Annotated in this window: 103 protein-coding genes, 1 tRNA gene and 1 pseudogene (1 of these 105 cut by a window edge); 61 read left to right on the top strand and 44 right to left on the bottom strand. The window is 63.0% G+C overall.

Features of this window, described 5'->3' with window-relative positions:
- The 3 genes and pseudogenes from ACFY9W_RS18055 to ACFY9W_RS18045 form a co-directional block, all read left to right on the top strand.
- Positions 1 to 236, top strand: partial view of an ABC transporter transmembrane domain-containing protein gene (locus tag ACFY9W_RS18055; RefSeq protein ID WP_391132605.1) — the 3' portion only. The gene continues 1,528 nt to the left of window position 1, outside the view; only the last 236 of its 1,764 coding nucleotides appear in the window; its start codon lies beyond the left edge, outside the window; its stop codon occupies positions 234 to 236.
- Positions 237 to 366: 130 nt separating this feature from the next.
- Positions 367 to 1,110: pseudogene (locus ACFY9W_RS18050) on the top strand (methyl-accepting chemotaxis protein); the annotation flags it as partial.
- Between the two features lie 165 nt (positions 1,111 to 1,275).
- A complete protein-coding gene (locus tag ACFY9W_RS18045; RefSeq protein WP_391132624.1) occupies positions 1,276 to 2,043 on the top strand; it encodes a methyl-accepting chemotaxis protein in 768 nt (255 codons plus the stop codon).
- Positions 2,044 to 2,110: 67 nt separating this feature from the next.
- Here ACFY9W_RS18045 and ACFY9W_RS18040 read toward each other — a convergent pair.
- Both ACFY9W_RS18040 and ACFY9W_RS18035 read right to left on the bottom strand, forming a co-directional pair.
- Positions 2,111 to 2,187 (bottom strand) — tRNA-Pro (locus tag ACFY9W_RS18040).
- Between the two features lie 80 nt (positions 2,188 to 2,267).
- A complete protein-coding gene (locus ACFY9W_RS18035; protein ID WP_391132603.1) occupies positions 2,268 to 2,489 on the bottom strand; it encodes a YgdI/YgdR family lipoprotein in 222 nt (73 codons plus the stop codon).
- A gap of 185 nt (positions 2,490 to 2,674) precedes the next feature.
- On the opposite strand from ACFY9W_RS18035, the gene moaB reads away from it, so the two are divergent.
- Positions 2,675 to 3,214 carry a molybdenum cofactor biosynthesis protein B gene (moaB, locus tag ACFY9W_RS18030; protein ID WP_391132601.1) on the top strand — a complete coding sequence of 180 codons (540 nt, stop codon included), beginning with the start codon at positions 2,675 to 2,677 and terminating at the stop codon, positions 3,212 to 3,214.
- On the top strand, positions 3,198 to 4,424 hold the full coding sequence (glp, locus tag ACFY9W_RS18025) for a gephyrin-like molybdotransferase Glp (RefSeq protein ID WP_391132599.1): 1,227 nt from the start codon (positions 3,198 to 3,200) through the stop codon (positions 4,422 to 4,424). Before moaB ends, glp begins: the two co-directional genes overlap by 17 nt.
- Here the strand turns inward: glp and ACFY9W_RS18020 are convergent.
- Entirely contained in the window at positions 4,413 to 5,660 is a 1,248-nt protein-coding gene (locus tag ACFY9W_RS18020) for a glycosyltransferase (RefSeq protein ID WP_391132597.1), read from the bottom strand. The two genes, glp and ACFY9W_RS18020, sit on opposite strands and share 12 nt — an antisense overlap.
- 310 nt (positions 5,661 to 5,970) lie before the next feature.
- Between ACFY9W_RS18020 and yegS the strand changes: the two genes are divergently transcribed.
- A complete protein-coding gene (yegS, locus tag ACFY9W_RS18015; RefSeq protein ID WP_391132595.1) occupies positions 5,971 to 6,858 on the top strand; it encodes a lipid kinase YegS in 888 nt (295 codons plus the stop codon).
- On the opposite strand, the gene ACFY9W_RS18010 is transcribed toward yegS, so the two are convergent.
- The 3 genes from ACFY9W_RS18010 to ACFY9W_RS18000 form a co-directional block, all read right to left on the bottom strand.
- On the bottom strand, positions 6,842 to 7,501 hold the full coding sequence (locus ACFY9W_RS18010; protein WP_391132593.1) for a response regulator: 660 nt from the start codon (positions 7,499 to 7,501) through the stop codon (positions 6,842 to 6,844). The two genes, yegS and ACFY9W_RS18010, sit on opposite strands and share 17 nt — an antisense overlap.
- A complete protein-coding gene (locus tag ACFY9W_RS18005; protein WP_391132591.1) occupies positions 7,491 to 8,387 on the bottom strand; it encodes a histidine kinase in 897 nt (298 codons plus the stop codon). Before ACFY9W_RS18005 ends, ACFY9W_RS18010 begins: the two co-directional genes overlap by 11 nt.
- A gap of 344 nt (positions 8,388 to 8,731) precedes the next feature.
- The gene (locus ACFY9W_RS18000; protein WP_391132589.1) at positions 8,732 to 9,262 is read right to left on the bottom strand and encodes a histidine kinase; all 531 of its coding nucleotides are present in this window, start codon (positions 9,260 to 9,262) and stop codon (positions 8,732 to 8,734) included.
- Positions 9,263 to 9,613: 351 nt separating this feature from the next.
- Between ACFY9W_RS18000 and ACFY9W_RS17995 the strand changes: the two genes are divergently transcribed.
- Both ACFY9W_RS17995 and ACFY9W_RS17990 read left to right on the top strand, forming a co-directional pair.
- Positions 9,614 to 10,549 carry a chemotaxis protein CheW gene (locus ACFY9W_RS17995; protein ID WP_391132587.1) on the top strand — a complete coding sequence of 312 codons (936 nt, stop codon included), beginning with the start codon at positions 9,614 to 9,616 and terminating at the stop codon, positions 10,547 to 10,549.
- A 55-nt stretch (positions 10,550 to 10,604) separates the two neighbouring features.
- Positions 10,605 to 11,408, top strand: coding sequence for an MOSC N-terminal beta barrel domain-containing protein (locus ACFY9W_RS17990; protein ID WP_391132585.1), 804 nt, complete (start codon positions 10,605 to 10,607; stop codon positions 11,406 to 11,408).
- A gap of 129 nt (positions 11,409 to 11,537) precedes the next feature.
- Here ACFY9W_RS17990 and ACFY9W_RS17985 read toward each other — a convergent pair whose 3' ends face one another.
- The gene (locus ACFY9W_RS17985) at positions 11,538 to 13,463 is read right to left on the bottom strand and encodes a transglycosylase SLT domain-containing protein (protein WP_391132584.1); all 1,926 of its coding nucleotides are present in this window, start codon (positions 13,461 to 13,463) and stop codon (positions 11,538 to 11,540) included.
- 221 nt (positions 13,464 to 13,684) lie between these two features.
- On the opposite strand from ACFY9W_RS17985, the gene ACFY9W_RS17980 reads away from it, so the two are divergent.
- The gene (locus tag ACFY9W_RS17980) at positions 13,685 to 15,613 is read left to right on the top strand and encodes an ATP-binding cassette domain-containing protein (RefSeq protein ID WP_391132582.1); all 1,929 of its coding nucleotides are present in this window, start codon (positions 13,685 to 13,687) and stop codon (positions 15,611 to 15,613) included.
- A 125-nt stretch (positions 15,614 to 15,738) separates the two neighbouring features.
- Here ACFY9W_RS17980 and ACFY9W_RS17975 read toward each other — a convergent pair whose 3' ends face one another.
- Positions 15,739 to 16,179 carry a universal stress protein gene (locus ACFY9W_RS17975; RefSeq protein WP_172225638.1) on the bottom strand — a complete coding sequence of 147 codons (441 nt, stop codon included), beginning with the start codon at positions 16,177 to 16,179 and terminating at the stop codon, positions 15,739 to 15,741.
- A gap of 110 nt (positions 16,180 to 16,289) precedes the next feature.
- Here ACFY9W_RS17975 and ACFY9W_RS17970 point away from each other — a divergent pair, with 110 nt between their 5' ends.
- The 7 genes from ACFY9W_RS17970 (at position 16,290) to ACFY9W_RS17940 (ending at position 24,732) form a co-directional block, all read left to right on the top strand.
- A complete protein-coding gene (locus ACFY9W_RS17970; RefSeq protein ID WP_264362424.1) occupies positions 16,290 to 16,727 on the top strand; it encodes a hypothetical protein in 438 nt (145 codons plus the stop codon).
- A 622-nt stretch (positions 16,728 to 17,349) separates the two neighbouring features.
- Positions 17,350 to 19,497: a fatty acid oxidation complex subunit alpha FadB gene (fadB, locus tag ACFY9W_RS17965; RefSeq protein ID WP_391132579.1), complete on the top strand. Its 2,148-nt coding sequence runs from the start codon at positions 17,350 to 17,352 to the stop codon at positions 19,495 to 19,497.
- Between the two features lie 31 nt (positions 19,498 to 19,528).
- Entirely contained in the window at positions 19,529 to 20,704 is a 1,176-nt protein-coding gene (gene fadA / locus ACFY9W_RS17960; RefSeq protein ID WP_013971712.1) for an acetyl-CoA C-acyltransferase FadA, read from the top strand.
- Between the two features lie 77 nt (positions 20,705 to 20,781).
- Positions 20,782 to 21,033 (top strand): DUF1653 domain-containing protein, encoded by a 252-nt coding sequence (locus ACFY9W_RS17955; protein WP_025754461.1) that lies wholly within the window; start codon positions 20,782 to 20,784, stop codon positions 21,031 to 21,033.
- A gap of 100 nt (positions 21,034 to 21,133) precedes the next feature.
- The gene (gene topA, locus ACFY9W_RS17950) at positions 21,134 to 23,743 is read left to right on the top strand and encodes a type I DNA topoisomerase (RefSeq protein ID WP_391132574.1); all 2,610 of its coding nucleotides are present in this window, start codon (positions 21,134 to 21,136) and stop codon (positions 23,741 to 23,743) included.
- Positions 23,744 to 23,932: 189 nt separating this feature from the next.
- Positions 23,933 to 24,448 (top strand): DUF6586 family protein, encoded by a 516-nt coding sequence (locus tag ACFY9W_RS17945; RefSeq protein WP_391132572.1) that lies wholly within the window; start codon positions 23,933 to 23,935, stop codon positions 24,446 to 24,448.
- A gap of 50 nt (positions 24,449 to 24,498) precedes the next feature.
- Positions 24,499 to 24,732: a hypothetical protein gene (locus ACFY9W_RS17940; RefSeq protein WP_201206570.1), complete on the top strand. Its 234-nt coding sequence runs from the start codon at positions 24,499 to 24,501 to the stop codon at positions 24,730 to 24,732.
- A gap of 50 nt (positions 24,733 to 24,782) precedes the next feature.
- On the opposite strand, the gene sulA is transcribed toward ACFY9W_RS17940, so the two are convergent.
- Positions 24,783 to 25,259, bottom strand: coding sequence for an SOS-induced cell division inhibitor SulA (gene sulA / locus ACFY9W_RS17935; protein ID WP_391132569.1), 477 nt, complete (start codon positions 25,257 to 25,259; stop codon positions 24,783 to 24,785).
- Between the two features lie 13 nt (positions 25,260 to 25,272).
- Positions 25,273 to 25,881, bottom strand: a complete 609-nt coding sequence (gene lexA / locus ACFY9W_RS17930; protein WP_264387500.1) for a transcriptional repressor LexA — start codon at positions 25,879 to 25,881, stop codon at positions 25,273 to 25,275.
- 215 nt (positions 25,882 to 26,096) lie between these two features.
- Between lexA and ACFY9W_RS17925 the strand changes: the two genes are divergently transcribed.
- Positions 26,097 to 26,804, top strand: coding sequence for a TetR family transcriptional regulator (locus ACFY9W_RS17925; RefSeq protein ID WP_391132567.1), 708 nt, complete (start codon positions 26,097 to 26,099; stop codon positions 26,802 to 26,804).
- A gap of 71 nt (positions 26,805 to 26,875) precedes the next feature.
- Complete coding sequence (gene nagZ, locus ACFY9W_RS17920) at positions 26,876 to 27,886, top strand: beta-N-acetylhexosaminidase (protein WP_391132565.1); 1,011 nt, start codon at positions 26,876 to 26,878, stop codon at positions 27,884 to 27,886.
- 112 nt (positions 27,887 to 27,998) lie between these two features.
- Here the strand turns inward: nagZ and ACFY9W_RS17915 are convergent, their stop codons facing one another.
- Genes ACFY9W_RS17915 through mfd form a run of 3 tightly spaced genes read right to left on the bottom strand, consistent with a single transcriptional unit; the run spans position 27,999 to position 35,352 of the window.
- Positions 27,999 to 31,316, bottom strand: coding sequence for an SNF2-related protein (locus tag ACFY9W_RS17915; protein WP_391132562.1), 3,318 nt, complete (start codon positions 31,314 to 31,316; stop codon positions 27,999 to 28,001).
- Between the two features lie 4 nt (positions 31,317 to 31,320).
- Positions 31,321 to 31,893, bottom strand: coding sequence for a CsiV family protein (locus ACFY9W_RS17910; RefSeq protein WP_391132560.1), 573 nt, complete (start codon positions 31,891 to 31,893; stop codon positions 31,321 to 31,323).
- A 9-nt stretch (positions 31,894 to 31,902) separates the two neighbouring features.
- On the bottom strand, positions 31,903 to 35,352 hold the full coding sequence (gene mfd, locus ACFY9W_RS17905; RefSeq protein WP_391132558.1) for a transcription-repair coupling factor: 3,450 nt from the start codon (positions 35,350 to 35,352) through the stop codon (positions 31,903 to 31,905).
- A gap of 167 nt (positions 35,353 to 35,519) precedes the next feature.
- Between mfd and ACFY9W_RS17900 the strand changes: the two genes are divergently transcribed.
- The 3 genes from ACFY9W_RS17900 (at position 35,520) to sthA (ending at position 39,790) form a co-directional block, all read left to right on the top strand.
- The gene (locus tag ACFY9W_RS17900; protein WP_391132555.1) at positions 35,520 to 36,983 is read left to right on the top strand and encodes a glyceraldehyde-3-phosphate dehydrogenase; all 1,464 of its coding nucleotides are present in this window, start codon (positions 35,520 to 35,522) and stop codon (positions 36,981 to 36,983) included.
- Positions 36,984 to 37,219: 236 nt separating this feature from the next.
- The gene (locus ACFY9W_RS17895) at positions 37,220 to 38,191 is read left to right on the top strand and encodes an FAD:protein FMN transferase (protein ID WP_391132553.1); all 972 of its coding nucleotides are present in this window, start codon (positions 37,220 to 37,222) and stop codon (positions 38,189 to 38,191) included.
- Between the two features lie 204 nt (positions 38,192 to 38,395).
- Positions 38,396 to 39,790, top strand: coding sequence for a Si-specific NAD(P)(+) transhydrogenase (gene sthA / locus ACFY9W_RS17890; RefSeq protein ID WP_391132551.1), 1,395 nt, complete (start codon positions 38,396 to 38,398; stop codon positions 39,788 to 39,790).
- Between the two features lie 48 nt (positions 39,791 to 39,838).
- Here the strand turns inward: sthA and ACFY9W_RS17885 are convergent, their stop codons facing one another.
- Positions 39,839 to 40,555, bottom strand: a complete 717-nt coding sequence (locus tag ACFY9W_RS17885) for a glycerophosphodiester phosphodiesterase family protein (protein WP_391132549.1) — start codon at positions 40,553 to 40,555, stop codon at positions 39,839 to 39,841.
- A gap of 31 nt (positions 40,556 to 40,586) precedes the next feature.
- Entirely contained in the window at positions 40,587 to 41,171 is a 585-nt protein-coding gene (locus ACFY9W_RS17880) for a PilZ domain-containing protein (RefSeq protein WP_391132547.1), read from the bottom strand.
- A gap of 93 nt (positions 41,172 to 41,264) precedes the next feature.
- Here ACFY9W_RS17880 and ACFY9W_RS17875 point away from each other — a divergent pair, with 93 nt between their 5' ends.
- The 3 genes from ACFY9W_RS17875 to ACFY9W_RS17865 all read left to right on the top strand — a co-directional run bounded on the left by ACFY9W_RS17875 (position 41,265) and on the right by ACFY9W_RS17865 (position 44,509).
- Positions 41,265 to 42,515, top strand: coding sequence for a lipoprotein-releasing ABC transporter permease subunit (locus ACFY9W_RS17875; protein ID WP_391132545.1), 1,251 nt, complete (start codon positions 41,265 to 41,267; stop codon positions 42,513 to 42,515).
- A 7-nt stretch (positions 42,516 to 42,522) separates the two neighbouring features.
- The gene (lolD, locus tag ACFY9W_RS17870) at positions 42,523 to 43,206 is read left to right on the top strand and encodes a lipoprotein-releasing ABC transporter ATP-binding protein LolD (RefSeq protein WP_391132543.1); all 684 of its coding nucleotides are present in this window, start codon (positions 42,523 to 42,525) and stop codon (positions 43,204 to 43,206) included.
- Positions 43,207 to 43,267: 61 nt separating this feature from the next.
- Entirely contained in the window at positions 43,268 to 44,509 is a 1,242-nt protein-coding gene (locus tag ACFY9W_RS17865; protein ID WP_391132541.1) for a lipoprotein-releasing ABC transporter permease subunit, read from the top strand.
- Between the two features lie 121 nt (positions 44,510 to 44,630).
- Here ACFY9W_RS17865 and ACFY9W_RS17860 read toward each other — a convergent pair whose 3' ends face one another.
- Complete coding sequence (locus ACFY9W_RS17860; RefSeq protein ID WP_391132539.1) at positions 44,631 to 45,980, bottom strand: heavy metal sensor histidine kinase; 1,350 nt, start codon at positions 45,978 to 45,980, stop codon at positions 44,631 to 44,633.
- Positions 45,980 to 46,660: a two-component system response regulator CinR gene (cinR, locus tag ACFY9W_RS17855; RefSeq protein WP_391132537.1), complete on the bottom strand. Its 681-nt coding sequence runs from the start codon at positions 46,658 to 46,660 to the stop codon at positions 45,980 to 45,982. Before cinR ends, ACFY9W_RS17860 begins: the two co-directional genes overlap by 1 nt.
- A 308-nt stretch (positions 46,661 to 46,968) precedes the next feature.
- On the opposite strand from cinR, the gene ACFY9W_RS17850 reads away from it, so the two are divergent.
- On the top strand, positions 46,969 to 47,493 hold the full coding sequence (locus ACFY9W_RS17850; RefSeq protein ID WP_391132535.1) for a plastocyanin/azurin family copper-binding protein: 525 nt from the start codon (positions 46,969 to 46,971) through the stop codon (positions 47,491 to 47,493).
- Between the two features lie 67 nt (positions 47,494 to 47,560).
- Positions 47,561 to 48,391 (top strand): NADPH-dependent 7-cyano-7-deazaguanine reductase QueF, encoded by an 831-nt coding sequence (gene queF / locus ACFY9W_RS17845; protein ID WP_391132533.1) that lies wholly within the window; start codon positions 47,561 to 47,563, stop codon positions 48,389 to 48,391.
- A gap of 143 nt (positions 48,392 to 48,534) precedes the next feature.
- Here queF and ACFY9W_RS17840 read toward each other — a convergent pair whose 3' ends face one another.
- A complete protein-coding gene (locus tag ACFY9W_RS17840) occupies positions 48,535 to 48,798 on the bottom strand; it encodes a DUF4404 family protein (RefSeq protein WP_300023412.1) in 264 nt (87 codons plus the stop codon).
- A gap of 122 nt (positions 48,799 to 48,920) precedes the next feature.
- The gene (locus ACFY9W_RS17835) at positions 48,921 to 49,487 is read right to left on the bottom strand and encodes a phosphonoacetaldehyde phosphonohydrolase-related protein (RefSeq protein WP_391132530.1); all 567 of its coding nucleotides are present in this window, start codon (positions 49,485 to 49,487) and stop codon (positions 48,921 to 48,923) included.
- 201 nt (positions 49,488 to 49,688) lie between these two features.
- Here ACFY9W_RS17835 and ACFY9W_RS17830 point away from each other — a divergent pair, with 201 nt between their 5' ends.
- Complete coding sequence (locus tag ACFY9W_RS17830) at positions 49,689 to 50,396, top strand: VacJ family lipoprotein (RefSeq protein ID WP_264362440.1); 708 nt, start codon at positions 49,689 to 49,691, stop codon at positions 50,394 to 50,396.
- Positions 50,397 to 50,428: 32 nt separating this feature from the next.
- On the opposite strand, the gene ACFY9W_RS17825 is transcribed toward ACFY9W_RS17830, so the two are convergent.
- A complete protein-coding gene (locus tag ACFY9W_RS17825) occupies positions 50,429 to 50,728 on the bottom strand; it encodes a PilZ domain-containing protein (protein ID WP_391132528.1) in 300 nt (99 codons plus the stop codon).
- A 281-nt stretch (positions 50,729 to 51,009) separates the two neighbouring features.
- Between ACFY9W_RS17825 and rssB the strand changes: the two genes are divergently transcribed.
- Together rssB and rssC are read left to right on the top strand one after the other, a co-directional pair.
- Positions 51,010 to 52,191, top strand: coding sequence for a two-component system response regulator RssB (gene rssB / locus ACFY9W_RS17820; protein WP_391132622.1), 1,182 nt, complete (start codon positions 51,010 to 51,012; stop codon positions 52,189 to 52,191).
- Complete coding sequence (gene rssC / locus ACFY9W_RS17815) at positions 52,188 to 52,670, top strand: anti-sigma factor antagonist RssC (RefSeq protein WP_019096598.1); 483 nt, start codon at positions 52,188 to 52,190, stop codon at positions 52,668 to 52,670. The genes rssB and rssC overlap by 4 nt, the downstream gene beginning before the upstream one ends.
- Positions 52,671 to 52,685: 15 nt before the next feature.
- On the opposite strand, the gene ACFY9W_RS17810 is transcribed toward rssC, so the two are convergent.
- From ACFY9W_RS17810 to dusA, 3 genes are all read right to left on the bottom strand, one after another.
- A complete protein-coding gene (locus ACFY9W_RS17810; protein WP_391132525.1) occupies positions 52,686 to 54,533 on the bottom strand; it encodes an alkaline phosphatase D family protein in 1,848 nt (615 codons plus the stop codon).
- A gap of 205 nt (positions 54,534 to 54,738) precedes the next feature.
- The gene (tal, locus tag ACFY9W_RS17805; RefSeq protein ID WP_391132523.1) at positions 54,739 to 55,665 is read right to left on the bottom strand and encodes a transaldolase; all 927 of its coding nucleotides are present in this window, start codon (positions 55,663 to 55,665) and stop codon (positions 54,739 to 54,741) included.
- 344 nt (positions 55,666 to 56,009) lie between these two features.
- Positions 56,010 to 57,020, bottom strand: a complete 1,011-nt coding sequence (gene dusA, locus ACFY9W_RS17800) for a tRNA dihydrouridine(20/20a) synthase DusA (protein ID WP_391132521.1) — start codon at positions 57,018 to 57,020, stop codon at positions 56,010 to 56,012.
- A gap of 277 nt (positions 57,021 to 57,297) precedes the next feature.
- On the opposite strand from dusA, the gene ACFY9W_RS17795 reads away from it, so the two are divergent.
- Positions 57,298 to 57,585 carry a DUF1778 domain-containing protein gene (locus tag ACFY9W_RS17795; protein WP_391132519.1) on the top strand — a complete coding sequence of 96 codons (288 nt, stop codon included), beginning with the start codon at positions 57,298 to 57,300 and terminating at the stop codon, positions 57,583 to 57,585.
- A 90-nt stretch (positions 57,586 to 57,675) separates the two neighbouring features.
- Here the strand turns inward: ACFY9W_RS17795 and ACFY9W_RS17790 are convergent, their stop codons facing one another.
- The 4 genes from ACFY9W_RS17790 to ACFY9W_RS17775 form a co-directional block, all read right to left on the bottom strand.
- Positions 57,676 to 58,545 (bottom strand): GyrI-like domain-containing protein, encoded by an 870-nt coding sequence (locus ACFY9W_RS17790; protein ID WP_391132517.1) that lies wholly within the window; start codon positions 58,543 to 58,545, stop codon positions 57,676 to 57,678.
- Positions 58,546 to 58,752: 207 nt separating this feature from the next.
- Positions 58,753 to 59,082 (bottom strand): hypothetical protein, encoded by a 330-nt coding sequence (locus ACFY9W_RS17785; RefSeq protein WP_391132515.1) that lies wholly within the window; start codon positions 59,080 to 59,082, stop codon positions 58,753 to 58,755.
- A 137-nt stretch (positions 59,083 to 59,219) separates the two neighbouring features.
- On the bottom strand, positions 59,220 to 59,621 hold the full coding sequence (locus tag ACFY9W_RS17780) for a GFA family protein (protein ID WP_391132513.1): 402 nt from the start codon (positions 59,619 to 59,621) through the stop codon (positions 59,220 to 59,222).
- Positions 59,622 to 59,706: 85 nt separating this feature from the next.
- Positions 59,707 to 61,227: a cytosine permease gene (locus tag ACFY9W_RS17775; RefSeq protein ID WP_391132511.1), complete on the bottom strand. Its 1,521-nt coding sequence runs from the start codon at positions 61,225 to 61,227 to the stop codon at positions 59,707 to 59,709.
- Between the two features lie 259 nt (positions 61,228 to 61,486).
- Between ACFY9W_RS17775 and ACFY9W_RS17770 the strand changes: the two genes are divergently transcribed.
- Entirely contained in the window at positions 61,487 to 62,521 is a 1,035-nt protein-coding gene (locus tag ACFY9W_RS17770; RefSeq protein ID WP_391132509.1) for a L,D-transpeptidase family protein, read from the top strand.
- 85 nt (positions 62,522 to 62,606) lie between these two features.
- Positions 62,607 to 63,323, top strand: a complete 717-nt coding sequence (locus ACFY9W_RS17765; protein WP_391132507.1) for a murein L,D-transpeptidase catalytic domain-containing protein — start codon at positions 62,607 to 62,609, stop codon at positions 63,321 to 63,323.
- Positions 63,324 to 63,332: 9 nt separating this feature from the next.
- Here the strand turns inward: ACFY9W_RS17765 and ACFY9W_RS17760 are convergent, their stop codons facing one another.
- On the bottom strand, positions 63,333 to 64,037 hold the full coding sequence (locus tag ACFY9W_RS17760; RefSeq protein WP_391132505.1) for a DUF533 domain-containing protein: 705 nt from the start codon (positions 64,035 to 64,037) through the stop codon (positions 63,333 to 63,335).
- Positions 64,038 to 64,241: 204 nt separating this feature from the next.
- Here ACFY9W_RS17760 and ACFY9W_RS17755 point away from each other — a divergent pair, with 204 nt between their 5' ends.
- The 5 genes from ACFY9W_RS17755 (at position 64,242) to ACFY9W_RS17735 (ending at position 69,245) form a co-directional block, all read left to right on the top strand.
- Positions 64,242 to 64,796: a cupin domain-containing protein gene (locus ACFY9W_RS17755; RefSeq protein WP_391132503.1), complete on the top strand. Its 555-nt coding sequence runs from the start codon at positions 64,242 to 64,244 to the stop codon at positions 64,794 to 64,796.
- 27 nt (positions 64,797 to 64,823) lie between these two features.
- Entirely contained in the window at positions 64,824 to 66,170 is a 1,347-nt protein-coding gene (locus tag ACFY9W_RS17750) for a glutamine synthetase family protein (protein WP_391132501.1), read from the top strand.
- Positions 66,171 to 66,244: 74 nt separating this feature from the next.
- Positions 66,245 to 67,018, top strand: a complete 774-nt coding sequence (locus ACFY9W_RS17745) for a gamma-glutamyl-gamma-aminobutyrate hydrolase family protein (RefSeq protein ID WP_391132499.1) — start codon at positions 66,245 to 66,247, stop codon at positions 67,016 to 67,018.
- 69 nt (positions 67,019 to 67,087) lie between these two features.
- Positions 67,088 to 68,446: an aminotransferase gene (locus ACFY9W_RS17740; protein WP_391132497.1), complete on the top strand. Its 1,359-nt coding sequence runs from the start codon at positions 67,088 to 67,090 to the stop codon at positions 68,444 to 68,446.
- A 244-nt stretch (positions 68,447 to 68,690) separates the two neighbouring features.
- Positions 68,691 to 69,245, top strand: a complete 555-nt coding sequence (locus tag ACFY9W_RS17735; protein ID WP_391132495.1) for a cupin domain-containing protein — start codon at positions 68,691 to 68,693, stop codon at positions 69,243 to 69,245.
- A gap of 109 nt (positions 69,246 to 69,354) precedes the next feature.
- On the opposite strand, the gene ACFY9W_RS17730 is transcribed toward ACFY9W_RS17735, so the two are convergent.
- The gene (locus ACFY9W_RS17730) at positions 69,355 to 69,942 is read right to left on the bottom strand and encodes a TetR family transcriptional regulator (protein WP_391132492.1); all 588 of its coding nucleotides are present in this window, start codon (positions 69,940 to 69,942) and stop codon (positions 69,355 to 69,357) included.
- Between the two features lie 135 nt (positions 69,943 to 70,077).
- On the opposite strand from ACFY9W_RS17730, the gene ACFY9W_RS17725 reads away from it, so the two are divergent.
- On the top strand, positions 70,078 to 71,292 hold the full coding sequence (locus ACFY9W_RS17725) for an MFS transporter (RefSeq protein ID WP_391132491.1): 1,215 nt from the start codon (positions 70,078 to 70,080) through the stop codon (positions 71,290 to 71,292).
- Positions 71,293 to 71,302: 10 nt separating this feature from the next.
- Here the strand turns inward: ACFY9W_RS17725 and ACFY9W_RS17720 are convergent, their stop codons facing one another.
- A complete protein-coding gene (locus ACFY9W_RS17720; protein ID WP_391132489.1) occupies positions 71,303 to 71,863 on the bottom strand; it encodes a nucleotidyltransferase family protein in 561 nt (186 codons plus the stop codon).
- 107 nt (positions 71,864 to 71,970) lie between these two features.
- The gene (locus ACFY9W_RS17715; RefSeq protein WP_391132620.1) at positions 71,971 to 74,031 is read right to left on the bottom strand and encodes a TonB-dependent siderophore receptor; all 2,061 of its coding nucleotides are present in this window, start codon (positions 74,029 to 74,031) and stop codon (positions 71,971 to 71,973) included.
- A 401-nt stretch (positions 74,032 to 74,432) separates the two neighbouring features.
- Here ACFY9W_RS17715 and ACFY9W_RS17710 point away from each other — a divergent pair, with 401 nt between their 5' ends.
- The 5 genes from ACFY9W_RS17710 to sfnG all read left to right on the top strand — a co-directional run bounded on the left by ACFY9W_RS17710 (position 74,433) and on the right by sfnG (position 77,524).
- The gene (locus ACFY9W_RS17710; RefSeq protein WP_391132487.1) at positions 74,433 to 74,564 is read left to right on the top strand and encodes a hypothetical protein; all 132 of its coding nucleotides are present in this window, start codon (positions 74,433 to 74,435) and stop codon (positions 74,562 to 74,564) included.
- A 21-nt stretch (positions 74,565 to 74,585) separates the two neighbouring features.
- Positions 74,586 to 75,218 carry a hypothetical protein gene (locus tag ACFY9W_RS17705; protein WP_391132485.1) on the top strand — a complete coding sequence of 211 codons (633 nt, stop codon included), beginning with the start codon at positions 74,586 to 74,588 and terminating at the stop codon, positions 75,216 to 75,218.
- A gap of 423 nt (positions 75,219 to 75,641) precedes the next feature.
- The gene (locus ACFY9W_RS17700; RefSeq protein ID WP_391132484.1) at positions 75,642 to 75,899 is read left to right on the top strand and encodes a hypothetical protein; all 258 of its coding nucleotides are present in this window, start codon (positions 75,642 to 75,644) and stop codon (positions 75,897 to 75,899) included.
- A 66-nt stretch (positions 75,900 to 75,965) separates the two neighbouring features.
- Positions 75,966 to 76,253, top strand: coding sequence for a DUF3077 domain-containing protein (locus ACFY9W_RS17695; RefSeq protein WP_391132482.1), 288 nt, complete (start codon positions 75,966 to 75,968; stop codon positions 76,251 to 76,253).
- A 176-nt stretch (positions 76,254 to 76,429) separates the two neighbouring features.
- On the top strand, positions 76,430 to 77,524 hold the full coding sequence (gene sfnG, locus ACFY9W_RS17690; RefSeq protein WP_391132479.1) for a dimethylsulfone monooxygenase SfnG: 1,095 nt from the start codon (positions 76,430 to 76,432) through the stop codon (positions 77,522 to 77,524).
- Between the two features lie 186 nt (positions 77,525 to 77,710).
- On the opposite strand, the gene ACFY9W_RS17685 is transcribed toward sfnG, so the two are convergent.
- Both ACFY9W_RS17685 and ACFY9W_RS17680 read right to left on the bottom strand, forming a co-directional pair.
- Positions 77,711 to 79,018: an NtaA/DmoA family FMN-dependent monooxygenase gene (locus ACFY9W_RS17685; protein ID WP_391132477.1), complete on the bottom strand. Its 1,308-nt coding sequence runs from the start codon at positions 79,016 to 79,018 to the stop codon at positions 77,711 to 77,713.
- 140 nt (positions 79,019 to 79,158) lie between these two features.
- Positions 79,159 to 81,243, bottom strand: a complete 2,085-nt coding sequence (locus ACFY9W_RS17680) for a TonB-dependent receptor domain-containing protein (RefSeq protein ID WP_391132475.1) — start codon at positions 81,241 to 81,243, stop codon at positions 79,159 to 79,161.
- A 220-nt stretch (positions 81,244 to 81,463) separates the two neighbouring features.
- Here ACFY9W_RS17680 and ACFY9W_RS17675 point away from each other — a divergent pair, with 220 nt between their 5' ends.
- Positions 81,464 to 82,282 (top strand): helix-turn-helix domain-containing protein, encoded by an 819-nt coding sequence (locus tag ACFY9W_RS17675; RefSeq protein ID WP_391132473.1) that lies wholly within the window; start codon positions 81,464 to 81,466, stop codon positions 82,280 to 82,282.
- A gap of 149 nt (positions 82,283 to 82,431) precedes the next feature.
- On the opposite strand, the gene ACFY9W_RS17670 is transcribed toward ACFY9W_RS17675, so the two are convergent.
- A complete protein-coding gene (locus tag ACFY9W_RS17670) occupies positions 82,432 to 83,235 on the bottom strand; it encodes an ATP-binding cassette domain-containing protein (RefSeq protein WP_391132471.1) in 804 nt (267 codons plus the stop codon).
- Positions 83,236 to 83,344: 109 nt separating this feature from the next.
- Between ACFY9W_RS17670 and fepB the strand changes: the two genes are divergently transcribed.
- The 7 genes from fepB to ACFY9W_RS17635 all read left to right on the top strand — a co-directional run bounded on the left by fepB (position 83,345) and on the right by ACFY9W_RS17635 (position 91,797).
- Entirely contained in the window at positions 83,345 to 84,244 is a 900-nt protein-coding gene (gene fepB, locus ACFY9W_RS17665) for a Fe2+-enterobactin ABC transporter substrate-binding protein (RefSeq protein WP_391132469.1), read from the top strand.
- Positions 84,245 to 84,246: 2 nt separating this feature from the next.
- Positions 84,247 to 85,251 (top strand): iron chelate uptake ABC transporter family permease subunit, encoded by a 1,005-nt coding sequence (locus ACFY9W_RS17660; RefSeq protein ID WP_391132467.1) that lies wholly within the window; start codon positions 84,247 to 84,249, stop codon positions 85,249 to 85,251.
- Positions 85,248 to 86,279, top strand: coding sequence for an iron chelate uptake ABC transporter family permease subunit (locus ACFY9W_RS17655; RefSeq protein ID WP_391132618.1), 1,032 nt, complete (start codon positions 85,248 to 85,250; stop codon positions 86,277 to 86,279). The genes ACFY9W_RS17660 and ACFY9W_RS17655 overlap by 4 nt, the downstream gene beginning before the upstream one ends.
- 403 nt (positions 86,280 to 86,682) lie before the next feature.
- Entirely contained in the window at positions 86,683 to 87,165 is a 483-nt protein-coding gene (locus tag ACFY9W_RS17650; RefSeq protein WP_391132465.1) for a formate dehydrogenase subunit gamma, read from the top strand.
- Positions 87,159 to 88,718, top strand: a complete 1,560-nt coding sequence (locus tag ACFY9W_RS17645; RefSeq protein WP_391132463.1) for an NADH-ubiquinone oxidoreductase-F iron-sulfur binding region domain-containing protein — start codon at positions 87,159 to 87,161, stop codon at positions 88,716 to 88,718. Before ACFY9W_RS17650 ends, ACFY9W_RS17645 begins: the two co-directional genes overlap by 7 nt.
- Positions 88,715 to 91,597, top strand: a complete 2,883-nt coding sequence (gene fdhF / locus ACFY9W_RS17640; RefSeq protein ID WP_391132461.1) for a formate dehydrogenase subunit alpha — start codon at positions 88,715 to 88,717, stop codon at positions 91,595 to 91,597. The genes ACFY9W_RS17645 and fdhF overlap by 4 nt, the downstream gene beginning before the upstream one ends.
- On the top strand, positions 91,594 to 91,797 hold the full coding sequence (locus ACFY9W_RS17635; RefSeq protein WP_391132459.1) for a formate dehydrogenase subunit delta: 204 nt from the start codon (positions 91,594 to 91,596) through the stop codon (positions 91,795 to 91,797). Before fdhF ends, ACFY9W_RS17635 begins: the two co-directional genes overlap by 4 nt.
- 134 nt (positions 91,798 to 91,931) lie before the next feature.
- On the opposite strand, the gene ACFY9W_RS17630 is transcribed toward ACFY9W_RS17635, so the two are convergent.
- A complete protein-coding gene (locus tag ACFY9W_RS17630; RefSeq protein ID WP_391132457.1) occupies positions 91,932 to 92,795 on the bottom strand; it encodes a universal stress protein in 864 nt (287 codons plus the stop codon).
- 157 nt (positions 92,796 to 92,952) lie between these two features.
- Here ACFY9W_RS17630 and ACFY9W_RS17625 point away from each other — a divergent pair, with 157 nt between their 5' ends.
- On the top strand, positions 92,953 to 93,570 hold the full coding sequence (locus ACFY9W_RS17625) for a tRNA-(ms[2]io[6]A)-hydroxylase (protein ID WP_012271474.1): 618 nt from the start codon (positions 92,953 to 92,955) through the stop codon (positions 93,568 to 93,570).
- A 22-nt stretch (positions 93,571 to 93,592) separates the two neighbouring features.
- Here ACFY9W_RS17625 and ACFY9W_RS17620 read toward each other — a convergent pair whose 3' ends face one another.
- A complete protein-coding gene (locus tag ACFY9W_RS17620) occupies positions 93,593 to 93,913 on the bottom strand; it encodes a YqjD family protein (RefSeq protein ID WP_300023274.1) in 321 nt (106 codons plus the stop codon).
- Positions 93,914 to 94,042: 129 nt separating this feature from the next.
- Here ACFY9W_RS17620 and ACFY9W_RS17615 point away from each other — a divergent pair, with 129 nt between their 5' ends.
- Positions 94,043 to 94,306, top strand: a complete 264-nt coding sequence (locus tag ACFY9W_RS17615) for a hypothetical protein (protein ID WP_391132455.1) — start codon at positions 94,043 to 94,045, stop codon at positions 94,304 to 94,306.
- Between the two features lie 18 nt (positions 94,307 to 94,324).
- Here the strand turns inward: ACFY9W_RS17615 and ACFY9W_RS17610 are convergent, their stop codons facing one another.
- Positions 94,325 to 94,807 carry an LEA type 2 family protein gene (locus ACFY9W_RS17610; RefSeq protein WP_391132453.1) on the bottom strand — a complete coding sequence of 161 codons (483 nt, stop codon included), beginning with the start codon at positions 94,805 to 94,807 and terminating at the stop codon, positions 94,325 to 94,327.
- Positions 94,808 to 94,942: 135 nt separating this feature from the next.
- On the opposite strand from ACFY9W_RS17610, the gene ACFY9W_RS17605 reads away from it, so the two are divergent.
- Together ACFY9W_RS17605 and ACFY9W_RS17600 are read left to right on the top strand one after the other, a co-directional pair.
- Positions 94,943 to 96,067, top strand: coding sequence for a sigma-70 family RNA polymerase sigma factor (locus ACFY9W_RS17605; protein WP_391132451.1), 1,125 nt, complete (start codon positions 94,943 to 94,945; stop codon positions 96,065 to 96,067).
- Positions 96,068 to 96,293: 226 nt separating this feature from the next.
- Complete coding sequence (locus ACFY9W_RS17600) at positions 96,294 to 98,720, top strand: TonB-dependent siderophore receptor (RefSeq protein WP_391132615.1); 2,427 nt, start codon at positions 96,294 to 96,296, stop codon at positions 98,718 to 98,720.
- Positions 98,721 to 98,823: 103 nt separating this feature from the next.
- Here ACFY9W_RS17600 and ACFY9W_RS17595 read toward each other — a convergent pair whose 3' ends face one another.
- Positions 98,824 to 99,714, bottom strand: coding sequence for a LysR substrate-binding domain-containing protein (locus tag ACFY9W_RS17595; protein ID WP_391132449.1), 891 nt, complete (start codon positions 99,712 to 99,714; stop codon positions 98,824 to 98,826).
- A 102-nt stretch (positions 99,715 to 99,816) separates the two neighbouring features.
- Between ACFY9W_RS17595 and ACFY9W_RS17590 the strand changes: the two genes are divergently transcribed.
- The 5 genes from ACFY9W_RS17590 (at position 99,817) to zapE (ending at position 104,830) form a co-directional block, all read left to right on the top strand.
- Entirely contained in the window at positions 99,817 to 100,896 is a 1,080-nt protein-coding gene (locus ACFY9W_RS17590; protein WP_391132447.1) for an extracellular solute-binding protein, read from the top strand.
- Positions 100,897 to 100,921: 25 nt separating this feature from the next.
- Complete coding sequence (speB, locus tag ACFY9W_RS17585) at positions 100,922 to 101,887, top strand: agmatinase (protein ID WP_391132445.1); 966 nt, start codon at positions 100,922 to 100,924, stop codon at positions 101,885 to 101,887.
- Between the two features lie 186 nt (positions 101,888 to 102,073).
- Positions 102,074 to 102,391, top strand: a complete 318-nt coding sequence (locus ACFY9W_RS17580) for a hypothetical protein (protein WP_391132443.1) — start codon at positions 102,074 to 102,076, stop codon at positions 102,389 to 102,391.
- 22 nt (positions 102,392 to 102,413) lie between these two features.
- Positions 102,414 to 103,565: a PQQ-dependent sugar dehydrogenase gene (locus tag ACFY9W_RS17575; RefSeq protein WP_391132441.1), complete on the top strand. Its 1,152-nt coding sequence runs from the start codon at positions 102,414 to 102,416 to the stop codon at positions 103,563 to 103,565.
- A gap of 158 nt (positions 103,566 to 103,723) precedes the next feature.
- Complete coding sequence (gene zapE / locus ACFY9W_RS17570) at positions 103,724 to 104,830, top strand: cell division protein ZapE (protein WP_391132439.1); 1,107 nt, start codon at positions 103,724 to 103,726, stop codon at positions 104,828 to 104,830.
- A 44-nt stretch (positions 104,831 to 104,874) separates the two neighbouring features.
- On the opposite strand, the gene ACFY9W_RS17565 is transcribed toward zapE, so the two are convergent.
- The 6 genes from ACFY9W_RS17565 to yegQ form a co-directional block, all read right to left on the bottom strand.
- Entirely contained in the window at positions 104,875 to 105,873 is a 999-nt protein-coding gene (locus tag ACFY9W_RS17565; RefSeq protein ID WP_391132437.1) for an alpha/beta fold hydrolase, read from the bottom strand.
- Positions 105,874 to 105,948: 75 nt separating this feature from the next.
- Positions 105,949 to 106,386: a VTT domain-containing protein gene (locus ACFY9W_RS17560; RefSeq protein WP_391132435.1), complete on the bottom strand. Its 438-nt coding sequence runs from the start codon at positions 106,384 to 106,386 to the stop codon at positions 105,949 to 105,951.
- On the bottom strand, positions 106,386 to 106,814 hold the full coding sequence (locus ACFY9W_RS17555) for a DUF411 domain-containing protein (RefSeq protein ID WP_391132433.1): 429 nt from the start codon (positions 106,812 to 106,814) through the stop codon (positions 106,386 to 106,388). The genes ACFY9W_RS17560 and ACFY9W_RS17555 overlap by 1 nt, the downstream gene beginning before the upstream one ends.
- Positions 106,815 to 106,828: 14 nt before the next feature.
- On the bottom strand, positions 106,829 to 107,692 hold the full coding sequence (locus ACFY9W_RS17550; RefSeq protein WP_391132431.1) for a copper resistance protein B: 864 nt from the start codon (positions 107,690 to 107,692) through the stop codon (positions 106,829 to 106,831).
- A complete protein-coding gene (locus tag ACFY9W_RS17545; protein ID WP_391132429.1) occupies positions 107,685 to 109,376 on the bottom strand; it encodes a copper resistance system multicopper oxidase in 1,692 nt (563 codons plus the stop codon). The genes ACFY9W_RS17550 and ACFY9W_RS17545 overlap by 8 nt, the downstream gene beginning before the upstream one ends.
- A gap of 78 nt (positions 109,377 to 109,454) precedes the next feature.
- Positions 109,455 to 110,789 (bottom strand): tRNA 5-hydroxyuridine modification protein YegQ, encoded by a 1,335-nt coding sequence (gene yegQ, locus ACFY9W_RS17540; RefSeq protein WP_391132427.1) that lies wholly within the window; start codon positions 110,787 to 110,789, stop codon positions 109,455 to 109,457.
- Between the two features lie 134 nt (positions 110,790 to 110,923).
- Between yegQ and ACFY9W_RS17535 the strand changes: the two genes are divergently transcribed.
- Positions 110,924 to 111,988 (top strand): AI-2E family transporter, encoded by a 1,065-nt coding sequence (locus tag ACFY9W_RS17535; RefSeq protein WP_391132425.1) that lies wholly within the window; start codon positions 110,924 to 110,926, stop codon positions 111,986 to 111,988.
- Positions 111,989 to 112,168 lie beyond the last annotated feature (180 nt).

Here is a 112,168-nt window from a genome sequence, read left to right as displayed (position 1 = left end):
AGGCCACCAGCGCCCTTGACGCGCAAAGCGAGCACTTGATCCAGCAGGCGCTGCCCAGCCTGATGGCCGGGCGAACCACGCTGGTGATCGCCCATCGCCTGGCCACGGTGCAGCATGCCGAGCGCATCGCGGTCATCGACAAGGGCCGAGTGGTGGCGGTGGGCACCCATCGCCAACTGATCGAAGAAAGCCCGTTGTACGCGCGGCTGGCCGCCTTGCAGTTCACTACCGGATAACGTGTCGTGGCTTTGTAACATTTTTGTAGTAATTGCCTGAGAGTATCTGCCTCAACTGTTGCGTAAGTGCTCGACCTGGCTGCCATTGCTTGATGGCAGCTTTTTTTTGGCCTGCCAACAAGGACATGGAATGTCTTACCTGGTGTTGCGGATGCGCGCCATTCCTTTCCTTCCGGTTTCGAGATCCACGATGTTGCGTAAATCCCTCAGAGTGCAAATTCTCTCGCTGCTCGGCGGCAGCCTGGCGGCGATGTTGCTGATCGCCCTGGTGTGTTTCCAGTTCCTGTCGTCCAGCGTGCGCGGCTACGCCGAGCTGGTAGACGGGCCGCTGCGGGCCTCGCAATTGATCGACGAAGCCAACCTGCAGTTCAAGATCCAGGTGCAGGAATGGAAGAACGTGCTGCTGCGTGGGCGCCAGCCGGCAGACATGGACAAGTACTGGCAGCAGTTCCAGGCCCGCGAACAGCAGGTGCAAGCGCTGCTCGGGCAGCTGATCGACAGCAGCGACGCAAGGCTGAAGGTGCCGTTGCAACAACTGCGTGACAGCCACCGGCAGTTGGGCCAGGCCTATGCACAGGGTCGCCAGGCCTTCCTTGCGGCAGGTGGCGACCCGGTAGCCGGTGACCTGGCGGTGAAGGGCGTGGACCGTGCCGCCAGCGAGCAGATGAGTGAACTGGTCGAGCAACTGCGTGCCGATGCCCGCCAGCGCGCGGCCAGTATCAACGCCAGCGCCGAACGCACGGTATGGTTGGGCCTGCTGGTGATGCTGGCGTCGGCGGTGCTGGTGGGGCTGCTTAGCCTGTGGCTGGTCAACCGCAGCCTGATCGAGCCGATCCGCCAATTGATCGAGTATGTCGCGCAGCTTAGCCAAGGCCGTTTTGCCGCCCGGGTGGACAGCCGCCGTGAGGACGAACTGGGGCGCCTGGCGCGGGCGGCCAACACCCTGCGTGACTTCCTTGCCGACACCGTTGGCCGGCTGCAGGACAACGCCCAGGAGCTGGAAGGTGCCAGCGGTCAGTTGCGCAACATCGCCGGCGACATGGCCCGCGGTACCCACGACCAGTTCCAGCGTACCGACCAGGTGGCCACGGCCATGCACGAGATGTCCGCCACCGCCCAGGAAGTCGCCCGCCACGCCGCCGAGGCTGCGCGTGCAGCTGACGACGCCGACCACAGTGCCCAGGCAGGTGAACAGGTGATGCAGCAGACCATCGATATCATCGGCGTGGTCAACCGCGAAATTGCCGGCACGGCAGCGGTCATTCGCGACCTGGAACATGACAGCACGCGCATCGGCAAGGTGCTGGAAGTGATCCGCGGTATCGCCGAACAGACCAACCTGCTGGCGCTCAATGCCGCCATTGAGGCAGCCCGCGCCGGAGAGGCCGGGCGTGGCTTTGCGGTAGTGGCTGATGAGGTACGCAGCCTGGCCCAGCGCACTGCAGCGTCGATTGCCGAGATCCACCAGATCATCGAAGCCGTGCAGTCGGGCGCGGTTGAGGCGGTCAAGGCCATCGAGAGCGGCCAGCAACGCAGTGAAGAAGGTGCCGAACAGGTGCAGCAGGCTGGGCAGATGCTGCAGCGCATCACCCTGGCGGTGGAAGCGATCCGCGACATGAACCGGCAGATCGCCACCGCGGCCGAAGAGCAGACCAGCGTGGCCGAGGACATCTCGCGCAACCTGATCGAAATCACCCGCATTGCCACCGCCAACCAGGAGGCCGTGCAGCATACCGAGCAGGCCGGGCAGCGCCTGCATGGCTTGTCGGGGCAGCTGGGCGAAGTCACCTCCCGCCTGAGCGCCTGACGGTTCTGAGATACAAGAACCAGGCACAACAAAAAGCCCGCGCAAGGCGGGCTTCCTGATGAGGATCTGGTCGGAGAGACAGGATTCGAACCTGCGGCCTTCTCGTCCCGAACGAGACGCGCTACCTGGCTGCGCTACACTCCGATGAACAAAATCCTACTGCATCCCGTTTTTGCGTACAAGCCCTTGTTGTTTAAAGGGCCTTTGCCTGAACGGGGCCTATTTCAAAGCTCTTTCACGGTGCGGATCTGGTCTTTGTTCAGGCGCGTGCGCTTGCCATCCAGTTGCTCGAATTCGTAGAAACCGGAGTCTTCATCGTACGTCGGTGTGTCGGTGGCCTGGATCTCGCGACCATCGTTCAGCGTGATGACAGTGGGCGATGCACAGCCGGCGAGGGCGCCCAGGCCCAGGGCAAGCAGGAAGGCGGGTAGGGTCCGTTGAATCATCGTGTTTCTCCAGTGCGATGGTGCTAGATGACTTTATGACGCAAGGCGTCCACGCAAGTTCCTTCTACAGTGCAGCATAGCCTCAAGGCCAGGGTATTGATCAAGGGCATGGTCCATGCTGCCAGCTGCGCAGGGCATGCGCTGTGATATAACTGCGCCATTCCCTCTCCCAGTGACGGACCCCCATGAAAGCCAAGGCTGATACCCCCTTCGTGCCGCTGAATATCGCCGTGCTCACGGTCAGCGACACCCGAACCTTCGACACAGATACCTCTGGGCAGATGTTCGTCGACCGCCTGAGTGCGGCCGGCCATCGGCTGGCCGAGCGTGTACTGCTGAAGGATGACCTGTACAAGATCCGCGCGCAGGTCGCTACCTGGATTGCCGATGACAATGTGCAGGTAGTGCTGATTACCGGCGGTACCGGCTTTACGGGCCGCGACAGCACGCCCGAGGCCGTTGCCTGCCTGCTGGACAAGCAGGTCGACGGCTTTGGTGAGCTGTTCCGGCAGATTTCCGTGGCCGACATTGGTACCTCCACCGTGCAGTCGCGTGCCTTGGCCGGGCTGGCCAACGGCACCCTCGTCTGCTGCCTGCCGGGCTCGACCAACGCGGTGCGCACGGGCTGGGATGGCATCCTTGCCGAGCAGCTGGATGCCCGCCATCGGCCGTGCAACTTCGTGGCGCACCTGAAGCAGGCAACGGCCTGTGACAGCCGTGGGTGAGGCCAGCCAGGCCCGGCCACTGATGCCGGTGGAGCAGGCGCTGGAGCAACTGCTGGCGCTGGCCGAGGCGGCGCCTGTGCGCGATACCGAGAACCTGCCGTTGGCCGAGGCCGAGGGGCGTGTGCTGGCCACCGACCTGGTGGCCTCGCTCGACCTGCCGCCCTGGCCGAACAGTGCCATGGACGGTTATGCCTTGCGCCTGGCCGACTGGCAGGGCCAGCCACTGCCGGTCAGCCAGCGTATTTTTGCCGGCCATGCCCCACAGCCGCTGGAGCCGGGCACCTGCGCGCGGATCTTTACCGGTGCACCCGTGCCGGAAGGTGCCGACTGCGTCGAGATGCAAGAGAACACCGAAGTGCTCGACGATGGGCGGGTACGCTTTCTTGAAGCGCTGCAAACCCAGCAGAACATTCGCCCCCAAGGGCAGGAAACCCGCAAGGGCGAGCAGGTGATGAGCGCCGGCACCCGGCTGGGGCCGATAGAGCTGGGCCTGGCTGCGACCCTGGGCCACGGGCGCCTGGACGTGGTACGCAAGGTGCGGGTGGCGGTGCTTTCCACGGGTGATGAACTGGTCGAGCCCGGCCTGCCGCTGGGCCCCGGGCAAATCTACAACAGCAATCGTCGGCTGCTGGTCAGCTGGTTGCAACGGCTGGGCTGCGACGTGGTTGATGCAGGCATCCTGCCCGATGACCTGGCCCGTACCCGTGCTTGCCTGGCCTCGTTGGGCGATGTTGACCTGATCCTGTCTACCGGTGGCGTCTCGGTGGGAGAGGCCGACTACCTCGGTGCTGCCCTGCGCGAAGCCGGCGAGCTGGCGTTGTGGAAACTGGCGATCAAGCCGGGCAAGCCACTCACCTTCGGCCACTTCCAGGGCGTGCCGGTGATCGGCCTGCCAGGCAACCCGGCCTCGACCTTGGTCACCTTCGGCCTGCTGACCCGGCCCTACCTGTTGCGTCGCCAGGGCGTGGCCGATGTCACGCCGCTGCAGTTCGACATGCAGGCGGGCTTCGACTGGCCCAAGGCGGGCACGCGGCGTGAATACCTGCGTGCACGTATCGAGCAGGGCCAGGTGCGCATTTACAAGAACCAGAGCTCCGGCGTGCTGCGTAGCGCAGCCTGGGCGCAAGGTTTGGTGGAGGTGCGTGAGGGGCGCACGCTGAAGCAGGGCGACAGCGTGCCGTTCATTCCTTTCAGCGAGCTACTTGGCTGAGCGGCCCAGCCAGGCACTGCCCAGCGGCGCAGCCTCGGCTGGCGCTGCCTGGGCCAGGCGCATGTGCACGTTCTCCAGTTGCTGGGCCGCCACGCTCCAGTCGTGGCGTTGGCGGGCGAACTGCCGCCCGGCATCGCTCAACTGGCTCATGCGCCACGGCTGGTTGAGCAGTTGGGTGATCAGCAGGGCCAGCTGGTCGCCGTCATCGCTGCCCAGGTAATGCTCTCCGTTGTTGGCCGCCAGGCCCGATACCCCTTTGCCGGTGGTAATGACCGGCAGGCCTGCGGCCATGGCCTCCAGTATTTTGACCTTGGAGCCGCCGGCATAGCGCAACGGTGCGAAGAACAGTGCCGAACGCTTCTGCAGCTCACGCAGGTCGGGGCGGTAGCCGAACCATTCGATGCGCGGGTCGTTCCAGTGCAGTTTCCAGCTGGCCGGCAGGGCATGCCCTGCTATGGCCAGGCGTACCGCCGGGTTGCTCATCCATACCTGCGGCATGATGTCTTCCAGGGCCCACTCGATGGCCTCCAGGTTGGCGCCATACTCGAAGTTGCCGACAAACAGCAGACGCTGGCTGTGCAGCGCCGGTTGCACGTGCTGGTAGAAATCACAATCCACACCATTGACCACCACGTTCACCGGGCGCCCGCTGATCTGTGCGATCAGCTCGGCATCGTGGGCGCTGACCGCTACTAGTTCGGTGGGCTGGCGTAGCACCCGGTTTTCCCAGCGACGGTAGCGCCAGCGGTCAAAGGCGTTGAGTGGGCGCAGCCACAGGGGCAGGCGGTCGTGGCAGGCGCCGCCCATCACCGACTCAAGGGTATGCTCGCTGAGCATGTACGGCAGCCCATGGGCCTGCAGGGCTTTTTCGAAGGGCTGGAAACTGTAGCTATGCTCGATCTGGATCACATCCCAGGGCTCGTCCAACAATTGCTCGAAGCGGTGCCGCAGGCAAGCGGACAGGCCGTTGATGATTGCCCGCATGGGGTAGTCGATGATCGGCGAAGCAAGCAGGTTCAGCGGGCTGTGCAGTGGCCGGCGGGGTATCACGATCAGCCGTTCGAGTAGCGGCTCCAGGGCTTCCCGGGCCGTATCGCAGAGGGGGACTTTCGACTGCACCAGCAAGGTGATGCGGTGGCCCTGCTGTGCCAGTGCACGTATCAGGTGGTATTGCCGGGTCTTGCTACCGCTGGTGGTCGGCCAGGGCAGGTAGGGCAGTGTCCAGAGAATACGCATGACCCGGAACCCTCAGTAAAGGCTGCAGATAGCAAGACGCGCCCGTTGGCAGCAACGTGTAGCCGCTGTCGGGGCGCGTCCATGGCAGGGTTGAATTCGGCCCGGCAACTGAAGTCAAAAGGCTGACCTTCCTGGGGAAAATGCTTGCCTGGGTCAAAAACTTGTCAAAAGTTCATTTTCTGAGCATAGCCTCGCATTGTCGGCTGTGGGGAAAAGACCCTGCGGGCTTCGCAATTTTTTTGCAGGCATGCAACGATCCTGGCAGCGGCGTGGTCGAGATCTGGGTTGGTCAACTTCACGGAGAAGCGCGATGCAAGGGCGCAAGGCAATGCTGATCCTGCACGGCAAGCAGGCAATGAACGAAGAACTGCGCAGTGCCGTGTACGAACTGCGCGAGAGCGGCTGGCCGCTGGATGTGCGAGTGACCTGGGAAGGTGGCGACGCCCAGCGACTGGTTGGTGAAGCGTTGGCTGCCGGCTACACGCACATTGTCGCGGGCGGCGGGGACGGCACGTTGCGCGATGTGGCCGAAGCCATGGGCCAGGCCGGTGGCCAGGCCAGCCTGGCCTTGTTGCCGCTGGGCACGGCCAACGATTTCGCCAAGGCTGCCGGCGTACCCCTGGAGCCTGCCGCAGCACTGCAGCTGCTCAATACCCCGGCGCAACCCATAGACCTGGGCCAGGCCGGCGACCAGTTGTTCCTCAACATGGCCACGGGTGGGTTCGGCAGCCAGGTCACTGCCAACACCTCCGAAGACTTGAAGAAAGTACTGGGTGCCGCGGCCTACCTGTTCACCGGGCTGTCGCGCTTCAGCGAACTGCAGGCCGCTTCGGTAGAGCTGCAAGGGCCTGACTTCCAGTGGCAGGGGAGTTTGCTGGCGCTGGGTATCGGCAATGGCCGCCAGGCCGGGGGTGGGCAGGTACTATGCCCCGAGGCTGTGGTGAACGATGGCTTGCTTGACATCGCCATCCTGCCCGCGCCACAGGAGGTGGTCGGGGCCCTGCGTGACCTGCTGGCCGGTGATGGCCTGTTCGTCCGCGCCAGGTTGCCCTGGGTCGAGATCAAGAGTTCGCAAGGCCTGGATATCAACCTCGATGGCGAGCCTTTGCAGGCCGACAACTTGCGTTTCCAGGCCAGGCCCGCCGCGTTGCGCTTGCACCTGCCGGCCGGGTCGCCGTTGCTCAGTCGTCCAGGCTGATGATTTTTTCGCGTACGGCGAACAGCACCAGGCCGGCCACATCATGAATCTGCAGGCGCTTCATGATTTGCGAGCGGTGGGTTTCCACGGTCTTGATCGACAGGCCCAGGCCATTGGCGATTTCCCGTGTGGACTTGCCGCGCACGATCAGGCGCAGGATTTCCAGTTGCCGCGCAGTGAGGTTATGCCGCTCGCCTGCGGTGTGCTTGCCCTGCCTGGTGTGCCGTAGTGCCTGGTTGATGACAGTGTGGGCGATGGCCGGGCTGAGGTAGCGCTCCCCATTGCGCACTGCGGCCAGGGCCTGTTCCAGTTCGGTGGCGCTGGTGTCCTTGAGCAGGTAGCCGTGGGCGCCACTTTCCAGGGCCCGCATGATCAGGTCCGGGTCGGTGTGCATCGACAGGATCAGCACCTTGCAGTTGCTGCCGCTGGCGCGCAGCAGGGTGAGGGCGTCCAGGCCGCTGGTCGAACGCATGGAAATGTCCAGCAAGATGATGTCCGGCGCCAGTGCGCGCACCTGTTCAAGCAACTGGCCGCCGTCGTCGGCCTCACCGATCACGTCATAGCCGGGAATGTCGCAGACCAGTGCGCGCACACCCGCGCGGATCAGCGAGTGGTCGTCTACCAGCAGCAGTCTACAGGTCATGGTCGGTAATGCTCCTGGCACGTTGCTGGGTACGCGCAGGCCACGGGAACACCGCTTCGATGCGCGTGCCCTGGCCAGGCTGGCTGGTGATGTCGAGGCAGCCCTGCAGCGCGGTTACCCGCTCCTGCATGCCGCTCAGGCCGCGCTGGCCAGCCTCAGCCGGGTGCCGGGTGGGAACGAAGCCTTGGCCGTCGTCGTGAATCGACAACGCCAGCCCCTCGGCGGTGCGCTGCAAGCGGATGACCAGGTTTTTTGCCTGGGCGTGACGCAGCATGTTGGTCACGGCCTCTTGGGTAATGCGAAACACCGCCATGGCCACGGCCTCGTCGATACCCCCCAGGCGTTGGTTGCACGCCAGGCTCCAGTGCACACCGCTGCTGGCCAGGGTACGCACCAGGTGCTCGCGAAGGCTGGCTTCCAGGCCAAGGCTCGCCAACTGCCGCGGGTTGAGCAGGGCGGACACGTCGCGCACATTCCCCAGGGTGTCATCCAGCGTGCTGCGCAGAGCGTTGCAGTGGCCCTGAAGATCATCGGGCATACGCCGTTGCAGCCATTGCAGTTGCAGCTTGGCGGCGGTGAGCAGCTGCCCGATGTCGTCGTGCAGTTCCCGGCTCAGGTGTTGGCGCTCGTCTTCCTGCACCTTGAGCATGCGCTCGGCCAGTTCTGCCGGGCGCAGGCTGATCGACCTGGCACCCAGGCCAAGGTAGGCGGCGGTACCCAGCGTAGCGACCAACTGCAGCACCAGCAGGCCGGCCGGGATTGACTGGTTGGCCAGGTACAACATCAGGTTGGCGACCAACGAGGCCACGCCCAGCCCGACAGTCGCCCAACGCAGCAAGGCAACACGGGAGCAACAACGCACAGAAGTCTTCAAGCGTGGGAACATAGGTAGGGAAGCCACTGAAGTATTGCTGATGGAGGCCTTGCACAATGCTGTTCAGAGGCTTTGGCGCAGTACTTTCGCTGTTTATTCGAGCGCGTTATCTTTCAACCGCTCTTCAGGTAGCAAGCGTTTATGGACGCGCATACTACCACTTTGCAGTGTTTCGGTCGCGGCGCGAAACGCTTTGAAACGCCTGACAGTTCGGCGGTTTCGGGTAGCAAAATGCCACCTTTTAATCCCGGGTCATGCACTTGCCTCACAACTAACGCGGCAATGATTCAACAGCGCCCCCCGAAAACTTGGAGAACTTCCCAAGTTCGACAGTGGCGGGGCTTGAATGAACGTGCTTAGTTGCACTTTGCATCAGGATGATACGGTGTGCTTGAGTGCGCGTGGAATGCACCAGCTGCGACTTCTTCGTGCAGGTGGACGCACTCGTTACCTTGCTCGTTGCAGGCGGCGCAGGCGGGTGCAAGGGGTTGCCTTAGGGCCTTGGCCAGGCTACTCAGCAGCACCAGTTGCTCACCGATGTCCAGGTTCAGCCGCCCGGTACGGGTGTCGACCAATTCCAGTTGCCAGGCCAGCAAAGTAAGGCATTCCCCTACTACTGGCAGTGCTTCGCGTTGCAGGTAGCCGCCATGGCAGGCCGGTGCCAGCAGCTGTTGTAGGGCAGTGGTGTAATGGGCAACTTCACGCAGGCCCAGGCGCGTAGCCTGCCTGGCCAGGCTGCCAAGGGCTTTGTCCAGGCAGCAGCACGCGTCCGGGTCATTGTCGATCAGTTCCAGATGTTGCAGGCATTCCTGGGCCTGGGTCAGCAATACCTGGGCATCCACCAGGTAACCCTGCAAGGCGTCATCGAACGATAAGGCAGTGTCCATCATCAGCTCCCCGCGCGTGGCGCAGGTGCAGAGGGCGGGCACGCCGAAACGATAACTAGCAAAAGCCTGACTCCATTCATGCATTGAGAATGGCGTCACATTAATGGCTAAAGGATATCGCGAATATCAGGTTGCACCCGATTGCGAGTAAGGGTTTCCCTGATGTCGGGCTAAGGTGAGGGCTTTTTTCAGCCCTGATGATTGACCGTGCGATGCCCGCAGTCAAGCATGATGTTAAAGTGATATCAATTGCCTTTGCGGCATTTTGCCGCAAGGGTCAAGGTGTGCGTGAAACCGCCGATACAGGGTGGATGATTTCTCTTTTTCAGACTCAAGCCTGGGGGCTTTCCAATGGCTGGCATTCTCGACACCGTAGACCAACGCACGCAACTGGTGGGCGAGAATCGCCTCGAAATCCTGATGTTTCGCCTGGCCGGCCGTCAGCTGTTCGCGATCAACGTGTTCAAGGTGCAGGAAGTGCTGCAACTGCCAAAGCTGACCCTGATGCCCCAGCGCCACGCCTTCGTCTGCGGGGTGGTCAACCTGCGTGGCCAGACCTTGCCGGTGATCGACCTGTCCCAGGCGATCGGCATGCGCCCGCTGCAGCCGGGGCCGGACAGCACCATCATCGTCACTGAATACAACCGATCGGTGCAGGCCTTCCTGGTGGGCGGTGTCGACCGCATCGTCAACATGAACTGGGAGTCGATCATGCCGCCGCCTACCAGTGCTGGCCGCCAGCACTACCTGACCGCCATCACCAAGGTCGATGAAAAGCTGGTAGAGGTGATCGATGTGGAAAAGGTGCTGGCCGAAATCGTGCCGTACAACGCCCGGGTCTCCGGCGAAAAGCTCGCCGACCCGGTACTGGCCCGGGCCCGCGGCCGCGAAGTGCTGCTGGTAGACGACTCCAGCGTGGCCCTGGCGCAATTGCGCGACACCTTGTCCCAGCTGGGGGTGAAGCTGCACGTGGCCAGTGACGGCCTGAAGGCGCTACGCATGCTCAAAGGCTGGGCCGATGCCGGCGAGGACGTGTGCGAGAAGCTGCTGATGGTGTTTACCGATGCCGAAATGCCGGAAATGGACGGTTATCGCCTGACCACCGAGATTCGCAGCGACGCACGTTTGCGGCAGCTCTACGTCGTCCTGCACACCTCACTGTCGGGCAGTTTCAACGAATCCATGGTGAAGAAGGTGGGCTGCGACAACTTCCTGTCCAAGTTCCAGCCTGATCGCCTGGTCGATGTGGTCAAACAACGCCTGCTGCTGGATACCACCACTGCGTGATCGCCAGGCCAGCCAGGTATAAGCTTGGCTTTTGGCATGACGCGAGGCGGCAGGGATGTTTGTCAGTGAGTTGTATCGGTACCCGGTGAAGTCTGGGCAGGCGCAACGCCTGCAGGCTTCAAGGGTAGGGTTGTTGGGGTTGCAGGGCGACCGGCGCTGGATGGTGGTCGAGGAAGAAAATGGACGCTTCCTGACCCAGCGGGCCTGGCCGCAACTTGGCCAGCTTCAGGCGAGCGATGACGACAGTGGCCAGCTGCTGTTGCAGGCGCCCGGAATGGCACCGTTACAAGTGGCGGTACCGCCTGCCGATGACGCCCTGCGGGGTGTGACCATCTGGCGCGACACGCTGCGTGTACCGGATGCCGGCGATGCTGCTGCGGCCTGGCTGAGCGAGTTGCTGGGCAAGGCCGTGCGCTTGGTGCATTGCCCGGAGCAGCGCGCGCGCTACCTGCCCAATGGTTATGGCTTCAACAGTGACCGTGCGGCGTTTCCGGATGGCTTTCCGTTGTTGCTGATTGGGCAGGGCTCGCTTGACGAGCTCAACCGGCGTATTGGTCGGCCCATGGAGATGCTGCGCTTTCGGCCCAATCTGGTGGTGCAGGGGGCTGAGCCCTTCGCCGAAGATGGCTGGAAGCGGGTTCGCATCGGCAACCTGGAATTTCGTGTGCTCAAGCCCAGTGTGCGGTGCATCTTCACCACGATCGATCCGGCAACCGGAGAGCGCAGTAGTGACCGCGAGCCAATGGCCACGCTGAAGACCTTTCGCGAGAAGGAGGGGGATGTGCTGTTCGGGCAGAACCTGGCGGTGGATGGCAGTGGGCAGTTGAAGGTGGGGATGCGGGTGGAAGTTCTAGAGTAAACAGGTTACCTGTGCCGGCCCTATCGCCGGCAAGCCAGCTCCCACAAGTCCTGCACAAGTCTTCGAGCCTGTGTTGAACCTGTGGGAGCTGGCTTGCCGGCGATAGGGCCGGCACAGCCTCAGCAAATTTTACATGTCGTCGAAGTACCGCTCATGCCAATCCACCAGTGGCTGGGGCGAATTCAGCTTCTGCCCATAGATCACCGAATACGACAGCACGTTCTGCACGTACTGGCGGGTTTCGTCGAACGGGATGGATTCCACCCACACATCGAAGCTCAGGTGCTTGGCGCCTTTGAGCCACTGGCGCACGCGCCCGGGGCCGGCATTGTAGGCCGCCGAAGCCAACACCCGGTTGCCGTTGAACTGGCTGTGCACCTGGCTCAGGTAGGCTGCGCCCAACTGGATGTTCTTGTCCGGGTTCAGCACCTGCGCGGGTGATGCCAGCGGGATGCTGAACTTGCGCGCAGTTTCCTTGGCGGTGGCCGGCATCAGCTGCATCAGGCCGCTGGCGCCAACCGGTGAGCGCGCATCTTCCATGAATGCACTTTCCTGGCGGGTGATGGCGAATACCCAGCTCGAATGCAGGCCGCGAACCTTGGCTTCGCGCACCAGGGTGTCGCGATGGGCCATCGGGAAGCGGATGTCCAGGTCGTCCCAGTATTGCGCCTGGCTGATGGTGCGGATGGCCGGGAAATACCAGCGCAGGTCGTAGCCCAGGCGTGCCTGGGCAACCATTTCGTCACGGGTGAAGTGGCGGCTCACGTGGTACCACTCGCGACGGCCTTCGACGATCTGGCCGCGGGCGTGGAACTCCAGGGCCCGGCGGATACCTGGCGTGTTGCGTACCTTGTTGACCAGTTGTGGGCTCAGCAGCAGCGGCTTGTTGTTCAGCTGGTAAGGCGTTTGCGCCCGGTCGGCGGCGAGGAAGCCATAGAAATCGCGCTCACGTGCCACGGTCTTGTATAGCAGCGGGATCTGCGGGTTGTTCGGCTGTGCCAGCTCCAGGCTGCGCGCCTGCCAGTACTTCCAGCGGCTGCTGCTGGCCAGGTCCTGGGGCAGGCGCTTGGTCAGCTCGTAGGCGTCTTCCCAGCGGCCCAGGCGCAACAGCAGGCGCAGGCGCCATTCGCTGACGGTGTTGTCGCGCAATTCAGGGTCGTAGCGGGTCATCAGGTCGAGTGCGCGGGGGTCGTAGCGGCGCGCCAGGGTCAGGCCGATTTCGCGGGCGATAGCGACCTTCTCGTCGCGGGAAAAGTGCATGCGCTGGGCGTAATCGTCGAGCAGTGCCATGGCCTGTTCGGGGTTTTGCCGGGCCAGGCGGCGCAGGCCGAGGCTGACAACATCGGACATGGCTTCGTTGGCCGGGGTGAAGCGCGACGGCTGGTTGAGCAACTCAGGTTTTTGGGCCACGTCGACCAGCAGGCGCCCCTGCGGGCCGAGGGTGGTCAGGGTCTTGACCAGGTTGTTGGCCAACGCATAGTTGCGCGCCTGGGCCGCCAGCTTGGTGCGCTCCCAGCGCTTGGCCTCGGTCAGCTGGCCTTCAGCTGCCCACATGCCGAACAGCGTGTCGCAGGCGGCAGGTTGCGACTTGCCGACGTTCCACAGTTTGTCGGCCGTGGCGTAGCCTTCGGCGCGCAGGCCGTGGCTGAGCTGATACTGGCCGTTGAGGCAGTCCAGTTCGGTGAAGTTGAGCTTGGGGTCGTAGTACTTGACGAAGGTGTTCCATTCGCCGCGTTCTGCCAGCCAACGCAACCAGCGCAGTTTCATCCAGTTGGCCTGGGGCAGGTCGCCATGCTTGGCGAGGAAACCTTCGATTTCCTGGTTGCTGGCGGTTTTCAGGCGGGCAGTGAGTTCGTCATAAGCCAGGTACGGGGTCAACGGGTAGTCGCTGAGGGCCTGCGCATAGCGCAGGTAGGGGCCTTTGTCGCCCTTGGCCAGTGCGCGCTTGGCTTCGTCGTAATACTGGCGCTGCTGGGTGAGGTCGGTGGCCTGCGCCGCGCAGGTGGCAGCGGTGAGCAGCAGGCAGGATGCAATGTGTAACAGGCGGCTGCGCATGATACGTCCGGGCAGTTGAACCATGGGGTAGTGACGGCGGAGCCAGCACTGTTGGAAACAATTGCCTTAGCTTAGCTGTTTGCCGGCGGCGGGTGAAAGCACTGTGCTTGTATCGGGATATTAAGTTCGACCAGATGTCGCAAAGCCCTCGTCGGGTGGCCAGGCGGATGCCGTCGAGGGCCAAGTCAGGTAGAATGCGCGCCCGATTTATGGAGACCAACATGACCCTGCTCAAATTCAGCGATGTGTCCCTCGCATTCGGCGCCATGCCGCTGCTGGACAAAGTGTCCTGGCAGATCGCTCGTGGTGAGCGGGTGTGCATCATCGGCCGCAACGGCACCGGCAAGTCGAGCATGCTGCGCCTGGTCAAGGGCGAGCAGAAGGGCGACGACGGTGAAGTCTGGCGTGCCCCGGGCCTGAAGATCGGCGAGCTGCCGCAGGAACTGCCGGTGGCCGACGAGCGCACGGTGTTCGATGTGGTGGCCGCTGGCCTGGACGGCGTAGGCGAATTGCTGGCGCAGTTCCATCACCTGAGCATGAACATCCAGGGTGACGAAGACCTGGAAAAGCTCATGCACGTTCAGCACGAGCTGGAGGCGCGTGATGGCTGGCGCCTGCAGCAGGTGGTGGAAAGCACCCTCAGCCGCCTGCAGCTGCCGGCCGACAAGACCCTGGCTGAACTGTCTGGTGGCTGGCGTCGCCGGGTGTTGCTGGCCCAGGCGCTGGTATCCGAGCCAGACCTGTTGCTGCTCGACGAACCGACCAACCACCTGGATATCGGTGCCATCGCCTGGCTGGAAGAAGCCCTGCGCGGCTTCAACGGCGCGGTGCTGTTCATTACCCACGACCGTTCCTTCCTGCAGAACCTGGCCACCCGTATCCTGGAACTGGACCGTGGCGGCCTGATCGACTGGAATGGCGACTACGCCAGCTTCCTGGTGCACAAGGAGGCCGCACTGGCCGCCGAGGAAACTGCCAACGCGCTGTTCGACAAGCGCCTGGCCCAGGAGGAAGTGTGGATCCGCCAGGGCATCAAGGCCCGCCGTACCCGTAACGAAGGCCGCGTGCGTGCACTGAAGGCCCTGCGTGTGGAGCGTGGTGAGCGCCGTGAGCGCCAGGGCAAGGCCAATATCCAGATCGAAGCGGCGGAAAAGTCCGGCAAGCAGGTCATGGTGCTGGAGAACGTGAGCTTCCATCACCCTGACGGGCCGATGCTGGTCAAGGATTTCTCCATGGTGCTGCAGCGCGAGGACCGTATCGGCCTGCTGGGCGCCAATGGTACCGGCAAGACCACCTTGCTCAAGATGATGCTCGGTGACCTTGAGCCGACCGCAGGCAAGGTCGAGCGCGGCACCAAGCTGGAAGTGGCCTACTTCGACCAGATGCGCCACCAGCTTGACCTTGAAAAGACCGTGATCGACAACCTGGCCGAAGGCCGTGACTTTATCGAGATCGATGGCCAGAACCGCCACGTGCTGAGCTACCTGGGCGACTTCCTGTTCAGCCCTCAGCGTGCGCGTACGCCGGTCAAGGCGCTGTCCGGTGGTGAGCGTGCACGCCTGCTGCTGGCCAAGCTGTTCAGCAAGCCGGCCAACCTGCTGGTACTCGACGAACCGACCAACGACCTGGACGTGGAAACCCTCGAGCTGCTTGAGGAAGTGCTGTCCAACTACAAGGGCACCGTGCTGATCGTCAGCCACGACCGGGCCTTCCTCGACAACGTCGTCACCAGCACCCTGGTGTTCGAAGGCGAGGGCAAGGTGCGTGAATACGTGGGTGGCTACGAGGACTGGATCCGCCAGGGCGGCTCGCCGAAGCTGCTGGGTGTTACCGAAAGCAAGAGCGGCAAATCGGCGCTCAACAGCGCGGTGGTGGAGAAGGTCGAGGCCAAGCCAGTGCCCGTTGCTGCGCCGGCGGTGGATGAAGCGCCGAAGAAGAAGCTCAGCTACAAGCTGCAGCGTGAGTTGGAGATGCTGCCAGGGCAGATCGACGAAGTTGAACAGCGTATGGCTGAGGCTCAGGAAGAAGTGAGTGCGGCGGGCTTCTATCAGCGGCCGATTGCAGAAACCTCGGCAGTGCTGGCGAAGATCGAGAAGCTGCAGGGTGAGCTGGATGCCCTGGTAGAGCGCTGGGCTGAGCTGGAAGGCTGATTTGCGTTAGCCTGCTCCGGCCTCTTCGCGGGCAAGCCCGCTCCCACAGGTGTTGCACTGCATTTGATAGCGGTGCGGTCCCTGTGGGAGCGGGCTTGCCCGCGAAGAGGCCGGAACAGGTTAAATCATTCCTTCTTCAGCAACCGCACTGCCAATACATCACACGGCGCCCCATGCAGTACGTCGTTGGCCGTGGAGCCCAGCAGCAATGCCAGGCCATGGCGGCCATGGCTGCCGACCACGATCAGGTCGCACTTCTGGTCCTTGGCCAGCTGGTGGATCTCCTGGCGTGGCTGGCCGTAAGTCAGGTGCGAGTCACCGCGCTGGATGTCCGGGTACTTGTTGAACAGGCGGTCCATGCGCTCCTTGGCCTGATCGAACTGTTGCTGTTGCAGCTGCGACAGGTCCATCGGTACGTCACCGCCGAATGCCATGGCCATCGGCTCGACGATGTGCACCAGCGAAACCTTGGCATTCGAAGGTTTGGCCAGCGCCATGGCGCGCTTGATCACCGGGTCGCATTCTTCGGTCAGGTCGACGGCGACCAACAAATGTTCGTATTGCATGAGCGGTACTCCTGACAATCGCGATAGAAGAAGTATGGTCGCTTTCGGGCGGGTCTTCCGTGAAAAATGGCTAACCAGCTCATTTGCAACGCTTTATGGGATCTACTGATATGACGGTATTGCTGGTGGTGTCAATCCTTGCGCTGATTCTCAGCCCGCTTTCCTGGCTGCGTTCCTCGCGCAAGCAGAGCGAGCAGATGAAGTTGCGCCTGGAGGCGCGGCGCATGGGGCTGGCCATGCAGCTGGCGCCGCAGCAGTGGCCGCATTGGCTGGAGAAGGAGCCGCCAAGCCCTTGCCCGCAGTACCATCGGGCGCGGCGTCGTGGCCATGAGGACAGCTTCAGCTTCTGGCAGATAAGCCCTGGGGTGTGGTGGAACCAATGGCGTGAGCCCTGCGAAGACCCGCGCTTCATGGAAGCTCTGGCACGCTTGCCGGCGAGCGTCTACAAGGTCGAGGCCGATGCGCGGATGATTGCGTTGTACTGGACTGAGCGGGGCGATACGGCAGTGTTGCAGGATGTTGCCTACGTCCTCGAAACCCTGGCCTGACAGCTGATTCTTGAGCTGACGCCAATCCCTGTGGGAGCGGGCAAGCCCGCGAACACCGGCGCAGCCGGTGCCATGCACCGCGCTGGATTCTTCGCGGGCACGCCCGCTCCCACAGGGATCGAGTGGAATTCAATAGCACGTAACGACAAAGCGGCGGCTTGGCAGATCCCCTGAAGGGGTGGGGTGCCAAGTCGCCGCTTTGCGTTCTGCTGTCGCAGAAAAGGCCAGGCAGGCCGGGTATTCATTCAAGCAAGTGCCAGTGTAGCCGTCCGAAGTCGCCGCGCAAGCGAAAAGTTGCAGCGTTCTTGCCGAAGCTGTGGTCAATCGCTGACATGAATGGTCGGCGATCACTGTCATCATGTTTTGTACCAGGACGATACAAAATGACCGGAAAGTCGCGTTTTCGCCGTGCTCGCGAGCATTTGACAACGCCGATCTTTTCGGAGAATGTGTGCACACCCAAATCAAACGGGCGTATGAATTGAGCGTTTGTATGTCATGACGCCAAGCCATACTTCCGACTAGCGCGCTGACGGGTGTGCCTGGGGCGGGGCAGATAGGCCTGCTTCTGCTGCAGCGATCGGCGTGTACAGTTCAGCTTCCATATCGTGGAGATCAGTTGATGATTTACGAAGGTAAAGCCATCACGGTTAAGGCTCTTGAAAGTGGCATCGTCGAGCTCAAGTTCGACCTCAAGGGTGAGTCCGTCAACAAGTTCAACCGCCTGACCCTGAACGAGCTGCGCCAGGCTGTCGACGCCATCCAGGCCGACGCCTCGGTGAAGGGCGTGATCGTCAGCAGTGGCAAGGACGTGTTCATCGTCGGCGCCGACATCACCGAGTTCGTCGACAACTTCAAGCTGCCCGAGGCCGAACTGGTCGCCGGCAACCTGGAAGCCAACCGCATCTTCAGCGCTTTCGAAGACCTCGAAGTGCCGACCGTTGCTGCCATCAACGGCATCGCCCTGGGCGGCGGCCTGGAAATGTGCCTGGCAGCCGATTACCGGGTCATGTCCACCAGCGCCAAGATAGGCCTGCCGGAAGTCAAGCTGGGGATCTACCCGGGCTTTGGCGGTACCGTGCGCCTGCCGCGCCTGATCGGTTCGGACAATGCCATCGAGTGGATCGCCTCCGGCAAGGAAAACCGCGCCGAAGACGCGCTGAAAGTGGGCGCCGTCGACGCTGTGGTTGCGCCTGAGCTGCTGCAGGCCGGTGCCCTGGACCTGATCAAGCGCGCCATCAGTGGCGAGCTGGACTACAAGGCCAAGCGCCAGCCCAAGCTGGAGAAGCTCAAGCTCAATGCCATCGAGCAGATGATGGCCTTCGAAACTGCCAAGGGCTTCGTTGCCGGCCAGGCCGGCCCGAACTACCCGGCCCCGGTCGAAGCCATCAAGACCATCCAGAAAGCCGCCAACTTTGGCCGCGACAAAGCGCTGGAAGTGGAAGCCGCAGGCTTTGCCAAGCTGGCCAAGACCTCGGTTGCCGAAAGCCTCATCGGCCTGTTCCTGAACGATCAGGAACTCAAGCGCAAGGCCAAGGCACATGACGAGATCGCCCACGACGTGAAGCAGGCCGCGGTGCTCGGCGCTGGCATCATGGGTGGCGGCATCGCTTACCAGTCGGCGGTCAAGGGCACCCCGATCCTGATGAAGGACATCCGCGAGGAAGCCATTCAACTGGGCCTCAACGAGGCGTCCAAGTTGCTTGGCAACCGCGTCGACAAGGGCCGCCTGACCCCGGCCAAGATGGCCGAGGCGCTCAACGCCATTCGCCCGACCCTGTCCTATGGCGATTTCGCCAATGTCGACATCGTCGTCGAAGCCGTGGTCGAGAACCCGAAAGTGAAGCAGGCCGTGCTGGCTGAAGTGGAAGGCCAGGTGAAGGAAGATGCAATCCTTGCCTCCAACACTTCCACCATCTCCATCAACCTGCTGGCCAAGGCGCTCAAACGCCCGGAAAACTTCGTCGGCATGCACTTCTTCAACCCGGTGCACATGATGCCGCTGGTGGAAGTGATCCGTGGTGAAAAGTCCAGTGAAGTGGCGGTCGCCACCACCGTGGCCTACGCCAAGAAAATGGGCAAGAACCCGATCGTGGTCAACGACTGCCCTGGCTTTTTGGTCAACCGTGTGCTGTTCCCGTACTTCGGCGGCTTTGCCAAGCTGGTCAGCGCCGGTGTCGACTTTGTGCGCATCGACAAGGTGATGGAAAAGTTCGGCTGGCCGATGGGCCCGGCGTACCTGATGGACGTGGTCGGCATCGACACCGGCCACCACGGCCGCGACGTGATGGCCGAAGGCTTCCCGGACCGCATGAAGGACGAGCGCCGCTCGGCCGTCGACGCGCTGTACGAGGCCAACCGCCTGGGCCAGAAGAATGGCAAGGGCTTCTATGCCTACGAAACCGACAAGCGCGGCAAGCCGAAGAAAGTCTTCGACGCTACCGTGCTCGACGTGCTCAAGCCGATCGTGTTCGAGCAGCGTGAAGTCACTGACGAAGACATCATCAACTGGATGATGGTGCCGCTGTGCCTGGAGACCGTGCGTTGCCTGGAAGACGGCATTGTCGAAACTGCCGCTGAAGCCGACATGGGCCTGGTGTATGGCATTGGTTTCCCTCCCTTCCGCGGTGGTGCGCTGCGTTACATCGACTCGATCGGTGTGGCCGAATTCGTCGCCCTGGCCGATCAGTACGCCGATCTGGGGCCGCTGTACCACCCGACTGCGAAGCTGCGTGAAATGGCCAAGAACGGCCAGCGCTTCTTCAACTGAGCGGTCAACGAGCTAGAGCGAGAGATTTGATATGAGCCTGAATCCAAGAGACGTGGTGATTGTCGACTTCGGTCGCACGCCAATGGGCCGCTCCAAGGGTGGCATGCACCGCAATACCCGCGCCGAAGACATGTCGGCGCACCTGATCAGCAAGCTGCTGGAGCGCAACGACAAGGTCGACCCGAAAGAGGTCGAGGACGTGATCTGGGGCTGCGTCAACCAGACCCTGGAGCAGGGCTGGAACATCGCCCGCATGGCCTCGCTGATGACCCAGATCCCGCATACGTCTGCAGCGCAGACCGTCAGCCGCCTGTGTGGCTCGTCGATGAGCGCACTGCACACCGCTGCCCAGGCCATCATGACCGGTAACGGTGATGTGTTCGTGGTCGGTGGCGTGGAGCACATGGGCCATGTCAGCATGATGCACGGCGTCGACCCCAACCCGCACCTGTCCTTGCATGCTGCCAAGGCTTCCGGGATGATGGGCCTGACTGCGGAAATGCTCGGCAAGATGCATGGCATCACCCGTGAGCAGCAGGACCTGTTCGGCCTGCGTTCGCACCAGTTGGCCCACAAGGCCACGGTCGAAGGCAAGTTCAAGGACGAGATCATCCCGATGCAGGGCTATGACGAGAATGGCTTCCTGAAGGTGTTCGATTTCGACGAAACCATTCGCCCGGAAACCACCCTTGAAGGCCTGGCGTCGCTCAAGCCGGCGTTCAACCCGAAAGGCGGTACCGTCACTGCCGGTACCTCGTCGCAGATCACCGATGGTGCTTCGTGCATGATCGTCATGTCTGGCCAGCGCGCCATGGACCTGGGCATCCAGCCGTTGGCGGTGATCCGTTCGATGGCGGTGGCCGGTGTCGATCCGGCAATCATGGGCTATGGCCCGGTGCCGTCGACCCAGAAAGCCCTCAAGCGTGCCGGCCTGACCATGGCCGACATCGACTTCATCGAGCTCAATGAAGCCTTCGCCGCACAGGCCCTGCCTGTGCTGAAAGACTTGAAAGTGCTCGACAAGATGGATGAGAAGGTTAACCTGCACGGCGGCGCCATTGCCTTGGGCCACCCGTTCGGTTGCTCCGGGGCCCGTATTTCGGGCACCCTGCTCAACGTCATGAAGCAGAATGGCGGTACCCTGGGGGTGGCGACCATGTGCGTCGGCCTTGGCCAAGGTATCACCACTGTCTTCGAACGCGTCTGATCGCGTAGCGGGACAGCAGCCGGGGCCTTGTGCCCCGGTTTTTGTTTTTTTCAGGTTTAGTCAAGAGGGTGGGCAACATGCAGATACAACCAGGCGTATACCGGCATTACAAAGGGCCTGAGTACCGTGTCTTCAGTGTTGCGCGGCACTCCGAGAGCGAAGAGTGGATGGTGTTCTACCAGTGCCTGTATGGTGATTACAGCTTCTGGGTGCGGCCACTTTCGATGTTCCAGGAATCTGTCGAGGTTGACGGCGAGCAAGTGCCACGCTTTGCTTTGGTCAAGGCTGAAGAGGGGCTGCCTGGGTTGCTGGGCAAGTCGCACGCATGATCGTTCGAACTTGACCTCACACTTTTGCCACTATATATAGCGGTGCCGCGTCCGGCACCTGACGCGTTTTTTATCTTCAGATTCAGGAATACTCCGATCCATGGGCAAATCGCTGGTCATTGTGGAATCCCCGGCCAAGGCCAAGACCATCAACAAGTACCTGGGCAACCAGTACGTGGTGAAGTCGAGTATCGGCCATATCCGAGACCTCCCCACCAGCGGTTCGGCCAGCGCAAGCAAAGAGCCGGCCGCCAAGCGTGGCAAGGCCGCGGGTGAGGCACCGGCCCTTTCGCCGAAAGAGAAGGCCCGCCGCCAGCTGGTGGCACGCATGGGCGTCGACCCCGATCATGGCTGGAAGGCCAAGTACGAGATCCTGCCTGGCAAGGAAAAGGTGATCGAAGAGCTGCGCCGCCTGGCCAAGGATGCCGACACCATCTATCTCGCAACCGACTTGGACCGCGAAGGGGAAGCCATTGCCTGGCACCTGCGCGAGGCCATCGGCGGCGACGACACCCGCTACAAGCGCGTGGTGTTCAACGAAATTACCAAAAAGGCCATTCAGGAGGCCTTCTCGCAACCGGGCGAACTGGACATCGACAGGGTCAATGCCCAGCAGGCGCGCCGCTTCCTCGACCGTGTGGTGGGTTACATGGTCTCGCCGCTGCTGTGGGCCAAGATCGCCCGTGGCCTGTCTGCCGGCCGCGTGCAGTCGGTGGCGGTAAAGCTGGTGGTGGAGCGCGAGCGCGAAATCCGTGCGTTCATCCCGGAAGAATACTGGGAGATCCACGCCGACCTCGGTACTGCCAAGAACGCCAAGGTGCGTTTCGAGGTGGCGCGCGAGAAGGGCGAGGCCTTCAAGCCGCTGAACGAAGCCCAGGCCATGGCCGCGCTGGAGAAACTCAAGGCCTCCAGCTACAGCGTGGTCAAGCGTGAAGACCGCCCGACCAGCAGCAAGCCGTCGGCACCGTTCATTACCTCCACCCTGCAGCAGGCGGCCAGTAATCGCCTGGGCTTCGGGGTGAAGAAGACCATGATGATGGCCCAGCGCTTGTACGAAGCCGGCTACATCACTTACATGCGTACCGACTCGACCAACCTGTCGGCCGATGCGCTGGACATGGCGCGCAGCTACATCGAGCGCGAGTTCGGCAAGCAGTACCTGCCGGATGCGCCGCTGGTCTACGGCAGCAAGGAAGGGGCCCAGGAGGCGCACGAAGCCATTCGTCCTTCCGATGTGAACACCCACCCGACCAAGCTCACTGGCATGGAGCGCGACGCCGAGCGCCTGTACGAGCTGATCTGGCGCCAGTTCCTGGCCTGCCAGATGCCGCCAGCCCAGTACCTGTCCACCAGCGTCACCGTGGCAGCCGGCGACTTCGAGCTGCGCGCCAAGGGCCGTATCCTCAAGTTCGACGGTTACACCCGCGTGCTGCCACAGCAGAGCAAGCCGGGCGAAGACGACGTGCTCCCTGAAATGGTCCAGGGCGAAGCGCTGAAGCTGATCCAGATCGACCCGAGCCAGCACTTCACCAAGCCACCGGCGCGCTTCACCGAAGCCAGCCTGGTCAAGGAAATGGAAAAGCGCGGCATTGGTCGCCCGTCGACCTATGCGGCGATCATCTCCACCATCCAGGACCGTGGCTATGTGACCTTGCACAACCGCCGCTTCTATTCCGAGAAGATGGGCGACATCGTCACCGAGCGCCTGTCGGAGAGCTTCTCCAACCTGATGGACTACGGCTTTACCGCCGACATGGAAGAGAACCTCGACGACGTGGCCCAGGGCGAGCGTGACTGGAAGAACGTGCTCGACGAGTTCTACGGCGACTTCAGCAAGAAGTTGCAGACTGCCGAATCCAGCGAAGACGGCATGCGCGCCAACCAGCCGACCATGACCAACATTGCCTGTAAGGAATGTGGCCGGCCGATGATGATCCGCACCGCTTCCACGGGTGTATTCCTGGGCTGCTCGGGCTATAGCCTGCCGCCCAAAGAGCGTTGCAAGGCCACCGTCAACCTGGTGCCGGGCGACGAGATTGCCGCTGACGATGAGGGTGAGTCGGAATCCCGCGTGTTGCTGGGCAAGCACCGCTGCCCGATCTGCGCTACGGCGATGGATGCCTACCTGCTCGATGAGAAGCACAAGCTGCACATCTGCGGTAACAACCCGGATTGCGCCGGCTACGAGATCGAAGAAGGCAACTACCGCATCAAGGGCTACGAAGGGCCGAGCCTGGAGTGCGACAAGTGCGGCAGCGAGATGCAGTTGAAGACCGGCCGTTTTGGCAAGTTCTTCGGTTGCACCAACCCGGCGTGCAAGAACACCCGCAAGCTGCTCAAGAGCGGCGAAGCGGCGCCACCGAAGATGGACAAGGTGGACATGCCGGAGCTCAAGTGCGAGAAGGTCGACGACACCTACGTGCTGCGTGATGGCGCTTCGGGGTTGTTCCTGGCCGCCAGCCAGTTCCCGAAGAACCGCGAAACCCGTGCGCCGCTGGTGCTGGAGATTGTGCCGCACAAGCATGAGATCGACCCGAAGTACCACTTCCTGTGCGAGGCGCCGCAGAAGGATCCGGAAGGGCGCCCGGCGGTAATCCGTTACAGCCGCAAGACCAAGGAGCAGTACGTGCAGTCCGAGGTTGATGGCAAGCCGACCGGCTGGAAGGCGTTCTACGACGGGAATGCGTGGAAGGTTGAAGACAAGCGCTGATTCGTCAGTGCAGTAATTGGGGCCGCTTCGCGGCCCTTCGCGGGCAAGCCCGCTCCCACAAGTGAGGTGCAATGCTGGAAGGCTGCGCCGTCCCTGTGGGAGCGGGCTTGCCCGCGAAGGGGCGCAAAGCGGCCCCAATCATTTATGATGCAGGTACTTGCCTTACAGCCCAAAGGGAGGTCATTCGAAATGGCCCAGGAACTCTACACCCGCACCAACCAGAAACTGTTCTTTGCCGGCCTGGCCCTGGAGTCCATGGCCAAGGCTGAACAAAGCCAGGCCATGAACGCCCAGGGCCTGGTGCAGGCCGAGCGCGAGTCGGCGCTGTTCCACCTGTACGGCGCGCTACTGGGCTTGTGCCATGAAATCGGTGGTTTCTATCGGTTGCCGGTTGTGGCAACGGTTGAGCAAGCGCTGGCCGACGACGCGCTGAATGGTATCGCCATTCCGGAAGTGGCTGAGCTGTTGGAAATCGCCCGTCAGCGCGAAACCTGGCTAGCGCAAATGCTAGGTGCTTATGCTGATTTGTTCCGACCACCTGTCGCGAAGAAAACGCCGAAAACGGATGTTACCCAGCCCCTGATCCAGGCCGTCAACCTCGATGAACCCGAGCATCCTGCGCTGTCCCGTGCCGAGCTGGAAAGCTGGCGCAACAACCTCAAAGGCTTGGTGAGACGTTTCCGCGACGCGTTGAGTGAGTGCTGATAGCCGCTTCGGCTGGTACAATGTTGGCCTTTCGCGGAGAACTGCCATTTATGTCTACGTCTTTTCTGGAAATTGTCGAGTTGCCTGATGGCCGCATCGAACTGCGTCGCGCCGAGGATGAGGGCTCTCTGGTAACCCTGGATTTCTCGGAAGACGCCAAGGTATTCCTGCAGGGTCAGCATGTTGAAGTGGCCAAGGCCATGCTCAGCGTGGGTGTGCAGATGGCCGGTCGCCTGATGGATGGCGAGCTGGAGAAAGATGAAGGGCCGCGTGTGCTGCACTGATGCTGCAGCGGGGCGTCAGGCTACTTGAAGTGACAGGCAAAGCCTGAACATCAGCCGAGGCGGATGTTCAGGCTTTGTGCATTTCCGGCACTGGCTGCGCGCAGCAGTTGCTGGCGTGAAGTGGCGTTGACACTGCCTAGCCAGCTGACCACGGTGTGGCTGAGCCCCAGGCGTAACACTTCGCAAGCCAGTTGCAGCGGGCTTTGGTTGTTGCGAGGGTGCAGCAGCAGGATACGTTCACGGTTGAGGCCGGCATCGCGCAGCCACGCCTGAGTCAGGCTCGACGGCGGGGCGATCAGGGTCAGCCAGCGGGTCTCGTCTTCTTCGCTCAGCTCGCGCAAAACCGGCGCCAGCAGGCTTTGGCAGTGCCCGGGGGCGCCGCGCAGTGACAGTTCGCTGAACAGCTCGGGTTGGCTGCTCTTGCGCGTCGGCTCGCTGGGTTTGAGGCCCGGTAGTACGGGCTGGGCGAGGAATGCTTCGAACAGTGGCAACTGGGCTTGCTCGGGTGCGTGAATGAACTGCTGCATGACGCCTCCTGGATCAGCGGCGAATGACGCCGACGCTCAAGCCCTCGATCACCAGTTCCTGTTCTTTCAGGTCGACTTCGATAGGGGCGAATTCGGGGTTTTCGGCAAGCAGCCAGACCTTGCTGCCTTCACGTTTGAAGCGTTTGACGGTCACTTCGTCGCCGATGCGGGCCACTACGATCTGACCATTGCGAGCTTCACGGCAGGTGTGAACTGCCAGCAGGTCGCCGTCGAAGATGCCGACGTCTTTCATGCTCATGCCGTGTACGCGCAGCAAATAGTCGGCCTGGGGGTGGAAGAAGGCCGGGTTGATGTTGCAGGATTGCTCGATGTGCTGTTCGGCAAGGATCGGTGCGCCGGCGGCAACCCGGCCGATGATCGGCAGGCCGCTTTCTTCGGCCTTGGCTTCCAGGCCCGGGATGCGGATGCCGCGAGAGGCGCCCGGGGTCATCTCGATCGCGCCTTTGCGGGCGAGGGCCTTGAGGTGTTCCTCGGCGGCATTGGGCGACTTGAAGCCCAGCTCCTGAGCGATCTCGGCGCGCGTTGGCGGAAAGCCGTTGTCTTCCAGGCAGCGCTTGATGAACGCGAGGATTTCAGCTTGGCGTGGCGTCAGTTTCAACATGGTGAGCGCTCTGTCTTTTTGTACAGTGACTGGGATTATATACAGTACTGGATGCGCTGCAAGCCAAAAGGCGCAATAAACATCGTGGGTGGCGCTTGCAGCCGACCGTCTGGCGCTTTTAAATGGCGACCGCCCGGTCACCGAGCCTTGACAGAAGCAGGGCTGAAACGTATGTTTCAAACACCTGTTTGTCTGGCGGAGCACTCGGAGCAGTCATGGCCCAATCGGAAACCGTTGAACGCATTCTCGATGCTGCCGAGCAGCTGTTCGCGGAAAGGGGGTTCGCCGAGACCTCGTTGCGGCTGATTACCAGCAAGGCCGGGGTCAACCTCGCGGCCGTCAACTATCACTTCGGCTCCAAGAAGGCGTTGATCCAGGCGGTGTTCTCGCGCTTCCTCGGCCCATTCTGCGCCAGCCTGGAGCGTGAGCTGGAGCGGCGCCAGGCCAAGCCAGAGCACAAGCCCAGCCTCGAAGAGCTGCTGGTAATGCTGGTGGAGCAGGCGCTGGCCGTGCAGCCGCGCAGCAACAACGACCTGTCTATCTTCATGCGCTTGCTGGGCCTGGCCTTCAGCCAGAGCCAGGGCCACCTGCGGCGATACCTGGAGGACATGTACGGCAAGGTGTTCCGCCGCTACATGCTGCTGGTCAACGAGGCCGCACCGCGTATTCCGCCACTGGAACTGTTCTGGCGCGTGCATTTCATGCTCGGTGCTGCGGCCTTCAGCATGTCGGGTATCAAGGCGCTGCGGGCAATTGCCGAGACCGACTTCGGCATCAATACCTCGATCGAACAGGTCATGCGCCTGATGGTACCGTTCCTGGCTGCGGGCATGCGCGCCGACAGCGGTGTCACCGACGACGCCATGGCTGCCGCCCAGCTGCGCCCGCGCACCAAGACCAGCGCCAGCACCGCCAAGGCTTGAAGACTGGGCGGGGCGGGGCGCTTGGGCTAAGCTAGCGCGGCTTCTGTCCAGTCTTCAATGAAGGATTACCCATGACCGTCAGCCTACAAGGCTCCCTGATGGTGGATATCGCCGGTAAATGGCTGACCGCCGAAGACCGTCACCTGCTGCGCCAGCCCGAAGTGGCCGGCCTGATCATCTTTGCCCGCAACATCGACAGCCCGCGCCAGGTGCGTGAATTGTGTGCGTCGATCCGCGCCATTCGCCCCGAGCTGATCCTGGCGGTGGACCAGGAGGGTGGTCGCGTACAGCGACTGCGCCAGGGCTTTGTGCGTCTGCCGGCCATGCGTGCGCTGGCTGACAACGACAATGCCGAATACCTGGCCGAACAGTGCGGCTGGTTAATGGCGACCGAGGTGCTGGCGGTTGGCCTGGACCTGAGCTTTGCCCCGGTACTCGACCTGGATCACCAACGCAGCGCCGTGGTTGGCAGCCGCGCCTTCGAGGGTGACCCGCTGCGCGCCACGCAACTGGCCGGCGCGTTCATCCGTGGCATGAATGCAGCGGGCATGGCTGCCTGTGGCAAGCACTTTCCGGGGCATGGCTGGGCCGAGGCCGACTCGCATGTGGCCATCCCGACCGATGAGCGCAGCCTCGAACAACTGCGCAAGGCCGATCTGGTGCCGTTCAGCCGCCTGAGCGGGCAGCTGGCGGCGGTGATGCCGGCGCATGTCATCTATCCGCAGGTCGACAACCAGCCGGCCGGCTTCTCGCGGCGCTGGCTGCAGGACATCCTGCGTGGCGAGCTGGGCTTTGACGGGGTGATCTTCAGTGATGACCTGTCGATGGCGGGTGCGCATGTGGTGGGTGATGCGGCCAGCCGTATTGAGGCTGCGTTGAGCGCAGGCTGTGACATGGGCCTGGTATGCAATGACCGGGCGGCGGCAGAGCTTGCGCTGAGTGCGGCGCAGCGGATGAAGGTGAAGCCCTCGGCGCGCATTGCGCGGATGCGTGGGCAAGGGTTTGCGCGGACCGATTACCGACAGCAGCCGCGCTGGCTGGAGGCGTTGGGGGCGTTGAAAGAGGCTCAACTGGTCGATTGACTGTACTGGCCTCTTCGCGGGCACGCCCGCTTCCACAGGGGGCCATGCGCGGTATCTGTGGGAGCGGGCGTGCCCGCGAAGAGGCCGGTACAGACAATAGAAGACTCAGGCTTTATCGCCCCCGCTTGCCTGGCAATGGGGCAAACAGCGCCTCGATTTCTTCATCGCCCATGCGCCACTGGCCACCCTGGCCGCCATCCAGCAGGCTTGCCGCCAGCGCCGCCTTCTCTTGTTGCAGCAACTGGATTTTCTCTTCCACCGTGCCCCGGGTAATCAGCTTGAACACGAATACCGGTTTGTCCTGACCAATGCGGTAGGCGCGGTCGGTGGCCTGGTTTTCACTGGCCGGGTTCCACCACGGGTCGAAGTGGATCACCGTGTCCGCAGCCGTCAGGTTCAGCCCCACACCCCCGGCCTTGAGGCTGATCAGGAACACTTCGCTGTCACCCTGTTGGAACTGCTGTACGGGCGTGCGGCGGTCGCGGGTGTCACCGGTCAGCAGGCTGTAGCGGATCTTGCGCTTTTCCAGCTCCTGCTCGATCAACGCCAGCATCGAGGTGAACTGCGAGAACAGCAGTACGCGACGGCCTTCGCTCAGCAGCTCTTCGAGCATTTCAAGCAGCGCACCCAGCTTGCCTTTGTCGGCCTGGTTGCCTTTGCTTTCCACGCCTTTGACAAGGCGCAGGTCGCAGCACACCTGGCGAAGCTTGAGCAGGGCGTCGAGGATGACGATCTGGCTGCGTGCGGCGCCATTGCGGGCGATTTCATCGCGGACTTTCTTGTCCATGGCCACCCGCACGGCCTCGTAGGTGTCGCGCTGGGCGTCGCTGAGTTCGACCCAGTGCACCATCTCGGTCTTGGCGGGTAGCTCGGTGGCCACCTGCTCTTTGGTGCGACGCAGCAGGAACGGGCGGATGCGGGTGGCCAGGTGGGCCATGCGCTCACCGTCGCCGTGGCGCTCGATCGGCGTGCGGTAGTCCTGGTTGAAACGCTTGAGGTCACCCAGCCAGCCGGGCATCAGGAAGTGGAATATCGACCACAGCTCGCCCAGGTTGTTCTCCATCGGCGTGCCGGTCAGGCAGACGCGCTGGGCGGCCTGCAACTCACAGACGGCAAGGGCGGCCTTGCTGGTGCTGCTCTTGATGTTCTGCGCTTCGTCCAGCACCAGTACATGCCAGGGCTGAGCGCGCAGGTGTTCCAGGTCGCGCGGCATCAGTGCATAGGTGGTCAGGACCAGGTCGTACTCATGCAGCTTGGCAAAGTGCTTGCTGCGCCCAGGTCCGTGCAGTGCCAGCACCCGCAGGTCGGGGGCAAAACGTTGGGCTTCGTCCAGCCAGTTGGGTATCAGGCTGGTGGGCATGACTGCCAGGGCCGGAGCATTCAGGCGCCCGGCCTGTTTCTCCAGAAGCAGGTGAGCCAGGGCCTGCAAGGTCTTGCCCAGGCCCATGTCGTCGCCGAGGATGCCGCCGGTGCCCATCTCGCGCAGTGCCTGCAGCCAGTTCAGGCCTTGTTGCTGATAGGGCCGCAAGCTGGCCTGCAGCCCGGCTGGCGGTTCTACGTGCAGGTCGCGGGCATCGCGCAGGCGGCGGCCAAGGTCGCGTACATGCTGGCCACCTTCCCATAGCAGGGGCAGGCCTTCGATTTCGTTCAGGCGCGCCGCGTCGGCACGTTCCAGGCGCATCGCGGGGCCAGCGGCATGCTCGTGCAGGTAAAGCTCACCCAGGGTGGCCATGACCGATTTCACCCGGCCATAAGGCAGGGCGACGCGCAGGGCCGGGGCATCCAGGCGGCCGCGGTTGAGGTCGATCAGCAAGTGTTCGTCGTCACTGCGCCGGGCCAGCTCGCTGGGGCGCAGCAGCTCCGGGCTGCTGCGCAGCAGTTGCAGCACGATCGGCAACAGGCTGTGGCGCTGGCCGTCGACCACGATGCCCAGTTCCAGGTCGAACCATTCATGGCCAGGGGCTTCGTCGATAGTCGCGTACCAGTCGTCCACCTCTTGCAGGTTGAAGGCGAAGTCGCGGTGGATGTCGATATCCCAGCCGGCTGCGCGCAGGCGTGGCAGGCCTTCGCGGGCAAAGCGCAGCCAGGCTTCATCGTCGGGTAGCTGGAACATCTCCCCGGCGCTGTCGGGCAGGGCCTTGCTCTGCCGGGTGGCGGGTTTGAAGCCGAAGTCGCGCAGCATCTTGCGCAGCGCTTGTTCAGCCTGAGGCTGGCGACGAATGCGCTGGCTGGTGTTGCCTGCCAGCCGGGTCAGTGGCTTGTCTTCGCTGCCGCTGGCGTGCAGGCCGTCATAATCGAACGCCAATGCGGCGCGGTGTTGCATTTGCCGTTGCATGCGCCCGGTTTTCGGCATGTAGGCGGTGTATTCGAGGCTGCCCAGGGCAAGCATGGGTTTGGGTTGAACACTGTCGAATACCTGCTCTTGCACTTGCGTCGGGGTTGGCACCTTGTGGCTGAGTGCATTGAGCTTGTGGCTAAGAGGTACGACCAGGTGTTCCGGTACCTCGGGTACGATGGTCAGTTGCACGGCCACGTGCGGGTCAAGGCTGTGTTCGATCCTGCCCACTTCGCTTGTCAGCACATCGAAATAGTACAGCGGCAGCAGAGGGATGACGCAGCGCAGCAGTTCCTCGCCGCTGTGCCAAAGCCCCCGGTAGTTGCCGTTTTCCAGGCGTACCCAGCGAAACTCGGCATGACGCACGGGGCCTTCCCGCAACAGCGGCATGCCGACATCAAAGAACATGCGTCCGGTTTCCAGGGCGCGCTGGAACAGCTCGCCACCTTCCAGGCCCTTGAGTTTGTAGCCGCGATCCTGTCCGCCACCCTGGTTCAGGGCCCCGAGCAAACGCAGGATGCGGGTATCGTCTTCCGTTACGAAGCGTGGTGGTTCGTAGAGAAAGTCGTAGAGCGACTGGACCCGGCTGAAGCGGATGCCTTCTTCACTGCGCGTGCCCTTGCGCACTAGCAGGGAACAGCCGGCGTCATCGGCCAGTTGCAGCTGATAGCACACCATGCGCCCGCGTTTGTCGTCGGCTGCGCCGGCTTTGGGCGGCGCCTGCTCCAGGCCGCTCAACCAGTGTTGCAGCTCGACAGACAAGGTGCCTGGGGTGGCTTGGGAGTCCTGATTGCCCGAGTAGGGGTCACTGATGACGAACAGTACCGCGGCGCAATGCTTGCAGTTTTGCCGTACCGGGCAATCGCACTCGCCCTGGACATGGCACCGGCCGCCCGCGATGTGCAGGTCGATGGTCTGTTGGTAGGTGTTGTCGCCGCTTCCCTGGCAACGGGCCGTAATCATCTGGCCGTAAATGCCGTCCAGTTCGACCCGGCCTTCCTCGGCATAGCGTTCACCGCGTTGCAGGGTTGCCTTGCTGAACGATTGTGTCCAGTTCGGGTATGCATTGACCAACTCGGCGGCATCTTGCTTCATCCGTTTACTGCTCCATCATCTCCGGGTCCATCACCGGCATTTTCGGGGTGCCTGGCGGCGTCACCTTCAGCAGCACGGCCAGGTGGCCGCCGTCGAGGAAGGTGAGCTGGCCGCCCTTGACGTTGCTGTTGCTTTGCTTGAACTGCTCGCTTTGCAGCACGCTGCCGTTGCCGTCCAGCTGGTTGACCCAGAAATTGGCGTCGACCGTGATGAAGCGGCCTTCAGCGATGCTGAGGTTGCCTTCGATGGGGAAGTGGCCGAACTGCTCGGTGCCTTCGCCCAGGGCGATGCGGCTAGGTTCACTGCCAACCTGCTGCTGCCAGGCCTTGTGCAGCAGCACGGTGTAGTCGGCGGTGGCTTCCAGGCGGGTGGCTTCGTCTTCCAGTGCCAGGCGGCGTTCGGCGTCCTTTTCCAGGCGCGGGGCGCCGGCGCTCCAGTTTTCCGGGGCGAACGGGCTGGTGAAGGCGGGCACGCTGTTCTGCCGCACCAGGATCATTTCTACCTGATAAAGGCCTTCGGCGAAGGCGGCCGGGGCGAACAGCGCCAGCAGCAGGGTCAGGCAACGGATGGCACGCATGGATCTTCCTTAGGCAGGCTGTGGGGTCAGGCGCTCGAACAGCGCCTCCAGGGTATTGAAGCGTTCGTCGGGGCGTTCCATCGGCACCAGGAAGCGGAACTGGGTCGCGCCTTCGAACTTGTAGCGTTTGGGCTGGCCCTGGATCAGCTTGATCAGGGTCAGCGGGTCGACCGGGGTTTCGGCCTCGAACTCGAGCTTGCCGCCATTGGGGCCGGCATCGACTTTCTTGATGCCGAGCTTTTCCGCGTGCAGCTTCAGCGAGGTCAGGCGCATCAGGTTCTTGGTGGGCTCCGGCAGCAGGCCGAAGCGGTCGATCATCTCGACTTGCAAGTCCTTCAGGCCGTCTTCGTCGGCAGCCGAGGCAATGCGCTTGTACAGGATCAGCCGCGCATGCACGTCGGGCAGGTAGTCCTCGGGGATCAGCGCCGGCAGCCGCAGGTTGATCTCCGGGCCACCGCCCAGTGGCTGTTCGAGGTTCGGCTGGGTGCCTTTGCGAATGGCCTTCACCGCACGTTCGAGCATTTCCATGTACAGGGTGAAGCCCACGGCCTGGATCTGCCCGCTCTGGCCTTCGCCCAGCAGTTCGCCCGCACCGCGGATTTCCAGGTCGTTGGTGGCCAGCACGAAGCCTGCGCCCAGGTCCTGGGTGTTGGCGATGGCCTCCAGGCGTTTCTCGGCGTCGGCGCTGACTTTTTGCCGGGTTGGGGTGAGCAGGTAGGCGTAGGCCTGGTGGTGGCTGCGGCCGACCCGGCCACGCAGCTGGTGCAACTGGGCCAGGCCGAACTTGTCGGCGCGCTCGATGACGATGGTGTTGGCGCTGGGCACGTCGATACCGGTTTCGATGATGGTCGATGCCACCAGCACGTTGAAGCGCTTGTGGTAGAAGTCGCTCATCACCTGTTCCAGCTCGCGCTCGCGCATTTGCCCATGGCCAATGCCGATGCGTGCCTCGGGCACCAGCTCGGCCAGGTCGGCGGCGCATTTTTCGATGGTCTTCACATCGTTGTGCAGGTAATACACCTGGCCGCCGCGCAGCAGCTCGCGCAGCAGTGCTTCCTTGACCGTGCTCTTGTTCTGCTCCATGACGAAGGTGCGCACCGACAGGCGGCGCGCCGGCGGCGTGGCGATGATCGACAGGTCGCGCATGCCCGCCACGGCCATGTTCAGTGTGCGCGGGATTGGCGTGGCGGTCAGGGTAAGGATGTCGACCTCGCTGCGCAGGGCCTTGAGTTGCTCCTTCTGGCGCACGCCAAAACGGTGTTCTTCGTCGATGATGGCCAGGCCCAGGTCCTTGAAGCGCACATCATCCTGCAGCAGCTTGTGGGTACCGATGAGGATGTCGATCTTGCCTTCGGCCAGGTCTGCGGCGGCGGCTGCCACTTCCTTTGCCGACTTGAACCGGCTCATCACTTCCACGGTCACCGGCCAGTCGGCAAAGCGGTCGCGGAAGCTGTTGTAGTGTTGTTGGGCGAGCAGGGTGGTGGGTACCAGCACGGCCACCTGGCGGCCACTGTGCACGGCGATGAACGCGGCGCGCATGGCCACTTCGGTTTTGCCAAAGCCCACGTCGCCGCACACCAGGCGGTCCATTGGCTTGGGTGCCAGCATGTCGGCACGCACCGCTTCGATGGCGGCTTGCTGGTCCGGGGTTTCCTCGAACGGGAAGCCGGCGCTGAAAGTGGCGTAATCGGCGGACGGGTCGGCAAACGCATAACCCTTGCGCGCGGCGCGGCGGGCATAGATGTCGAGCAGCTCGGCGGCCACGTCGCGCACCTGCTCGGCGGCCTTGCGCTTGGCCTTCTGCCAGGCTTCCGAACCCAGCCGGTGCAGCGGTGCCAGGGCATCGTCGCTGCCGGTGTAGCGGGCGATCAGGTGCAGGTTGGCCACCGGCACGTACAGCTTGGCGTTCTCGGCGTATTCCAGGGTCAGGAACTCGGCGGCCTGGCCGTCGATTTCCAGGGTGGCCAGGCCCAGGTAACGGCCCACACCATGGTCGATGTGCACCACCGGCGCGCCTTCGCGCAGTTCGGTGAGGTTCTTGATGACGGCGTCGTTGGCAGTTTCACCACGCTTGTCGCGGCGGCGGCGTTGCATCACCCGCTGGCCGAACAACGGGCTTTCGGCAATCAGGGCCAGGCCTGGGTCGTCCAGCAGCAGGCCGTCGTCCAGTGGGGCGATGGTGATTGCCAGGCGTTCGCTGCCGGTGATGAAGTCGGCCCACCCGTCGACGGTGTGCGGGCGCAGTTTCAGGCGCTCCAGCAGCTCCAGCAGCACTTCGCGGCGGCCCGCCGATTCGGCGGTGAACAGCACGCGGCCGGGGAACTGGTCAAGGAAATTGGCCAGTTCGGCCAGCGGCTGGTTGGCCTTTGCCTCGATGGCCAGGTTGGGCAGGGCGCGCGCCGGGAAGCGCTCGCGGCCTGCGCCAGGGTCGAGGTCTTCGCTGCTGGCCACCACACGCGGCCATTGCTTGAGCCGGGCGAAGCAGTCTTCCACCGGCAGGAACAGCTCGGCCGGTGGCAGCAGTGGCCGGCTGAGGTCGCCGCGGCGGTCTTCGTAACGGCCGCGCACGTCGTTCCAGAAGTGTTCGGCGGCCTGCTCCACGCCGGGCAGCGAGAACACCTGGGTGTCGGCTGGCAGGTAGTCGAACAGGGTCGAGGTTTCTTCGAAGAACAGCGGCAGGTAGTACTCGATACCGGCGGGGATGATGCCGCTGGCCAGGTCCTGGAAGATGGCGCTGCGGCGGAAGTCGACGTCGAAGCGTTCGCGAAAGCGTGCCTTGAAGCGGGTGACTTCCTCTTTTTGCATGGGGAACTCGCGCGCCGGCAGCAGGCGTACCGAATCCACCTTGTCGATCGAGCGCTGGGTTTCGGGGTCGAAGGTGCGCAGCGTCTCGATCTCGTCATCGAACAGGTCGATGCGGTACGGCAGCTTGCTGCCCATCGGGAACAGGTCGATCAGGGCGCCGCGCACGGCGAACTCGCCATGTTCGTAAACGGTGTCAACGCAACGATAGCCGCTGGCCTCCAGGCGCGTGCGCATCTGCTCCACGTCGATGGTCTGGCCCACATCCAGCACCAGGCTGCTGCCCAGCAGGAAACGCGTGGGTGCCAGGCGGTGCAGGGCGGTGGTGACCGGCACCACGAGGATGCCGTGGCTCAGCTCCGGCAGGCGGTACAGGCTGGCGATGCGCTGGGAGATGATGTCCTGGTGCGGCGAGAACAGGTCGTAGGGCAGGGTTTCCCAATCGGGGAACGGCAGCACCGGCAGGTCCGGGGCAAAGAAGCGCAGCTCCTGTTCCAGACGGTCGGCGGCCTGGCTGTCGGCCGTCAGCAGCAGGGTGAAGCGGCCAGCGTTGCTGGCAGCCTCGGCGATGGCAAGGCTGAGGGCGGCACCGGGCAGGTTGCCCCAGGTTTGTTTGCCGGCCGTGGCCGACATGTGCGGTAGGCGCAGAACTGACACGGGAGATTGCACTCCAAGCGTTGCGGCAAAGAGACCGATTGTACCGGTGACGGTGCCGGCTGTCAGGCTCGAAAGGGCGTGAATGCTGGCTTGCGTCGCCACGACAGGCGCTCATTGCCCGTTCCGCGTCGGGGCGTCATAATGTAGCCCCTTTTTTCTGTCCCTACATGTGGAAGGTTCCCGTGACTCAGAAGCCCGACCAGTGTCTTGGTGAGTGGATTGATCGTGAAGCCCTGGCTGAAGCGATGATCCCGCTTATCGGTCAGCTCTACCGCAACAACAACGTGGTGAGCTCGATTTATGGCCGTAGCCTGATCAACCGTTCGGTTATCTCGATCCTCAAGGCGCACCGCTTTGCGCGTCATCGTCAAACCGACGAAACCGAACTGTCCGTCCACGAGACATTCCCCCTGCTCAAGGCCATGAGCGAGCTGAAACTGGGCGCCGCTTCGGTTGACCTGGGCAAGCTGGCCAACAAGTTCAAGCAGGAAGGCAATGGCCGCACTGCCGAGCAGTTCGTCCGTGAAGAGCTGGCCGATGTGGTTGGCCAGCAGAACGCTTCGGCCCGTAAAGGCACCGACGTTGTCCTGTACGGCTTCGGCCGTATCGGTCGCCTGCTGGCGCGCATCCTGATCGAGAAGACCGGTGGTGGCGACGGCCTGCGCCTGCGTGCCATCGTTGTGCGCAAGGGCGCCGAAAACGACCTGGTCAAGCGTGCCAGCCTGCTGCGCCGTGACTCGGTACACGGCCCGTTCGATGGCACCATCACCATCGATGAAGCCAACAACACCATCACCGCCAACGGCAACCTGATCCAGGTTATCTACGCCAAGAGCCCGAGCGAAGTCGACTACACCCAGTACGGCATCGAAAACGCGCTGATCGTCGACAACACCGGCGTATGGCGTGATGCCGATGGCCTGGGCCAGCACCTGGCCTGCCCGGGCGCTGCCCGCGTGATCCTCACCGCACCTGGCAAGGGCGCGCTGAAGAACATCGTGCACGGCATCAACCACGGTGACATCGCTGCTGATGACAAGATCATCTCGGCTGCTTCCTGCACCACCAACGCCATCGTGCCGGTGCTCAAGGCTGTCAACGACAAGTACGGCATCGTCAACGGCCACGTCGAAACCGTTCACTCGTTCACCAACGACCAGAACCTGATCGACAACTTCCACAAGGGCAGCCGCCGTGGCCGTGCCGCGCCGCTGAACATGGTTATCACCGAAACCGGCGCTGCTACCGCTGCTGCCAAGGCACTGCCAGTGCTGAAGGGCAAGCTGACCGGCAACGCCATTCGCGTGCCGACGCCGAACGTGTCGATGGCCATCCTGAACCTGAACCTGGAAAAGGCCACCAACCGCGACGAAATCAACGAGTACCTGCGCCAGACGGCCATGCACTCGGAACTGCACAAGCAGATCGACTACGTCAGCTCGCAGGAAGTGGTTTCGACCGACTTCGTGGGCTCGCGCCACGCCGGTGTGGTTGACGCTGAAGCCACCATCGCCAATGACAACCGCGTTGTCCTGTACGTCTGGTACGACAACGAGTTCGGTTACAGCTGCCAGGTGGTTCGCGTGATGGAAGACATGGCCGGTGTGAACCCGCCAGCGTTTCCACGCTAATGCGCTTGTAAGGCAATGAAAAAACGGGAACCTTCGGGTTCCCGTTTTTTTTGCCTGATGAAACGATCGGGCATTTACTGTGTCTGTACTGGCCCTTTCGCGGGCTCGCCCGCTCCCACAGGGATATCGCAGGTCGTGAGGGAAGTGAAGTTCCTGTGGGAGCGGGCGAGCCCGCGAAAGGGCCAGTACAGGCATTCGAGATCTCGATATTGCGCGCATTTATTTGTCTCTTGCTGATGCTGCTCACCGCCTGCAACCAGGGCCCCACCCTGGAGCGCCTGGGTGGCCCGACCATGGGCAGCAGCTACAGCATCCAGTACGTGCGCGAGCCCGGTGGCCCGGCGCCGGCGCAGGTACAGGCGGCAGTCGAAACCATCCTGCACGACATCGACCAGCATTATTCGACCTACCGCGGCGACTCCGCCGTCAGCCAGTTCAACCAGTTGCCCGCCAACCAGTGCCTGGCCCTGCCGACCGACATGCTCGAGCTGGTCAACCTCGGCCAGCACCTTGCCGAGCAGAGCGACGGTGCCTTCGATCTTACCGTCGAGCCGTTGCTCGACCTGTGGGGCTTTGGCCCCCAGGCCCGCCACGAGCAGGTGCCAGACCCGCAAACCCTGGCCCAGGTGCGCCAGCGCGTGGGCTATTGGCACTTGCGCATCGACGGTCACACCCTGTGCAAGGACGCCCCGGTGCAGCTCGACTTCAACAGCATCGCCGCCGGCCACGCTGTCGACCTGATCGCCGCACGCCTGCAAGCCATGGGCGTAACCAGCTTTGTCGCCGAAGCCACTGGCGAGCTCAAGGCGGTCGGCCGCAAGCCCGATGGCAGCCCGTGGCGCATTGCCCTTGAGTTGCCCCGCGAAGACCGCCAGATCGCCCGCCAGATCATCCCGGTCAATGGCCTTTCAGTATCAACCTCGGGTGACTATCGGCACTATTTCGAGGAGAATGGCCGGCGCTATTCGCATACCTTCGATGCCCGCCGCGGGCGCCCGGTGCAACACGACCTGGCCGCCGTCACCGTGCTCGATGCCTCGGCGCTGCAGGCCGATGGCTATTCGACGTTGCTGCTGATCCTGGGCCCTGAGCGTGGTTGGGATTTTGCCGTGGCGCATGGCCTGGCTGCAGTATTGGTGACTCGGGTAGAGGGTGGCTTCGTCTCTCGAGCTACGCCCGCATTCGAACGGGCAGTGAAAGGCGATTGAAAGCGCAGGCAGGGATGATTGCCGCCAGGGAATGGGTGAACCATATGTAGTGCGGGCAAAATTGGCCTACGACGCGACCAAGGGTTAATGTGCGCGGCGTTCACGCTTGATTAGACTGCACCCGAATTTTCTCATGACGCCCCGGCGGCATGATCGCGCCCCGCGAGCGACCGTGGCTTGCGGGCCAGTTCTGAAGGAGTACGCATGGCTGTCTACAACTACGACGTAGTGGTGCTGGGTTCCGGCCCGGCCGGTGAAGGCGCGGCAATGAACGCCGCCAAAGCAGGGCGCAAGGTGGCGATGGTCGATGACCGTCGCCAGGTCGGTGGCAACTGCACGCACCTGGGTACCATCCCGTCCAAGGCACTGCGTCACTCGGTGCGGCAGATCATGCAGTTCAACACCAACCCGATGTTCCGTGCCATCGGCGAGCCGCGCTGGTTCTCGTTCCCTGACGTGCTGAAAAGCGCCGAGAAGGTCATTTCCAAGCAGGTTGCATCGCGCACCGGCTACTACGCCCGTAACCGTGTCGACGTGTTCTTCGGCACCGGCAGCTTCGCCGACGAACAAACCGTTGAGGTCGTGTGCCCGAACGGCGTGGTGGAAAAACTCAACGCCAAGCACATCATCATCGCCACCGGCTCGCGCCCGTACCGCCCTGCCGACATCGACTTCCATCACCCGCGCGTCTACGACAGCGACACCATCCTCAGCCTCAGCCATACCCCGCGCAAGCTGATCGTGTACGGTGCTGGCGTGATCGGTTGCGAATACGCCTCGATCTTCAGTGGTTTGGGCGTGCTGGTAGAGCTGGTGGACAACCGTGGCCAGCTGCTGAGCTTCCTGGACTCGGAAATCTCCCAGGCGCTGAGCTACCACTTCAGCAACAACAACATCACCGTTCGCCACAACGAAGAGTATGAGCGCGTCGAAGGCCTGGACAACGGGGTGATCCTGCACCTGAAGTCGGGCAAGAAGATCAAGGCCGACGCCTTGCTGTGGTGCAACGGCCGTACCGGCAACACCGACAAGCTGGGCCTGGAAAACATCGGCATCAAGGTTAACAGCCGTGGCCAGATCGAGGTCGATGAGGCCTACCGCACTGCCGTGTCGAACATCTATGGCGCCGGTGACGTGATCGGCTGGCCAAGCCTGGCCAGTGCCGCCCATGACCAGGGCCGTTCGGCTGCCGGCAGCATCGTCGATAATGGCAGCTGGCGCTTCGTCAATGACGTGCCGACCGGCATCTACACCATTCCGGAAATCAGCTCGATCGGCAAGAACGAGCAAGAGCTGACCCAGGCCAAGGTCCCGTACGAAGTGGGCAAGGCCTTCTTCAAGAGTATGGCGCGTGCGCAGATTGCCGGCGAGCCGCAGGGCATGCTGAAAATCCTGTTCCACCGCGAAACCCTGGAAATCCTGGGCGTGCACTGCTTCGGCTACCAGGCTTCGGAAATCGTCCACATCGGCCAGGCGATCATGAACCAGCCGGGCGAACTGAATAACCTGAAGTACTTCGTGAACACCACGTTCAACTACCCGACCATGGCCGAAGCCTACCGGGTAGCTGCCTACGACGGCCTGAACCGGCTTTTTTGAGCGGCTCCGACCGGTGGCCTGAGCCGGTCGGAGAGACCGATTTCAACCCTACCCGAGGGTGGTCTTGGCCAAACCGGGAAAGTCTGTAATCAGGCTGTCCACGCCAAAGTCAGCGAGCCTGCGCATCAGTGCCGGTTCGTTGACCGTCCACACCGACACGTGCAAACCCTGGCCCTGTGCTTTGAGCAGGCGCTCGGGGGTGCACAGTGTCCAGTTCAATGCGAGCATCTCGCAGCCGTAGTTCTGTGCCACCTTCAACGGGTCCAGCCAGGCGTATTCGGCTACCAGCCCGCGTTTCACGTCCGGCACCAGTTCCAGGGCAGCGCCCAATACTTCGCGTGAGCTGGAGGTGATGGTTACCTTGTCCAGCAAACCGTATTGCTGGGCCAGTTCGCGGATTGCCAGCACGGTAGTGGCGGCGCGGGTACGCGAAGCGCTCTTGACCTCCAGCTGCCAGTGTTCGAACGGGCACTTCTCGAACAGCTCTTCCAGTTTCGGGATCGGGCAAGGTTGCACATGGCCCGGGCCCCCTTTGCGGGCGTCGATCTTCACCAGGTCGGCGGCCGGGTGCTCGACCACTTTGCCGCGCCTGCCGGTGGTGCGCTTGAGGGTTGGGTCATGAATGACCATCAGCTCGTTGTCGGCCGACAGGTGCAGGTCCAGTTCGCAGCGGGTGACGCCGTGGGACAGGCACTGGCGGAAGCTGGTCAGGGTGTTTTCGGGCGCTTCGCCCTTGGCGCCGCGATGGCCGTAGATCAGAGTCACGTTCGTTCCTTCAAATCGGGGGGAAATGGCCTCAGGAGGCGGGGTCGTTCTGTCCCAGCTGCTGGCGCCGTTGTTGTTGCTGGCGCTGCAGGATATGGCGGGCCAGCAGTTGACGCTGGGCGTCGGTCATGTCGATGAATTCGGTGCCCACCTCAAAGCCGCCTTCAGGAAGCGGGTCGCAATGGGTGACCCTGCCGCGCAGCAGAAGGCCATGGGCGCGCGGCATCAGCACCATTTTCACTTTTACCCGGGTGCCGGGGGCAATCTGCGTGGCTTGCGCAAATTCGATACCGCCTTCGGAAATGACCACCGGCAGCGGCTGGCCCACTTCGCCGAGCAGGGTTTGTGCCACGACTGCGCTGAGCAGGTCGAGGCGTTTGTTCTGCGCCTTCAGGAAGGCGGCCAGGGTGCGGTCCTTGTCGCTCAGCTGGCGCAGCAGGTGCTGCGACTCAAAGTCGGAAAGGTGCAGTTCGCTGAGCAGGTTGAACAGCGGGGAATCATCTTGCAATACATCTGGGTCAAGGGCTTCGGCCGCGCTGAGGGGGCTGATTTGGAGTGCGATCCGATCTTCGATGCGGTAGTATTCGCGGCGATCTTCTTCGTCTAATGTCGTCATGGCGAACCCAAGGTAGCGGCGGTGGTCCGAGTGTAAAGCCGCCGTTGGCGCCTCGCCACAAGGACGTTCCCTTTCATCCGAACAAGCCCCGACATGTTCAGACCTCTTTTCGCATTCATCGGCACGCGTTATACCCGTGCCAAACGCCGTAATCACTTCGTCTCGTTCATTTCCCTGACCTCGATGATCGGCCTCGCCCTGGGCGTGGTGGTGATGATCGTGGTGCTGTCGGTGATGAACGGTTTCGACCATGAGATGCGCACCCGCGTGCTGGGCATGATCCCCCATGCCACGCTGGAGAGCGGCCAGCCCATTGGCAATTGGCCAGCCCTTGCCCAACAAGTAAAGCAGAATCCGCAGGTGGTGGCGGTAGCGCCGTTCACCCAGATGCAGGGCCTGCTGACCCATGACGGCAAGGTGCAGAAGGTGCTGCTCAACGGTATCGACCCGGCCCGCGAGCGTGAGGTGTCGATCATCGACAACTTCGTCCTGCAAGGCCGCCTCGACCAGCTGGCGCCGGGCGAGTGGGGCATCATGATCGGCGACAAGGCCGCGGCCAAGCTGGGCGTGGCCATCGGCGACAAGCTCACCTTCGTCGCCCCCGAGGTCAGCGTGACCCCTGCCGGCATGTTCCCGCGCATGAAGCGCTTCACCGTAGTGGGCACCTTCCACGTGGGCGCGGGCGAGATCGATGGCTACCTGGGCCTGACCAACATCAGCGACCTGTCCCGCCTGCACCGCTGGAAGCCCGACCAGGTGCAGGGCCTGCGCTTGAAGTTCGATGACCTGTTCCAGGCGCCACGGGTGGCCTGGAGCATCGCCCAGCAGCTGGGTGACCAGGAGTACTACAGCCGCGACTGGACCCGTACCCACGGCAACCTGTACCAGGCGATCCGCATGGAAAAGGCCATGATCGGCCTGCTGTTGCTGCTGATCGTGGCGGTGGCTGCGTTCAACATCATTTCCACCCTGGTGATGGTTGTAAACGACAAGCGTGGCGACATTGCCATCTTGCGCACGCTGGGCGCCACCCCCGGGCAGATCATGCTCATCTTCATGGTCCAGGGCACGGTGATCGGGGTGATTGGCACCCTGATCGGTGCCGTGGTCGGGATCGTCGCCGCGCTGAACGTCAGCTCGGCAATTGCCGGCATCGAGAAACTGATCGGGCACAAGTTCCTCAACGCCGACGTGTACTTCATCGATTACCTGCCGTCGCAGATCCAGGCCCAGGACGTGTACATGGTCTGCGGTGCGGCGCTGGTCCTGAGTTTCTTCGCCACCCTGTACCCGGCCTGGCGTGCGGCCCGCACCCAGCCTGCAGAGGCGCTACGTTATGAGTGAGTCGCGCATGAGTGATAAAGCCGTTCTGAGTTGCCGCAACCTGGGCAAGTCCTACGACGAGGGCCCGGAGTCGGTGCAGGTGCTGTCCGGCCTCAACCTGGAGCTGCACGCCGGTGAGCGCATTGCCATCGTCGGCAGCTCGGGCTCTGGCAAGAGCACCTTGCTCAACCTGCTGGGCGGCCTCGACCGGCCAACACAGGGCAGCGTCTGGCTGGCAGGCGAAGAACTGTCGGCGCTGGGCGAACGTGCCCGCGGGCTGCTGCGCAACCGCGAGCTGGGCTTTGTCTACCAGTTCCACCACCTGTTGCCGGAGTTCACCGCCATCGAGAACGTGTGCATGCCGCTGCTGATTGGCCGCACGCCCATTCCCGAAGCCCGCGAACGTGCCGAAGCGCTGCTCAAGCGCGTGGGCCTGGGCCACCGCCTCAACCACAAGCCGGCCGAGCTGTCCGGTGGTGAGCGCCAGCGCGTGGCGATTGCCCGTGCGCTGGTCAACCGCCCAGGCCTGGTGATGCTCGACGAGCCGACCGGTAACCTCGACCACCATACCGCCCAAGGTATCCAGGAGCTGATGCGGGAGCTGTCCAGCGCATCGCGCACGGCGTTCCTGGTGGTCACCCATGACCTCAACCTGGCGCGGCAGATGGACCGTGTATTGAAGCTCGACGACGGCCACCTGGTGGCGATCTGATCGACTGCCCGGGGTGGCAGGTGCCGCCCCGTTTTCCTGTTTTCTTTGGGTGATTCCGTACATGTTCAGACCCTTGCCCATCTTCATCGGCGCGCGCTACACCCGAGCCAAGCGCCGCAACCACTTCATCTCGTTCATCTCGATGACCTCGATGATCGGCCTGTCGCTGGGCGTGCTGGCGATGATCGTGGTGTTGTCGGTGATGAACGGCTTCCAGCGCGAAATGAGCTCGCGCATTCTCGGCCTGGTGCCGCATGCCGCCATCCTTGGCGTGCAGCCGCTGGACGACTGGCACAAGGTGGCCGACGCGGCCACGCAGAACCCGGCGGTGATGGCGGCAGCGCCGATTACCGAAATGGAGGGCATGCTGTCGTACAAGGGTGCGATGCAGCCGATCCAGGTGGGCGGTATCGACCCGGCCGAAGAGGGCAAGGTCTCGATCGTTGGCCAGCACATTGTCCAGGGCCGCCTGCAGGACTTGCAGCCGGGCGAATTCGGTGTGGTCATTGGCGAGCTGACCGCTCGGCGCTTCCGCCTTAATACCGGCGACAAGCTGACCTTGATCGTGCCGGAAATCAGCAAGGAGCCGGGTGGTATCACCCCGCGCATGCAGCGCCTGACGGTGGTCGGTATCTTCAAGGTCGGCGCTGAGCTGGATGGTTCGCAGGCCTATATCCACGTGGCCGACGCTGGTGAGATGCAGCGCTGGGCACCGGGCCAGGTGCAGGGTGTGCGCCTGAAGCTGCACGACCTGTATGCCGCGCCGCAGGTGTCCAAGGCCATTGCCGCCGGGTTGGGCGATGCCTACCGCGCCGATGACTGGTCGCACACCCAGGGCAGCCTGTTCAGTGCCATGAAGATGGAAAAGACCATGATCGGCCTGCTGCTGATGATGATCATCGCGGTGGCGGCGTTCAACATCATCGCCACCCTGGTGATGGTGGTGAACGACAAGGGGTCGGACATTGCCATCCTGCGCACCTTGGGGGCCACGCCGGCGCAGATCATGGGCACGTTCATGGTCCAGGGCAGCCTGATCGGCATTGTCGGCACGCTGATTGGTGGCGTGCTGGGTGTGATTGCCGCGTTCAATGTCAGCCAGATCGTCGGTTGGCTGGAACGGGTGAGCGGGCAGCACATCTTTACCTCGGATGTGTACTTCGTCAGCAGCTTGCCGTCGCAGTTGCAGTGGGGGGATGTGGTGATGATCTGCGCTGCAGGGTTGGTGATGAGCTTCCTGGCGACCATTTACCCGGCTTACCGGGCATCGCAGGTGCAGCCGGCGATTGGTTTGGCGGTTTGAGGTAGGTTCGAGGGCCTCATCGCCGGCAAGCCAGCTCCCACAGGTACCGCGCAGGCTCTGGGCCTGATGCAGTCCTGTGGGAGCTGGCTTGCCGGCGATGGGCTGCGGAGCAGCCCCAATTTCACCTGTCTTCGGCGAATACGATCACAAACCGCGTCCAGCCCCCCTCACACTCCGCCCGAATACGCCCGCCATGGGCCTGTACGATCGACCGGGTAATCGCCAAACCCAACCCCGCATGCTCGCTACTGCCTTCCCGCCGCGCCGGGTCCACCCGATAAAAACGGTCAAACAGTCGCGGTAAAGCAGCGGGGTCGATGGCCGCGCCGGTGTTTGCCACACTGATCCTCGGCCCAGGCCCCAACATCACCCGGATCTGCCCACCTGCCGGGGTAAAGCGCAGCGCGTTATCCAGCAGGTTGGACAGTGCCCGGCGCAGCATGTGCCGATCACCGTCCAGCACGGCTTCACCCTCACGAAGCATTTGCACGTCACTGTCCTCGGCCAGCGGCGCGTAGTACTCCAGCAACGCATCCACTTCCTCATGCAGCGCCAAAGGTGCTTGCCCTGGCACCAGCAGGCCGTGGTCAGCCTTGGCCAGGAACAGCATGTCGTTGATCATCTGTGCCATCCATTGCAGCTCTTCCAGGTTGCCATGCAGCGCTTCGCGGTATTCCTCCAGGCTGCGCGGGCGGGTGAGGGTGACCTGCGTGTGGGTCAGCAGGTTGGACAGCGGCGTACGCAACTCGTGGGCGATGTCGGCAGAAAACGCCGACAGGCGCTGGAAGGCATCGTCCAGGCGCTGCAGCATGGCATTCATGCTGCTGGCCAGCTCGGCCAGCTCTTCGGGCATTTGCGCCACCGGTAGGCGGGTGGTGAGCGAGCGTGCCGACACGCTGGCGGCAACCTGGCCCATCTGCCGCAAGGGGCGCAGCCCGCTGCGGGCAGCCCAGGCCCCCAGCAACGCGGTGACCAGCGCAGACAGACCGACCGTCAGCCAGATCAAGCGCTGCATGCCTTGCAGGAAGTGCTGGTGATGAGTGATGTCGAGGTACAGCGTGAGTTGCGGCGACGCTGTTGTGCCCTGCGCCAGGGGCACGGCCAGGCTGCGGTAGTCGGTGCCTGGCGCATGCACGGTGGCCAGCCCGGCGGGCAGGGGGGGCAGCGGCAGCCCGGTACGGCTTTCGAACCAGGTGGCGCCATCGTTGCCACTGATGCGCAGGGCCAGGTCGGCCTGGTGGCTCAGTTCATCGCGCAGGGCGGGCAGACGGGCCTGTAGCGCTTCAGGCGTGCTGACGCCTGCCAGCTGGGTGCGCAGCAGCGACAGGCGCGAGTCCAGCAGTTGCTGGTCAAGTTCGACGAAGTGCTGCTCGCTGGCCCGGCTGAACAACAGGCCGGCGCCGAGCGAGACGGCGGCGGTGCAGGCGGCGAACAACAGGGCAAGGCGGCTGCCGAGGGAAAGCCGACGCATTACTCGGAGCGCTCTTCAAGTACGTAGCCCATGCCGCGTACGGTGTGGATCAGCTTGTGGGTGTGCGGGTCGTCGATCTTAAGGCGCAGGCGGCGGATCGCCACTTCGATCACATTGGTGTCGCTGTCGAAGTTCATGTCCCATACCTGCGAGGCGATCAGTGATTTTGGCAGTACTTCGCCCTGGCGGCGCAGCAACAGTTCGAGCAGGGCGAATTCTTTGGCAGTCAGGTCTATGCGCTGGCCTGCGCGTTCGGCGCGGCGACGGATCAGGTCCAGCCGCAGGTCGGCCAGGCCCAAGGTGGTGTCCAGGCTGGGGCTGGTGCCGCGGCGCAGCAGGCTGCGCACCCGGGCCAGCAGTTCGGAAAAGGCAAACGGCTTGACCAGATAATCGTCGGCACCCAGTTCCAGGCCATGCACCCGGTCTTCGACGGCGTCGCGGGCAGTAAGGAACAGTACAGGCGTGTCCAGGCCGGCCTGGCGCACGGCTTGCAGGATTTGCCAGCCATCCCGGCCGGGCAGCATCACGTCGAGGATCAGCAGGTCATGGTCGCCGGTCAGGGCCAGAAACTGGCCGGTCTCGCCATCGGTTGCCAGTTCGGTGGCAAAACCGGCCTCGCTCAGGCCCTGGCTCAGGTACTGGCCGGTGCGGGCCTGGTCTTCGACGATGAGTAGTTTCATGTAGGTACTCTTGTTTCAGGCGTTTCGCGGCCCCTGTGGGAGCGGGCACGCCCGCGAACACGGGCGAAGCCCGTGCCATCCAGCGCGGCGGCTGCTTCGCGGGCATGCCCGCTCCCACAGTGACCGTGCAACCTTCTGGATTTTGTGCAAGGCAGTTGCCCTGCATATTCCGCAGGGCTTTGGCTGAAATGATACGTGACGAACCACCGGCACGCTCAAGCTGACAAAGTTGTAATCTGCCTGTCAGGTAGCTGCCAGTCGCCCCTGACTAATGTGGCTGCATCCCGTTGTGTATTCCCGGAGTCATCATGAAACGCCTGTTCATCACCGCCGCTCTTGCCCTGGCCAGCCTGCCTGCCTTTGCCGGCGAGTCGCAAACCTTCGCCTTCGGTGAGCCAGCCCCGGCGGCCAAAGCCACCCGTACTGTAGACGTGGTACTCAAGGACATTGCCTTCGAGCCCAGGAACCTACAGGTAAAAGCCGGCGAGACAGTGCGCTTCGTGCTGGTCAACGAGGGCAAGTTGCCCCACGAATTCAACCTGGGCGACAAGGCCATGCACGCCGAACACCAGAAGGAAATGGTGGCCATGCAGGGCAAGCTGTTCACGGCGGGCATGAACCATGAGGGTATGAACCATGAAGGCATGGACCACGGCCAGATGATGGACCATGGTGGCGGCCATGGTCATGGCGGCGGCAATACCGTGCTGGTAATGCCCGGCCAGCGCGCCGAGCTGACCTGGACGTTCCGCAAGTCGGCGCCCATCGAGTTTGCCTGCAACGTACCGGGGCATTACCAGGCCGGCATGGTCGGGGCGCTGACCATCGAGTGACTTGCGCTCCAAGGCAGGGTGCAAAACCGGTAGACTAGGGGCAATTCGAACCTCTAGGTCAGTTTCCATGCATCCTGCTGCCGAACATTCCCCGCTGGGCAAGTCCAGCGAATACATCGCCACCTACTCCCCGGAACAGCTGTTCCCGATTCCGCGTACCGCCAAGTGGGCCGAACTGGGCGTCACCGCGCAGACTTTGCCCTGGCAGGGCGTGGACTACTGGAACTGCTTCGAACTGAGCTGGCTGCTGCCGTCGGGCAAACCGGTGGTGGCGATCGGCGAGTTCGCCATCCCTGCTGATTCGCCGAACATCATCGAGTCCAAGTCGTTCAAGCTGTACCTCAACTCGCTGAACCAGACGGTGTTCGCTTCGCCGGGCGAGCTGCAGGCCTGCCTTGAGAAAGACCTGTCTGCCGCTGCTGGCAAGCCGGTAGGCGTGAAGGTGCGCACCTTGGCCGAGGTCGAGGCCCAGGGTGTGACGGCTTTGCCGGGGCAGTGCATCGATGTGCTGGACGTTGCCATCAGCAACTACGAGCAGCCGCAGCCAGAGCTGCTGCATTGCAACGCGGAGCGGGTGGTGGAAGAAACCTTGCACAGCCACCTGCTGAAGTCGAACTGCCCGGTGACCGGCCAGCCGGACTGGGGTAGCGTGGTGGTCGAGTACAAGGGCAGGGCGCTTGACCATGCCAGCTTGCTGACCTACCTCATCAGCTTCCGCCAGCATGCCGACTTCCATGAACAGTGCGTGGAGCGCATCTACCTGGATTTGAAGAACCTGCTGCAGCCGGAGCACCTGACGGTGTATGCGCGCTATGTGCGCCGGGGTGGGCTGGATATCAACCCGTACCGTAGCACCGGGGCGATCAACCCGGACAACAAGCGCCTGGTGCGGCAGTAAGGTTCAGGTACGCTGGGGGCGCTCTGCGCCCCTTTCGCGACACAAGGCCGCTCCCACAGGTACAGCGCAAACCTCTGATCTTGCGTTGTACCTGTGGGAGCGGCCTTGTGTCGCGAAAGGGCTGCAAAGCAGCCCCGGCCATTTCAGATCCCCATGCTGTGCAACGAGTTGACGATGCTGCGCAGGGTCGCGGTTGCGTCCGGGTGATCAGCTTCGAAACGTTCGATTGCCAGATGGACGTTATCGACCAGGTTGTTGTCCGGCGTGGCTTCTTCAAGCTTCAGTTGCGCCTCGATCTGGCGCGCTTCTTCGTGCAACGCAACCAATTCCTCTTCCGAAAGCGGTACGTTGCGGTCCAGTTGCTCGCGCAAGTTGTTCAGGCGCTCTTGCAATTCGCGGGCAGGCATTGGCAGTTCTCCATCAATGGCTTGGCAAGCCATGGACCTCAGCGAAGCGGCAAAGGTTCTGGCCTGCCTTCAGCGTAATCCACCTGCCGCTGCTTTGCATGATCCGCGTCAATGCTGCTGTATCAGGGTTTTTCACCCTTGCGCCGGCGTTGGGCGATGTCCTCCAGGCAGGTGTCCAGCGCCTCCAGGTGGTCGATCACCGAGTGCACGCCCAGGCCGAACAGCTCCAGCGTCGCCTTGCCGCGGGCCAGGTCCTGTTCCTGCGGGGTCAGGGCTTGCCATTGCTGCGAACTACGGTCGCAGAACGGGCTGCACGCAGCCAGGCCCACGGTCCACAACCCCGCATTGAGGCCTGATTGCAACAGGCGCGGGTCACCACTGACCAGTACGCAGCCGTCCAGGCGTTCGCTATCCAGGGTCATCAGCGCCTGCCAGCAAGCGTTGGGCGCAGGCCAGCGTACGCCGTTGACGGAATGCCCCGGCAGCCAGTCGGGCAATACGTGGGCCAGGCGCCTGCTTTGGCTGGCGTTGAGGTCATCCAGCCAGATGCATGGCACCTGGCGCTGACGCAGGCTGGCAAGGGTAGCCAGGGCCCCGGGGGCGGGCGAGGGGGCGCCGCCATTGATGGCCTGTACCAGGCAGCCGCGCAAGCCGAACAGCACAGCAGTGAAGGCGGGTGCAGCGTCCATGGCAACTTCCCCCAAATAGCCCGCAGGCTATTCGCTGATTGTTACCGCTCTGTGACAGTGACGGGTGAGCAACAGTTGTTCACAAAATATTGAGCAAAAATGTGTAAAGCTGTTTATCAGGCCGCAAGCCTCTATACTGCCGCCTTACCAGCAGCGCGCCCCGGCGCGTTTGCGGCCGAGAAATTCGATGGAGAGACATCTATGCGTAGGATCGGTGCCAGTGTGATCGAACGAGTCACCCAGGCCTGTGTCTGCGCCAGCATGCTGCTGGCGCCCGTGGCAGCCACCCAGGCAGCCACCGAGGAGGATCCCTGGGAAGCGGTCAACCGCCCGATCTTCCGTTTCAACGATACCCTCGACACCTATGCCCTGAAGCCATTGGCCAAGGGTTACCAGGCGGTTACTCCGCAGTTCCTTGAAGACGGTATCCACAACATCTTCCGCAACCTGGGTGATGTGACCAACCTGGCCAACGACCTGCTGCAGCTCAAGCCCCATGCGGCGGGCGTGGACACTGCGCGGTTGATCGTCAACACCACCTTCGGCCTGGGCGGTTTCTTCGACGTGGGCACCAAGATGGGCCTGCAGCGCAATGACGAGGACTTCGGCCAGACCCTGGGCTACTGGGGCGTGCCGAGCGGCCCTTACGTGGTCATCCCGTTGCTGGGCCCAAGCACTGTGCGTGACGGCGTGGCCAAGTACCCGGATACCTACACCAAGCCCTACCGCTACATCGACCATGTGCCGACGCGCAACTCGATCTTCGCGCTGGACGTGATCGACACCCGTGCCGACCTGCTGTCGGCCGAGAAGCTGATCCAGGGTGACAAGTACATCTTCATTCGCAACGCCTACCTGCAGAACCGCGAGTTCAAGGTGAAGGACGGCGAAGTCGAAGACGACTTCTGATCGCTGAGCAGGGGTCGCAACGCGGCCCCTGCTCAATGCATGGCCAGAATCCGCAGCCCGAACTTCTGCTGCCCACCCGGCTGGTCGGCAATCCATACCACCTCGGTGCTGGCGTGCAGCCCTTTCAGTGCCGGGTGGTCGGAATCAATCCTCACTTCGATATGATCCCCCACCTGGAAGCGCTGTGGGGCCTGCACCTGCATACCGCTGCTGGACAGGTCCAGGCACACCGCCGCAATGACCTGGCCTTGATGCAACAGGTTCACCTCGGTGTCGATGCGCATGCGGATGAAATCGCGTTTCTCGCTGTGGCTGGAGGGCGTCTGGGGCATGCTGCATCCTTCCCATCGGGTTGCGCTGGTCCACTTTCTTATAACTCCCGGTGATTTGCCCTGTAAAGTGCGGCGAGGTCGACCCTTGCATGCTTGAAACGCCTGCCAGATGGGAGTACCGTCTGCGCCTTACAAGGTAGCTCTAACAGTTGCCGGACAGTTGCCGGTCAGGTGTTCTTGTCCTACAACTCAAGTAGAGTGTGACCACAAAGAATTCCCGTAGCTGGCCGTCTGCCTTGCCGACACCGCTGCACAAACCCAAATCGGCGCCGTTCGCCCACATGCAGAAAACCAGTGCAACGCTGCTGATTATCGATGACGACGACGTGGTCCGTGCGAGCCTCGCCGCCTATCTTGAAGACAGTGGCTTCAGCGTCCTCCAGGCCGGTAATGGCCAGCAGGGGCTTCAGGTCTTCGAAGAACACCAGCCCGATCTCGTGATCTGCGATCTGCGCATGCCGCAGATGGGCGGCCTCGAACTGATCCGTCAGGTCAGCGAGCGTGCGCCCCAGTTACCGGTGATCGTGGTGTCAGGTGCCGGCGTCATGAGTGATGCTGTGGAAGCTTTGCGCCTGGGCGCTGCGGACTACCTGATCAAGCCGCTTGAAGACCTGGCCGTGCTTGAGCATTCGGTGCGCCGCGCCCTCGACCGTTCGCGCCTGGTGCTGGAAAACCAGCGTTACCGCGACAAGCTCGAAGCGGCTAACCGCGAACTGGAGGCCAGCCTGCACCTGTTGCAGGAGGACCAGACCGCCGGTCGCCAGGTGCAGATGAACATGCTGCCGGAAAGCCCTTGGCTGGCAGGCGATTTTGCCTTCGAGCATCAGATCATCCCGTCGTTGTACCTGTCGGGTGATTTTGTCGATTACTTCCGCGTGGACGACCGGCGCATTGCCTTCTACCTCGCCGATGTTTCCGGGCATGGCGCGTCGTCGGCGTTTGTGACCGTGCTGTTGAAATTCATGACCACGCGGCTCATGTTCGAGCTCAAGCGCAGCAAGATGCGCGAGTTCAAGCCGTCGGAAGTGCTCAGCCATATCAACCGCGGCCTGATCAATAGCAAGCTGGGCAAGCACGTCACCATGGTCGGCGGGGTGATCGACGAAGAGTCTGGCCTGCTGACCTACGCGGTGGGTGGTCACTTGCCGCTGCCGGTGTTGCACACCCCCGAGCATACCCGCTACCTGGAAGGCCGTGGCCTGCCGGTGGGGTTGTTCGACGAGGCTACCTACCAGGACCTGGTGGTGGAGCTGCCGCCGCAGTTCAGCCTTACGCTGATGTCCGATGGCATTCTGGACCTTTTGCCGGGGCACACGCTCAAAGATAAAGAAACCGCCTTGCCGGAAATCGTCAAGGCAGCAGGTGGCAGCCTGGATGGGCTGCGTCAACGATTTGGATTGGCTACGCTTGGGGAGATGCCGGATGATATCGCCCTATTGGTGTTGAGCAGGAACCTTCAATGAGTACCGGTAGAATCCAGTTCGCCGAGCAGAGTGGCACCTTCGTACTGAAGTTCGTCGGTGAAGTGCGCCTGACCCTGTGTTCGGCGCTGGATGCAACGATCGAGAAGATATTCACCGCGTTGAACTTCTCGGCGATTGTCATCGACCTGACCGAAACCGAGAGTATCGACAGCACCACCTTGGGCCTGCTGGCCAAGTTGTCGATCCTTTCACGGCAGAAGGTGGGCCTGTTGCCGACCGTGGTGACCACCAACCCGGATATTTCCCGGTTGTTGCAGTCGATGGGCTTCGATCAGGTGTTCAACATCGTCGATCGTCCGATACCTTGCCCTGAGTGCCTTACCGACTTGCCGTCGCAGGACCAGAATGAAGATGTGGTGCGCTCCAAGGTGCTGGAGGCGCACAAGATCCTCATGGGCTTGAACGACTCCAACCGCGAAGCGTTCCATGATCTGGTGAGCGCGCTGGAGCGCAGCTGACCGGTTGCCAGGCTACTACCTGGCAACAAATTCGGTCGCTTCACCACCGCCGGCACCCAGCTGATACACCCGCGCCGGCCGCCCTTGTTCGTCAAAGAACACCTGGCCCAACCCCGCGCCATTCCACAAGCGCTCCCCAGCCTTGCTGTGGCTGGGCGTACGCGGCACTACCTCCATCTCCCGGCGCTTGGTAAACCAGTTAAGCGGCGAGCGCGGCGCATACAACCAGCGGTTGAGCCGGTCGAGCACATCCAGCAACCGCCGCGGGAACTCGTTCTTGATGCCACTGCTGGTCACCTGCCACAAGTGCGGGCTGCGCTGGCCGTGGCGGATCAGCACTTCGTAGACGAACGAATAATGCACGTCCCCGGACAGCACCACGTAGTGCCCCGGTGTGCGCGAGTGGCGGAAGATGTTGAGTATGACCTGCGCCGCACCCCGGTGGGCCATCCAGTTCTCGGCATCCACCAGCAGCGGGTAGCCCAGCCAGCTGAATACTTTCTGCACTGTTTCGATCAATTTCACGCCAAAGATCGGAGCGGGTGACACGATAACCGCCGAAGGGTGGTCAAGCAGCGCTTGCTGCAACTCGCTGAGTGCCTCCCAGTCGAGCAGGCCGGACGGCTTGGCGAGGCTGCTTTCACTGCGCCAGCGGCGGGTGCGGGTGTCCAGCACCAGCAAGGGCGGGTTGGTGGGCAAGTTGAACTGCCAGCCTTGAAAGCGCAGCAGTTTGTCGATCAGCGCATCCTGGTTCTGGCTGTTCATTACCTGGCATTGGCCGATCAGTGGCGCGCAGCCGTCGGGATCGTTACCCCAGGCCTGGCACAGCAGGTAGCCGAGCAAGGCATTGCCAATGATCCGTCGCGAAAACGGATGGTTGTAGGCGGTTTCTTCCCACTGTGCCGAGAGGTTCCAGTCGTCGGTGATGTCGTGGTCGTCGAAGATCATCAGGCAAGGCAGGTGGGCCATCACCCGCGCCACCTGGCCGAGGTTGTCGGCAAACGCCCGGATCAGTGGCAGTTCCTGCTGGTAACGAGTCTGGCGCTGGTCGCTGAGGCCACTGGGCATGTCCATGTCCACTAGCTGCCAAGGCACAGGCGACCAAACCAGCAGGTACATGGCCATCACCTCGGCGAAGGTCACAAGGTGGTTGTCGGCGTTGCTGGAGGAGAAAATCGGCTTGCGCTTGCCGCCAAAAAAGCGCTCGCGCAGGGTTTCATTGTGTTCCTGCGCCGGCAGCAGGTCGGCGCGGTGGTAGTAGCTGGCCGGGTGCTGGTACAGCGCCTGGCTGTCGGGCACTACCGCACCTTCAAGCTGCTCGTCGAACAAACCCAGGCGTGCGATCAGCCCATGAATTGCACGCAGCATGGGGCCGGCGACATCGTCGGCGTACACTTGGTCGCCGGTCATCAGTAGCACGGCCGGGCGCTGTTCAGGTTGCTCGCAGGCCAGCAGAAGGCGGTCGGCGCACAACAGGCCGTCGGCGGCGGGGTGGTGTGGCTTGCGGCAGGAGCCGTGCAGCAAATGGTCAAGGCGGTCGCGCAGTACCAGGTTTGGGCGTTTGCTGCCTGGGTAGAGCAAGTGTGGCGCCCAGCCGGCGATGCCATGGCCGTTGATGATCAGGTCGTAGTCGAGCAACTGGTTGCAGGGCAGGGGATCGGTGAAGTGGATATCAAGCAGGTGGATGAAGGCGTGCTTGCCGACCGGGATAACCTGGCAATCGACCTGTGCCTGGCTGGCCGGGCAGGTGAATTCAGGTTGCAGCGGTTGGGTGGCGACCAGCCAGACGGCCAGGCGCTGGGGTTCCAGGCGGCGCAGTAGCGGGCCGGTGAGTACTAGGGGCAAGGGGGTAGGGGAGGTCATCGACAGCTCGGGTGGCTTGCGGGCCTCTTCGCGCGTAAAACCGCCCTCACAGGTACAGCGCCAACTTCAGGCCTGTGGGGTTCACTGTGGGAGCGGGCTTGCCCGCGAAGAGGCCCTGGAATTCAATACACAACTGATGCCAGGGAAAACAAAACGGGCGGAAAATGCTGAACACTTCCCGCCCGTCAGGCAAACCCGATATGTATCAGGCTTTTTCAGCCATCACTTTCTCCAGTTTTTCCTGGTCCCGCGCAAACTGGCGGATGCCTTCGGCCAGCTTCTCGGTACCCATGGCATCTTCGTTCATCGCCCAGCGGAACTGGCTCTCACTCAGTTGCTGCTTGGCCTCGCCAGCATTGCCCGGCTTCAGCACCCGCGGCAATTCACCTTGGTCATCGCTCAGTTGCTGTAACAGTTCGGGGCTGATGGTGAGGCGGTCGCAACCGGCCAACTGTTCAATCTGGCCGATATTGCGGAAGCTGGCGCCCATGACCACGGTGTTGTAACCATTGGCCTTGTAGTAGTTGTAAATGCGCGTGACCGACTGCACACCCGGGTCTTCGGCGCCTACGTATTCCTGGCCGGTGCTCTTCTTGTACCAGTCGTAGATGCGGCCCACGAACGGCGAAATCAGGAACACCCCGGCATCGGCACAGGCCTGGGCCTGGGCGAAAGAGAACAGCAGGGTGAGGTTGGTCTGAATGCCTTCTTTCTCCAGCTTCTCGGCAGCGCGGATACCTTCCCAGGTGGAGGCCAGTTTGATCAGCACACGGTCGCGGCCAACGCCGGCCGCTTCGTACAGTTCGATCAGCTTGCGCGCCTTGGCCAGCAGGGCCGGCTCATCGAACGACAGGCGTGCATCCACCTCGGTGGAGATACGCCCCGGAATGACCTTGAGGATGCCCGACCCCACTGCCACTGCGAACTTGTCGCAGGCCAGGTCGACATTGCCCTTGGCATCGGCCTTTACCTGCTTGAGCAAGTCGGCATAGCCCGGGATGGCGGCGGCCTTCAGCAGCAGCGACGGGTTGGTGGTGGCATCGACCGGTTTCAGGCGGGTGATAGCGTCCAGGTCCCCGGTGTCGGCGACCACGGTGGTGAACTGCTTGAGTTGTTCCAGCTTGGAGGTCATGGGCGTGCTCTGTCCTGTGCATTTACTCGACATTACCCGAGCCCCGACGGCCGCTCAAGGGCCTGTAGGTGCGGGCCCGCCCACGAAGGGCGGTGCGAAGGTGAAGATTCGAGTCGTAAGCTGTCATGAGGTTCCGCAACTGCATGCATGGGCGGTTGTGGATGCCACTGGCTTACACAAGAAACTCAGGTCTGCGCCCCACCCTTGTGGGAGCGGGCGAGCCCGCGAACACCGGCGAAGCCGGTGCCATGCACCGCGTCGTCTGCTTCGCGAGCATGCTCGCTCCCACGGGATTGCACATACCTGACCTGCGCGGGGGCGACCATTGTGCCCGTCCAGCTGGATTACCGCCCTTGCAACAACTCCACCGCCTGGTCAAACACCGCCAACGGCTCCGCCGCCTTGTGAATATCTGCCGACAGCAACTGGCGGAACCGCCGCGCACCCTTGAAGCCTTGGGCCAGCCCCAGGATGTGCCGGGTAACGTGGTGCATGGCACCACCGCTTTGCATATGCGCAACAATATAAGGCCGCAGCTGTGCCAGCGCCTCACTACGGCTGACCACCGGTGCATCGCTGCCAAACAGCTGCTGGTCCACCTCGGCCAGCAGGTAAGGGTTGTGATAGGCCTCACGCCCCAGCATCACGCCGTCAAAGGTTTCGAGGTGCGCCTGGCACTCGTCCAGGGTCTTGATCCCGCCGTTGAGTACGATTTCCAGGTCCGGGAAGTCTGCCTTCAACTGCGCTGCCACGTCATAGCGCAGTGGCGGGATCTCGCGGTTTTCCTTCGGCGAAAGCCCTTCCAGAATGGCGATGCGCGCATGCACGGTAAAACTGCGGCAGCCAGCCTCGCGCACCTGCCCGACGAAGTCGCACAGTTCGGCATAGCTGTCGCGGCCATTGATGCCGATGCGGTGCTTGACCGTCACCGGAGTCGACACCGCGTCACGCATGGCCTTCACGCAATCGGCCACCAGCGCCGGGTGCGCCATCAGGCAGGCGCCGATCATGTTGTTCTGCACCCGGTCACTCGGGCAGCCGACGTTGAGGTTGACCTCGTCGTAGCCCGCGTCCTCGGCCAGGCGTGCGCAGGCCGCCAGGTCGGCAGGCACGCTGCCGCCCAGTTGCAGCGCCAACGGGTGCTCGGAGGCATCGTGGCGCAGGAAGCGATGGGCGTCGTTGTGCAGCAGGGCGCCGGTGGTGACCATTTCGGTGTAGAGCAGGGTTTGCTTGGAGAGAAGGCGCAGGAAGAACCGGCAGTGGCGGTCTGTCCAGTCCATCATCGGTGCAACGCTGAAGCGGCGTGACGGCTCAGGGCGCGTGGTTGCTGGGTTAGAGCCTAGGTCAGTGGTCATATCGTTCAACGTTTTCGGTACCGAATTCTAAATTTTGAGGCGTTTTAGCAAATTGCAGGGGCGGCGTAGCAAATGCTCGCAACAAAAAAGGACCTGCACCTGCCTGGGCTGTCGGTTAGTTTACCAAGGCAGCTTGGAATCCGTCAGGGTACAGGTCGGGGACTCGTTCTCAAACCTCTGCGTGTGCGTTACAAAAATTCATACACACGTGCAGACGTTAGCTATGTGTGCTGCTGCCTTTCTGTGGAGATCACTCCACCGCTATGGGGAAATTGGCATGTCGTTTCGTACCAAAAAGCGTGAACATCCCGTATCGATCCACATGCGAGTGGGTACCATACAGCGAGACCTGATCGATGCGGCGGTAGATCTGATGGGAACGGACAGAAGCAGCTTTATCCTGGATGCTGCCTGCAAGCGAGCAGAGGAGGTGCTCATTGAGCGCCAGCTGTTCCTTCTCGATGACGAAGCCTTCGACCGCTTCGAACAGGCACTGGAGCAAAACGCTCTGAAGGATAACAAGTGCCTACAGGTGCTAATTTCCAAACCCGTGCTGTGGAGCTGAGCAAGCCAGCGCATCAAACCGCACGCTATGACAGCGCGTGCATGCCGCGTTAGTTAACGCGCCATGCACGCGCTCACAGCCAACGTTTGACTACTTCAGCGGCACATAGATATCCGTCTGCCATTCCTCCAACGGCGTTTCCGGATACACGCTCAGGTAGTGGAAGAACAACGGATGATCGCGCAACTCTTCATCGCTCGAAGGCAACCAGTCCCGATAAATCGGGTAAATGGTTTCGCCGATGTAGTCAGGCGAGCCGACATGCCGAACCACGGCGCAACGCCCCGCCGGAATGACCCGTTCATGCACGCCGAACTCATTGGGTTGCACGGCCTCATCCATTTCCCCGCAAACCGCGAAGCGAAAGGCGTGCGCCGGGGTGGTGTCGGGGTTGTCGTAGGGGATGCCGAAGGTGCGGCTGCTGGCCACCGGCGATTGGCCGCTCTGCATGCGCCATTGGCGAAAGCGCGCAACGCTTTCGCCGACCAGGCCGGGCGCCCCGCGGTGCTCCAGCGCGGCTACGCGGGTTTCGGCGAAATCCACGATACGGATTTGCATGGTGATACTCCTGGAAAGGTGAGGAACAACGAATACCGCACTCCAGGCCTGCCAGTTCGGGGCCTTGGCGAACGCGCTCGGTGCCATGCCAAATGCGCGCTTGAACGCCCTGGCAAAAGCTTCGGGGCTTTCGAAGCCGGCGCTGAAGGAGGCTTCCAGCACCGAAATGGCAGGCGAGGCCGCCAGTTGATGCGCTGCCCGTCGAAGCCTCATCAGTTGCACATACCGCGAAACCGGTACGCCCATGTATGCCGTGAACTGCCGATGGAAATGAAACGCCGAGAAGCTGGCGATGCGGCTAAGGGCAGCCACCGACAGGTCGCCTTCGAGGTGGCTGTCGATGTAGGCAAGCACGGCTTCGAACCGTTTTGCGTAGGTCGGGTTGTGCTGTGAGTCAGTCAACGAACGGAATCTCCGGAAGGTGCGGTGAGCGCTAGCATCCGTTGTTCAGGCATCGAGGTGCCTAGCCGTGATTGCTCTCTGCGGGAGTGTCTTGACCATGGGGTGGATGGCACCGGCGTTGCCGGTGCTCGCGGGGGCGCGTCAGTAGTGTATGCCAAGCGTCAAGGAGCTGCGCAGCAGCCCCAGTGACGCTATCTGGCAGGCCGGTCAGTCAACCCGCACGAACTCATTCTTGGCCATGTCACTGCCGCCTACGGCTTCCAGGCGCTTGCCGCCGTCCAGCACGCGAACGTTGATCAGAGCAAGCCCGTCCTTGTTGCGTGCAGTGACTACATCATCCTTGCGTTCCCATTCCTCAACCTTGACCTTGCTGCCGTTGGTCATGATGTAGTCCTTGGAAAACTCCCATGTCTGCTTTGGGCTTTTGAAACCCATTACAGTGGTGGTCGCTTCGTAGGTGCCTTCCAGGGCGTCGTTGCCGCAGCCGGCCAGTACAAAAAATGGCAACGCTGCGAGCACAAACTTGAATTTACGCATGGGATTTCCTTATCGGTTGGTGTGTATCGGGGTTGCAGGCCACTTTATGCTGGCCCGCGTGTCAGAACCCGGTGAGCGCCACAGGCACCCATCCTTGGGCAGGCGCAAGCATACGGATATCAAGCTGCTTTGCAATGTCAGCCGGTGTGGGTAACGGCGCTGATGGGGGCATACCAGGGGGCAGCAGAATCAACATGAACCTGCTTCTGCTTCCTGGGCAGGAACGGCGTATCGAGCGTGCCCAGCGCAACCGACACCCAGTCGGCAAACTCACCGTGGGTGCGCGACCAGAACAGGCTTGAGCCGCATTCGCCGCAGAACTCGCGCACTACCGTGGGTGAAGAGGCAAATTTCTTGAGGCTGGTAGCACCGCGCAGTATTCGCAGTTGGCTGCGCGGAACGCTCCCGTACGAAGCAAACGCGGCCCCGTGGTTTTTGCGGCACTGGCTGCAGTGGCAGTGGCTTACAGCCTTTGGCGGGGTGAGTAGCAGGTAACTGACCGCTGCGCACAGGCAGCTTCCTTCATAGGTATCGATCACTGGCGCTTCCGTGCAGGTGGAAAGCGCCAGCGTAACTGCCTTGGCGTGATCAGTCGACTGGCCACTGCCGGGCTTTTGCCCGCGATCAATGCTGCGCGCTGTCCACCGCGATGCTTTCGCCAGAAACGTCGGCGTAGCGGGCACTGCGGTTGGCAATGGCGTAATGGATCAGCCCGCCCAGGCCAGCGCCGAAGAACCAGGAAAACTGCGACAACGTATCAAACGCCGGTACCAGCGCCAGCACGGTGGCGATCAGCGCAGCCGGGATAAATGCCGCTACGGCGCGCAGGTTGACCCCGCCGCTGTAGTGATAGGCGGCCTGTGAACTTTCGCTATACAACTGCGGCAGGTTCACGCGGCTGCGGCGTACCAGGTAATAGTCGGTGACGATGATGCCGTACAAAGGGCCGAGCAGGGCGCCCAGGCCGCCGAGGAAATACACGATTACCGACGGGCTGTTGTACAGGTGCCAGGGCAGGATCACCACCGCAATGGCGGCGCTGAGCAAGCCGGCGCGGCGGAAGGTGAGCAGGTTGGGCGCCAGGTTGGCCAGCACGTAGGCCGGGGCGACGAAGTTGGCCATGATGTTCACGGCCACGGTAACGATCAGGAACGCCAGGCAGGCAAGCACCAGGCCAGCGGTGTTGGGTATGGCGGCGACGATTTCAGTCGGGCTCTGCACCAGTTTGCCGTCGATGCTGAACTGCGCACCGGCCAGTACTACAGCGACCAGCGCGAAGCCGAGCATGTTCACCGGCAGGCCCCAGAAATTGCCCACGCTGATGGTGCGCCGGTCCGGGCAGTTGCGGGTAAAGTCGCAGAAGTTGAGGATCATGGTGCCATACAGCGAGACCCACAAGGCAGCCGCACCCAGCACCTTCAGCCACATTGTGGTGCCGGTTGGTGCCTTGCCGCTGGACCAGGAAATCGACAGGCCACTGCGCCAGTACATCCAGCCCGCAAGGCCGGTGAAGGCTACCAGGATGATGGGCCCGGTGATGGACTCGAAGCGGCGCACCATCTCCATGCCGTAGGCGAAAATCGCCACCTGCACGCACCAGATGCCGAGGAAGGTGACCCAGCCCAGGGGCGACAGGCCCAGGATCGCGTTCTGGTCATACGCCTTGAGGTCTGGAGCGAGGGCAGTCAGCAGAACGCGCAAAACCACCGAGGCAAGGTAGGTCTGGATGCCGAACCAGGCGATGGCGATGACCGCACGGATCAGTGCCGGGATCTGTGCACCATGGATGCCGAAGCTGATCCGGCACAGGACGGGGTAGGGCAGGCCGGTTTTCTGGCCCATGTAGCCGGACAGGTTCATCAGGCCGTAGATCACCAGCGCGCCGAGCGCGAAGGCGGCGAGGATCTGTGCGCCGCTCATGCCCAGGGCGAACAGGCCGATGGCGAAGGAGTAGTTGGCGATGTTGTGCACGTCGTTGGTCCACAGCGCAAACAGGCTGTAGCGCCCCCAGGTACGGTTCGCCGCGCGGGTCGGGGCAAGGTCGGCACTGTACAGGCGCGGGCTCAACGCCAGCTGGCCGGGCTCGGTCGTGTCGGTGGGGAGCGTATCAGGTGGGCTAACATCGGAACGCGAAATCGACGCCATCGGGACCTCGTGATGGTTGTGTACTTTTATTGTTGGATTTGTATACAAACAAGATTCGTACCAAGCCACGGGCGCCAATGAATGCTGGGCGCGCAGGTCTCTTTCGGCTTTTTCCGGTATGGCGTGAGCGGCGAGTTGGGAATTTTGTGCACACTTGCTGTGCTCATTTGTTACCACGCACGAGGAATGCAGGGGGCAGGTGGCTTTGTGCGGCGCGTTCCGACTAAGCTGGCAGCAGGGATCGAAGAGGGATTATTCGATGTTGCATGTATCGCTCGGGCTGAGCCTGTTGCTTGCCGCCGCCCTGGTCGAAGCGGCACCCCTGCAGGTGCCCACGCCGACCGAACTCAGGCACCAGCTCGACAGCCTCAAGCCTGGCCAGTTTCTCTGGTACCCGCAGGTGTCGCCGGTGGGGCCGGTAACCGTTGTCGTGAGCCTTACCGAGCAACGTGCCTACGTGTATCGCAATGGCATCGCCATCGGCGTCAGCACTGTGAGCAGCGGCAAGGCAGGCCGTGAAACGCCCACCGGTGTATTCAGCATTCTGCAGAAAAAGGTCGAGCACAAATCCAGCCTCTACAACAGCGCGCCGATGCCGTACATGGAGCGCCTGACGTGGGATGGTATCGCCCTGCACGCCGGCCACCTGCCGGGTTACCCCGCGTCGCATGGTTGCGTGCGCCTGCCGCTGGCGTTTGCCAAAAAGCTGTATGAGGTCACCGGTTTCAGTTCGACCACGGTTATTGTTTCCGACACCCACAGTGCCCCGGTGGAGGTCTACCACCCCGGCGTGCTGGCGCCTACGGTCAGCGAAGGCAAAGCCCAAGGGCCGCTGGTGTTGAGCAATCAACAGTTCTGGGACGACCCGGACCCTGCCTCAGGGCCGTTGTCGATCCTGGTCAGCCGCGCCGACTTGCGTGCCTATGTGTATCGCGGTGGCCAGCTGGTCGGCTCCGCCCCCGCACTTTCGCTGCAAAGCAGCCAGCATCGCAGCGGAATGGCGGTGTATTCCCTGCTGCAAAAGCCCTCCAGCCTGGCCGTCGACGGCGCGCTGCCCTTACATTGGTCAGTGGTGGGCCTGAGCAACCCGGAGTACGGGAATACGCCCTATGAACAATTGGGGCAACTGACCATCAACCCGGAGTTTCGTCGCCATCTACGTGCGGCGATGGATGTTGGCACCATGCTGGTGATCACCGACTGGGCGTCCACCCGGGATACCCGCAGCGACGGGAAATTCACGGTGATCAGCACCGAAGGCAGTGAGGAAGTTAAACCATTGGTCAAGAAATGATCGGCAATTCTTTAGAAATCAAGCAAAGTAGCCGCTTTTGGCTGCAATCAAGGCAAGAAAAGCCAGGTTTTCATCAGGGTAATCCATGTCGATGTTCAAACCATTGCAGGGGGCCATCCGGCTCTCGGTGGCCAGTATTGGCCTGTTTTTCCTCAGCGCCTGGCAGGCCGCGCACGCGCAGCCCCTGCCTGGTGCCGCCGAGTTGCAACGGTTGGCGCCGAATGCCAGCCTTTCGACCTTGACCCTGGCACTTACTGCCTACGCCTGTGCCAGCCACAGCGAAGCGGACAAGTTGCTGACGGTGATCGACTATTCAAAACCCTCGCGTGACAAACGCCTGTGGGTGTTCGACCTGCGCGCCAAAAAGCTGTTGTTCGAAGAGTGGGTTGCCCATGGCAAGAACAGCGGCGCCGATGTGCCAACCACGTTCTCCAATGCGCCGAACAGTTACCAATCCTCTCTCGGCCTTTATGAAACCGGCCAGACCTATAGCGGCAAGCACGGTCGCTCGCTGCGGCTGCAAGGGCTGGAACCGGGGTTCAACGACAACAGTATGTCGCGGGCGATCGTGATGCATGCCGCCGCCTATGCCGACCCCAAGGTCGTGCCCGGCCTTGGGCGCCTTGGGCGCAGCCAGGGGTGCCCGGCCGTTCGCCCGGCCATTGCCGGCAAACTGATCGAGACGCTGCAGCGCGGCAGCTATGTGTTTGCCTATTACCCGCAGCAGGATTGGCTGAAGAAGTCGCGCTTCCTCAACGCCCAGAGCTGCCCGCTGGCGGATCAATCGATCGCCAGCAAGTAGGCGAGTGGGTCAGGCGCTCCCCTTGGCCTGCTGCTCCAGATGCACCTGCAACGTCGGGTCGATTTGCAGTGCGGCGGCCAGTTCGTCAAGGTAGGCCCGCTCGGCGTCCTGCTGATCGTCCACCAGCATCACGCTGGCCAGGTACATTTCCGCGGCCATGGCCGGGTCTTGGGCCGACTGCGCGACCTCGGCAGCATCCAGTGGCTTGCTCACTTCTTCATCCAGCCACTGCTGCAGTTGCGGGTCGTTGGCGTGGCGTTTGATTTCAGCGTAGATCAGCTGTTCTTCCTGCTCGTCGATGCGCCCGTCAGCCTTGGCTGCCGCGATCAGTGCGCGCAGGATTGCATGGCTGTGATCTTCGGCCTCGGGGCCGGACAGCTGGTCTACCGTACGCAACGCTTGTTGCGGGGCTGCCGCCTGGCTGCGCTGCCAGCTTTGATAAGCCTGGAACGCCATCATGCCCAACGAAGCCAGGGCGGCATAATTGATGCCGCCAGCGGAACGGCCCTGGGTATAGCCGCCAGCGTTGCTGCCAGCGCCGCCCAAAATGCCACCCAGTAAACCACCAAGCCCCCCACCTGATGCACTGCCACCGCCAAGTAGCCCGCCCAGCAAACCACCCAGGCCGTCTTGCGATGACATACCGCCGCCTTGCGGTGCTTGCGAGCGCTGCCCGGCCCGAAGTAACTGTTCGAGCAAATCACTGGTGTTCATGGCGCCACCCTCGGTCGGTAGTCGTTGCCCAGACCAGCAACGATAGCTGTCGCAAGGTGAGCTGGCATGACCGTTTGGCTGCAAAGTTGGTGGTGAACGCGGCCAGGCCCGAGGTACCTGTGCATCACTCAGCTTGACGCGTGAAATTTTTTATGTAATTTTTCATGAAAAATAACGCTAAAAATTTCACGGCAGTCCGAAACGATGAAGATGCACGAAGAGGTTGAAGCCCTCGCGATCCTTATTCACGACCTGCGCAAATTCAAGAACCTGACCCTGGGTGAACTGGCCGAGCGCATCAACCGTTCAGTCGGTTTCCTTTCCCAGGTAGAGCGGGGCGTTTCGCGCCCGACCGTGGCAGACCTTACCGCCATCAGTGAAGCGCTTGGTGTGTCCACCGCTTACTTCTACAACCTGAGCAAGCCCCGCGGCATCGGCTGGGTCACGCGCCCCCATGAGCGGCGCACGCTGTACCTGGAGTCGGGCATCACCGATGTGCTGGCTTCGCCCACCATCGCCGGCGCCTTCTCCATGCTCGACAGCCATCTCGAGCCCGGCGCCAGCAGTGGCGAGGATTACCTGAGCGACCGTTCCGAGCAGGGCTGTTTCGTGCTCGAAGGCGAACTCACGGTATGGCTGGACGAGGGCGACGCGGTGACCCTCCAGGCCAACGACTGCTTCCAGCTGCAACCTCACGCGCAGTTTCGTTACGCCAACCTGACGGAAAAGACCACCCGCGTGCTCTGGGTCTTCAACTGAATCTGTTCACCTCACAAGGATAAGAAGATGAGTGTCATCTTTGCGGATCTGCTGACTGAAGTGCGCTCGTTCCGGGCGCAGCACCCGGCAATACGTTATGTCGACCTGATTGCGCTGGATATCCCCGGGCACTTCTATGGCAAGCGCTACCCCATGGACATGCTGGAAAAAGTCGCAGCCGGCACACCGTTGAAGCTGCCGCAAAACTGTGTGCTGTTGGGCACCCAGGGCGGCCTTTACCCGATTGGTGACTACTGCTTCGCCGACGGCGACCCGGATGCCGCCCGGCGCCTGGTGCCGGGTACCCTGAAACCGGTGCGCTGGGAAAAGGAAGTGATTGCCCAGATGCTCATCACCTCCGATGGCACAGCCAAGCCTATCGAGTTCGAACCCCGTGAAGTACTGGCCCGCGTCATCCAGCGCCTGGCCAAACGTGGCATTCGCCCGGTGGTGGCCTTCGAGCTGGAGTTCTACCTGTTCGACCGCAAGCTCGACAACGGCCTGCCGCAATACCCACGGGATACCGCGACCGACGACGAAGACGACCAGCCGAACATGCACATCGAGCGGCTGTCACGCTTCTCGTCGGTGCTGCACGAGATGGTCGATGGCGCCAACGAACAGGGTGTGCCGGCGAACGTCATCACGGCGGAGCTTGGCCCAGGCCAGTTCGAGATCAACTTCGCGCACAGCGAAGATGCCCTGAGCGCGGCAGACTGGTCGGCGCTGTTCTGCCGCAGTACCCGCGGCATCGCGGTGAAACACGGCTACCGTGCCAGCTTCATGAGCAAGCCGTACCTGGATGCGCCGGGCAGTGGCATGCATGTGCACGTCAGCCTGTACGACAGCGCTGGCAACAACATCCTGGCGGGCGCAGAGCAGCGCAAGCTGCGCCATGCGGTGGCCGGATGCCTGGAGCTGCTGCCCCACTGCATGCCGATCTTCGCCCCCAACCACAATGCCTACCGCCGCTACGGCGCCATGGTCAATGCGGCCAGCAAGGCCAGCTGGGGTTTCGAGGACCGCGACGCCTGCATTCGCATCCCCGAGTCCGACCCGCGCAACCTGCGTATCGAGCACCGGATCGCTGGCGCCGATGCAAACCCGTATCTGGTGCTGGCGGCCATCCTGACGGGCATGGAGCATGGCCTGGATCGCGGCGCCGAACCCATCGCCCCGTTGAACGAAAACCGCCAGAGCGGCATCGACTTCCCCAAGGATGCCCTCAGTGCCCTGGCCGCCATGCGTCACCACCCGGTGGTCAACGAAGGCCTGGGCAGTGAATTCGTGATGGTCTATTGCGAAAACAAATACCAGGAGCAACTGGACTTCATGCGCCACATCGATGCCCGCGAGTACCGCTGGTTCCTGTAAGTGCCGAAGCTCGAACAGCGACACCTTCCCAACGTTTGAATACCACGCGCAATACCGATTTGCCGGAGGAAGATATGCCACGTGTGCCCGTTATTGGCATTACCGCATGCACCAGCATGATTGAGCAGCATGCCACCCAGACCATCGCCGAAAAGTACGCACGCGCGGCGGCCAAGGCAGCCTGTGGCTTGCCCATCGTGATACCCAGCCTTGGCGAGCTTATGGACAGCGCCGACATTCTTGACGTGGTGGACGGGCTGATCTTCACCGGGTCGCCGTCCAATATCGAGCCGTTCCACTACAACGGCCCGGCCAGTGCTGCGGGGACCCATCACGACCCCTTGCGTGATGCCACCACGTTGCCGCTGATGCGTGCAGCCATCGCCGCAGGTGTGCCGGTGCTGGGGGTTTGCCGTGGCTTCCAGGAAATGAACGTGGCGCTGGGCGGCACGCTGCACCAGAAGGTGCACGAAACCGGCATGTTCATGGACCACCGCGAAGGCAAGGGCGAGCCGATCGAAAAGCAGTATGGCCCGCGTCACACCATGCATGTGGAACCCGGCGGCCTGCTCGACCGCATGGGCTTGCCGGCGGTCTTCGACGTCAATTCCATCCACGGCCAGGGCATTGATGTACTGGCGCCCGGGCTGAGGGTGGAGGCGCTGGCACCCGACGGGTTGGTGGAAGCGATTTCAGTCCAGGGCAGCAAGGGCTTTGCCTTGGCTGTGCAATGGCACCCCGAGTTCCAGGTCATGGACAACCCGCATTACCTGACCATCTTCCAGTCCTTTGGCAAGGCTTGCCGGCATCGCTCGGTATTGCGCCAGAAGCTGTTGCAGTCCGCCTGAATACCGACCGTTCCCTTTGATAAAAAAATACCTGCGCAGCCTGGCTGCGCAACGTGATGGAGTGAAAAAATGAGTGAACAGAATTCGCAGACCCTTGCCTGGCAAGCCATGAGCCGCGACCATCACCTGGCCCCGTTCAGCGATGTGAAGCAACTGGCCGAAAAGGGCCCGCGCATCGTCACGTCGGCCAAGGGCGTGTACCTGTGGGACAGCGAAGGCAACAAGATTCTTGATGGCATGGCCGGCCTGTGGTGCGTGGCGGTCGGCTATGGCCGCGATGAGCTGGCCGAGGTCGCCAGCCAGCAGATGAAGCAGCTGCCGTACTACAACCTGTTCTTCCAGACCGCGCACCCGCCTGCGCTGGAGTTGGCCAAGGCCATCGCCGATGTGGCGCCGCAAGGCATGAACCACGTGTTCTTCACTGGCTCCGGCTCTGAAGGCAACGACACCGTGCTGCGCATGGTTCGCCATTACTGGGCACTCAAGGGCCAGAAGAACAAGAAAGTCATCATCGGCCGCATCAACGGTTACCACGGCTCCACCGTGGCGGGCGCAGCGCTGGGCGGCATGAGCGGTATGCACCAGCAGGGCGGGGTGATCCCGGATATCGTGCACATCCCGCAGCCGTACTGGTTTGGCGAAGGCGGCGACATGACCGAGGCCGACTTTGGCGTGTGGGCGGCCGAGCAGTTGGAGAAGAAGATCCTCGAAGTTGGCGTGGACAACGTTGCCGCCTTTATTGCCGAACCGATCCAGGGCGCCGGTGGTGTGATCATTCCACCGCAAACCTACTGGCCGAAGGTGAAGGAAATCCTGGCCAGGCATGACATCCTCTTCGTCGCCGACGAAGTGATCTGCGGTTTCGGCCGTACCGGCGAGTGGTTCGGCACCGACTACTACGACCTCAAGCCCGACCTGATGACCATCGCCAAGGGCCTGACCTCCGGTTACATTCCAATGGGCGGAGTGATCGTGCGTGACGAAGTGGCCAAGGTCATCAGCGAAGGCGGCGACTTCAACCATGGCTTCACCTATTCCGGCCACCCGGTGGCGGCTGCGGTGGGCCTGGAGAACCTGCGTATTCTGCGTGACGAGCAGATCATTCAGCAGGTGCACGATAAAACCGCGCCGTATCTGCAACAACGCCTGCGCGAGCTGGCCGACCACCCGCTGGTGGGCGAAGTGCGCGGCCTGGGCATGCTCGGTGCTATCGAGCTGGTGAAAGACAAGGCCACCCGCGCCCGTTACGAAGGCAAAGGTGTGGGCATGATCTGCCGCCAGCACTGCTTCGACAACGGCCTGATCATGCGCGCCGTGGGCGACACCATGATCATCGCGCCGCCGCTGGTGATCAGCCTGGAAGAGATCGACGAACTGGTGGAAAAGGCCCGCAAGTGCCTGGACCTGACTTATCAGGTTGTTCGCTGAGCATCAGTGAGTGCCACCGGGGCTGCTGTGCAGCCCATCGCCGGCAAGCCAGCTCCCACAGGGATCGCGCAGTTCTTCAGGCATGCGCTGTACCTGTGGGAGCTGGCTTGCCGGCGATGGGCCGCAAAGCGGCCCCGGGTTGCTTGACTGATGGGCAGCAAATCCTTGAAGAAATTTGCTTTGTGAAATGAATCATGTACTTTTCAGGGCATTCATTTTCCCGTCCGAAAGTCGCGATTCAACTATGAAAGTGCACGAAGAGATTGAAGGCCTGGCAGTACTGATTCGCGACCTGCGCAAATTCAAAGGCCTGACGCTGGGCGAGCTGGCCCAGCGCATTGGCCGCTCGGTGGGTTTTCTGTCCCAGGTTGAACGGGGCGTATCGCGCCCAACCGTAGCCGACCTCACCGCCATCAGTGAAGAGCTCGGCGTTTCGACCGCCTATTTCTACAAGCTGGAAAAACCCCGCGAACTCGACTGGGTCACCCGCCCGCATGAGCGCCGCACCCTGCACCTGGCGGGCGGCATCACTGACGTACTGGCATCCCCCACGATATCGGGCGCCTTCTCCATGCTCGATAGCCACCTGGAGCCAGGCGCCAGCAGTGGTGAGGCGTATCTGGACGACAGCTCGGAGCAGGGCTGCTTCGTGCTCGAAGGCGAGCTGACCGTATGGCTGGGCGGCGGCGAGCCGGTAACGCTGCGCGCCAGTGACAGCTTTCAACTGCAACCCCACGCCAGTTTTCGTTATGCCAACCTTACCGACAAGCCCACGCGCGTGCTTTGGGTGTTCAGCTGAGGGGCGCGTAGGTTAACGCCATGGTTGTGATGGCAACTTTGTATCTGGGCCAATGCAGGTCGAGGTGTGGGAGATGACCCGCAGTGGCTGGTTCGATGGCTCGCTCCGATCAGGTCTTGATCAACAACCCGCGTAGCAGTATTCGCAGGGCGTCAGTCGCACTTCGCAAGCGCGCTGGCCCTTGATCCCCGTCAGCAATCCAGAGCGTGGCTTCAGACAAGCTGCCATAGATCATCGATGCCAACGCTTCGGCGTCCATTTCAACTACTACGCCTTGCACCATGAGCGCGTCGATCAAGTGCTGCATGGACTTGACGCAATGACGTTGTGCTTCAGATGAGGCCCCTCCCAGAACGGCTCTGGCGTCCCGCAGCACGAGGCGCTGGATTTCAGGTTCCAGCGCCATCTGCAAGTAAGCCTCGCAGCGTCCGTGAAAACCTTCCCACGCGTTTTCAGCGTTATCGGAGATGGCTTGCAGGCGCGCATCCATTTCCGCATCGATCTGCTCGACAACGGCTGCAAGCAGCCCTTTCTTGTCGCCAAAGTGGTGATAAAGCGCGCCACGGGTAAAGCCTGCCTGGGCGGTCAGGTCGTCCATCGATGTATCTGCATAACCCTTTTCACTGAACACCCTGCGGGCGGTGTTCAGCAAGGCCGCTCGGGTCTCTTCCATGTCGGCACGGGTGCGGCGAACCATTTGCGCTCTCCTTACATAAGCGATGCATGATTATTTACATACGGTGCGTATGAATATACGCTCTTATTCATACGCAACGTATGTATCTTCCATCCCAATGCAACTGACCTGCAAGCTGTTTTCAAGGAGATCCAGATGGCCACACCTTACCGGGAACTGTTCAAGGCGCCAGGCAGCGCGGGGTTCTGCATGGCGGGCTTGCTAGCGCGAGTGCCTCTGCCGATGACCGGGATTGGCATCATCACCATGCTGTCCCAATTGCGAGGCAGCTATGCGCTGGCGGGTATGGTCTCAGCGACATTCGTGCTGGCCTATGCGCTGGTTTCACCCCAGGTATCAAGGCTTGTAGACCTGAAGGGGCAACGCCAGGTGCTGCCATTCGCTACCGCAACAAGTGTCATCGGGCTATTGATCCTGGCTGCCAGCGGATTGTGGCACGCGCCTGACTGGAGCCTGTTCATCGGAGCATTGCTCGCCGGATTCATGCCCAGTATCTCAGCCATGGTGCGGGCCCGTTGGACAGCGCTTTATCGAGGCCAGCCCCAGTTGTCGACGGCGTACTCGCTGGAGACCGTGATCGACGAAATGTCCTTCATCCTTGGGCCGCCGCTGGCAATCGGGTTAGCCATCATGGTATTGCCTCAAGCGGCACTGCTGGTCGCAGCATCGTTACTGCTGTTCGGTGTGATTGCATTGCTTTTTCAGCGGGCCACCGAACCTGCGGTTGAGGCTCGGGGCCTTTCTTCTGCACGCTCACGTTCAGTCTTCCGATTATCGAGCGTACGGCTGTTGACGTTGCTGTTAATGGCCATGGGCGTCATCGTCGGCACCGTGGATATCGTCAGTGTGGCATTTGCCGAGCAATTGAACCGCCCGGCAGCAGCCAGTGGGGTGTTGTCGGTTTATGCGCTGGGCTCATGTGTGTCCGGGTTGTTGTTCGGCGCACTTCGCCCGAATGCGCCTTTGCATCGTCAACTGCTGGCGGGGGCATTGGCAACAGCAGCGACCACGTTGCCGCTGGTGGCGGTGAGCAGTATTCCCGCCCTTGCTTTGGCAATGCTGGCGGCAGGGCTGTTCTTCGCGCCCACCATGATCGTGGCCATGACGTTGCTGGAACGCCTGGTGCCCGAGCGACAAGTAACCGAGGGCATGACCTGGTTGCTTGCCGGGTTGAATGTCGGGGTGGCGCTGGGGGCAGCGGGGGGCGGCCGTATCGTCGACAACGCCGGTGTACAGTGGGGATTTTCCCTGGCGCTGGTAGCAGGCGTTGCCGTGCTGTTGGTGGCGTTCCGGACAGCGAGCCATCTACATATTCACCAGGCCTCGGCCCAGTCGGTCTCGTCGGGATGAGAGCTGCCGTTCACTCAACTAACGCAAGCCAGGGCCAACGCGCCTGGTAACTGGCGGCTTTCTGCCTGAACAAGTCTGGGCGCGGGTTCAGCTCGTTCATCTTCAGCAGGTCGTTTTGCAGGTCATCCAGGCCATGCGTGCTGTACAGCGCGCCCGTGCACACATCAACCCCAAGGCAGGTCGAGCGGATCAGGTAGCGGTCGATGCCATCCGTGACCTTGAGCAATGGAGAATAATCACCACCGAATTTAGCCTGGTACCACAGATGAACGCGGGCCTGGTTGCGCACTTCAACATTCACGCCCAGGTGCGCGCAGGCCTGCTGCACCCTGCTGATAACCCGGTCTTCTGCTTCCCAGGACAAGTCTTCGTCGAAGTAGGCGATGTCGTAATCCTTGATGCCCCGTTGGGCAGGCAGCCCGGCGCGGTGGTTCCAGACGGTCTGGAACAGCGCGCCTGCCACCAGCATGCAGTGGGGGATATCCAGCGTTGGCAGTACGGCCAGGAGCGCCCGGTTTACCGGGTTTTCGCGGATGATCGCCAGTACCTGCTCGTCAGTCAGTGAATGCATGGGGTCCGTCCTTGAGGGTTGCATTGCAGGAAGCCGAGCTTACCTGAATGGCGCCGGGGTCATGACTTGATACCGCTCGGCGCACTGCAACACCCTACAGGCGGGGGTCAATACTTCCAGGTCACCGAAGCCGTCAGGTTGCGTGGTGCGCCGTAGCTGGCGGTTGTCGCATTGTTGTACAGCGACAGCAGGTATTTGCGGTCGGTGACGTTGTTCAGGTTCAGCGACGTGCTCCAGTTGCTGTCGATGTCGTAGCTGGTCATCAGGTCGACCAGGCCGTAGGCGTTCTGGTGGATGGCGCTGTTGGTGTCGTTCTCGACGCCAGTCTGCCAGCTGACCCGGGCGCCAACCTTCATCTGTGGCAGGGTTGGCAGGCGGTAGGTGACCATACCGCGCACGCTGTGGGTCGGCACATATTTGCGCGCACGCTCGCCGTTGTCATCGTCAATGCGCACATAGGTGTAGCCAGCGAGCATGTCCAGCCCCGGTACCACTTCGCCGGAGGCTTGCAACTCTACGCCGTGGCTCTTGAAATCGCCCGGCGTGTAAACCTCCTTGACCCCGTCGAACCCCGCATCCACGGCCACGTTGCGCTGCTCGGTCTTGAACAGCGCAGCGGTCAGGTGCAGGTGGTCGTCCATCACGCTGCCTTTGAAGCCAACTTCCATGCTCTTGCCCTCCAGAGGGTCGAGCAGCTTGCCGTCGGTACCCACCACGTTGTACTGCGGGTTGTAGATTTTGGTCCAGCTGCCGTAGAGGCTCCATGCATCGTTCAGGTCGTAGACCAGGCCAGTGTACGGCGTGACTTTGCCATGGGCGCGTGTGAAGTGCTCTGAACCGTAGCTCTCACCCTTGCCGTCGGCACTGAGCATACGTGCACCGGCTATCCAGTGAAGGTTGTCCGCCAGGCTGAAGCGTGCCCCGGCGAATACGCTTTTCTGGGTGTCCTGGAAGTTCTGCGCCAGGCCCTCACTGGTGACGCCAAACGATGGCATTGGCGTGTTGCCCGCCAGGATGCCCGAGAACGAAGTGTTGAAGAAACTGCCGTGTTCCAGGTCTTCGTCATACTCCTGGCCTTTCTGATGGGTGCGCCCATACGCGGCCCCGAAGGTCAGTTGGTGCTCGCGACCGAACAGGCTGAACGGCCCTTGCACCTTGGCCTCGCCCAGCAGTTGGTGTGCCTCGCTGCGCGTGTGGTTGGCATACGCGTCGGCGACATCCCTGGAGACGCCCCCCACATACAGCATGTTGGTGTTCTGTTTTTCCTGCTGCCCGGTGGCCGTGAGCGTGGCGTTCCAGTCATTGCCGATATCATGCTTGAGCTCGACGAAGGCCCGCTGGGTGTGCAGGTTCCAGTAGGTCCACGGCTGCCCGATGCTGCTACTGCGCCCGCTGTAATGAATGGCATTGCCGTGGTTGTCCACCAGCGGCAGGTTGCCCCAGGTGCTGCCATTGGAGTCACTGTTGTGCTGGGAGAAACCCACGGTCACAGTGTCGGCGTCGGACACATCGAACGCCAGTAGGCCGGCAGCCACGTTGCGCTCGTGGCTGTAGCGGTCCATCCACGAATTGCCCTTGTCGTGGGAGTAGATGAAGCGGCCGCGCACATTGCCGCTGTCGGTCAGCGGGCCGGCTACATCGATGTCGATCCGGCGGCTGTCCCATGAGCCGACGCTGGTATCGACCTGCGCCTGGAAGGTGTCGGTCGGGCGCTTACGCACGAAGTTGACCGTGGCCGACGGGTTGCCGGCGCCGCTCATCAAACCATTGGCGCCGTGCAACACGTCGATCTGCTCGTATTCGGCCAGGTCCTGGTCGCCTACCAGCGTGCTGCTGACGAAGGGCATGCCAGTACCGTCGTATTCAAAGGTATTGATATCGAAGCCACGCGAGGTGAATTCGGTACGGTCGGTTTCGGTTTGCTCGACGGTTACCGATGGTGCTGCGCGCAGTGCGTCCTTGATACCGGTGATCTTGAAATCGTCCAGCGCCTGTCGGGTGATGGTCGTTACACCCTGAGGGGTCTGCTTGTCGGTCAGGCCCAGTTTGGTGGTACTGGATGCAGCCCGGCCTTCGTAGCCCTGGCTTACGCCATCTATCGCTTCGCTCGTGCTGTCGATCTGGGTCGCGGGCAGGGTGAGGTTGTCGGCGGCATGAACGACAGGCATGGCGCTGCATGCGCCGACCAGCAGGAGGCGGGCGGGGAGGTGACGTTTCAAGACGAATTCCTGAGGCGGGGAGTGGTAAAGGGTACGATTTCTATGCGAATGAGAAACTACATCAAATGGGAATTAATATTGATAAATAATGTTTCATGTTTCTTCACGTCCCCTAGGCATGGTCTGGGTTGTGGCGGATAGGCGCGGCGGCCCAGAACCCTGTTCCGTCCCTGTGGGAGCGGGCGTGCCCGCGAAGAATCCAACGCGGTGCATGGCACCGGCTGCGCCGGTGTTCGCGGGCATGCCCGCTCCCACAGGGCCCCTGCTAGATCAGTAAGAGATATGCAGTTCTGTGGGAGCGGGTTCACCCGCGAAGAGTACGACGCGGTGTATGACAGCGGTCGCAAGGCATGCCGCTGGTCACTTTGGTTTTGCAAGCAGTAGATTCGATTTCTTTTTGTACGATTATTTTCGTAGTGGTGGCGCTGATGTACGAAAATCAGTTTCAGGTAAGACCAGCGCGCAGTGATATCGGCGCTTGAATTAGCGGGAGTACCCAGATCATGAAGATTCTGTTTGAGGGTGATAGCGGAAAAGCACTGTGCGAGCACTGCCAGGCAGTGGTGCCCACTCGCTATACCCGACGGGATGTACCGTTCAGCGATGGCAGGGGGGTGGCCAAGGACATTCTGGTGGGGGTATGTACCCGTTGCGAGGTTGTGGTCGCGCTTCCACCGCAATCCACGCCAGCCATTCACGAGGCGCGCATGCAGCAGCTCAAGTCGATCGAGGCGCGTTTGCCGGCCGTCTACGTCGACGTGCTCGATGCGGCCATGCATGCAGTCACTAGTGAAGCGGGGGCCAACTTGCGCAAATTGTTCCTTGCCTACTATTTTCAGCAGTTGGCGCAGGTGGAGCGGTGTGGGCAATTGCAGGCTGCGCACCTGGGGTTCATCCAGGCGCTGGAAGAACAGCGAGCGCAGCGCGGGCTTGCGCGCTCCAATGCGACTCGGCGGCTGTCGATGAAGGTTAATCCGCACACGGCAAAGGACATGCTCGCGCTTCAACAGCAAACAGAGATGAACCAGACTGAGTTGCTGAAGGCGGTGATCGCCCTTATTCAGGCGGATGTCCTTGAGGCTCGGGATGATGAGGTGATCCTGGCTCTGCAGCGGCTGGCGCGGTTGGCGGTATAGTCAGCTTTGAACATTACTGCCTGTGCGTGGCGTAGCCACGTATTGGGCCCTTCGTTGATTCGCCACATTTTTGGTATTTCCTACACGATAAAGCCAGATTTTTCCCCTTCCCTGTAGTCCATTTCTGAATCATCCTTTTCAACCCGTTTCGCCATTGCGATGGAAACCTGAGCCCCCTAGTCTGCACCTGTCGTTGCAAATTCAACGGCCGGGTCTGCAAGCCCGGGGAAGTATCGAAAGCGTGCTCACCATCGAGCCGTTGGCCTGCGCCAATGGTCGTGCTTAATGGTGGCTGCGTGCGGGTGACCTTCGGGTCAGCCGGGTTTCTCGATCTTCCCCGGTCTTGCAGGCCCGTACGCAGCCGCCACCCATTCTCTGCAAGGGATGGGGTGTGGTTTTTTCTCACGAAATCGAGATGTGACCATGCTCAAAATAGTCCCGGATCCACCCGTTTCCCCAGACCCATCACACCATCTTGAAGACACCCTGATTCAGGCCACCGAATACGTGCTCTGCGCCTTATCCGTGGGCCATCACGCCATCTCCACGCTGCCCAAGTCTCCCGCCACCGTCATGACCTTGGCGGTGCTGCACGAAGTGGAGGCTGTGCGCTTGTTGCTGGAGTCGGCGATTGCGCAGGTGCAGCTCAAGGGCAAGCCGCAGATGCACAGCTTGCATTGATGGGCTGACATCAATCTTTTGCCAGCGGTGGATGGCACTGGCTGGCAGATTCAGAAGAGGTTCAAGATGGATAAAGAGTTGGATGACGACACCGGCAACCTGGGCCTGACCGTAGGTGCGGCCACGTTCCTGGACGGTATCATCGACGGCAAGAAGCTGTTCCGTGTCGAGCCCGGCAACTGCTGTGACCATGCTGTCGAGCAGGCTTCCGTGTTGATGGACTGCTCGCGGCGGGCATCGTTTATCGGGGTAATGGACAATGAACCGGTGCTGGTGTGGGCCTCGCACTTCCTTTGCGACATGGCCAAGGCCTTGATGGATGACGCCCACATGGGCATGCGCAAAAACCGGTGAGCTAGCAGCAAGCGGCGGTGTTGCGCAGGCAACAGTGATCCGACAGCGTGTTTGATCACATGCAGGCAACATCGCCGACTTTTATCGCCAACTCATTGAAAATAAAGCCATCCAGCTATTGGCACGCTTGCTGCTCCTGCCTCCTTGAACCCCAAGGACTCTCAAGGAGCCACCCCATGAGCCACACCCCGATCAAGTTCGCCTACTGGGTCCCCAACGTCAGCGGTGGCCTGGTGGTCAGTACCATCGAGCAACGCACCAGCTGGGACATCGACTACAACCGCAAGCTGGCGCAAATCGCTGAAAAATCCGGCTTCGACTACGCCCTGTCGCAAATCCGCTTCACCGCCGGTTACGGCGCCGACAACCAGCACGAATCGGTCACCATCAGCCACGCGCTGCTGGCCGCCACGGAAAAGATCAAGGTCATCGCTGCCATCCTGCCTGGCCCATGGAACCCGGCGCTGGCGGCCAAGCAGCTGGCGAGCATCGACCAGTTCACCAATGGCCGTATCGCCATCAACGTGGTCTCGGGCTGGTTCAAGGGCGAATTCCACGCGATCGGTGAGCCGTGGCTGGACCATGATGAGCGCTATCGCCGCTCCGAAGAATTCATCCGTGCACTCAAGGGCATCTGGACGCAGGACAACTTCACTTTCAACGGCGACTTTTATCGCTTCCGAAACTACAACCTCAAACCCAAGCCGCTGCAGCAACCGCACCCGGAGATCTTCCAGGGCGGCAGTTCGCGTGCGGCGCGGGACATGGCGGCGCGGGTGTCGGACTGGTACTTCACCAACGGCAACAGCGTGGAAGGGATCAAGGCCCAAGTGGACGATATCCGCACCAAGGCCGCGGCCAACGGCCACTCGGTGAAGATCGGGGTGAATGCCTTCATCATCGCCCGCGATACCGAGGAAGAAGCGCGTGCGGTGCTGCAAGAGATCATCGACAAGGCCAACCCCGAGGCGGTGCGAGCGTTCGGCCAGGAGGTAAAACATGCCGGGGCCGCCAGCCCGGAGGGCGAGGGCAACTGGGCCAAGTCCAGTTTCGAGGACCTGGTGCAGTACAACGATGGCTTCAAGACCAACCTGATCGGCACGCCGCAGCAAATTGCCGAACGCATCGTAGCGCTGAAGGCGGTGGGGGTGGACTTGATCCTCTCCGGGTTCCTGCATTTCCAGGAGGAAGTGGCGTACTTCGGCGAGCACGTGCTGCCTTTGGTGCGCGAGCTGGAAGCGGCGCACAGCGCTGACAAGGCAGTGGCCTGAGACCCATCAGTTAAGCAGTATGGGCGTTCATTGGGGCTGCTGCGCAGCCCATCGCAGGCAAGCCAGCTCCCACAGGTACTGTGTGAAACTCAAAGTTTGCGCGGTCTTTGTGGGAGCTGGCTTGCCTGCGATGGGCCGCACTGCGGCCCCATTGGCCTTAACTGACTGACATTACCCCTTGGCCCGTCAATACCGCTGCAAGTGCTCGGCAAATGTAGCCCCGTGATACCGCTCACGGAACAACCTACGCTCCACCAGCCGTGGCACCACTTCATCCAGAAAGCTGTACACCGAGCCAAACGAGCCCCCCGGCGCGGCAATGAAGCCATCCATCACCCCCGCCTCGGCCCAGTCGGCAATCTCTGCTACGGCATCATCGACCGTGCCAATCACCTGCCAGTGCGCCGCCGACAACACTTCCGGGCGCATCAGCAGCTCTTCTGGCAGCAGCGATTCACGCTCGATCAAGCGCCGTAGCAGGCTTACATGGGTCCGGCTGGCGCCGGGCAGCAGTTGCAGCGGCGGCAAGTCGGCTGCGTGAATGCGTCGGTCGCTCGGCCAGTTGGCCAGGTCGATGCCGATCATCTTCTCGATGGCGGCGTACTTGCGTGCCTTGTCTACCCGGGCGTGGGTTTCCATGAACAGTTCGCGTGCCTGCTGGCGAGTGGGTGCCAAATACAGGCTCAGGCCGGGCAACAGGCGAACATCGTCGGCCTGGCGGCCGTGTTTTTGGGCTCGGCGAGACAGGTCTCGGCGCAGGTCCGCCGCCGCGGCCTGGTCGGGTGTAGGGGCAAAGACGATGTCGGCAATGCGGGCAGCAAAGTCACGACCGCTGTCGGATGCCCCCGCCTGGATCAGCGGAATGCGTGCGCCCTGTTCGGGCAGGTTCAGCGGGCCCTGTACCTGCAGGAATTCGCCTTGGTGGTTGATTGGCTGTACGTGCGCCGGGTCGGCGTAAACACCGTTTTCGCGGTCGATGCGCAGGGCCTGCTGCGGGAAGCTGCGCCACAACCGCTGCACCACCTCGGTGAACTCGGCGGCGCGGGCATAGCGCTCTTCGGCACTGGGCATGGCCGCCAGGCCGAAGTTCTCGTGGCCTTGCAGGGCAGTGACGATGTTCCAGCCGACCCGGCCTTGGCTTAGCCAGTTAAGTGACTGCAACTGACGCGCAACCAGGTAGGGGGGGAAGAAGGTGGTCGAAACAGTCGACACCAGGCCGATACGGCTGGTTTCGCGGGTGAGCGCGGCCAGTAGCACGGTGGGGTCGAGGCTGGTGAAGCCCGAGCCGCTTTCCAGGGCATCGGTCACCACGCAACTGACGTCGGGGCGGAACACGAAGTCCAGGTGCGCGGCTTCGGAGCGGCGGGCGATGTCCATGGCGAAGTCGCTGCCGAACAGCGTTTCGACGCGGCTGTCGGCACGCCGCCAGCCCTCGCCGCTGAGCCAGGTAGGGGCAAGCGACATACCGATGTGCAGGCCTTTGTTGAATGTCATCAGGGTCTCCGGTTGCTGGCTGTGGAAGATCTGGGGCCGCTTTGCGCCCCTTCGCGGGCACGCCCGCTCCCACATGGATCGCACTGAACCTGTGGGAGCGGGCGTGCCCGCGAAGGGGCGCAAAGCGGCCCCGGTTGGTTTCAGAAGGCGCCTTTGATGCCTACGCCCACGATACGCGGCTCGGTCATGCTCGCTTCGATACCGCCGATGCCCCGGTTGGTTTGCATGTAGGACGGGGTACGCTCGTCAAACACGTTCTTGACGTAGGTGTACAGTTGCACCTGGTCGCTGAAGCGGTAGCTCATGCGCGCATCGGCCACGGTGTAGCCGTCGATGGCATAGCTTTTGGTGTTGGCCACGTCCGAGTAGTAGCCGTCGATGTGCCGCACCTGGGCATTGAGGTTCAGGCGGTCGGTAATGTCCCAGCTCGGGCCGAAGCTGACGGTGTAGCCAGGTGAGCGGGCAAATTCGTTGCCGGCGTAGCTGCTGTTGGCGTCGATGTCGTCGATGCGGGTTTGCAGGGCGCCGGCGCTGGCCTTGAGGGTCAGGTTGTCCAGCACCCGGTAGTCCGCCGACAGCTCGAAACCATAGGCATGGGCCTTTTCGGCGTTGATGGTGTAGGACTGGGTCAGGCCAGAGGCAAGCACCACCGGGATGTTGTACTGGGCATCCTGCATGTCCATGTAGAACAGGTTGGCGTTCAGGTGCAGGCGGTCGTCCAGCAGGCTGGCGCGGGCGAACAGCTCGTAGTTCCACATGCGCTCATCGTCGAATTCCTCGAAGCGCTTGCTGCTCAGGTTCAGCGATACGCCGCCCGGGTTGTAGCCGCGGCTGACCATGCCGCCGACGGTCCATTGTGGGGTCAGGGCGTAGGCCAGCGACACTTTGGGCAGCAGTGCTGTAAAGGTCTTGTCGTAGTCCAGCCCGTTGGCGGCGAACGGCGAGGTGCCGCTGCGCTGGATCTGGTCCTGCTGCAGGCGCAGGGCGGTGGTGAGCGTCCAGCGGTCATTCAGGCGGTAGCTGACTTCGCCGAATACGCCCAGGTTGCGCTTGGTGTCGTCGAAGTCCGAGATGCCGCCGTAGTACAGGACTTCGTCCGAGTCGGTGCGTGCCAGGTACAGGCCGGCCATACCGCTGAAGGTGTCTTGCTGCTCGCCGAAGGTGATGCGGCTTTCGTTGGAGAAGTTTTTCTGCCGGATGTCGGCGTCGCCGCCGTTCGCCACGCCAATCACCCGGTGCACGTTGGACAGCGAGTACTGGGTCTGGTTGAACAGCTTCATGCCGTTATCCAGCTCGTAATCCACGTCGACAATGTGCGTGTTGCTCTGCTGGTGCCAGCTGGGCATGGTGGCGCCGGTGTGGTTCAGGTCGTGGAATGGCCGCGAGGCTGCTTCCTGGGTGGGGCGGTTGGAGTCGCCGTGGGCGAAGGTGTACTTCAGGCCCAGGCCGGGTACCGCCGCGGGCAGCCACAGCAGCTTGCCGCGCAGGTTCAGGGCGCGGAAATCCTGGTCGGTGTTGTGGCTGGCAAACGAGGGGTTGGTGTAGTCGATGAAGGTGTCGCGCGCCGAATAGTCCAACGCCAGGCGCCCGGCGAGGTTGTCGGTGAGTGGCCCGGACACCGCCAGCGAACTGCGCCGCGAGTGATAGCTGCCGATCTCGGCCTGGTAGGCCGCCTCGGGGTCAAAGGTCGGGTCCTTGGTCTTGACCACGATGGCACCGGCGATGGCGTTGGCGCCTTGGCTGGTGGTCTGCGGGCCGCGATACACCTCGATGCTGTCCACGTCCCACACCGACGGTGCCCCAAAGTACATCTCGTTGTAGTTCAGGTAGTGCCCGTCGAGGTTGATGGTGGCACGCGGCACGGTGCCGCCCCAGAACACGTTGGCGCCGTTGTTCGGGCCCTGGGTGTCCTGGCCGCGAATGATCGGCGCGCCCACCGAGTCGGTGTAGATCACGTTGGGCACGTCGTTGAGCACTTCGTGCACCGAGGCGTTGCCGGTCTTGAGGCTGTCGATTTCGCTGGCACTTTTTACCGACACCGACGAGGCGGTGTTGCGCAGGTCTCGTTCGACCTTTTCGCCGCTGACCAGCACAGGGCTAAGCACCAGTTGCGAGCTACCGGCAGTGGGGGCTTGTTCGGCCAGGGCGTGGGGTGCAGCCAGCAGGGTAGACAGGGTCAGCACACCGAATCCATGGCTGATCGAGCGTTGCGCAGGGTACTTCAAGACAACCTCCAAATGAGAACGATCCTCGTTTGCGGTGCAAGGTATCATGGTGCCATTGTATTCCGCAATAAAGAATCTATTCCTCAAAGTGGTATGGTGGTGCCTGCGTTTGCCAGCACCCGCGCCAGGCCGGGGTTGCTGACGGTATGATAGGCAGCCGCGCTAACCGGCCACCGTGATGGCGCCTGGCAGGATAATCAGAAATGAGGAGATAGCCCCGTTGAACACTTTGCAGTCCCCCGCCGACACGGAGCCGGAAAGCCCGGGCGAGAAGCGTTCCGGCACCATCCAGTCGGTGTCGATCGCTGCGCGGTTCCTGAATGTGCTGGCCAATGCGGAGAACGAACTGAGCCTGGGTGAGGTGGCCCGCCGCACCGGTACCGGCGGTTCCACGGCGCACCGCTACCTGCAGAGCCTGGTGAAGGAGGGGCTGGCCAGGCAGGACCCGGCCAGCGCGCTGTACGACCTGGGCCCGGCCGCGCTCAGCATCGGCATTGGCGCCCTCAAGCGTGTGGATGCTGTTGAAATTGCCGCCCGGCACATGAAGGGGCTGGCCCAACGGCATGCCGCCAGCGGTGGGGTGGCGATCTGGACCGACCGTGGCCCGACCCTGGTGCGTTGGTACCGCAGTGCCTATTTCTCGATCAACCCGCTGGCGTTGGGCGACATCCTGCCCATCGACAACACCGCCTGTGGGCTGATCTTCCAGGCGTTTCTGCCCAAGGCCACCATCGATGCCGCACGCAAGTTGCAGCCTGCGCATTTTCGCGGCACTGCGCCCAGCGCCAAGGTGCTGGAGCAGATCCGCCAGCATTGCTGGGCCGAACTGACCAGCCACCTGCTGTCCAGCGTGACTGGCCAGGCGGCGCCGGTGTTCGATGCGCAGCAGGAGATTGTTTGCGTGATGACCACCGTGACCGACCTGGGGCAGTTGCGGGCACCGGAGGACCGCCAGGCGTTGTTCCATGAAGCAGGGCAGGTCAACCAGGCTACGGGTGGGCGCATGCTGGGTGCGCCAGCGCCGGTTTTACCGGAATAAGCACCTTCGCTACCCGGCCGGGTGAAGGTTGCAACCTCGTGTGATCCCTGTGGGAGCGGGCGTGCCCGCGAACACGGGCGAAGCCCGTGCCATCCAACGCGTCGCCTGTTTCGCGGGCACGCCCGCTCCCACAATTTCTACTGCCTGAACTATTTGATTTTGCCGGCCTCGGTAAGCCGCCCTCGCGGCACCAGCATCGGCGTACCGCTCACCGGGTCCTCGATCACCAGCCCCGACAACCCGAACACCCGCTGCACCAACGCCTCGGTAAATATCTCCGCTGGCGCACCTTGAGCAACGATGGCGCCGTCGCGCATCGCCACCAGGTGGCTGGCGTAGCGGCAGGCCTGGTTCAGGTCATGTAGCACCGCCACGATGGTACGGCCCTGGTGGTTCAGGTCGCGCAGCAACTCCAGCAATTCGAACTGGTGGGCAATGTCCAGATAGGTTGTGGGCTCGTCCAGCAGCACCAGTGGGGTGTCCTGCGCCAGCACCATGGCAATCCACACGCGCTGACGCTGGCCGCCAGACAACGCCTGCAGCGGCCGTTCGGCAAGGTCTTCGATGCCGGTTGCGTGCATCGCCCGCTGTACCGCCTGCTCATCTTCCACCGACCACTGTTGCCACAGGCGCTGGTGCGGGAAGCGGCCACGTGCGACCAGCTCGGCCACGCGGATGCCGTCCGGTGCGTTGGCGCTCTGTGGCAACAGGGCCAGGCGCCGGGCCACGTCCTTGGCGGGGCGTTGCTGGATGTCCTGGCCATCCAGCAGCACCTGGCCGCAACTGGGGGCCAGCAACCGCGACATCGCCGCCAGCAGGGTCGACTTGCCGCAGGCGTTGGGGCCGACAATCACGGTAAAGGCGCCATCGGGGATGTCCAGCGACAGGTCGTGCGACAGCGTTCGGTTATCGCGGCGCAGGGTCAGCGCGCGGGCTTGCAGGCGTGGGCTCATGGTGGGTCCTTGGCAACACGAAATTTGCGGAACGTATTCTACATGATGGAATTATCTGCATGAGAAGTATTATCATGCGCAGCTGACTCCTCCAAGGCGAAGCCCATCGATGAAGCGTTTTCGAGTTTGTGCAGCACTGGCCGCCGTCGCCCTGACGCTGGCTGGCGTAATCCCGACCGCAGCGGCCACACCTGCGCGCATCGTCTCTACCACCCCGAGCGTGACCGGCATCCTGCTGGCCATGCAGGCTCCGCTGGTGGCCAGCGCCGCCGCCACGCCCAGCCGGCTGACCGATGGCAAGGGCTTTTTCTCGCAGTGGGCAGCCGTGGCTGACCAGCGTGATGTGCAGGTGCTGTACCGCAACCTGCAGTTCGATATCGAGGCCGTGGTGGCCAGCGCGCCTGACCTGCTGGTGGTATCTGCAACCGGGGCGGACAGTGCTGCGCCGCACCTGGCGGAGTTGAAGGCCCAGGGCGTGCCAACCCTGGTGGTGAACTACTCCAACCAGTCCTGGCAGGAACTGGCCACCGAACTGGGCGCACGCACCGGGCTGCAACAGCAGGCCAAGGCCGTGATCCAGCAGTTCGACGACTACACCCGTGAAACGGCAGCTCGCCTGCAGCCTTCACCAAGGCCGGTGGTTTTGGTCGGCTACAACATCGGTGGCAGTTATTCCATCGGCCGCACCTTCAGCCCGCAGGCCCGGCTGCTGACGGCCCTTGGCTTCCAGGTGCGGGAGCTGCCTGAGGCCATGGCAGGGCAGGTGATTCGCGCCACCGAGTTCCAGTTCATTTCCCGCGAGAACCTGGCCGCTGCCATTGGTGATGCCGATGTGTTCCTGCTAAGCGCCGACGATAATGACGCCCAAGCCTTCCGCGACGATCCGGTGCTGGCCAACCTGCCTGCGGTGCAGCACCAGCGCGTGTACCCGCTGGGGCCCAGTTCGTTCCGTATCGACTACTACTCCGGGCGGCAGATGCTCGACACCGTTGCCGGCTACTTCCGCTGACCATGGCTGGCCAAACCTTGCGCCCTGCGCTGTTGGCAGGGCTGGTGCTGCTGTTGGTGGCAGCGCTGGCGAGCCTGTTGATCGGCTCGCACCCGATTGCCTTCGACGTGGTGGTCGATGCCCTCTACCATCCCGACCTGCATAACGATGAACACCTGATCGTGCGCGAGCTGCGCGTGCCACGCACGCTGGTGGCGTTGCTGGCAGGCCTGGCGCTGGGCGCGGCAGGCACGGTGATGCAGGCGTTGACGCGCAACCCATTGGCCGAGCCGGGGCTGCTGGGCGTCAATGCCGGGGCTGCGCTGGCAGTGATCCTTGGCGTTGCGCTGTTTGGCCTGACCCAGGTCAGCCAGTACATTCCACTGGCCTTCCTGGGTGCCGGTATCGCCGGTGTTGCCGTTTTCCTGCTTGGCCAGGCGGGGGCTGGCGACAGCAACCCGGTGCGCCTGGTACTGGCCGGGGCGGGGCTGAGCATGCTGCTGGCCTCGCTCACGGCGATTGTGGTGCTCAACACCCCGCCGCAGGTCTACGACCATTTTCGCAATTGGGCGGCAGGCTCGTTGGCGGGCAGCAGTGCGGCGGCGTTGCCATTGCCGACCTTGGCCATCGCGTTGGGGCTGGCCCTGGCGGCAGCCTTGATGCCGCAACTCAACGCGCTGGCGCTTGGCCGTGATCTGGGCCGGGCGCTGGGGGTGAATGTGCGTCTTACCTGGGCGTTGGCTTGCGTGGCGCTGATGTTGCTGGCTGGCAGTGCTACTGCCATTGCCGGGCCAATCGGTTTCGTCGGCCTGGTGGCGCCACACCTGGCACGCTTGCTGGTTGGCCCGGACTACCGGCGCATGCTGCCGTATGCTGCCTTGATCGCTGCCCTGTTGCTGCTGGGCGCCGATCTGCTTGGCCGGGTGCTGGCAGCTCCCGCGGAGCTGGCGGCCGGAACCTTGGCGCTGTTGCTGGGTGGGCCGGCCTTTATCGTACTGATCGGCAGGTTTCGCCTATGTCAGCTATGAAGGGGTTGCGCGTGTTCCGGTGTGGGCCGCTAAGCCTGCGTTTCAGCCTGCGTGCAGTGCTGGTCGGTAGCCTGTTGGCGTTACTGGTGATGGGCCTGGCGGTGCTGCTGCTGGGCACGGGCAGCCTGCCGATTCGCGCAGACCAGGTATTGGCCAGCCTGATGGGGCAGGGTGACAGCGCGATGGTGGAGCGCATTGTCAGCCGCGTGCGTTTGCCGCGGGTGCTCACGGCGGTGCTGGTGGGCGCGGCGCTGGGCATGGCCGGGGCGATCTTCCAGTCGATCGCTCGCAACCCGCTGGGGTCTCCCGATGTCATCGGCTTTACCACCGGTGCGGCGAGTGGCGCGATTGTGCAGATCATTCTGTTCGATGCCGGGCCGTTGGCCACCGCGTTGGCGGCGGTGGCGGCTGGCATGCTCACGGCATTGCTGGTGCTGCTGCTGGCACGTCGAGGGCATGGCAGCCAGGGCTATCGGCTGGTACTGGTAGGTATTGGCATGGGCGCCACGCTGTCGGGCCTGAACCAGCTGTTGCTGGTCACCGGTGACCTTGACCAGGCACTGTTCGCCCAGCTGTGGCTGGCCGGTTCGCTCAACACCCGCACCTGGGCCCATGTGCTACCGGCAGCGCTGGGGCTCGCGCTGATAGTGCCGTTGGCTTTGCTGCACGGGCGTGAACTGGCGCTGATGGAAATGGGCGATGGTACGGCCAGCCAGTTGGGGGTGGCGGTGGAGCGTTCGCGATTGCGGCTGGTACTTGCCGCCGTTGGCCTTACAGCTATTGCCACTGCCGCCGCTGGGCCCATTGCCTTTATTGCCTTGGCCGGGCCGCAACTGGCACGGCGGTTGACGCGTACCGCCGGGGTGCCGCTGATGTGCGCCGCCATGATGGGCGCAGCGTTGCTGCTGGTAGCCGACTGGTTGAGCCAGCGCCTGGCGGCGACGGCGCAATTGCCAGTCGGGTTGGTGACCGGGGTGTTGGGCGGTTGCTATTTGCTGTGGTTGATCACCGCCCAGCGACATGGTTAAGGGCTTCATGGCACTTACTCGCCCTCTGTGGGAGCGGGCGTGCCCGCGAACACCGGCGTAGCCGGTGCCATTTACCGCGTCGCCTGCTTCGCGGGCGTGCCCGCTCCCACAGGGATCGCGCAGGTTTCATGCTCACGCTGTACCTGCGGGCGCCGATGCGTTGGGGCAGTAAGACCTTGCGTCGGTTTCAGACCGTGCATGGTCGCTCGCACACAACCCTCTTGCGTAACAAGTGCCATGCTTGAAGGATGCCCAAGGACCAGCGTGCGCAGATGCGCGGCCCTGGGCAAGGAGGCCGTCAGCGCCGCGCAACCGTGACGTGGCCAACGCGCCGCAGCAGAACACGCCGGATACCTGCCCCCACAATAATTCAGGCAGGGTCCGTGATGCCGAGGTCCGCTGTATGCCTGATGAACTGCTCCACCTGCCCGCGATCCAGCGCATTCTGGCCCGCCACAAGGACGCCCCCGGCGCCCTGTTGCCGATCCTGCATGCCATCCAGCACGACATCGGCTTCATCCCCGATGCCGCCGTCGCCGAAATTGCCCATGCCCTGAACCTCAGCCTGGCCGAAGTGCGTGGGGTAATCAGCTTCTACCACGACTTCCGTACTGCACCGCCGGCGCGCCACACCCTGCGCCTGTGCCGCGCCGAATCGTGCCAGAGCCGCGGCGCCGAGGCCCTGGCCGCGCAACTGCGCGACCAGTTGGCGCTGGACGACCACGGCACCAGCGCCGACGGTGCCATCAGCCTGCGCCCGGTGTATTGCCTGGGCGCCTGCGCCTGTTCACCCGCGCTGGAACTGGACGGCAGGGTGCATGCACGGCTCACCCCTGAGCGCCTGCGTGCATTGGTAAACGGTTGCCGGGAGGACGCAGCATGCTGAAGCTTTACATCCCCTGCGACTCGGTGGCCTGCGCCGTGGGTGCCGACCAGGTTGCCGAGGCCTTGCAACGCGAGGCCGAGCGGCGCCAGTTGCCGCTGGATATCCAGCGCACCAGTTCCCGCGGCCTGTATTGGCTGGAGCCACTGCTGGAGTGCGACAGCGCGCAAGGGCGCCTGGGCTTTGGCCCGCTCACCCCGCAGGATGTACCGTCATTGCTCGATGCCTTGGCGGGTGAGCCCGGTGGCCACTCGCTGGCGCTGGGCCCGGTCGATGAAATCCCGTACCTGAAGACCCAGCAGCGCCTGTTGTTCGCCCGCGCCGGCATCACCCGCCCATTGTCGCTGGATGACTACCGCAGCCAAGGAGGCTTCGCCGGCCTGGAGGCTACCGTGGCAATGGACGGCGCCGAGGTGGTTGCTGCGGTGCTGGATTCCGGCCTGCGTGGTCGTGGCGGTGCGGCGTTCCCCGCCGGTATCAAATGGCGCACCGTGCGCGATGCTGGTGCCGGGCAGAAATACGTGGTGTGCAACGCCGACGAGGGCGACTCCGGTACCTTCGCCGACCGCATGCTGATGGAAGGCGACCCGTTCCTGCTGATCGAAGGCATGATCATTGCCGGCCTCGCCGTAGGTGCCGACAAGGGCTACATCTACGTGCGTTCGGAATACCCCGACGCCATTCGCGTGCTCGGCCAGGCCCTCGCCATCGCTCGTGACGCAGGCTACCTGGGTGCCGACGTAGCCGGCAGCGGCAAGGCCTTCGAGCTTGAAGTGCGGGTGGGGGCCGGTGCTTACATCTGTGGCGAAGAAACGGCGCTGCTCGAATCCATCGAAGGCAAGCGCGGCATCGTCCGCGCCAAGCCACCACTGCCAGCGTTGCAAGGCCTGTTCGGCCTTCCCACGCTGGTGCACAACGTACTCACCCTGGCGTCGGTGCCCATCATCCTGGCCAAGGGCGCGGCGTTCTATCGCGATTTCGGCATGGGCCGCTCGCTGGGCACCATGCCCTTCCAGCTGGCTGGCAACATCCGCCAGGGTGGCCTGGTGGAGCGTGCATTCGGCCTGACCCTGCGCGAGCTGGTGGAGGGCTACGGCGGCGGCACGGCCAGTGGCCGACCGCTGAAGGCCGCGCAGGTCGGTGGCCCGCTCGGCGCCTGGGTGCCCCCCAGCCACTTCGATACCCCGCTGGACTACGAAGCGTTTGCCGCCATGGGCGCAATGCTCGGCCACGGCGGTGTGGTGGTGGCCGACGACACCCTGAACATGGCCAGCATGGCGCGCTTTGCCCTGCAGTTTTGCGCCGAGGAATCCTGCGGCAAATGTACCCCGTGCCGCATCGGCTCAACCCGCGGCATGGAAGTGGTCGACCGGTTGATCGCGACCAGTGATTTTACCGAACGCCACGATCAGGCCCTGCTGCTTCGCGACCTGTGCGACACCATGCAGTACGGCTCGCTGTGCGCCATGGGCGGCATGACCGCTTATCCTGTGGCCAGCGCCCTCAAGTACTTCCCCGCCGATTTCGGGCTGACCACCACGGAGGCCGCGCAGTGATCAATTTCTTCGACCCCGCTTCTGATACAAGCAGCGACCTCGGCACCCCGGCCCGTGACAGCGACGTGCAGGTCAGCCTGAGCATCGACGGCCGTGCCATCAGCGTGCCTGCGGGCACTTCGGTGATGCGCGCTGCGGCCATGCTCGGCACCAGCATCCCCAGACTCTGCGCCACCGACAGCCTCGAAGCCTTCGGCTCTTGCCGCCTGTGCATGGTGGAAATCGAAGGCATGCGCGGCTACCCGGCCTCCTGCACCACCCCGGTCAGCGAAGGCATGGTGGTGCGTACCGAAACCCCGCGCCTGGCCGGCCTGCGCCGCAACGTGATGGAGCTGTACATCTCCGACCACCCGTTGGACTGCCTGACCTGTTCGGCCAACGGCAACTGCGAGCTGCAGACCGTGGCTGGCCAGGTGGGCCTGCGCGAGGTGCGCTATGGCTACGACGGTGCCAACCACCTGGCCGAGAAAAAGGACGTTTCCAACCCTTACTTCGACTACGAGCCGAGCAAGTGTATTGTGTGCAGCCGCTGCGTGCGGGCCTGCGAAGACATCCAGGGCACCTTCGCCCTGACCATCACCGGGCGGGGCTTTGAATCGCGTGTGGCGGCGGCGGGCGGTGACAACTTCCTGGCTTCCGAGTGCGTGTCGTGCGGGGCCTGCGTGCAGGCCTGCCCGACTGCAACCCTGACCGAAAAGAGCCTGGTAGAGCTCGGCCAGCCCGAGCGTTCGGTGATCACCACCTGCGCCTACTGCGGTGTCGGTTGTTCGTTCCGCGCCGAAATGAAAGGCGACAAGCTGGTGCGCATGGTCCCGGACAAGAATGGCGGCGCCAACCATGGCCACGCCTGCGTCAAGGGCCGCTTTGCCTGGGGCTACGCCACCCACCCGGACCGCATTACCAAACCGATGATTCGCAAGCGCCTGGAAGACCCGTGGCAGGAGGTGAGCTGGGACGAAGCGGTGACCTACGCTGCCAGTGAGTTCCGCCGCATCCAGCTGAAATACGGGCGCGATTCCATCGGTGGCATCACCTCCAGCCGCTGCACCAACGAAGAAGCCTACCTGGTGCAAAAGCTGGTGCGCACGGCATTCGGCAACAACAACGTCGATACCTGCGCGAGGGTATGCCACTCGCCCACCGGCTATGGCCTCAAGCAGACCCTGGGCGAGTCGGCGGGTACGCAAAGCTTCGATTCGGTGATGCAGGCCGACGTTGTGCTGGTGATCGGCGCCAACCCCACCGACGCCCACCCGGTGTTTGGTTCGCAACTCAAGCGCCGCTTGCGCCAGGGTGCGCGGCTGATCGTGATCGACCCACGTCGCATCGACCTGGTCGACTCACCCCATGCCCGCGCCGACTTGCACCTGCAATTGCGCCCGGGTACCAACGTCGCCATGCTCAACGCCCTGGCCCACGTGATCGTCACCGAAGGCCTGCTGGCCCAGCGCTTCATCGATGCCCGCTGCGAAACCGAGGACTTTGCCCACTGGCGCGATTTCGTCAGCCAGGCCGACAACGCCCCTGAAGTACTTGGCCCGGTGTGCGGCGTGCCTGCCGAGCAGATCCGCGCTGCCGCACGGCTGTATGCCACTGGCGGTAACGCGGCAATCTACTACGGCCTGGGCGTGACCGAGCACAGCCAAGGCAGCACCGCCGTGATGGGCATCGCCAACCTGGCCATGGCCACCGGCAACATCGGCCGCGAAGGGGTGGGGGTGAACCCGCTGCGCGGACAGAACAACGTGCAGGGCTCGTGCGACATGGGTTCGTTCCCGCACGAGCTGCCCGGCTACCGGCATATTTCCAACGAGAATGTGCGCGCCGAGTTTGAACGCGCCTGGGGTGTGACCCTGCAACCTGACCCGGGCCTGCGTATCCCCAACATGTTCGAAGCTGCGCTGGATGGCAGCTTCAAGGCCCTGTACTGCCAGGGTGAGGACATCGCCCAGAGCGACCCCAACACCCAGCATGTGACGGCGGCGTTGCACGCCATGGAATGCGTGGTGGTACAGGACATCTTCCTCAACGAAACGGCCAAGTTTGCCCATGTGTTCCTGCCGGGCAGCTCGTTCCTGGAAAAGGACGGCACCTTCACCAATGCCGAGCGGCGTATTTCGCGGGTGCGCAAAGTCATGGAACCGCTGGCCGGCAAGGCCGACTGGGAAGCCACCGTGGCCCTGGCCAATGCCTTGGGCTACCCGATGAACTATCGTCACCCGTCCGAGATCATGGATGAGATCGCGCGCCTTACGCCCACGTTCCGCCGCGTCAGCTACGCCGAGATCGACCGTCATGGCAGTTTGCAGTGGCCGTGTAACGACGCTGCGCCCGATGGCACGCCGACCATGCACATCGACCAGTTCGTACGTGGCAAGGGGCGGTTCATGCTCACCGGTTATGTGCCCACCGACGAAAAGGTCAACAACCGCTACCCGTTGCTGTTGACCACCGGGCGCATTCTTAGCCAGTACAACGTGGGCGCCCAGACCCGGCGCACCGGCAACGTGGCCTGGCATGATGCCGACCGCCTGGAGATCCATCCTGCCGACGCCGAAAGCCGAGGCATTCAGGACGGTGACTGGGTCGGTATCGGCAGCCGCGCCGGGCAGACTGTACTGCGCGCCAAGGTCAGCGCCCGGGTGGCGCCGGGGGTGGTGTACACCACCTTCCACTTCCCCGAGTCGGGGGCCAACGTGATCACCACCGACAATTCCGACTGGGCCACCAACTGCCCGGAATACAAGGTGACGGCGGTGGAAGTGGTGAAAGTGTTCCAGCCTTCGCAATGGCAGAAACGTTATCAGGACTTCAGTGATGAACAGCGGCGCCTGCTGAAGGAACGTCGCACGACCGAGAAAGCCGAGGTGCGCCGATGAGCAGCGACAACCTGGTCAAGATGGCCAACCAGATTGCCCATTACTTCGACAGCGAGCCGAACCGGGCGCTGGCGGTGCAGGGGGTGCGGCAGCATTTGCACAGTTTCTGGACGCCGGCGATGCGTCGGCAGCTGGCAGAGTGGATTGCCGCCAATGAAGGGGAGGGGCTGGACCCGAAGGTGCGTGAGGCGTTGGCCTAGCGGCTGTTGCTGATTGGGGCTGCTTCGCAGCCCTTCGCGGGCACGCCCGCTCCCACAGGGGCCGCGCAATACCTGTGGGAACGGGCATGTCGGGGCGCCGAACCGCCGCGAAGGGCCGCAAAGCGGCCCCACTATCAGCCTCGGGCTAATTCGGCCTGGTGCGCGATGGCTTCTTCGCTCTTGAGCACCAGCACATCACCCTCAAGCGAATCCAGCACTACCTCCGACGTATTACCAATCAACGCCCCGGTAATCCCCGTGCGGCTCACGGTGCCGATCACCGTCACCACGGCATCGAGCTGCTGCTCGAAATGCGGGATCAGCACATCCGCCGGCCCTTCAGCCACATGCAGGCGCTCATCGCTGATGTCGTACTCGGCCTGGAATGCCTTGCACGCTTCGCGGTACCGTTTTTCGATGGTCTCGCTCAGCTGATAAGCCGGGTCCGAGGCCGACAGCATCGGTGACGGGTGGGCACTGACGACATGCAATTCGCCCTTGGCCAGCTTGGCAATCTCAAACCCATGGTCAACGATGCTCGCATGCAGGCGGCGGTGGTCTCCGTCCTGGTTGCCCACGTCCACCGCAGCCAGGATCACGCCCCCGGTCCAGGGCCGTTCACTTTTGACCATCAGCACCGCACACGGGCACTGACGCAGCAATTTCCAGTCACTGGGGGTGAGCAGGGCTTTTTTCAGCGGGTTGTCCGGGCGGTGTTCCTTGATCACCAGCTCGCAGCCCTCGGCCTGCTGCACGTAGACGATGGTGTCGTGCAGGTTGCCGCGCCAGGCCTCTTCATGGGTAACATTGTCGTAGCCGTCATCGTGCAGCTGGCTGCTCAACAGGCTCAGCAGCGCATGGTGGTCATGCCGCTTGTCGCACATCAGCAGGTGCAGGCGTGCGCCGGTGACGCCGGCGATCAGCTTGGCCCGGGTCAGCGCCCGGCTGTGGGCGTGCTCGGGGTCGAGGACGACGAGGATGCTGCGGACGGCTTGCATGGGCGTTAGCTCCCTTCAAAGGTGGCGACCAATGCCTGACTATAGACGGCGCACCCCCCGCTGGCGCTTGATGTACATCAACAAGCATAGTCACTGGCGCCGCCCGCCGCCGCCGGTATAATCGCCAGCCCTGCCTGTTCTGTGTGGTTGCACGCTTATGTCCCTGATCCCCGAAATCGACGCCTTTCTTGGCTGCCCGACGCCAGACGCCTGGATCGAAGCGGCGCTCGCCGACCAGGAAACCCTGCTGATCGACCACAAGAACTGCGAGTTCAAGGCCGCCAGCACCGCCTTGAGCCTGATGGCCAAGTACAACACCCACCTCGACCTGATCAACATGATGTCGCGCCTGGCCCGCGAAGAGTTGGTGCACCACGAGCAGGTGTTGCGCCTGATGAAGCGCCGTGGCGTGCCACTGCGCCCGGTGTCGGCGGGGCGCTATGCGTCGGGGCTGCGCCGCCTGGTGCGCGCCCATGAGCCGGTAAAACTGGTGGATACGCTGGTGGTGGGCGCGTTCATCGAGGCACGCAGCTGCGAGCGCTTTGCCGCGTTGGTGCCGCACCTGGATGAGGAGCTGGGCCGCTTCTATCACGGCCTGCTGAAAAGCGAAGCGCGCCATTACCAAGGCTACCTGAAACTGGCGCACAACTATGGTGATGAGGCAGACATTGCCCGCCGGGTTGAACTGGTACGCGCTGCAGAAATGGAGCTGATCCAGTCACCGGACCAGGAGCTGCGCTTCCACAGCGGTATCCCGCAGGCACTGGCCGCCTGATTCGCACCAGGCGGCCGGGGCTTCAGTTGCGTCGGCCCAGCAAAAGGCCCACCACCAACCCCAGGCCGGCTGATATGGCCACGGTCTGCCAGGGATGGCCACCGATGTAGTCCTGGGTGGCGTCCACCACCGGTTGCGCTTTGTCCCGCACATTGCCAGCGGCCTGGCGCGCCTGTTTCAGTTTGAGGCTGACCTGCGCTCGCAGGGTTTCTGCTTCTTCGCCCACCAGGGCGGCACTTTCGGTCAGCAGTTTTTCCGATTCTTCGATCAGCGATTGCAGCTCGCTGAATACCTGGTCCTTGATCTGATCGCTGTCCGCCAGCGTGGCGTTTTTACGGGCCATGAACTCGTCCTCGTTGATGGGGTGGTCTGAACAATGGATGCCGCTGCGTCGGGAAAGTTGCGGCGGCTTTCCGATGTTGCGTTGCCTGGGTGTAAGATAGCGGCCATTTTCAAATCTGCAGGTACCTTCATGAGTTTCAATCTGGCCAACATGAGCTTCGAGGAACGGGCGCAGATCGAGGCAGAGAAGGCGCGGCTGTTCGAGCTGTGGCAGAACAACCTGGGCAAGGCCAAGGGCGATGCGGCCCGGCTGATTGCCGAAAAGCCGCGGCGCAAGGGCAAATGGGCCGAATGGGTGCGCGCCGAACTGGATGGCATGTCGCCGCCCGAATACGCCAGCATGGTACGCAGCGAAGTCAACAAGCTGATGGCCGCCGCCAGCGCCAACCGCTGAATACAACCCGCCGGGTGCTTACCAGTAGGCACCCTTGGGCAGGTCCAGCTTGCCCTCGTCCGTAAAGCGCACGGTCCCCAGCAAGCCGCCCGCCAGCTTGCCGCGCAGCTTGTAGGGCAAACCCTTCAGCGAGTCCACCGTGCCCAGCCCATAGGCCTGGCGCAGGAATGAAAACGCCGTGATGCTCACCGGCACCACGATCACTGCTTCGTCATAACGGCCAATGTGCCCCTGCTGGTCGCTGACCCCGGCGGCCAGCGGCTGGCCGTTCACTTCCAGGTTCAGGGCAATGCCGTTGTAGTCGATCGGCGACTCGTTGGGGTTTTGCACACGCATTTTCACGGCCATGCGCAATTCCAGTTCCTGCCCTGGCAGCGGCTCGATGCCGATCACGCTGATATTGACCGGGTCACGTGGCTGGAGCAGTGCGCAGGCGCCCAGGCCATAGGCCATCAGCAGGACGAGAAACACGCGGATACAGCGGTGCAGGCGGGCAGTCATTGAGGGCGACCTTGCCAGAGTGAGCGAATGGTCAGTGTGGCAAATGCGCGTCGGCGTTGAAAGTATCCTTGCAGATGAAAGATACTGTTTCTCATTAACGCCCGATAACTCATCCTACTGGCTGCTCTTCAAACCATGCTGACGTCACCCGTGTCGGGCCTGCTGGCGACTTTCCAGGAGCACTACGACGACCTGTTGCAGTTCCTGACCCGGCGCATGAACGACCGCCAGCGCGCCGCCGACGTGGCGCAGGAAACCTACCTGAAGCTGGTAAAAGTCGATGAGCAGGCGGTACCGGTGCTGCACGCCCGCAGCTTCATCTTCCGCGTGGCAGGCAACCTGGCAATCGATGCCCTGCGCCGCGAGCAGCGCCTCGCTGCCAGCCATGACGACTGTGATGGAGCAACCGATCTGGCTTGCCCTGCGCCAGCCCCCGAGGCGACTTTACTGGCCCGCGAGCGCTTGCAAATCCTCGATGATGCGTTGCTTGAGCTGCCCGACAATGCCCGCCAGGCGTTGCTGCTGAACCGGGTCGAAGGCCTGACCCAGGCGCAGATTGCGCAGCGGCTGGGGGTTTCCGAGAGCATGGTGGCCAAATATATCGGCCAGGCCCTGCGCCATTGCCGCGACTGGCTCAAGCAGGCCGGTGTGGCTGCCTCCGTGGTGTTGCTGGTCGCCGCAGTGGCGGGCTGGCAGCAGGCGCCGATGCTGCTGGCGGACTACCACACCGCAGTGGGTGAGCGGCAGGTGATTACCCTGGCGGACGGCACGCGGGTGACGCTGAACAGCGCCAGTGCGCTGAGTGTGGTGTTCAATGAGCACGAACGCCGGGTGGTGCTGGATGCCGGTGAAGCCCTGTTCGAGACCTCGGACGACCCGCGGCCGTTCGTGGTCGATACGGCTGGTGAGCCGGTGCAGGGAGGTGCGGCCACCTTCAGCGTACGCCGCGATGGCCGCGTGGTGTTGGCGCATGGTGATGCCAAGGTTGGAGAGCATCAACTGGCTGTAGCGGCCGATGCCGGTGCACAGATGGCCTGGCAGCGCGGCAAGCTGATCTTCAACGGCAAACCGCTGGGCCAGGTGCTGACGGAGCTTGAACGTTACCGGCATGGGCGCATCGTGCTGTCCGATAGCAAGCTGGCGGCGATGGAGGTGAGCGGGGTGTTTGACCTTGACGAGCCTGAGGCACTGTTGCGCACGCTTGAGCAGCGGTATGGGCTGAAAGTTACCTATCTACCGTGGCTGGCCGTGGTTCACTGATTCGCTTGTGCCGGCCTCTTCGCGGGCTCGCCCGCTCCCACAGGTCCAATACCTCTTTCGAGCGCTGTGGCGCACCTGTGGGAGCGGGCGTGCCCGCGAAGAGGCCGGCACAGGAAAAATAATTTCATTTGGCACTGCAAGTTCCTGCAAGCCAGATCGTCGTAGTGGGACTGATCAGCAACCCATTCTCATTTACGACTTGTCAGGAAGCTCATTCGTGCCTCTGATGCTCAAGCCCTTGTACCGCCGTCGCGGTCCTCTTCACCACACCTTGATGTCCTGCAGTGCCCTGGCCATGCTGCTCGGCCCCCTGCATGCATCGGCCGCGACCACTGCCGAACAGGCCCAGATACAGGCTCGCCAGGTTCAGCTCGACCTGCCGGCCCAGCCACTGGACCAGGCCCTGACCACATTCGCCGACCAGGCCGGCCTGCACTTGCTGTACACCACAGGCGATGTCGCAGGCGTTGCCAGCCCCGCCTTGCACGGCAGCTACAGCGTCGAGCAGGCGCTGCAACAGCTGCTGGCAGGCAGCGGCATGAGCTGGCATTTCAGCGATGCCCGCACCGTGACCCTGCGCAAGGCCGTTGCAGCGCCACAGGCGGTCAACCTCAAGCCGATCGAAGTCAGCGTGGCCTCGCGCACCAGCACCGCAATCAGCGAAATCCCCGGTACTGTCTGGGTGGTCGACCAGCAGCAGCTGCGCGAGCAGATCGACAGCGGTGTCAGCCTGAAGGAAGCCATCGGCAAGCTGGTACCGGGCCTTGACCTGGCGCCGGAAGGGCGCACCAACTATGGCCAGAACATGCGCGGGCGCAACGTGCTGGTGATGATCGACGGGGTCAGCCAGAACAGCTCGCGCGGCCTGTCGCGCCAGTTCGACAGCATTTCGCCGTTCAACGTCGAGCGTGTTGAAGTGCTCTCCGGTGCCAGCGCCATCTACGGCGGCGGCGCCACCGGCGGTATCATCAACATCGTGACCAAGAAGGGCGAGCCCGGCCCGGCGCGCTTCGAAACCCAACTGGGCGCCAGCAGCGGTTTCAACAACAGCGATGACCTTGCCACGCGCTTTGCCCAGTCGATCAGCGGCGGCAACGAGCGGGTCAATGCCCGGTTGGGCATCTCTGGTGAGCAGAACGAAGCCTTCTACGACGGCGCCGGTGATCAGATTTTCATCGACAACACCCAGACCGATTTGCAGTACAACCGCACCATCGATGTGCTCGGCACCCTGGGGTTGCAGTTGAATGACCAGCAGAGCCTCGACCTGCTGGCCCAGTACTACGACTCGGGCAACCACGGCAGCACGGGCATTTACTTCCCCAACCTCAATTACAACGCGCCGTCCGACCTGGAAGACGCTGAGCTGCGTAGCGGCTACTCGTCCGACCTGGAACCGCGCACCCGGCGCTTGCTGCTCAACGCCAACTACCACCACGCCGACGTGCTGGGCCAGGACTTCTACCTGCAGGCCTCGTACCGCAAGGAAGACGACAACTTCTACCCGTTCCCGTACTACAACCGCGCCACGCCCACCGGATCGCGCGGGGTGTACTTCGCCGCTTCGCAGCAGAACTTCGAGGTCACCAGCCTCAAGGGCCTGTTTGCCAAGCAGTGGGATACGCTGAAGCTGACCTACGGCGTCGACCTGGACCGTGAGCGTTTCAACGCCGAGCAGACCACGTTCAACGCCCTGACCTCGTCCGAGTCGGGCGGGCTGGAGATGGAAAAGGACAGCAAGGCCCCGCGTTACCCCAGCTACCGCGTCGATGGTGTGTCGGTGTATGCCCAACTGGACTGGCACGCCACCGACAACCTCACCGTTTCGGGCGGCGCCCGCCGCCAGCAGATGGACGTGGACGTCAGCGATTTCAAGGGCGTGCCCGGCGGCAGCAACGATTACCAGGTCAACCTGTTCAATGTCGGTGCCATCTACGACTTCAAGAACGGTCACCAGGTGTGGACCAACTACGGTGAAGGCTTCGACCTGCCGGACCCGGCCAAGTACTACGGCAAGCCGGGTCTGAGCGTGGCCGACAACCCGCTTGCCGGTATCAAGAGCCGCCAGGTGGAACTGGGCTGGCGCTATGCCGACCTGGATTGGGATGCCCAGGCGGCGCTGTACTACATCTGGTCGGACAAGATCATCAACGTCGACTCGCAAACGCTGACCATCAACGTGGAAGAGCAGAAGAGCCGCGATTTTGGCTTTGAAGGTGCATTGACCCGACACTTCCAGACCGGCTGGGAGGCGGGGGGTACCTTGCACCTGACCCGCTCCGAAGAAGAGGCTGCCGATGGCGGCTGGATCAAGCGCGATGCCCGTTATGCCTCATTGTCCAAGGCCACTGCATTCGTCGGCTGGAAGGGCGATGGCCGCAGTGCGCGGCTGCAGGCCAACCATGCCTTCAGCCTGAAGGACGATGCCGACCACGAGATCGACGGCTACACCACCTTCGACCTGCTGGGCAGCCAGGACACCGGCTTCGGCACCTTCAGCGCCGGTATCCAGAACCTGCTGGACAAGCAGTACAGCACGGTCTGGGGGCAGCGTGCGACGCTGTTCTATTCGCCAACCTACGGGCCGGCCTACCTGTATGACTACCAGGGGCGCGGGCGCACCTACACCCTGACCTGGAGCATGGCTTACTGATTGATATTGCCTGCTCTGGCCTCTTCGCGGGCTCGCCCGCTCCCACAGGTGCTGAAAGCGGTGCAGTCCCTGTGGGAGCGGGCGAGCCCGCGAAGAGGCCAGTTCAGGCAAACGCTGCCAGCAAATCCTGCGCAAACGCCTGCTGCGCCTCACCCACCGACTGTGCCCGGTGCCGTGCCAAGGTAAATGGCACCACAAAATCCAGCCCTTGGTCCAACGCCCACAACAGCCCCTCGGCCTCCCAGGCCTTTGCGCAGTGGCATGGCAGATAACCAATATGCCGCCCCGACAAAATGAACGTCAGCACGCTCTCGATCTGCTCCGCCACCGCCATGCTGCGCCGGCTCTGGAACGGTTCACCCCCTTTCAGGAACCGGTAGGGATGGCGCACCTGGTCCATCTCCAGCAACCGCTCAAGCCCAATATCGGCCTCGCCAAACAGCACATGCCCCTCGCCGCAATACAGCCGTTGCCGCTCCTCGAACAGCGGCTGGTAATCGAAAGCCGCCTGGTTGCCGGAAAAGTAGCTGATGGCGTAGTCCAGCCGCTGCTCCAGCAACAACCGCTCCAGCTCTGCCGGGGGTGCGCTGATCAGCTCCAGTTGCACCGACTCATCTCGCCTGCGGAACGCCGCAATCGCCGCCGCCAGCTTCAGGCTTACGGCCTTGTCCTGGTTCTCTGCCATGCCGACGCGCACCGTCCCCAGTAGCCGCCCGGCAACGCCGTTGGCCTGTTGGCGGAATTGCTCGATATTCAGCAGCAGCCCACGGGCCGCCTCCAATATCAACGCGCCCTTTTCCGTCAGGTGAAAACCACCCTTGCCGCGGCTGCACAGGCGGTAACCCAGGCGCGCTTCCAGCTGCGCCATGCGCTGGCTGATCGTGGGCTGGCTCAACCCCAGTACGCCTTGCGCGGCGCTGAAGCCACCGGCCTCGACTACAGTGACGAACAGCCGCAGCAGGTGCAGGTCGGGGTCGTGTACTTGTCCGAGCATTACATTGCTCCTGGTGAATGTCAGCTTTGCAAACTTGTCATTCCTGCAATGTAACCCGGCTGGCATGCTCGCGGCATCCACCCATTTGCCGAGGTGTCCGCCATGCGTCGATCGTTGTGCCTGTTGTCCCTGGTCCTGGCTTTGCCGCTGCAAGCCGAAGAAAAGGTCGTCAACCTCTACAGCTGGGCCGACTATGTCGCCCCGCAAACCCTCAAGCGCTTCGAACAGGAAACCGGCTACAAGGTGCGTTACGACACCTTCGATACCACCGAGGTGCTGGAAACCAAGCTGCTTACCGGTGGCAGTGGTTACGACGTGGTGGTGCCATCGTCTACCGTGCTGGCCCGGGCGCTCAGGGCCAACGCCCTGCAACCGCTCGACCCCCAGGCCATGCCCGGCTACAGCAACCTCGACAAGGACCTGCTGGCCAAGCTCGCCGAGGCTGACCCCGGCAACCGCCACGCCGTGCCGTACACCTGGGGCACCCTGGGGCTGGGGGTGAACGTGGAGGCCGTGCGCCAGCGCCTGGGTGACGTGCCGCTGGACAGCCTGGACCTGTTGTTCAAGCCCGAATACGCCAGCCGCCTGAAGGACTGTGGCATCGCCATGCCCGATTCGCCGCAGGAAGTGATCGGCGTGGCCCTGAACTACCTGGGCAAGGACCCTTACAGCCAGAACAAAGAGGATCTGGCCGCCGCGCAGCAACTGCTGAGCCAGTTGCAGCCTTCGATCAGCTACGTCGCCAATGGCCGGCAGATCAGCGACCTGGCCAATGGCAGCGTGTGCCTGGCGCTGACCTACAACGGCGATGCCGCGATGGCTGCCGACCAGGCGCGCCGCGCCGGCAAGCCGTTCGAGCTGATTTACCGCATCCCGCGGGAAGGCACGCTGGTGTGGCAGGACAACCTGGTCATCCCCAAGGACGCCCCCCATCCAGAGGCGGCGCGGGCGTTCATTGCTTTCATGCTCAAGCCAGAGTCGGTGGCCGCGCTGACCAACACCCTGTTCTTTGCCAACGCCAACCAGGCCGCCACGCCGTTGGTGGACGAGGCGGTGCGCAACGACCCCGACATCTACCCGCCGGCTGAAGTGCGCCAGCGTCTGTTCGCCGACCGCAGCATGGCCCTGTCCGACCTGCGCCAGCGCAACCGGCTGTGGACTGCCTTCCGCACCCGGCAGTAACCCATGACAACCAAGGAGCCCGACCGTGGAGCAAGCCGCAAGCAACGACCAGGCAATAACCCGCGACAGCCTGTATGGCACCGCCGCAGAAAGTACCTATGCCGGCATTACCAGTTTTTCTCGCCGCCGCTACAGCCGCGACTTGCGCGGTGTGGATGTGGTGGTCAGCGGTGTGCCGTTCGATACCGCCACCAGCAACCGCCCAGGCGCACGTTTCGGCCCGCGGGCGATCCGCGCCGCCTCGGTGCAGCAGGCCTGGGCCCGGCACTGGCCGTGGGCGTTCGACCCGTTCGACCACCTGGCAGTGATCGACTATGGCGACTGCGCTTTCGACAATGGCACGCCGCAGTCGGTGCCAGACAGCATCGAGGCCCATGCCAGCCATATCCTGGAGGCGGGCTGCGCCATGCTTACCCTCGGTGGCGACCACTTCATCAGCTACCCGCTGCTCAAGGCCCACGCCCGCCGGCATGGCCCGCTGGCGCTGATCCACTTCGATGCCCACAGCGATACCTGGCCGGACGAGGAGGGCAAGCGTATCGACCACGGCACCATGTTCTGGCATGCCGCCCGCGAAGGCCTGGTGGACCCCGCCCACTCGGTGCAGATCGGCCTGCGCACCACCAACGATGACAGCCAGGGCTTTGCCATCCTCGACGCGCGGCAGGTGCATCGTAAGGGGACTGAGGCGATCATCGAGGCGATTCGCCAGCGGGTGGGTGAGCGGCCGGTGTACCTCACCTTCGATATCGACTGCCTCGACCCGGCCTATGCGCCCGGCACTGGTACACCGGTGTGTGGCGGCTTGAGCACCGTGCAGGCGCTGGAGATTCTGGGCGGGCTGCGCGGCATCAACCTGGTGGGCATGGACCTGGTTGAAGTGGCGCCGGCCTACGACCATGCCGACATCACCGCATTGGCCGGGGCGACCCTGGCGATGGAGATGCTGTGCCTGTACGCGGCCCGGCACAAGGTGGATAAGGCCCAGTAACCTGGGCCGCTGCGCAGCCCCTGTGGGAGCGGCCTTGCGTCGCGATAGGGCTGCGCAGCAGCCCCATAGGTCCATACTGAAACATCAGGAATCAACTCCACCCGCATTCACACTTTTGCCGCGAACCCTTCGCGCCTTAGGCTATCAAACCCACCAGGCGCGGCATTTTCGTACAGGAGGTGAAGCATGAACCCGTCATTGCCCATCCTGGCCCTCGGCCTGGCCTTGTGCCTGCCCGCGCACGCTGCCCCACAGCAGCCTTTGCAGCTCGCCGCGGGTAACAACAACCCCTACAACAGCCCGATCCAGCGCGCCAACCCCAACAGCCGCCAAGGCAGCATGTCGGCCACGCCCCCCGTGCGCGGCCCGTCCACCGACCCGTACCAGCGTACGCCCAGCCTGGACAACCGCGGCATCGGCAACGGTGACAACCTGCGGCGGCAGCAACAAACCCCGAACCTGGAACCGACACGGCCACCCCGTGACAGCACGCGGGCGCCGTGAGCCCCTATGAAAGGAATTCTGCATGCCTAAAGCACCCTGGCTAGCCACCCTGACTGCTGCTGCACTCATGCCCCTGTTGGCACAGGCCGCAGCGGAGCAACAGTTTCGCAGCGAAGCAGGCACGTTGACCGTCAGCACCCTGGCCGACGGCCTGCGCAACCCCTGGGCGCTGGCTTTTCTACCGGGTGGCAAGGACATGCTGGTAACCGAGCGCGCCGGCAACCTGCGGGTGGTCAACGCTGAGGGCAAGGTCGGCCCGCCGATCAGCGGCGTGCCCAAGGTCTGGGCCGAGGGGCAGGGCGGCCTGCTGGATGTAGTGCTGTCGCCGGAGTTCGACAAGGACCGCACCGTGTACCTGTCCTATGCCGAAGAGGGCAGTGACGGCAAGGCCGGGACCGCTGTCGGCCGTGGCCAGCTATCCGAGGACCGCGCCCGGCTGGAGAACTTCAGCGTGATCTTCCGCCAGCAGCCCAAGCTGTCGGTGGGCAACCACTTCGGCTCGCGCCTGGTATTCGACCGCAATGGCTACCTGTTCATTGCGCTTGGCGAGAACAACCAACGCCCGACTGCCCAGGACCTGGACAAGTTGCAGGGCAAGATTGTGCGCATCCTCCCCGATGGTGAAGTGCCCAAGGACAACCCCTTCGTTGGCAAGGACAACATGCGGCCGGAGATCTGGTCGTTCGGCCACCGCAACCAGCAAGGTGCCGCGCTCAACCCCTGGACCGGCAAGCTATGGACCCACGAACACGGCCCACGTGGCGGTGACGAAATCAACATCCCCGAGCCCGGCAAGAACTACGGCTGGCCGATTGCGACCCATGGCATCAACTACTCGCTGCTACCGATCCCCGAAGCCAAGGGCAAGCATGTCGACGGCATGGTCGACCCACACCATGTATGGGAGAAGTCACCCGGTATCAGCGGCATGGCGTTCTACGATAGCCCGACATTCAAGGCCTGGGACCACAACCTGTTCATTGGTGCGCTGGCCACTCAAGAGCTGATTCGCTTGCAGCTGAAGGGTGACAAGGTGGTGCATGAAGAGCGCCTGCTGGGTGAGCTGAAGACGCGTATCCGCGATGTGCGGGTGGGGCCGGATGGCTACCTGTATGTGCTGACCGATGACAAAGATGGCGCATTGCTCAAGGTAGGCCTGGCCGACGAAGCCTGACGCGGTCTCTTTGTGGGAGCGGCCTTGCGTCGCGAAAGGGCCGCAGAGCGGCCCCAGGATTTATGCATCTCGACGACTGTTGCTGGGGCTGCTCTGCAGCCCTTTCGCGACGCAAGGCCGCTCCCACAGGGGCCGCGTTAGCTGTGTAGAATGCAGGCATGGCCATCACTCCCCAATCCCTCTACCAGCAAGCCCTCACCTGCCAAGGCTATGTCGCCGACCCTGCCCAGGCCCGTGCCGTCGAGGCCCTGCAAGCCTGTTTCCTTGCCGTGGAGCAGGGCCGCCCGACCCAGGGCATCTACCTCTGGGGCCCGGTCGGGCGGGGCAAGACCTGGCTGATGGACCAGTTTCACCGCTGTCTGGGAATCCCCAGCCGGCGCCAGCACTTCCATCACTTCATGGCCTGGGTTCACCAGCGGCTGTTCCAGCTCAACGGTACCGCCGACCCCTTGCTGGCGTTGGCGCGGGAACTGGCCGGACAGATCCGCGTGCTGTGCTTCGACGAACTGTTCGTCAACGATATCGGCGATGCGATCATCCTCGGCCGCCTTTTCCAGGTGCTGTTCGACCAGGGCGTGGTGATCGTCGCCACCTCCAACCAGCCACCCGAACAGCTCTACCGCGACGGCTTCAACCGCGAACGGTTCCTGCCGGCCATCGCCGCGATCCAGCGGCACATGCAGGTGCTGCCGGTGGCCGGCGAACAGGACCACCGCCTGCACCCCGGTGCCGAACGCCAGCGCTACTGGGTGGCAGCGGCGGGGCAGGCCAGCCAGCTGAACGAGGTGTTCGGCCAACTGAGCCCGGATGATGCAGGCACTGATCAGCCATTGGCGATCGGTTCCAGGCACATTCAAGTGATACGCCGCAGTGAACGGGCTATCTGGTGCCGTTTCACCGACCTGTGCGAACAACCGCTGGCAGCCATGGAGTTCATGGCCCTGTGCGACCGTTTCCCGGCCATTCTGGTATCGGCCATTCCGGCGCTGGGCGGTGAGCAGCGGGCCGGGCGCATTGCCCGTGGTACCGAGGATGCGGCGGCGCGGGTGGTGGCGGGCGATCGTGAACTGCCGTCGCTGTCGCCCAAGGACGACGCCGTGCGCCGTTTCATTGCCCTGGTCGACGAATGCTACGACCGCCGCGTGGCCTTGTACCTGGAAGCGCAGGTGCCGCTGGAGGCCCTCTATACTCAAGGGTATCTGGCGTTCCCGTACCAACGGACCCTGAGCCGGCTACGGGAGATGCAACTGCAACGCTTTGCCTGATCGGCTGCGGTTGTCAAGGCTCCCACAGGAATCGCGCCCACGCTTTATTTGCTCAGCCACTCCACCAGCGTACGGTTGAACCGCACCGGCTCTTCGATCTGCGGCGCATGCCCCATGCCTTCGAAGGTGATCAGTTCACCCTTGGGAATCAGCTTGGCCACCTGCGGCCCCAGCACCTCATACTTGCCCAGCTTCGCCTTCACCTCTGGCGGCGCGATATCACTGCCAATCGCGGTGGTGTCCTTGTCGCCGATCAGCAGCAAGGTCGGCATCTGCAGGTCCTTGAACTCGTGGTACACCGGCTGGGTGAAGATCATGTCGTAGATCAACGCCGAGTTCCACGCCACTGCTTCATGCCCCGGCCCCTTGTTCAGGCCCACCAGCATCTGTACCCAGCGTTCGTATTCGGGCTTCCAGCGCCCGGCGTAGTAGGTTTTGCGCTCGTATTCGCGCACGCCCTCGGCATCCAGCTTCAGCTCGCGGGCATACCACTGGTCCACGGTGCGGTAGGGTACGCCGAGGGCTTTCCAGTCTTCCAGGCCGATCGGGTTGACCATGGCCAGGCGTTCCACCTGCTGCGGGTACATCAGCGCATAGCGGGTGGCGAGCATGCCGCCCGTGGAATGGCCGAGCACGATGGCCTGCTTCACGCCCAGTTGTTCAAGCAAGGCATGGGTGTTGTTCGCCAGTTGCTGGAATGTGTACTGGTAATACGCCGGTTTGCTGGAGGTACAGAAACCGATCTGGTCAGGCGCGATCACCCGGTAGCCGGCCTTGCTCAGGGCGTCGATGGTGGTTTCCCAGGTGGCGGCGCAGAAGTTCTTGCCGTGCATCAGCACCACGCTGTGGCCATTGGCCTGGCCCTGGGCGGGGACATCCATGTAACCCATCTGCAGGGCCTGGCCCTGGGACTTGAAGTCAAAATGCTTGAGCGGGTGCGGGTAGCTGAAGCCTTCGAGCTGGGGGCCGTAGGTAGGCGACTCGGCGGCGATGGCCGGGCTGCCGACAAGGCAGGCCAGGGCCAGGGCAGTTGCGCGCAGCATGGGGGCACTCCGTGTAGGGCCATGTAGGAGTGGGCGACTTTAGCAGCCAGGCGTGCGACGGGAACGTGAAAGGTGTTACCAGGCGTGAAACCAGCCCAGGGTGATCATCACCAGCACGGCGTAGCGGCCGGCCTTGGCCAAGGTCACCAGCAGCAAGAAGCGCCAGAACGGCTCGCGCATGATGCCGGCGATGAGCGTGAGCGGGTCGCCGATCACCGGCATCCAGCTGAGCAGCAGCGACCATTGTCCCCAGCGCTGGTAACGCTGTTGCGCCCGCTCCAGTTGGGCTGCACTGAACGGAAACCAGCGCTTGTCGCGCAGGTGCTCGATGGCCCGGCCCAGCAGCCAGTTTACCACCGAGCCCAACACGTTACCCAAGGTTGCCACCAGCAGCAGGGTCGCCCAGGCCTCGGGCTGGCGCAGCAACAGGCCGACCAGCACGGCCTCCGATTGCAGCGGCAGCAGGGTGGCGGCGCCGAAGGCGCTGAGGAACAGCGCCCACAAGCTCAGCATCAGTAGTTGGCTACAACGGTGTCCTGGCCATCCTGGGTAACGCCGATGACCTGGTAGGCATCCTTGTGGTCACCCATTTCCATACCGGGCGACCCCATGGGCATGCCCGGCACGGCCAGGCCCTTGAGGTCGCTGCGCTTGGCCAGCAGGCGCACCTGCTCGGCCGGCACATGGCCTTCGACGAACTTGCCGTCGATCACACCGGTGTGGCACGACGCCAGGCGCGGCGCCACGCCCAGGCGCTGCTTGACTGCGCTCATGTTTGGCTCCACGTGGTCGTTGACGGTGAAGCCGCTGTCACGCAGGTGGCTGATCCAGGCCTTGCAGCAGCCGCAGTTGGGGTCGCGGTAAACGTCGATGGTCTCGGCGGCCTGGGCCAGGCCAGTGATGGCCAGCAGGCCCAGGGTCAGCAGGTGTTTGCGCAGCATGGTGAAGCACTCCTTTAGAAACGCAGGCGGATACCGGCGACCAGGCGGGTCTGGGCCAGGTCTTCGCCGTCTTCGCGAGCTTGGTCGGCACGCTTGCCGTACAGGCGGTTGAAGCTGACCCCGACATAGGGGGCGAAGCCACGCGTGATCTCGTAGCGCAGGCGCAGGCCCACCTCGCTGTCGGCCAGCCCTGCGCCTTGCTCGCGCCCGCTATCGTTGCGGCCGTAGAGGTTGGCTTCCAGGGTCGGTTCCAGTATCCAGCGGTTGGTCAGCAGCATAGCGTAAGCGGCTTCCAGGCGCAGCGCGGTCTGTTGCCGCTCGCCGGCGTATGCCGTGGCCTGCAGCTCCAGGCCATACAGCGGCGTACCTTGAATGCCGAACGCGCCCCAGGCCTGGCCGCTGGCGGGCTTGAAGTCCTGGCGTATGCCTGCCACCAGCTCCCACCAGGGGCTGACGGCATGGCCCCACAGCGCCTGCAATTCGGCTTTGTGGGTTCTGCCCTGTTCGCGCTCGCCCTCCGTGCGCAGCCACAGGCGGTCGATATCACCGCCGACCCAGGCGGTGGCGTTCCAGTTCAGGGCACTGCTGCTCTCGAAGTTCTGGTATTCAAACTTGTCGACGATCACGGCCCAGTTAATTGCGCGGTCGTGCACCTGATGCCCGGGCAAGGGCGGGAAAGCGGCGCGGCGGTCGGCGTCGCTGATGGCCGGCAGCGGCGTGCGCGGCTGGCTAGGCGTTGCCTGGCCATGGCTCATGCCTTCATGGTTCATCTGGCCATGGTTCATGTGCGCCATGCCGGCGGCCAGCGCCCGTTCACTGGCCAGCAGGGTCAGCAGGGCCACGCCGGCCACAATGCTGCGGTTGCGTGTGTCATTCATCGACGCGTACCTCGCGGAACATGCCGGTCTCCATGTGGTAGAGCAGGTGGCAGTGGTAGGCCCAGCGGCCCAGGGCGTCGGCAGTCACCCGGTAGCTGCGGCGGCTGCCGGGCGGCATGTCGAGGGTGTGCTTGCGCACCAGGAACTGGCCGTGTTCGTCCTCCAGGTCGCTCCACATGCCGTGCAGGTGGATGGGGTGGGTCATCATGGTGTCGTTGACCAGGGTGATGCGCACCCGCTCGCCGTAGCGCAGGCGCAGGGGTTGGGCATCGCTGAACTTGATGCCGTCGAACGACCAGGCAAAGCGTTCCATATGGCCGGTCAGGTGCAGTTCGATGTCACGCGAGGGGGGGCGACCGTCCGGGTCGGGGTAGGGGCTGCGCAGGTCGGCGTAAGTGAGTACGCGGCGGCCGTTGTTGCGCAGGCCGATGCCGGGGTCGGCCAGGTTGGGGCGCGGGGCCATGGTCTGCATGTCCACCAGTGGGTTGCCGGTTTCGCTGGCCGGGTGTTGCTGCATCGCCGGCATGGCGGCGTGGTCCATGCCGGGCATGTTGCTGTGGTCCATGCCGGCCATGGCGCCGTGGCCCATGTCGTCCATGGCCAATACCGGACGCGGGTCGGGTTCGGGCACAGGCGCCTGCAGCCCGGCAGCGCGGGCCAGGGTACCGCGGGCGAAGCCGCTGCGGTCCATGCTCTGGGCGAACAGGGTGTAGGCGGGCAGGTCGCCCACGGTGACCAGCACATCGTAGGTTTCGGCCACCGCAATGCGCAGTTCGTCCACGCTCACTGGCGTTACCGGCAGGCCGTCGGCGGCAATCACGGTCAGCTTCAGCCCGGGGATGCGGAAGTCGAAATACGTCATGGCCGAGGCGTTGATCAGGCGCAGGCGCACGGTTTCGCCGGGCTGGAACAGGCAGGTGAAGTTGCCTTGCGGGGGCTGGCCGTTGAGCAGGTAGGTATAGGTGGCGGCGCTGATATCGGCCAGGTCGGTGGGGCTCATGCGCATGCGTGCCCAGGCCGTGCGCTCGGCGACGGTGGGGCTCCAGCCGTTGTCGGCGATATCATCGATGAAGTCACCGACCGTGCGCTTGTGATAGTTGAACGCGTCGGACTGCTTCTTCAGGGTGGCCATCAGCTGTTTCGGTGCCTGGTCGGACCAGTCGCTGAACAGCAGCACATGGTCACGCTGGTAGCGGTGCGCTTCGGGTTCGCGTGGCTCGATCACGATCGCGCCATAGACCCCGGCCTGCTCCTGTAGCCCCGAATGGCTGTGGTACCAGTAGGTACCGCTCTGGCGCAGGGTGAACCGGTACAGGTAGTCGCCGCCGGGTTCGATGCCGGCGAAGCTCAGGCCTGGCACGCCATCCATGTTGGCCGGCAGGATGATGCCGTGCCAGTGGATCGAGGTGTCCTGCGCCAGGTGGTTGCGCACGCGCAGGGTCACGGTGTCGCCTTCGCGCCAGCGCAGCAAGGGGCCGGGCAGGCTGTTGTTGATGGTCAGTGCGGTGCGCGGGCGGCCGGTGATGTTGACCGGGGTCTGGCCGATGAACAGCTCGAAATGCTGGCCGTCCAGGTCCTGGCCTTCGGCGGCCTGCGCCAGGGGGCGCCACAGCCCCAGGCCCGCCAGTGTGGTGGCGGCGCCCAGGCCTTTGACGAAGGTACGGCGGGTGGGGGTGCGCAACATGGCGTGGCCTCATGCGGGGGAGCCACGATGTTCGCCGCAGGCGCCTGTCAGGTAGCTGAGGCGCACATTACAGCGTTGTCAGCTTGCCACCTCGTCGGCTTGCAGGTCGCGCATCAGCAGGGCGTAGTCAAGCGCGACCTGCTCCGGGATGGGCAGGTACACCACGTGGCCGTCGCCCGGTGCCACGTCGATGGCCTGCTGCTGGCGGTTGCACAGGCGGTGCAAGTCGAAATGGTAGTTGCCGCGCGGGGTCATCAGCTCCAGGTGGTCACCCAGGGCAAAGCGGTTCTTCACCCTGACCTCGGCCAGGCCATCGACCCGCACGCCGGTCAGTTCGCCAACGAACTGCTGGCGCTCCGAGACCGAGTTGCCGCGCTGGTAATTCTGGTATTCATCGTGCACGTGGCGGCGCAGGAAGCCTTCGGTGTAACCGCGTTGGGCGAGGGATTCCAGGTTGCCCATCAGGGTACGGTCGAACGGTCGCCCGGCCACGGCATCGTCGATCGCCTGGCGATACGACTGCACGGCTCGGGCACAGTAGAAGTGCGATTTGGTGCGGCCTTCGATCTTCAGTGAATGCACGCCCATGCCGGCCAGGCGTTCGACGTGCTGGATGGCGCGCAGGTCCTTGGCATTCATGATGTAGGTGCCGTGTTCATCCTCGAACGCTGGCATTTCGGTGCCGGGGCGGTTGCTTTCCTGCAACAGGAACACCTGCTCGGTGGGCGCGCCCAGGCCCAGGGTGGGCTGCACTTCGCGCACGATGTCGCCAGTGGCGTTCTCGGTGGCTGGCGTGGCGTCGTACTTCCAGCGGCAGGCGTTGGTGCAGGTGCCCTGGTTGGCGTCACGCTTGTTGAGGTAGCCCGACAGCAGGCAACGACCGGAGTACGCCATGCACAGCGCGCCGTGGACGAACACTTCCAGCTCCATGCCCGGTACGTGCTGGCGAATTTCCCCGATCTCTTCCAGCGACAGTTCGCGCGACAGGATCACCCGGCTCAGGCCCAGTTGTTGCCAGAACTGCACGCTGGCCCAGTTGACCGTATTGGCCTGCACCGACAGGTGCACCGGCATCTGCGGGAAGTGCTGGCGCACCAGCATGATCAGCCCGGGGTCGGACATGATCAGCGCGTCTGGGACCATGTCGATTACCGGTGCCAGGTCTTTGAGGAAGGTCTTGAGCTTGGCGTTGTGCGGGGCGATGTTGACCACCACGTAGAAGCGTTTGCCCAGGGCATGTGCCTCCTGGATGCCCTGCGCCAGGTTGGCGTGGTCGAATTCGTTGTTGCGCACCCGCAAGCTGTAGCGCGGCTGGCCGGCGTAGACCGCGTCGGCGCCATAGGCAAAGGCGTAACGCATGGTCTTCAGGGTGCCGGCGGGGGCCAGCAGTTCGGGCTTGGCAATAGAGGTCATGGTGCGCACCGGGGCAAAGGGCGCGGATGCTAAAACCCCCGGCCGGTACACGTATTGATTTACATCAATGCAGCTGCGGCACTTTTAGCCAAGCGGCGCGCACTAATATCGCATAAGCCATTCGAGGACCTGCGATGAACGAAGCCGCTCTACAGAACAAAGCCTTGGCAGTGCTCCTGGCGCTGGTGACCATTGCCTTTGTCTGGATCCTGCTGCCGTACTACGGCGCGATTTTCTGGGCGGTTGTGCTGGGAATCCTGTTCGCCCCGCTGCAGCGTAACCTGCTGATTCGCTTTGGTCGCAGGCGCAACCTGGCCGCAGCCGCGACCACGCTGGTGTGCCTGTTGGTGGCGGTGCTGCCGGTGTTCATCACCAGCGCATTGCTGGTGCAGGAGGGCGCCACCCTGTACCAGCGTATCGAAACCGGGCAGTTGGACATCGCCGGCTATGTCGAGCACGGCAAGGACATGTTGCCAGCGTTTGCCCAGCATGGCCTGGACAACATGGGCATGGGCAACCTCGACGGGCTACGGGACAAGATCACCAAATGGGCGACCCAGGGCAGCCAGGTGCTGGCCAGCCAGGCGTTCAGCTTTGGCCAGGGCACGTTCGAGTTCCTGGTCAGCTTTGGCATCATGATGTACCTGTTGTTTTTCTTCTTGCGCGAAGGCGCCGACGTGGCCCGGCGTGTGCGTTTGGCGGTACCGCTGCCCGAGCAGCAGAAGCGCCGCTTGCAGCTGAAGTTCAACCGCGTGGTACGGGCGACGGTGAAAGGCAACGTGCTGGTGGCCATCACCCAGGGGGCGTTGGGCGGGTTTATCTTCTGGGTGCTGGATATCCCCAGCGCATTGGTGTGGGCGGTGCTGATGGCGTTTCTGTCGCTGCTGCCGGCGGTGGGGGCAGGTATCGTCTGGGCACCGGTGGCGGCCTACTTCCTGATGACCGGGGCGATATTGCCGGGGATCATCCTGACTGCGTTCGGGGTACTGGTGATCGGCCTGGTGGACAACTTGCTGCGGCCCATCCTGGTGGGCAAGGATACGCGGATGCCGGACTACCTGATTCTGGTGTCGACGCTGGGTGGGCTGGCAGTGTTCGGCCTTAATGGCTTCGTGATCGGGCCGTTGATCGCGGCGCTGTTCGTGTCCAGCTGGGCAATCTTTGCCTCGACCAAGCCGCAGGTGCAGTTGCCTCAGTAGTGGAGACGCGTGCGGTCTCTGTGGGAGCCGCGCTTGCCGGCGATGGGCTGCGAAGCAGCCCCAATGCAGGCGGCACCATTCTGAGGGATTGGAATTGACTTGAGACTTTGGGGCCGCTGCGCAGCCCATCGCCGGCAAGCGCGGCTCCCACACCGAAGGCAGCGGGCTTGCGGGCAGAGT

Source organism: Pseudomonas sp. NPDC008258 (assembly GCF_042956345.1).
GTDB lineage: Bacteria > Pseudomonadota > Gammaproteobacteria > Pseudomonadales > Pseudomonadaceae > Aquipseudomonas.
This window is presented reverse-complemented; position numbering and strand designations above follow the sequence as displayed.

Coding starts and splice junctions, on each gene's coding strand:
- ACFY9W_RS18045 (WP_391132624.1), top strand. CDS start 1,276: ATGGCCCGCGGTACCCACGACCAGTTCCAGCGTACCGACCAGGTGGCC.
- ACFY9W_RS18035 (WP_391132603.1), bottom strand. CDS start 2,489: ATGATTCAACGGACCCTACCCGCCTTCCTGCTTGCCCTGGGCCTGGGC.
- moaB (WP_391132601.1), top strand. CDS start 2,675: ATGAAAGCCAAGGCTGATACCCCCTTCGTGCCGCTGAATATCGCCGTG.
- ACFY9W_RS18020 (WP_391132597.1), bottom strand. CDS start 5,660: ATGCGTATTCTCTGGACACTGCCCTACCTGCCCTGGCCGACCACCAGC.
- yegS (WP_391132595.1), top strand. CDS start 5,971: ATGCAAGGGCGCAAGGCAATGCTGATCCTGCACGGCAAGCAGGCAATG.
- ACFY9W_RS18010 (WP_391132593.1), bottom strand. CDS start 7,501: ATGACCTGTAGACTGCTGCTGGTAGACGACCACTCGCTGATCCGCGCG.
- ACFY9W_RS18005 (WP_391132591.1), bottom strand. CDS start 8,387: ATGTTCCCACGCTTGAAGACTTCTGTGCGTTGTTGCTCCCGTGTTGCC.
- ACFY9W_RS18000 (WP_391132589.1), bottom strand. CDS start 9,262: ATGGACACTGCCTTATCGTTCGATGACGCCTTGCAGGGTTACCTGGTG.
- ACFY9W_RS17995 (WP_391132587.1), top strand. CDS start 9,614: ATGGCTGGCATTCTCGACACCGTAGACCAACGCACGCAACTGGTGGGC.
- ACFY9W_RS17990 (WP_391132585.1), top strand. CDS start 10,605: ATGTTTGTCAGTGAGTTGTATCGGTACCCGGTGAAGTCTGGGCAGGCG.
- ACFY9W_RS17985 (WP_391132584.1), bottom strand. CDS start 13,463: ATGCGCAGCCGCCTGTTACACATTGCATCCTGCCTGCTGCTCACCGCT.
- ACFY9W_RS17980 (WP_391132582.1), top strand. CDS start 13,685: ATGACCCTGCTCAAATTCAGCGATGTGTCCCTCGCATTCGGCGCCATG.
- ACFY9W_RS17975 (WP_172225638.1), bottom strand. CDS start 16,179: ATGCAATACGAACATTTGTTGGTCGCCGTCGACCTGACCGAAGAATGC.
- ACFY9W_RS17970 (WP_264362424.1), top strand. CDS start 16,290: ATGACGGTATTGCTGGTGGTGTCAATCCTTGCGCTGATTCTCAGCCCG.
- fadB (WP_391132579.1), top strand. CDS start 17,350: ATGATTTACGAAGGTAAAGCCATCACGGTTAAGGCTCTTGAAAGTGGC.
- fadA (WP_013971712.1), top strand. CDS start 19,529: ATGAGCCTGAATCCAAGAGACGTGGTGATTGTCGACTTCGGTCGCACG.
- ACFY9W_RS17955 (WP_025754461.1), top strand. CDS start 20,782: ATGCAGATACAACCAGGCGTATACCGGCATTACAAAGGGCCTGAGTAC.
- topA (WP_391132574.1), top strand. CDS start 21,134: ATGGGCAAATCGCTGGTCATTGTGGAATCCCCGGCCAAGGCCAAGACC.
- ACFY9W_RS17945 (WP_391132572.1), top strand. CDS start 23,933: ATGGCCCAGGAACTCTACACCCGCACCAACCAGAAACTGTTCTTTGCC.
- ACFY9W_RS17940 (WP_201206570.1), top strand. CDS start 24,499: ATGTCTACGTCTTTTCTGGAAATTGTCGAGTTGCCTGATGGCCGCATC.
- sulA (WP_391132569.1), bottom strand. CDS start 25,259: ATGCAGCAGTTCATTCACGCACCCGAGCAAGCCCAGTTGCCACTGTTC.
- lexA (WP_264387500.1), bottom strand. CDS start 25,881: ATGTTGAAACTGACGCCACGCCAAGCTGAAATCCTCGCGTTCATCAAG.
- ACFY9W_RS17925 (WP_391132567.1), top strand. CDS start 26,097: ATGGCCCAATCGGAAACCGTTGAACGCATTCTCGATGCTGCCGAGCAG.
- nagZ (WP_391132565.1), top strand. CDS start 26,876: ATGACCGTCAGCCTACAAGGCTCCCTGATGGTGGATATCGCCGGTAAA.
- ACFY9W_RS17915 (WP_391132562.1), bottom strand. CDS start 31,316: ATGAAGCAAGATGCCGCCGAGTTGGTCAATGCATACCCGAACTGGACA.
- ACFY9W_RS17910 (WP_391132560.1), bottom strand. CDS start 31,893: ATGCGTGCCATCCGTTGCCTGACCCTGCTGCTGGCGCTGTTCGCCCCG.
- ACFY9W_RS17900 (WP_391132555.1), top strand. CDS start 35,520: ATGTGGAAGGTTCCCGTGACTCAGAAGCCCGACCAGTGTCTTGGTGAG.
- ACFY9W_RS17895 (WP_391132553.1), top strand. CDS start 37,220: ATGCTGCTCACCGCCTGCAACCAGGGCCCCACCCTGGAGCGCCTGGGT.
- sthA (WP_391132551.1), top strand. CDS start 38,396: ATGGCTGTCTACAACTACGACGTAGTGGTGCTGGGTTCCGGCCCGGCC.
- ACFY9W_RS17880 (WP_391132547.1), bottom strand. CDS start 41,171: ATGACGACATTAGACGAAGAAGATCGCCGCGAATACTACCGCATCGAA.
- ACFY9W_RS17875 (WP_391132545.1), top strand. CDS start 41,265: ATGTTCAGACCTCTTTTCGCATTCATCGGCACGCGTTATACCCGTGCC.
- lolD (WP_391132543.1), top strand. CDS start 42,523: ATGAGTGATAAAGCCGTTCTGAGTTGCCGCAACCTGGGCAAGTCCTAC.
- ACFY9W_RS17865 (WP_391132541.1), top strand. CDS start 43,268: ATGTTCAGACCCTTGCCCATCTTCATCGGCGCGCGCTACACCCGAGCC.
- ACFY9W_RS17860 (WP_391132539.1), bottom strand. CDS start 45,980: ATGCGTCGGCTTTCCCTCGGCAGCCGCCTTGCCCTGTTGTTCGCCGCC.
- cinR (WP_391132537.1), bottom strand. CDS start 46,660: ATGAAACTACTCATCGTCGAAGACCAGGCCCGCACCGGCCAGTACCTG.
- ACFY9W_RS17850 (WP_391132535.1), top strand. CDS start 46,969: ATGAAACGCCTGTTCATCACCGCCGCTCTTGCCCTGGCCAGCCTGCCT.
- queF (WP_391132533.1), top strand. CDS start 47,561: ATGCATCCTGCTGCCGAACATTCCCCGCTGGGCAAGTCCAGCGAATAC.
- ACFY9W_RS17840 (WP_300023412.1), bottom strand. CDS start 48,798: ATGCCTGCCCGCGAATTGCAAGAGCGCCTGAACAACTTGCGCGAGCAA.
- ACFY9W_RS17835 (WP_391132530.1), bottom strand. CDS start 49,487: ATGGACGCTGCACCCGCCTTCACTGCTGTGCTGTTCGGCTTGCGCGGC.
- ACFY9W_RS17830 (WP_264362440.1), top strand. CDS start 49,689: ATGCGTAGGATCGGTGCCAGTGTGATCGAACGAGTCACCCAGGCCTGT.
- ACFY9W_RS17825 (WP_391132528.1), bottom strand. CDS start 50,728: ATGCCCCAGACGCCCTCCAGCCACAGCGAGAAACGCGATTTCATCCGC.
- rssB (WP_391132622.1), top strand. CDS start 51,010: ATGCAGAAAACCAGTGCAACGCTGCTGATTATCGATGACGACGACGTG.
- rssC (WP_019096598.1), top strand. CDS start 52,188: ATGAGTACCGGTAGAATCCAGTTCGCCGAGCAGAGTGGCACCTTCGTA.
- ACFY9W_RS17810 (WP_391132525.1), bottom strand. CDS start 54,533: ATGACCTCCCCTACCCCCTTGCCCCTAGTACTCACCGGCCCGCTACTG.
- tal (WP_391132523.1), bottom strand. CDS start 55,665: ATGACCTCCAAGCTGGAACAACTCAAGCAGTTCACCACCGTGGTCGCC.
- dusA (WP_391132521.1), bottom strand. CDS start 57,020: ATGACCACTGACCTAGGCTCTAACCCAGCAACCACGCGCCCTGAGCCG.
- ACFY9W_RS17795 (WP_391132519.1), top strand. CDS start 57,298: ATGTCGTTTCGTACCAAAAAGCGTGAACATCCCGTATCGATCCACATG.
- ACFY9W_RS17785 (WP_391132515.1), bottom strand. CDS start 59,082: ATGCGTAAATTCAAGTTTGTGCTCGCAGCGTTGCCATTTTTTGTACTG.
- ACFY9W_RS17775 (WP_391132511.1), bottom strand. CDS start 61,227: ATGGCGTCGATTTCGCGTTCCGATGTTAGCCCACCTGATACGCTCCCC.
- ACFY9W_RS17770 (WP_391132509.1), top strand. CDS start 61,487: ATGTTGCATGTATCGCTCGGGCTGAGCCTGTTGCTTGCCGCCGCCCTG.
- ACFY9W_RS17765 (WP_391132507.1), top strand. CDS start 62,607: ATGTCGATGTTCAAACCATTGCAGGGGGCCATCCGGCTCTCGGTGGCC.
- ACFY9W_RS17760 (WP_391132505.1), bottom strand. CDS start 64,037: ATGAACACCAGTGATTTGCTCGAACAGTTACTTCGGGCCGGGCAGCGC.
- ACFY9W_RS17755 (WP_391132503.1), top strand. CDS start 64,242: ATGAAGATGCACGAAGAGGTTGAAGCCCTCGCGATCCTTATTCACGAC.
- ACFY9W_RS17750 (WP_391132501.1), top strand. CDS start 64,824: ATGAGTGTCATCTTTGCGGATCTGCTGACTGAAGTGCGCTCGTTCCGG.
- ACFY9W_RS17745 (WP_391132499.1), top strand. CDS start 66,245: ATGCCACGTGTGCCCGTTATTGGCATTACCGCATGCACCAGCATGATT.
- ACFY9W_RS17740 (WP_391132497.1), top strand. CDS start 67,088: ATGAGTGAACAGAATTCGCAGACCCTTGCCTGGCAAGCCATGAGCCGC.
- ACFY9W_RS17735 (WP_391132495.1), top strand. CDS start 68,691: ATGAAAGTGCACGAAGAGATTGAAGGCCTGGCAGTACTGATTCGCGAC.
- ACFY9W_RS17730 (WP_391132492.1), bottom strand. CDS start 69,942: ATGGTTCGCCGCACCCGTGCCGACATGGAAGAGACCCGAGCGGCCTTG.
- ACFY9W_RS17725 (WP_391132491.1), top strand. CDS start 70,078: ATGGCCACACCTTACCGGGAACTGTTCAAGGCGCCAGGCAGCGCGGGG.
- ACFY9W_RS17720 (WP_391132489.1), bottom strand. CDS start 71,863: ATGCATTCACTGACTGACGAGCAGGTACTGGCGATCATCCGCGAAAAC.
- ACFY9W_RS17715 (WP_391132620.1), bottom strand. CDS start 74,031: ATGCCTGTCGTTCATGCCGCCGACAACCTCACCCTGCCCGCGACCCAG.
- ACFY9W_RS17710 (WP_391132487.1), top strand. CDS start 74,433: ATGCCGCTGGTCACTTTGGTTTTGCAAGCAGTAGATTCGATTTCTTTT.
- ACFY9W_RS17705 (WP_391132485.1), top strand. CDS start 74,586: ATGAAGATTCTGTTTGAGGGTGATAGCGGAAAAGCACTGTGCGAGCAC.
- ACFY9W_RS17700 (WP_391132484.1), top strand. CDS start 75,642: ATGCTCAAAATAGTCCCGGATCCACCCGTTTCCCCAGACCCATCACAC.
- ACFY9W_RS17695 (WP_391132482.1), top strand. CDS start 75,966: ATGGATAAAGAGTTGGATGACGACACCGGCAACCTGGGCCTGACCGTA.
- sfnG (WP_391132479.1), top strand. CDS start 76,430: ATGAGCCACACCCCGATCAAGTTCGCCTACTGGGTCCCCAACGTCAGC.
- ACFY9W_RS17685 (WP_391132477.1), bottom strand. CDS start 79,018: ATGACATTCAACAAAGGCCTGCACATCGGTATGTCGCTTGCCCCTACC.
- ACFY9W_RS17670 (WP_391132471.1), bottom strand. CDS start 83,235: ATGAGCCCACGCCTGCAAGCCCGCGCGCTGACCCTGCGCCGCGATAAC.
- fepB (WP_391132469.1), top strand. CDS start 83,345: ATGAAGCGTTTTCGAGTTTGTGCAGCACTGGCCGCCGTCGCCCTGACG.
- ACFY9W_RS17660 (WP_391132467.1), top strand. CDS start 84,247: ATGGCTGGCCAAACCTTGCGCCCTGCGCTGTTGGCAGGGCTGGTGCTG.
- ACFY9W_RS17655 (WP_391132618.1), top strand. CDS start 85,248: ATGAAGGGGTTGCGCGTGTTCCGGTGTGGGCCGCTAAGCCTGCGTTTC.
- ACFY9W_RS17650 (WP_391132465.1), top strand. CDS start 86,683: ATGCCTGATGAACTGCTCCACCTGCCCGCGATCCAGCGCATTCTGGCC.
- ACFY9W_RS17645 (WP_391132463.1), top strand. CDS start 87,159: ATGCTGAAGCTTTACATCCCCTGCGACTCGGTGGCCTGCGCCGTGGGT.
- ACFY9W_RS17635 (WP_391132459.1), top strand. CDS start 91,594: ATGAGCAGCGACAACCTGGTCAAGATGGCCAACCAGATTGCCCATTAC.
- ACFY9W_RS17630 (WP_391132457.1), bottom strand. CDS start 92,795: ATGCAAGCCGTCCGCAGCATCCTCGTCGTCCTCGACCCCGAGCACGCC.
- ACFY9W_RS17625 (WP_012271474.1), top strand. CDS start 92,953: ATGTCCCTGATCCCCGAAATCGACGCCTTTCTTGGCTGCCCGACGCCA.
- ACFY9W_RS17620 (WP_300023274.1), bottom strand. CDS start 93,913: ATGGCCCGTAAAAACGCCACGCTGGCGGACAGCGATCAGATCAAGGAC.
- ACFY9W_RS17615 (WP_391132455.1), top strand. CDS start 94,043: ATGAGTTTCAATCTGGCCAACATGAGCTTCGAGGAACGGGCGCAGATC.
- ACFY9W_RS17610 (WP_391132453.1), bottom strand. CDS start 94,807: ATGACTGCCCGCCTGCACCGCTGTATCCGCGTGTTTCTCGTCCTGCTG.
- ACFY9W_RS17605 (WP_391132451.1), top strand. CDS start 94,943: ATGCTGACGTCACCCGTGTCGGGCCTGCTGGCGACTTTCCAGGAGCAC.
- ACFY9W_RS17600 (WP_391132615.1), top strand. CDS start 96,294: ATGCTCAAGCCCTTGTACCGCCGTCGCGGTCCTCTTCACCACACCTTG.
- ACFY9W_RS17595 (WP_391132449.1), bottom strand. CDS start 99,714: ATGCTCGGACAAGTACACGACCCCGACCTGCACCTGCTGCGGCTGTTC.
- ACFY9W_RS17590 (WP_391132447.1), top strand. CDS start 99,817: ATGCGTCGATCGTTGTGCCTGTTGTCCCTGGTCCTGGCTTTGCCGCTG.
- ACFY9W_RS17580 (WP_391132443.1), top strand. CDS start 102,074: ATGAACCCGTCATTGCCCATCCTGGCCCTCGGCCTGGCCTTGTGCCTG.
- ACFY9W_RS17575 (WP_391132441.1), top strand. CDS start 102,414: ATGCCTAAAGCACCCTGGCTAGCCACCCTGACTGCTGCTGCACTCATG.
- zapE (WP_391132439.1), top strand. CDS start 103,724: ATGGCCATCACTCCCCAATCCCTCTACCAGCAAGCCCTCACCTGCCAA.
- ACFY9W_RS17565 (WP_391132437.1), bottom strand. CDS start 105,873: ATGCTGCGCGCAACTGCCCTGGCCCTGGCCTGCCTTGTCGGCAGCCCG.
- ACFY9W_RS17560 (WP_391132435.1), bottom strand. CDS start 106,386: ATGCTGAGCTTGTGGGCGCTGTTCCTCAGCGCCTTCGGCGCCGCCACC.
- ACFY9W_RS17555 (WP_391132433.1), bottom strand. CDS start 106,814: ATGCTGCGCAAACACCTGCTGACCCTGGGCCTGCTGGCCATCACTGGC.
- ACFY9W_RS17550 (WP_391132431.1), bottom strand. CDS start 107,692: ATGAATGACACACGCAACCGCAGCATTGTGGCCGGCGTGGCCCTGCTG.
- ACFY9W_RS17545 (WP_391132429.1), bottom strand. CDS start 109,376: ATGTTGCGCACCCCCACCCGCCGTACCTTCGTCAAAGGCCTGGGCGCC.
- yegQ (WP_391132427.1), bottom strand. CDS start 110,789: ATGACCTCTATTGCCAAGCCCGAACTGCTGGCCCCCGCCGGCACCCTG.
- ACFY9W_RS17535 (WP_391132425.1), top strand. CDS start 110,924: ATGAACGAAGCCGCTCTACAGAACAAAGCCTTGGCAGTGCTCCTGGCG.